The sequence below is a fragment of the Promicromonospora sp. NPDC057138 genome, from assembly GCF_042670845.1.
Classification (GTDB): domain Bacteria; phylum Actinomycetota; class Actinomycetes; order Actinomycetales; family Cellulomonadaceae; genus Promicromonospora.
The window spans coordinates 115,344-206,705 of the sequence record NZ_JBHUUX010000004.1 but is presented as its reverse complement, the minus strand read 5'-3'; the positions used below and the strand labels follow the sequence as shown (position 1 = coordinate 206,705).

Here is a 91,362-nt window from a genome sequence, read left to right as displayed (position 1 = left end):
GGTAACTCCCCGCGCACCCCGGACACACGCTCTACTTCGGCGTCCTCGGCGTTACGTCCGACGTTCAGACCAAGTTCACCGTTAGGCTCACCGCGTGCACCTCAAGACGCTCACGCTCCGGGGATTCAAGTCCTTCGCGTCGGCGACCACCCTCGAGCTGGAGCCGGGCATCACCTGCGTGGTGGGCCCCAACGGCTCCGGCAAGTCCAACGTGGTCGACGCCCTGGCCTGGGTCATGGGCGAGCAGGGTGCCAAGTCGCTGCGCGGCGGCAAGATGGACGACGTCATCTTCGCCGGCACGTCCGGCCGCGCGCCGCTGGGCCGCGCCGAGGTCGCCCTCACGATCGACAACACCGACGGCGCGCTGCCGATCGACTACACCGAGGTCACGATCTCCCGCACGCTGTTCCGCAGCGGCGGCTCCGAGTACGCGATCAACGGCAACAGCTGCCGCCTGCTGGACATCCAGGAGCTCCTGAGTGACTCCGGCATCGGGCGCGAGATGCATGTCGTGGTGGGGCAGGGCCAGCTCGACGCCGTCCTGCGCGCGACGCCGGAGGAGCGGCGCGGCTTCATCGAGGAGGCCGCGGGCGTCCTCAAGCACCGCAAGCGCAAGGAGAAGGCGCTCCGCAAGCTCGACGCGATGCAGGGCAACCTCGCGCGCCTGGGCGACCTGACCGCCGAGCTGCGGCGCCAGCTCGGCCCGCTCGGCCGGCAGGCGGAGGCGGCTCGCAGGGCGCAGACCGTCCAGCGCGACCTGCGCGACGCGAAGTCCCGCCTGCTCGCCGACGACCTCGCCCAGCTCACCGCGCAGCTCGAGCAGGAGCGCGCGGACGAGCGGTCCCTCAAGGAGCGGCAGGCCGAGACCGAGGCGGCGCTGGCCGAGGCGCGCGGCCTGCTGGCCCGCCTGGAGGCGGCGATGTCGGCGGAGTCGCAGCAGGTCAGCCAGGCGGGCGACACGGTCTTCGCGCTGTCCCAGACGCGCGAGCGCCTGCGCAGCCTGCAGTCCCTGGCGGGGGAGCGCGCCCGCCTGCTGGGCACGGCAGAGCCCGCGCACCAGGGCCAGGACCCGAACGACCTCGAGGCGCAGGCGGCGCGTGCCCGCGCGAGCGAGGAGGAGCTCGTCACCGAGGTCGAGATGGCGCACGAGGTGGTGGAGACCGCCGTCGACGCGCGTGCCGAGGCCGAGGCCGCGGCCCAGGCCGCCGAGCGTTCGCACGCCGCGCTGCTGCGTGCCGCCGCGGACCGCCGGGAGGGCCTCGCACGCCTGGCCGGCCAGGTCGCCGCGCGCCGCAGCCGCGTCGAGGCCGCCGAGTCGGAGCTGGACCGGCTGCGCGACGCGCTGCTCGAGGCCGAGCAGCGGGTGGAGAGCACCTCGCGCGAGCTGGGCGCGCTCGAGACCGAGGTCGGCGGGGGCGGCGAGGACGGCGCGGAAGGGCTCGACGTCGCCCACGAGGCCGCGTCCGAGGTGCTGGAGCTGGCGAAGGCCGAGGTCAGGCACCTCCAGGAGCAGGTGACGACGGCGCAGCGGGACCGCAGCTCGGCGGCCGCGAAGGTCGAGGCGCTCGAGCTCAGCCTGGACCGCAAGGACGGCGCGGGCACGCTCCTGGCCGCCAACCAGGCGGGCGTGCTCGGCTCCGTGGCGGCGCTGCTGGGCATCGAGGCGGGCTTCGAGGACGCGGTCGCCGCAGCCCTCGGCCCGGTGGCGGACGCCGTGGCGGTCGCCGGCGTCGACGAGGCCGTGGACGCGCTGCGGCTGCTCCGCGACGAGGACGCCGGCCGGGCGAGCCTGGTCGTGGGCGCCGACCGCGCGGCGCACGGCGCCGGCGCGGACCGCCCGGCGGTCGACCTCCCGGCGGGCGCCCGGTGGGCCACGGACGTCGTGCAGGTGGCGGGTCCGGCGTCGGCGTCGCTGCTGACGATCCTGCGCGACGTCGTCGTCGTGGACGACCTGGCGCGTGCCCGCGCCCTCGTGCGCGACCAGCCCGTGGTCGCGGTGACCCGGGCCGGCGACCTGCTGGGCACCACGCGCGCCTGGGGCGGGTCGGCGGCCGCGCCCAGCGTGCTGCACCTGCAGTCGGCGCTGGACGAGGCGAAGGCCGCCCGCGACGAGGCGGCGGCCCGTGAGACGGACGGCTCGGCGCACCTGGAGCGCGCCCGGGCCGAGCGCACGGCGGCGCAGGAGCGCTACGACGAGACGCTCGCCCGGCTCGGGGAGGCGGACGCCGCGCGGGCGGCCGCCGCGGAGCAGCTCGGGTCGCTGGGCGCGGCCGCGCGCGCCGCCCAGGCCGAGGCCGACCGGCACCGTGCCGCGCTGGAGCAGGCGCAGGCGCGGCGCGAGGAGGACGAGATCGAGCTCGAGGCGCTCGTCGAGCGCATGACGCTCGCCGAGGAGGAACCCGCGGACGACGCGGGCTCCGTCGACGAGGTACAGGCCGAGCGGGACGAGGCGGCAGCGGCCGCGACGGCGGCCCGTGCGCGCGAGACCGAGGCCCGGCTGGCGCTGCGCACCGCTGAGGAGCGGGCCCGCGCCGTCTCCGGGCGTGCGCAGGCGCTGGCGGCGGCGGCCGAGCAGGAGCGCGCGGCGCGCGCCCGGGCCGCCGAGCGCGAGGAGTCCCGGCGCCGCGACGCGTCGCGCGCGCTGCAGGTGCAGCAGGCCGTCGCGGTGGCGCTCGAGGCGATAGCGCGGTCGCTGGACCGCGCGACGTCGGACAAGGCGGCCGCCGAGGAGGCCCGCGCCGCGGGCTCGGAGCAGCTCCTCGCCGTGCGGGGGAGCGTGGAGTCCCTCACAGGCGAGCTGCGCGAGCTCACCGACGTCGCGCACCGCGACGAGGTGGCCCGCGCGCAGCAGATGCTGCGCCTGGAGCAGCTCCAGTCGCGCGCGACCGAGGAGCTGGGCATGGACCCGGACGTGCTCGTCGAGGAGTTCGGCCCCCACCAGCTCGTCCCCGTCTACGAGGGCGACGCCGCGGTGCGCGGCCGCAAGCGGCGCGCCGTGGTGGAGCGCGACGACGAGGGCAACCCGATCCGATACGAGGGAGATCCCGCGCTGCCGCGCGGGGCGGCGGCGCGCGAGGATGCGCTCATCGCCCGCACGCGCGCTCTCCACGAGGCAGGGCTTCGCCCGGACGACCCCGCTGCGACCGCCGTGGTCGTCGCCGCGGCCGGGGCCGAGCCGGAGGAGGGCCCGGCCGACGGCGAGACCGCCGAGGCCGAGGAGCCGGCCCCCAGCGAGCCGAAGCCGGACCGGATGGTCCCGTACGTCCGCGAGGAGCAGGAGGCCCGGCTGGCGAAGGCCGAGAAGGCACTCTCCCGGATCGGCGCCGTGAACCCGCTGGCGCTGGAGGAGTTCGCCGCCCTGGAGGAGCGCCACCAGTTCCTGGTGGACCAGCTCGCTGACCTGAAGAAGTCGCGCGAGGACCTGCTGCAGATCGTCGACGACATCGACGAGCGCGTGCAGCAGGTGTTCGCCGAGGCGTTCCAGGACACGGCCGCGAAGTTCCTCGAGATCTTCCCGCGCCTGTTCCCGGGTGGCGAGGGCAAGCTCACGCTCACGGAGCCGGAGAACCTGCTGACCACCGGCATCGAGGTCGAGGCGCGCCCGGCCGGCAAGAAGGTCAAGCGGCTGTCGCTGCTCTCGGGCGGCGAGCGCTCGCTGGCGGCGGTGGCGTTCCTCGTGTCGATCTTCAAGGCCCGGCCGAGCCCGTTCTACATCATGGACGAGGTCGAGGCCGCGCTCGACGACGTCAACCTCGGCCGCCTCATCGAGATCTTCAAGGAGCTGCAGAAGGACAGCCAGCTCATCGTGATCACGCACCAGAAGCGCACGATGGAGGTCGCGGACGCCCTGTACGGCGTGACGATGCGGGGCGACGGCGTCACGACGCTGATCAGCCAGCGCATGGGCGAGCGCGAGACCGTCACCGCCTGAGCCGGAGATGCAGCGCAGGGTGCGGGCCGAGGGACGAGGCACGCGCCCGAAGCGGAATCGCAGACTCAGGCGGCATGGGCGCCGCCTGAGCCGAGCCCGCACCCGAGCGGGCGCCGATTTCCCGCCCGGTAGCCGCGACCCCGCGGAAGATTTTCCGCACGCCGGGGCCAGGAACTCCAGGTGTGATGGATTTCTCCTGGTGAAACCGCGCGTGTTGCGCGGCGTGTCGCGACGTTCTGCGCGGCGCGACCGCACAAGACGCGACACAATAGGGCCCATGTGGTGGGCTGTCATTCTGCTCGTGGTGTGCCTGGTCCTGGCGGTGGGCGTCTTCGTCGTGGCCAGCCAGATGGACGCGCCCGCGAACAGGACCGAGCAGGTCTCGTTCCTCCAGTGGTTCAGGTCCGGCCTCGCGCATCTGCACGGTGACACCAGGCGGCGCCGGGACGGCCGCCGCCGCGGCGCCTCCGCCGTCGCGACGCACGCCGTGGGCGCCCCGTCCGTCTGGGTCGGCAAGCCGCCGGTGGTCAAGCCCGACACCAAGCCGGTTGACATGGGGATGTCCGAGTTCTTCGCGGCGACCATCGAGTCCAAGCCCGGCTACGTCGACGCCGAGGAGCTGACCGACGTCCTGAACCGCGCGCGCGACCAGGCGCAGAAGACGCTGCACGTGCCGCTCGGCACGGTGCCGCTCAAGCCGGTCAACCGCGTTCCCGGCCAGCTGCGGGCCGTGCGGCCGGTGCGGATCGTGCAGAAGATCTCGCAGGAGCCGCCGGCGGAGCGGGGCCCGGCCCAGGCCGCGAGCTGACGCTGTGCATCACCTTCCCGGAGCGCGCGCCCGCGGCGCCGTCCGCGGGATGAAAGAATCTGGGGCGTGAACGAGCTTCCCTGGATCGAGATCATCTCCGCCGTCGCCGTCCTCGCGGGTGGCGGCGGCATCGCCGGCATCCTCGTCGCCCGACGCCGGAGGCGCACCCAGGACGACGGCGGTCAGGCGACCGTCGAGCGCGCGCCGGATGCGGTCGCCGAGCCAGAGGTCTCGACGAGCCCGACCCCCGAGGCGCCCGTCGAGACCCGCGAGCCGACCCGCGAAGCCGTCGAGACCCCCGCGCCCACCGCAGGCCGCCTGGTGCGGCTCCGCGACCGTCTCGCACGCTCGGGCTCGCCGCTGGGCGCCCGGCTGCTGTCCGTCCTGTCCCGCGACGCCCTCACCGAGGACGACTGGGACGAGATCGAGGAGGAGCTGCTCCTCGCGGACGTCGGCGCGGGCCCCACCACCGAGCTGCTGGACGCGCTGCGCACCAAGGTCCGCGTGCTCGGCGTGCGCGAGCCGGCCGCCGTGCGCGACCTGCTGCGCTCCGAGCTCGTCACGCTGCTGGACCCGGCGCTGGACCGGACGCTGAAGACCGAGCCCACCACCGCCGACGACGGCACGCACCTGCCCGCCGTGACCCTCGTGGTGGGCGTGAACGGCACCGGCAAGACGACGACGGTCGGCAAGCTCGCCCGGGTGCTGGTGGCCGACGGCCGCAGCGTGGTGCTCGGCGCCGCCGACACCTTCCGGGCCGCGGCCGCCGACCAGCTCACCACGTGGGGCAACCGGGTGGGCGTGCCGACCGTGCGCTCCGACCGCGAGGGCGCGGACCCGGCGTCGGTGGCGTTCGAGGCTGTCGCGCGCGGGCGCGACGAGAAGATCGACGTCGTGCTCGTGGACACTGCCGGGCGCCTGCAGAACAAGGCGGGCCTCATGGACGAGCTCGGCAAGATCGTGCGGGTCTCCAGCAAGGTGGCCGCGCCGAGCGAGGTGCTGCTGGTCCTGGACGCGACCACAGGGCAGAACGGGCTCTCGCAGGCGCGCGTCTTCGCGGAGGTCGCCGGCGTCACGGGCATCGTGCTGACCAAGCTCGACGGGACCGCCAAGGGCGGGATCGTGGTGCAGGTGCAGCGGGAGCTCGGCGTGCCGGTCAAGCTGATCGGCCTCGGTGAGGGCCCGGACGACCTGGCGCCGTTCGACGTCGAGGAGTTCGTCGAGGGCATTCTTGGGTAGATTCGCGCGGGAATTATGCAGTGGTTTCCGTCGCTTCGAAGAACTGTCCAATATGTGAGAATACCTGCGTTCCGGCGCGACATCACAGGCGCGTCGCGACCGAATCACGATCGCATCACGGATGCCCGAAATATTTAGCCCAATTCGCTCGCGAAATGAGACGTTTACATTCTCCCCCGCTGCGTCACGTATTCGTAACCTCGGCGCAGGTCGCGCGTAACGGCTGCCCGCGACCGTAGTCGCGGTGGGCCGAGTCACCAGGACCCGGTCCGGGGAGAGAGGCATCTGATGGAATTCGAACTGGACAGTGGAAACACTGCCTGGATGATCACAGCCTCCTCGCTCGTGCTGCTGATGACGCCGGGCCTGGCGTTCTTCTATGGCGGCATGGTGCGCGGGAAGAGCGTCCTCAACATGATGATGATGAGCTTCAGTGCGATCGGCGTCGTCGGTCTGATCTGGGTGCTCTACGGCTACTCGCTGACGTTCGGCAGCGACATCGGCGGCATCATCGGCAACCCTGCCGAGTTCTTCGGCCTCGCGATCCCCGACGCCGACTCCCTCATGGGCAGCGTGGGCGTCCCGGCCACCGTCGCGGCGGGCTACCAGGCCACGTTCGCGATCATCACCGTCGCCCTCATCTCCGGCGCCATCGCCGACCGCGTGAAGTTCGGCACCTGGATCGCCTTCTCGGCCCTCTGGGTCACGCTGGTCTACAGCCCCGTCGCGCACATGGTGTGGGGCGGCGGCCTCCTCGGAATCGAGGGCCCGATCGCGTCGGCGCTCTCGTCCCCGATCGACTTCGCCGGTGGCACCGTGGTGCACATCAACGCCGGTGCCGCCGGCCTGGCGCTCGCGCTGATCATCGGCAAGCGCAAGGGCTTCGGCACCGAGGCCATGCGTCCGCACAACCTGCCGTTCGTCATGCTCGGTGCCGCCCTCCTGTGGTTCGGCTGGTTCGGCTTCAACGCCGGCTCCGAGTTCGCTGCTGACGGCACAGCAGGCCGCGCCTGGCTGAACACGCTGGTCGCGACCGGCGTCGCCATGCTGGCCTGGATGGCCACGGAGAAGTTCCGTGACGGTGCGCCCACCACCCTCGGTGCCGCCTCGGGTGTGGTCGCCGGACTGGTCGCCATCACCCCGGCCGCTGCGGCTGTCGACACCTACGGCTCGATCGTGATCGGCCTCGTGGCCGGCGTCCTGTGCGCCCTCGCCGTCGGCCTGAAGTACAAGTTCGGCTACGACGACTCGCTCGACGTCGTCGGCGTGCACCTGGTGGGTGGCGTCGTCGGCACCGTGCTCATCGGTTTCTTCGCCACCGGCGACGAGGCTGCCGTCGCGAAGTACGGCACCTGGTACCCGGAGGGCGCGCTCAACGGCCTCTTCTACGGCGGCGGCGGCACTCAGCTCATCACCCAGATCATCGCCGCGCTGATCGCCGTCGTGTTCAGCTTCGTCATGACCGCGATCATCGCGTACGTCCTCAAGGCCATCATGGGCTGGCGCATCTCCGAGGAGGCCGAGGTCAGCGGCATCGACCTCGCCGTCCACGGCGAGACGGCGTACGAGGCAGCCACCGGCTCTACGATCACCGAGGTGCGCTGACCGTGATCGCGGTGCAGCATCCGACTCTGAAGGAGGTACGCGCATGAAGCTCGTCACGGGTGTCATCCAGCCCCACCGTCTCGACGACGTGAAAACGGCGTTGGAGGGTGCGGGGGTTCGCGGTATGACCGTGAGCGAGGCCAGCGGCTACGGCCGACAGAAGGGCCACACCGAGGTCTACCGCGGCGCCGAGTACACCGTCGACCTGGTGCCGAAGGTCCGCATCGAGGTGCTCGTCACCGACGCCGACGTCACCGCGGTGACCGACGCGATCGTCGGCGCCGCCCAGACCGGCAAGATCGGTGACGGCAAGGTGTGGGTCGTGCCGGTCGACGACGTGGCCCGTGTGCGCACCGGCGAGCACGGCGACGCGGCCCTCTGACCGGGAGCCCTCGACGACGTATGACAACTGACCCGGTGCCTGGGGGCGCCCGGGAGCAGGCGGAGGCCCCGCACCCCACTGCTGGGGTGCGGGGCCTCCGCGACGAACTCCTGATCATTGCCGCAGACCTGACGGGTCCGGGGCGCTCGGGCCTGGCCCGGCGGTCCGCCGTCGGGCAGCGGGTCACCGAGCGCCTCGGCGCCCTGTTCGCGGAGGCGACCAAGGACGTCGACCCGTCGGGCATCGCCCTGGCGGCCGTCGGCAGCCTGGGCCGGGGCGAGCTCGGCCCGCTGAGCGACCTCGACCTCGTCCTGGTGCACGACGGCCGCACCCACGGCGCGGACGATCTGCAGCAGGTGGCCGAGCGGCTCTGGTACCCGCTGTGGGACTCGGGCGTCGACATCGACCACGCGGTGCGGTCGCTGAGCCAGTCCCGGCAGGTGGCGGCGAGCGACCTCCCGGCGGTGATCGGCTGGCTGAGCGTGCAGGCGGTGGCGGGCGACGCCGTCGTCGTGCACCGGGCGGCGTCCGCCGTGCTGACGGACTGGCGCGCCGCCGCACGGCGGCGCCTGCCCGAGCTGATCACCTCCACGCGCGAGCGCGCGCAGCGCGCGGGGGAGCTGGCCTACCTCATCGAGCCCGACCTCAAGGAGGCGCGCGGCGGCATGCGGGACGCGATCCTGCTCTCCGCACTGGCTGCCACCTGGCTCACCGACCGCCCGCACGGCGCGGTCGACGCCGCCTACACGCACCTGCTCGACGTCCGCGACACCCTGCAGGTGGTCACGCGGCGGCGGACCAGCCGCCTCCTGCTGGCCGACCTGGAGGACGTGGCCGAGCTCACCGGGTACGACGACGGCGACGAGCTGCTGGCGAGCCTCGCGGAGTCGGGCCGGGTCATCTCCTACGCGCTCGACATGACTGTCCGCCGGGCCCGGCAGGCCCTGTCCCGCCCGGTGGGCGTGGGCAAGCCGATGATGGTCCGCGGACGGCGCACGCCGCCGCGCCTGCGCTCGGTGGGCGACGGCCTGGTGGAGCACGACGGCGAGCTCGTGCTCGGCGTCGGCACGCGCCCGGCGTCGGACCCGCTGCTGCCCCTGCGGGCAGCCGCGACGGCCGCCCGGACCGGGCTCGTGCTGTCGCCCGTGACCATCCAGAGCCTGGAGCAGTGCCCGCCCCTGCCCGAGCCGTGGCCGCCGGCCGCCCGCGAGAGCCTGCTCGCGCTGCTCGCCGCGGGGCCGGCGCAGATCCCGGTCTGGGAGGCGCTCGACCTCGCCGGGGTGGTCACCTCGTGGTTCCCCGAGTGGGCCGACGTGCGCAACCGGCCGCAGCGCGCGGCGATCCACCGGCACACCGTGGACCGGCACCTCGTCGAGACGGCCGCCGTGGCCTCCCGGCTGCGCCGTCGGCTGCCGGAGCTCGCCCCCGGTGCCGGGCAGCGCGGGGGAGTGGCGGCCGGCGACCTCCTGCTGCTCTCCGCGCTCCTGCACGACATCGGCAAGGTGCGCGGCGCGGCCGACCACTCGGTGGAGGGCGCCCGGCTGGTGCCGGGCATCCTGACCCGCGCGGGTTTCGCGCCCGAGGTGGCCGACGACGTCACGCGGCTCGTGCGGCACCACCTCACGCTCGCGGACCTGGCCACGAGGTCCGACCCCGATGACCCGGACACCCTGACGACGCTGCTGGAGGCCGTGGACCATCGCAGCGACCTGCTCGACGTGCTGCGCGCCCTGACGGAGGCGGACACGACGTCGCTCGGGCCGAAGTCGTGGACCGAGTGGCGGGCCCAGCTCGTGGACGGGCTCACGGAGCGGGCCCACCGCATGCTGGCCGGATGAACGAGGGCTGGCGTGGTCGATTAGGCTGTGCCCGTGTTCAATTCCCTGTCCGACCGGCTTACCTCGACGTTCAAGAACCTGCGCACGCGGGGCCGTCTCTCCGAGGCGGACATCGACGCGACCGTGCGGGAGATCCGCCGCGCCCTCCTCGACGCCGACGTCGCGGTACCCGTGGTGCGCGAGTTCACCGCCGCGGTGCGCGAGCGTGCGCTGTCGTCGGAGGTCTCCGGTGCGCTGAACCCGGCCCAGCAGGTCGTCAAGATCGTCAACGAGGAGCTCGTCGACATCCTCGGCGGGGCCACGCGCCCGCTCACGCTGGCCAAGACGCCGCCCACCGTGATCATGCTCGCGGGTCTGCAGGGTGCCGGTAAGACCACGCTGGCGGGCAAGCTCGCGCACGCGCTGAAGGGGCAGGGCCACACGCCGGTGCTGGTCGCCGCCGACCTCCAGCGGCCGAACGCCGTGACCCAGCTCGCCGTGGTGGCCGAGCGCGCCGGCGTGCCGGTGTTCGCGCCGCACCCGGGCAACACGTCGGAGGCCGACGACCCCGCGGCCGACGCGCCCCTGATCGGCGACCCGGTGGGCGTCGCCCGGGACGGCGTCGCCTACGCCAGGGAACGCCAGCACGACGTCGTGATCGTGGACACCGCGGGCCGCCTCGGCATCGACGAGGTGCTGATGAAGCAGGCCTCGGACATCCGCGACGCCGTGAACCCGGACGAGGTCCTGTTCGTCATCGACGCGATGATCGGCCAGGACGCGGTGAACACCGCCAAGGCCTTCGCGGACGGCGTCGACTTCACCGGCGTCGTGCTCTCGAAGCTGGACGGCGACGCGCGCGGTGGCGCCGCCCTGTCGGTCGCCAAAGTGACCGGCCGGCCCATCATGTTCGCGTCCACGGGCGAGAAGCTTGACGACTTCGAGGTCTTCCACCCCGACCGCATGGCGAGCCGCATCCTCGACATGGGTGACGTGCTCACCCTGATCGAGCAGGCCGAGAAGGCGTTCGACGCCGGCGAGGCCGAGAAGATGGCGGCCAAGGTCGCCAGCGGCGAGGACTTCACGCTCGCGGACTTCCTCGGGCAGATGCAGCAGCTGAAGAACATGGGCTCGATGAAGAAGATGCTCGGCATGCTGCCGGGCATGGCCCAGATGCGCGACCAGATCGACCAGTTCGATGAGCGCGAGGTGGGGCGCATCGAGGCGATCATCCGCTCGATGACGCCGGCCGAGCGCGACAACCCGAAGATCATCAACGGCTCACGCCGCGCCCGCATCGCCAAGGGTTCCGGCACCACGACGACGGCGATCAACCAGCTCCTGGAGCGGTTCGAGAACGCCCAGAAGATGATGCGCCAGATGGCCAAGGGCGGTGGCTTGGGCCCGAACGGGATGCCCGCGATGCCCGGCGGCCCCGGCATGGGCATGGGCAAGAAGTCCCGCGGCAAGACGGCGCCCCCGAAGAAGGGCAAGAAGGGCAAGTCCGGGAACCCGGCCAAGCGCGCCCAGCAGGAGAAGGAAGCCATGCAGCGCGCGCTCGGCGGCGGCCCCGCTGCCGCGCCGTCCGCGCCGGCGGGCTCGTCGTTCGGCGTCGCCCCGAAGAAGGACGAGGCGCCCGACCTGAGCAACCTCGAGCTGCCGCCCGGCCTGGAGAAGTTCCTGGGCCGGTGACGGCTGGGTGGTACCGCCGTCGGGCGGGGGTGGTGGTGACGGCCCCGGAGGGTCGCTCCGGCGTGCGAAGGTGGGCGGGCAGCGGTGCGGGGCAGGGCGTGTCCACAGGTGAACCGGGGAGAACGAAGGAGCCGCATGTCTGCGCTGGAAGGTCCGACCGCGGCGATCCGTGGGCGCATCCTGCTGGGTGACGATCGCGAGGCCGAGGAGCTCTGGATCCGCGGCGGCCGCGTCAGCCTGACCCGCCCGTCGGCGCAGGGCACGAACATGCGGGTGCTGGAGGGCTGGGCGGTACCCGGCCTGGTCGACGTGCACTGCCACATCGGGCTCGCCGCCGACGGCGCGGTGCCCGACGACGAGGCCGAGAAGCAGGCTGTGGCGGACCGCGACGCCGGAGTGCTGCTGATCCGCGACGCCGGATCGCCGCTGGACACCGCCTGGGTGCACCGGCGCGGCGACCTGCCGCACCTGCTCCGGGCGGGCATGCACCTGGCCCTGCCCAAGCGGTACCTGCGCAACTACGGGCTCGAGCTCGAGTCCCCGGAGCTGCTCCCGGAGGCCGTGCGCACGCAGGCCCGCCGCGGCGACGGCTGGGTCAAGCTCGTGGGCGACTGGATCGACCGCACGCTCGGGGCCGACGGCGACCTGCGGCCCCTGTGGCCCGACGACGTGCTCGCCGAGGCGGTGGCCGTCGCGCACGCCGAGGCCGCTCGCGTCACGGTGCACGCGTTCGCCACCGAGACCATCGACGGGCTGCTGGCCGCCGGCGTCGACTGCATCGAGCACGGCACCGGCATGACCGCCGACCACATGGCCGAGGCCGCCGAGCGCGGCATCGCCGTCACGCCCACCCTGCTGCAGGTCGGGCAGTTCGAGAGCATCGCGGCACAGGCCGACAGCAAGTACCCCGTCTACGCGGAACGGATGCGCGCCATGCACGCGCGCCGGTACCAGCAGGTGCGCGACCTGCACGAGGCGGGCGTGCAGCTCCTGGTCGGCACCGACGCGGGTGGGACGATCTCGCACGGCCGGATCGCCGACGAGTGCGCCGAGCTCGTCGCGGCAGGCATCCCGGCGGCCGAGGTCGTGGCGATGGCCTCGTGGCGAGCCCGCGACTACCTCGGTTTCGGGGCCGTGGTGGAGGGATCCAGCGCCGACCTCGTGGTGTACCCGGCGGACCCGCGCGAGGACGTCGAGGTCCTGCGCCACCCCACGGCAGTGATCCTCCGCGGCATCGTCTACCCGACCCCCTGAGGTGTGACGCACACGCGGTTGGTGGCGCCTCCCGCCGTCTGGCACAATGTGCAGGTACTCGGCGTGCCCGGGCCCCTCTCACCCGGCCAGGCCGCGTCTCGGTCCTCCACACTGCTTCACCCCACGTCGCGGTGCTCGGACCACCCCATCAGAAACCAGGAGAGACCACTTCGTGGCTGTCAAGATTCGTCTCAAGCGCCTCGGCAAGATCCGGGCCCCGTACTACCGCGTCGTCGTCATGGACTCGCGCACCAAGCGCGACGGCCGTGCGATCGAGGAGATCGGCAAGTACCACCCGACCGAGGAGCCGTCGCTCATCGAGATCAAGTCGGAGCGCGCACAGTACTGGCTCGGCGTCGGCGCGCAGCCGACCGAGCAGGTCGCCGCTCTCCTCAAGGTGACCGGTGACTGGCAGAAGTTCAAGGGCCTGCCGGGCGCCGAGGGCACCCTGCGGGTCAAGGGCGAGAAGGCCGGCGCGGCCTCCGCCATCGAGGCCGTCAACGCCGATGCCGAGAAGGCCAAGGCCAAGGCTGCCGAGAAGGCTGCCGCCGCCGCCGCCGAGGCTCCGGCTGCGCCGGCCGAGGGCGACGAGGCCTGATGCTTCCGGAGGCCCTCGAGCACCTGGTGCGCGGCATCGTGGACAACCCGGACGACGTTCGCGTCTCCGCGAAGACGCTGCGCCGTGGTGACCTGCTCGAGGTCCGCGTGCACCCCGACGACCTGGGCCGAGTCATCGGCCGAGGTGGTCGCACGGCTCGCGCTCTGCGCACCGTGATCGGTGCGCTCGCCACCGGGGGCCCGGTGCGGGTCGACGTCGTGGACGTCGACCGGCGCTGAGCGTTCGCCCGCTCTGCACGACGACGAGGCCCGGTCCGAACTCGGACCGGGCCTTGCTCATCTCAGATCCGCCGGTCGAGCTTGTCGAGACCCTGACATCTTCATCTTCGAGGAGAGACATGCAGCTCACCGTGGCCCGCGTCAGCAAGGCGCACGGGCTCAAGGGCGAGGTAGCCCTGGACCTGCGGACGGACGATCCGGAGACCCGGCTCGCGGTGGGCGAGCGGCTCGAGACCGTCCCGGCCGACGCCGGCCCGCTGACCGTGACGCACTCGCGCGAGCACCAGGGGCGGTGGCTGGTCACGTTCGCCGAGATCACCGGCCGGACCGCGGCGGAGGAACTGCGCGGCACCGAGCTCGTCGTCGAGGCGGGCGACTCCGACGAGGAGGACGCCTGGTACCCGCACGAGCTCGAGGGCCTGCGTGCCGAGCTCGCCGACGGTACGGTCGTGGGCACGGTCGTCACGCTGGAGTACCAGCCCGCCCACGAGGCGCTGCTGATCGAGGAGACCCTGCCCGACGGCGGCACCGCCCGCACGCTGGTCCCGTTCGTCATGGCGATAGTGCCCGTGGTCGACATCGCGGGCGGTCGCGTGGTGCTGACCCCGCCCGGCGGGCTGCTGGCCCGCGACGCCGACGCCGCCGTCGTCGACCGGGAAGACGACTGACGTGCGCGTCGACGTCGTCTCGATCTTCCCGGACTACCTGTCCGTGCTGGACCTGTCGCTGGTCGGCAAGGCGCGCCAGCGCGGCCTGCTGGACCTGCGCGTGCACGACCTGCGCGACTGGACCACCGACCGGCACCGCACCGTGGACGACACCCCGTTCGGCGGGGGAGCCGGCATGGTCATGCGGCCGGACGTGTGGGGCACGGCCCTGGACGACGTCCTCGCGCCCGGCGCCCAGCTGATCGTCCCGACGCCGTCGGGCGAGGTGTTCACGCAGCGGCACGCCGAGGAGCTGGCGTCGGCCGAGCAGCTCGTGTTCGCCTGCGGCCGGTACGAGGGCATCGACGCGCGGGTCGCCGAGCACTACCGGGACGCCGGCGTCACGGTGCGGGAGCTGTCGATCGGCGACTACGTGCTCAACGGCGGCGAGGTCGCCTCGCTCGTCATGATCGAGGCCGTCGCCCGGCTGATCCCCGGGATGGTCGGCAACCCGGACTCCCTGGTCGAGGAGTCGCACGGGGCCGCGGGGCTGCTGGAGTACCCGGTGTACACGAAGCCGCCGTCGTGGGCGGACCTCGAGATCCCGGAGGTGCTGCTCTCGGGGCACCACGCGAGGATCGAGCGCTGGCGCCGGGACCGCGCGCTGGAGCGGACGGCGCGGCTGCGGCCCGACATGATCGCCGCGCTCTCCGTTGCGAGCCTGGACAAGCACGACCTGGCGCTGCTTGCGGAGCTCGGCTGGGTGCCCGGCCCGGCGGGCGACGGCGGGCTGACGCGGGCCTGAGGCTGTCGGGCGTGCGGCCCGCGCCCGACGTCACACCCCGCCCGGGGCGCCGGTCTCCCCGTTCGTGTGGCAGAATTACCCCTCGGTGCGTCACCGGTCAGGTCTCTGCCACAGGGGACGACCGGGGCGGGTAACCGCCCCCGACCGGGTCGAGCCGCACCGCGATCCTCATCATCCTTCCGGGACCCTGACGGCCTAGCCGGCCGAGGCGGGGCCCACGATATTCGCGCCTGACCTGTGGCAGGCCCGGAGAGAACAATGCAGAAGCTCGACATGATCGATTCCGCCTCGCTGCGGTCCGACATCCCGGCGTTCCGCGCCGGCGACACGGTCAAGGTCAACGTCAAGGTCGTCGAGGGCAACCGCTCTCGTATCCAGGCGTTCCAGGGCGTCGTCATCTCCCGCCACGGCGGCGGGATCGGCGAGACGTTCGCCGTCCGCAAGGTCAGCTTCGGTGTGGGCGTGGAGCGCAAGTTCCCGCTGCACGCGCCGACCATCGAGTCGATCGAGGTCGTCACCCGCGGTGACGTCCGTCGCGCGAAGCTGTACTACCTGCGCGAGCTGCGCGGCAAGAAGGCGAAGATCCGCGAGAAGCGCGACGCCTGACGCGTTCCAGCACGCACACCGGCGCCGGCCGTCATCCTCTGTTCGGGGGTGGCGGCCGACGTCGTACCTGCCCCGGTCTGTGGTGATATCCGGCGGGGTCCGTGTTCACCGGCGAGACCATTTCGCCGGGGACGCGTCGAGGTGACAGAGTTACCTCGTGACGAGTTTCGACCGGGTGGCACCGCCCACCCCTATCGATGGGACGCCCTTGAGCGCAGCAGATCCGTGGGAGAACAGCGGGGCGCATCGTCGGGGTGGGGCAGCGCACGGTCGTGAGCCGCGCAAGCAGCAGTCGGGCCTGCTCGGGATGCTCAAGGAGATCGGGATCATCGTCGTCAGCGCGCTGATCCTGTCGTGGCTCATCAAGACGCTGCTGGTGCAGCCGTTCTACATCCCGAGCGCGTCCATGGAGGACACGCTGACCGAGGGTGACCGCGTCATGGCGTCGCGCCTGACGCCGGGACCGTTCGACCTGGAGCACGGGGACATCGTCGTCTTCGTGGACCCGGGCGGCTGGCTGCCGCCGTACGTCCCGCCGGAGCGCGGCCCGGTCGGCGACGCCGCTGTGTCGTTCCTGACCACGGTGGGCCTGCTGCCGCAGGACACCGGCGACCACCTCATCAAGCGCCTGATCGGCCTGCCCGGCGACAAGGTCGTCTGCTGCGACGCCGACGGGCGCGTGTCGGTGAACGGCACGCCCATCGACGAGACGAGCTACATCAAGCCGGGATCGATCCCGAGCCAGGACCCGTTCGACGTCACCGTGCCCGAGGACATGCTCTGGGTGATGGGCGACAACCGTCAGGACTCGATGGACTCGCGCTACAACCGCGGTAAGCCGGGCGGCGGGTTCGTGCCCGTCGAGAACGTGGTGGGGACGGCGTTCGCCACCGTGTGGCCGCTGAACCGGCTGGACTGGCAGAGCCGCCCCGACGACGTCTTCAGCGCCGTCCCCGACGCTCCTCCAGCGGGGGAGTAGGCGGTGCGCACGGTGCCCACGCTGCGACAGGAACGGGCGCTCCTCGCCTCCGGTGCCCGCCTCGTGGCGGGCATGGACGAGGTCGGCCGTGGCGCCCTCGCGGGTCCGGTCAGCGTGGGCGTCGTGGTGGTCGACGCCGCCACCCGCACCGGGCCGAAGGGCGTCGCCGACTCGAAGCTGCTGACGCCGAACGCGCGCGAGGCTATCGCGCCGGCCGTGCGGCGCTGGGCGGTGGCCTGGGGCGTGGGACACGCGGGTCCGGCCGAGATCGACGAGATCGGGATCATCGCGGCGCTGAGGAAGGCCGGACGGCGCGCGCTCGCGCAGGTGCGGCTCGTGTGCGGCGACGTCGACGTCGTCGTGCTGGACGGTAAGCACGACTGGCTCTCCGCGCCGTCGCTCGACCTGTTCGCGGCGACGGACGCCCTGGACGACGGCGTCCCGGCCCCGGCCGTGCGGACTCTCATCAAGGCCGACATGACCTGCACGTCGGTGGCCGCCGCCAGCGTGCTGGCCAAGGTGGAGCGCGACGCGATCCTGGTCGAGCTGGCGCAGCGGCATCCCGAGTACGCCTGGGACCAGAACAAGGGCTACAGCGCGAGGGCACACATGGACGCCCTCGGGCTGCATGGACCGTCGCCGCAGCACCGCAGATCCTGGAACCTGCCCGGAACCGCGGCGTCGGTGGGATGATGTCGTCGTGAGCGCCGAAGACCTCGAGAACTACGAGACGGAGATGGAGCTCGCGCTCTATCGCGAGTACCGCGACGTGGTGGGCCTGTTTTCCTACGTGGTGGAGACCGAACGCCGGTTCTACCTGGCCAACCAGGTGGACCTGCAGGTGCGGTCCGCCGCCGGCGAGGTGTACTTCGAGCTGCGGCTCGGCGACGCCTGGGTGTGGGACGTCTACCGCTCGGCGCGCTTCGTGAAGTCGGTGCGCGTCGTGACGTTCAAGGACGTGAACGTCGAGGAGCTGGCGAAGGCGGAGCTCGCGCTCTGACGCGGGCCTACTGAAACTCGCTGGGCCACTGAAACTCGTCGGGAACCGGCACAGACCCTCCTGACGGGATTCCAACCGTCCTGGCACTACCTCGGACCTGTGGATCGTCGATCTGTGCACAGGTGAGCCCGCGGCGCCGTCGGGCGGCCTTTTCGTGACCAAGGCTGGTCACGGAGGTGGACGCGATGGCGAAGAAGGACGGCGTGGGCCGGTACGGCGAGCGGGTTGCACTGCGGCACGTGGCGGAGCGTGGCTGGGAGGTGCTCGACACCAACTGGCGCGGCAAGGACGGGGAGCTCGACATCGTCGCGCTCGACGGCGACGTGCTCGTCGTGGTCGAGGTCAAGACGCGGTCGGGCCTGGGGTTCGGGCATCCGGCGGAGGCGGTGACGCCACGCAAGCTGGCCCGCATCAAACGGCTGACGGGGCAGTGGCTCACCGCGTTCCGGGAACGGCTCGCCGCGGCGCGGCTGGCCGAGGAGGCGATGCCCGGCAGCCCGGTGCCGGTGCTGCCGGACCAGCGCACGAGCTTCGGGGCGATCCGGATCGACGTGGTCGCGGTGACGCTGCAGGAGCAGGGGCGCGCCGTCGTCGAGCACCTCGAGTCGGTGGCCTGATGGGCATCGCGACCACGCGGGCGGTATCGCTCGTCGGGATGCAGGGGCACGTGGTGGAGGTGCAGGCGCACCTCGCGGCGTCGGTCCCCGGGTTCACGCTGGTGGGGCTGCCGGACGCCGCCCTGAGCGAGTCCCGCGACCGGGTGCGGGCGGCGGTGACCTCCACGGGGCTGCCGTGGCCCGTCAAGAAGATCACCGTGAACCTTTCGCCGGCGTCGCTGCGCAAGCAGGGGAGCGCGTACGACCTGGCGATAGCGGTGGCGATCCTCGCGGGGGCCGAGGGGCCGTCGTCCGCCGGCCTGAGCCGGGTGGGCCTGGACCGGGTGGTGCACCTGGGCGAGCTGGGGCTCGACGGGCGCGTCCAGCCGGTGCGCGGCGTGCTGCCGGCCGTCGCGGCGGCCGTGGACGCCGGGTACCCGGACGTCGTGGTGGCGGCGGGGGACCTCGACGAGGCGCGGCTGGTGCCCGGAGCCCGGGTCGTCGGCGCGGCAAGCCTGGCCGAGGTGGTGGCGCTGCACGGCGGGCCGCCCGAGCTCGTGCGCGAGGTGGTGGCCGTGCAGCCGGCCCGCCCGGCGCTGTCCGCGCGCCTTCCGGGCGACCTGGCGGACGTCGTGGGGCAGGACCGTCCGCGCGCGGCGCTCGAGGTAGCGGCGGCAGGCGGCCACCACCTGCTGCTCGTCGGCCCGCCGGGCGCCGGCAAGACGATGCTGGCCTCCCGCCTGCCCGGCATCCTCCCGGACCTCACCGACCGGGAGGCCGTCGAGGTCACCGCCGTGCACTCGGTCGCGGGCACCTTCGACCCGGGCGGGGGACTGATCCGCCGTCCGCCGTTCGAGGACCCGCACCACACGGCGACCCAGGCCGCGGTGGTCGGCGGCGGGTCCGGCGTAGCGCGGCCGGGAGCGGTGTCGCGGGCGCACCGCGGCATCCTGTTCTTGGATGAGTCCAGCAATCGAAAGCACACCTTCTCATCGAAGGAGGAGCTTTCATGGCAACCCAGTCGCAGCTACCACACCCGAATCCACGGCCAGGTAGAGCAAAGCGGAGCGTGGTGTACCCGGCGTTCACGCGGACCGGGCCAGAGTCTCCTGTCGACGGAACCAGGCCGATCTACCTGTATCTGCGGTTGTCGAAGTACCACAAGGACAAGGCAGATGCGATCGAACGTCAGCGGATCGACCTGATTCGGAAGCTCGCTGCCGAGGGCGGCTGGACAGTTATGGGCGAGTACATCGACAACGACTCAGCCAGCACGTCAGCGGCGAGGACACGGAAGGGTTGGCAGCAGCTCAATGCCGACATCGGTTCCGGAATGGTCCGAGCCATCGCTTTCTGGAAGCTCGACCGTACGAACCGTGTGGCGGCGAAGTGCATCGAGTGGATCGGGGAATGCCAACGTTCCGGCGTTTACCTGGTGTCTCACCAGGATTCCGCCGACGAGCTGAACACGGCCACGGCAGGTGCCAAATTGGTCACTGGACTCAAGGCGTTGCTTGCCGAGGTCGAAACGGACTCTATGAGCGAACGCCAACTGGCAGCGAAGCGGCACCTGGCCGAAGCGGGCTTTCATCACGGTGGAGCTGTGCCACTCGGATGGATGGCCGGACCGCGCGTGACCGACGACTTCGGCCGCACCGGTGTCCGTCTGATACCGCACCCCGTCGAACATGTCGCATTGAAGGACGCCGTGGACTTGGTCTTGGCCGGCAAGAGCCTGAGGCAGATCGCCGCTTACTGGAGAGAGCGGCACGGGATCACGACGGCCGCTGGCAGGTTGGTGTACGAAGCTACGATCTACCGTGCGCTGGTCTCGCCACGGATGATCGGCTATCGAATGCGGCAAGTTCCTGAACACCAGCGTGGCGTGAAGATTGATCTACTTGACTACATCGCACGTGACTCCGACGGCGAGCCCGTTATCTCGCAAGAGCCAGTGTGCGACCGGCCGACGTGGCTGAGGGTACGGCGGCTTCTTGAGCAGGCCAAGACAAGCCAGAGCCGGAGGCCATGGGGCACGTACGCATGGCTCCTGACGGGACTGATCTACTGCCCGTGCGGAGAGCGGCTGTACGGCCACCACAAGTCCCGCCGCAACGCACGAGGAGAGCGGACTGAAGTCTTCGCCTATATCTGTAGTGCCAATCGGAGGTATGGACCTGGAGCCTGCACCGCGGGTTGCTACATCGACGCTCGAAAAACCGAGGCCTTCGTCCTGGGTTGGTTCTTCGCCCAAGTCACTGACGACGCGCTCGCGGAAGCGCGTGCCCGACGCCGAGCGGTCCACTCAAACGACGGCGTGCGGGAGCTGTTGGCCCAGCTCGACGACGCGACCGCCGAGAGAGACACCCTGCTTTCCAAGCAGGGGACGGCGCGGTACCGGGGCTCCATGGTGACCGTCCTTCTTGGTTTGATCGAGGACGCGCAGGCTCGGGTCGACTCCCTGCAGCAACGGGTCGATGCTGTGGAGCTTGACGAGTTGCCGATCGCGAACGGACCCGACCTGATTGCCATGTGGGAGGGGCTGACGATCATGGAGAAACGCGCATACCTGCGGCGGATGATCCGCCGGATCGATGCGGCACCGGGACGGGGACCCGTTGAGGAACGGTTGACGCTCATCCCCGTCGAATGACGGCGTTGACGACCGACGGTGAGTCCAGCAATGCGGCGATATCCTCAGCCACCGCCGAGGTCATGGGCTGGGTGGCGCGATGCTGACTGCCAGCGCGCCAACCGGCCTGGAACGCCTGGTACGCGCATTCCGGAACGACTCGTGCGACGCTCTCCGCCGTCGGGCACGGGCGTCGAGTGAGCTCGATGTTCGGGGCTGATCGGCTCGAGCGCATCGGGACAATCTCTGAAGCAATCCTTTCTGTGCTCACCACGACGTGCCTTCCCGGCGTCGAGCGGATGGGATGGCTGCTGCTACGTGGGCTGAGCGCGGTCTTCTTCGGTTGCCTTACGCTCGCCGCGTCGCGGCGATGGTCGAGGTTCGCGTCGGGGCCGGTCGGATCTGTGTGCTCGTTGCCGGGCATCGTGGTGCTCCTTCCTTGACGGCTTGCCGGCCTGGCCGGGTCGGGAAGGTGTACCGGCCACGATGTGGCAAGTGCGAGCCCAACCGCTAGGTCGCCGATGCACCGTCAGGCCCGCGCACCCTGGCGGAGCGACGATTACTCCAGACCACTCGTCTGCGTGTCGGCCGTACCAAAGACCGCCTCGGCGATTCGTGCGCGACCAGAGCACCGTGTCGGCGATGGTGGAGTGCCAGACCCAATCAAGTCTCTACTGATCAGGGGATTGCCCGAAGGGCGTTGTCTGGCCTGACCAGACCCGTACCGGCGTACGCCTCGGAGTTGCCTACAGCTCGTGTGCGCTCGTGTGTTGATCTGGGGGCGGTGTGCCCGTGCGACGTGTCGGTGGGAGCGGCGGCCGCGTGGCTGTCGCCGGCGCCGGCGCCGTCGTAGCGGCCGCGGGGCGCTGGTCGGTCTGACGCATGCCCCAGAGTTCCTCTGCTTCGTCGAGGGTCTTCTGGGCGGCTTCGACTATCCCCGGCCGTGCGGGCCGTGGGTCTAGCCCCAGCCGTACTGTTCGGCCTACGAACTGGCCGAGGCCGTCGGTCTTGTCGGTGTGTCGGAGCAGACCTTGGACGACCGGGGCGTGCCAGGCGGCCAGGTAGGTGGCGGCCGCAGCTGTACTGGCCAGCTGAGGTTGCTGATCGAATGGTGCGGCGCGGAAGGTGCGTACCAGGGCGCTGGATCGCGCATCCATGAGGTCCTCGCCTCCGCTGACGACGTGCCCCAGCACGGCGTCGCGTGTGGAGAGATCGGCTGTGATCAGGTGAGCCAGTACGCGCATTTGTTGGGGATCGTCGACCTGGCCGGCCGCAAGGGTGTCCAGGGCTCGAAGTGCGATGTCTGCGCGCAGCCGGGGCGGGTGGTCACGCATGGAGGCGGCTCTGTCGACGTCGAGGGGTTCGAACAGTGGGCTGGAGAGCGGGGCGACGGATTCCACGAGCGCGTCGCGCGAGGCTGCGGGTGCGGGGAGGCCGAGTACCTCGGCTTGTGGTGCCGCGTCGGCCACGCGGACCCCGGGTCCCCATCGGCCGGTCGTAGTGTCGCGGATACGTCCGATGCCGTCCTCGACGTGGAGCTGCTCGGGTCGCAAGTCGAAAGAGCCCTCGAGCGCGGCGGCCAGGATCTGGGAGCGGGCGGGGCCGTCGGGGCCGTAGCTGGTCACGATCAGCTGTGCGACGGTGTGCGACTTGAGCGCGGTGGCCAGGAGCGTGGTGACTTTGTCGGCGGTTTTGTGGTCGTCGTCTGGGGTGTCGTTCCAGTCGATCGCGCTGTGCGCGATGATTCGTAGGTCGGCGTCGAGCGCGCCGATGACGAGGTGCTGGTCGCCGAGCTGGTAGCCGGTGGTGTACGGGAGGTGGGCGAGGTATCTGGCGAGCTGCTGGTGCTGAGCATCCATGGTGATGTCGTCCTTCCTGTCGTTTGCGCTGGTGGTGGCTTCCCGTGGAGGCCAGTCGGCGGCGGGTGATGTCAGAGCCCGGGCGTGTCCGGGTCGGGCCGAGTTCCTGGGGTCGGGCGACCGGGACCCGCGGTCGGTGGGTGGCCGGGCGACGGCGGGCGTGGTGCGTTGGAGCGCGGGGGTCTTTCTTGGGCGTACAGCCTGTCGTCGATGGCGATATCGGTGTGGGTCGCCAGCGCGTCGGACAGGGCACGGCCGAAGTCTCCGCCGAGCGGGGCCACGGTTGTCAGGTCGGGTTCGACCGGGTCGGGGACGATGTTGCCCACCGCTGCCCAGGGCGCGGTGGCGTAGCACTCGTTGATGAGCATGTCCGGGACGTCATGGACGTGCACTCGGCTGCGGTCGATGAACTTCAGGCCGCCCGGTGCGTGGCCGGGTTCGCGGCGTCGTAGCAGGAGCAGATCGACGGGGCTGTCCAGCAGGGGGCTTTGCGCAGCGCGGACGCGGGCAGCCGCGCGGCCGCGATCAGGTCGGCGTGCCGGGCGATCGAGCGGCGCGGCTGGGCGTCGGTGCCGTCCAGGAGCTGGCGGTGGGCCAGGGTGACCAGAAGCCCGCCGGGGCGCAGCCAGTCCAGGGTGTCCCGGATGACCTGGTGGTGGGCCAGAGTGACGTCGATCTTGTTCTCTCGCGTCAGGGCCCGGGTGTCGGCCAGGGGGATGTTGGCGAGGACGAGGTCGGCGCGGCCGATGTCGTCATCGAGTGCCGGGCGCAGGCGCAGGCCGTGGTGCGGCGACTGGCCGGCACCGGGCAGGTCGGTGGCGAGGGTGTCGCCGACCTCGTAGCCGTCGAGGTAGTCCGCCACGCGAGGTGAGCCGGGTGGCGCGCCGGCCAGCAGATCGATGTCCGAGCCGATGGCCAGAAGCCGTCCGGTCGTGTACTCAAGGGCCTTCAGGTGCGGCCACAGCTGGGCCGCGATGTTCCGGTGCGCGTCAGTGGCCGGGGTGCCGTAGTGCTTGTTCTTGGCGAGGACCTCCAGGAGCATGTCCGGGTCGGCCTGGACGACTTCCACCGTGGGTTCCTCGAATTCGTCTTCCTCGAATGCCATGGCGTCTTCCTCCTGTTCATTCGTGATCGGGGTGCTCTGTGGTCACAGTTCGGGGCCGGGCTGCTCGTACTGCGGCCTCGGTGTGCCGCGCCTGAGCGTTGGGGCAGGTGAGGCTGGGCTGGCGCCTGACGCGCTGGGACGGTGCATGTCGTGCTGGTGGGAGATCTCGCCGAACGCGCTCTTCAGCCGTCGCGGCCAGGTGAGGTCGGGGTCGTGGACGGCCAGCTGCTTCATGCCCCAGTAGTCGGTGCCCACCTGTCGGGTCCCCAGGACCCGTTCGGGATGCTCGGTGAAGTAGGTGCTCTCGTGCAGGCCGTCCTGGGGCGACCACTGCACGCCGGGGAACCGCAGGTCCGGGTCGGGGTGCGGGCTGGGGCGGCGGCGCAGGACCAGGACGTCCACCGGGGCGTCACAGGCCGGTGCCGCCCGTAGGGCGTTCGAGGGCAGCCGGACCGCGCCGAGGAAGTCAGCCATCCCTGCCAGACGCGCCCAGCGCCCTGGGTCGGGGAAGTCCAGGACGGAGTGGTTGACCAGGAACACGGCATGCCCGCCGGGCACGAGACCGGTCAGGGCCTCGCTGGCCTGGATGTGGAATTGGTGGTGCCGCATCGCGCGGGCCTCGCGGCTGCGCAGGCGGACGTCGTTGTGCGGCATCGAGGCGACTGCGACGTCGAACGTGCGCGAGGTGGCGAGGTCGAGGGGGTAGCGCGTGATCGGGAACGCATTTCCGGTGGTCTGCGGCCGCGGGCCCGTGAGGGTGCCCTGCCACCGGTCATACACCGGAAAGCCATCGGCGTCTCGCGGTTCGGGGCGCGACGGGTCGCCGGTCAGGATGATCTGCGGGTCGGCCCCGAACGCGAGAGCACGGCCGCCGGCCGGTGCGCCCAGACCGTGGAGCAGCGGCCAAAGGATCCCGGCGAGTCGTGCGTGCGAGTCCGTGGCGTCGGCGTACGTGTGCGCTTTCATCGCCGCGATGTCGGCCTGCGCGAGGACCTCCTGCTGTTCTGCTCCGAGGTTCATCTCGTGGTTCATGAGGCGCCTTCCTCGTCCGTGGTGTCCGACTCGTGGCGGTCGCCGCCCCGTGCCGTGGCGGCGGGGGTTCCGGGAAGGTGCCAGGCTTCGCGCAGGCGCTCGATCCGGTGGGCGCGGGCCTGCGCGATCTCGGCCTGGGCCTCGACCTCGATCTGGCGGCGCCGGGTGACGTCGTCGGCGACGAACACGGCGAAGTCCGCCGCCCGGTCGGTGACGGCGACCGGGGCCGGGCTCTTCGGGGCCGGCTCGCCGGGCCAGGTGGTGCGGCGGGTGGGCCGGTCCTCGGTCAGGGTGGTGCCGCACCGCTGTACCCAGTCCCGCAGCCGGCGCCGGGAGTCGCCCAGGTCCCGCAGCCACATCAGCGGCGAGCCCGGGTGGGCGTCGGGAGCATGCGCGGCCAGCCACGCGGTGCGCAGCGCGGACAGCTCCCAGACCAGCTCGGTGTGCCGGTGCCACAGCGGCGGCAGCTCCTGCGGTGTCAGCCCGAAGGCGTCGCGCAGCCAGTACACGAACGCGTCCAGCTGCCACCACTCCTGCTCGGCCCGCTCGGCATCCAGGGTGTTCCAGTTGATCGGCACCACCGGCTCCGGCTCAGGCGAGGGCAGCAGGCCCGCGCCCGAGGCCGGCTCGAACCCGCCGAGCACCACACTGTCTCCCTGATGGTCGGCGGTGCCCGCGCCAGCAAGACCCGTGCCGTCCGTCTCGTCCTCGAGACCATTCGCGCTGTCGTCCTCGTCGGTCATCTCGACCATGTCGCCCAGGGACTCCAGGTCGGGCAGGGGGTCTCCGGGGCGCCAGCCCAGCATCCGCAGCAGCGTCTCTTGCGGGCCATCCAGTGCGGCGTCTTGTAGTGCGGCGAGCTCTTCCGCTGCTCCCGCGTCGTCTGGTCGGGTGGGCGATCCGGTGCTGTCCGCGCGGACACCGGCCTCTCGGGGTGGACAGTCAGCGGTCGGGTGGTCGTGGCCGGGGACGGCACCGGGGATGTCGGGTATCTCGTCCTGGTTTGCGCTCATGACGTCCTGCCGGTACCGGCGGGTGCGCTTGAGGGGCCTGCCGGGCGTAGCCGGCGTCGGGTGCGGGTGATCTTGTACCGGGTGCGTGCGGCGTCGTGCCCGAGACGGCGGGCGACGAACTCGTGGCACCGCACCTTCTCGCCGTCGCGCGTGATGTCGAAGCTGTTGACGTGCCCGGAGGCGATGAACGCGTCACCGGGGCGGAACCGGGTCCGGGCCCGCTGGGTGCCTTCGTGAAACACGACCAGGTCGCACGTGACGACCTGGCCGGGTGTGAACGTCTCGCCCTCAAGCCGCCACTGCTGAGCCCGCACGGTGGCCCGCAGCACCGGGATCCCGGTCCGGGTGGTCCCCGGCTGCAGCCCGGTCAGGAACACGCCCTCCAGGCTCTGCCTGGTCGGGACCGCTCCGCCCTGGGTCTGCGTGGTCGCGCTCTGCGTGCTCGGGCTCTGCGTGCTCGGGCTCTGTGTGTTCGGGCTCTGTCTGGTGGGGTTGGTCATGATCGCTCCCTGCCCCGTGAGGTCCTTCGACACCCGGTGGGTGTCCGTGGTCAGGGGCCAGGTGCACGCCGGGCACCATCAGCACGGCGGGACTCACGTGTCCTCGACCGAGGTGCCGCTGCCAGCACAGTTCTCAGACCACCGCGTATCATCGAACGCATGTTCGAATCGGGCGGAGTGTCGGCGCTGGAGACGGCGCGCACCGCGCTGCACTCGGTGGAGCGGCGCGTCGGCGTGCGACACCGTTCCGAAGGGCTCTCGCCTGTTCGCCAGCACCCGGAGCCGCTGACCGGTCTGCTACCCGACGGCGAGCTCCCGGCCGGAGCAGCCGTGGTGGTGAAGGGTTCGGCGGGTCTGCTGGGCTGGCTGCTCGGTGCCACTCAGCACGGCGGGTGGCTCGTGGTGGTCGGCTGGCCCGAGCTCGGTGTGGTGGCGCTGGCCGAGGCCGGGGTCGACCTGGAGCGCATGCTCACCGTCCCGGATGTGCGCGGCCAGGCTCCTGCGGTCCTGGCCGCTCTCATCGGTGGTATCGACCTGGTCGTGGTCGGCGGCGGCGTCCGGGTGACCGGGCCGGAGCAGCGGCGGCTGCTGGCCCGTGCCCGGCAGCACGGCACGACCATCCTCAGCCCTCAGGCCTGGACCGGCGCGGCCCTTGGCCTCCACATCGAGGCCGCCACCAGAGGCGGCATGGACCGGGGTGACGGGTACCTGCGCGAAGCCAGGCTGACGGTCTGGCGCCACACGGCGGCCGACGGGCCGGGCCGCCGGTTCACGGTCGAGCGTGACCAAGACGGCACCATTGCCGTTCACGCGTCCGCGCACGCGGTCGGTGCGCGTACCTCGGCCGGGTAGCCGGCTCGCGACACCGGGCGCGCGTCTGTCCAGGCAGCCGGCCCCGCAGGCTGTCACAGGCTCATGGTGGCCTGCGAGGTGTCGGACCCGCCTCGATCATAGGGCGTGGTCGGCTCGAGGCGATGTTCGGGTTGTGTGCTCAGGTGGCCTGGGGCGGTCAGCTTCAGCTGGGTGGCGGCGCCGCCGATCAGCTTGAACGCGTCCTGCATCTGCTGTCCCAGGCCGGCCCGGTCACCGGCGGGGACCATCAGTAGCGAGGCGTCGGGGCCGGGCAGGACACGGCCCAGGACGTTGCCGGGGTGGGTGGCGAAGTACTCATTGACGCGCGCCCATCGGTCGCCGACCCGGACCGTGGACAGATCGGTAAACCCCGGTCCCGTGCTGCGCGTCCCGTGGGATCGGCGGCGCAGCATGACGACGTCGACCCCGGTGCCTGTCCCATTAGGGGAGGCGCGGGGTGGCAGGCGCAGGGCGCCGACCAGGTCGGCCTGACGTGCCAGGGCCTGGCGCCCGGTGGGGTCGGGACTGTCCAGGACCTGGGGATGGACCAGCGAGACGCTGATCCCGCCCCTGGTGGACAGCGTGATGGCCTGGGTGAGGTACTCGGTCCCGTAATCGGCCAGGGCCTGCCCCTGGCCTGGTGTCGTGCCTGCTGCGCGGCTTGGGGTCTGGCGTGTTGTGGTGGGCCATTGCTTGAACGGGACGTCCTGCAGCACGACGTCGAGCTGCCCGCGGTACTCGGGCAGCCGCGGCAGGTCGGCAGGAAGGTGCTGCAACTGGATGTCGTAGTGTCCTGACGCGTCGGGGATGGTCGCGACGAAGGCGCGGTACCCGGCGGGAGCGCCGCTCGGTCGCAGGTGAGGTGGGCGACCAGCCAGGGCGTCGCTGTTGGCACCCCGCCCGCCCACGAACCCGGCCTGGTATCCCAGCGTCCGCAGGACCGGCCACAAGTGCCGGCCGACCTGCCAGGCGTCAGCGATCGCCGCCGGGTCACCCGCACCCAGGCCACGAAGCAACGCCGCCTCTGACAGGCGCCCGGTAGTGCCGGAGGTGGGGCTGGTGGTGGTCGTGGTGTTCATGAGTCTGCTCCTGTCGCTTGACGGTTCCGATCGCTCGATCCGTTGCTGCTCGGTGATGCGTTTCCGGCTGCCCGCGGTCGCCTTACAGGTGCGGGAGGGACCGGTCCGTGGCCTGCGGTGAGCGGTCACGGTTCCGTGCCGGTGCGACCGAATGCGGCGCGGGGTTGGACGCGGGCTGGGCGGCGATGCCAGGTGTGATCCCCGTCCGGGCTGCTGGTGCGTGGATGCGGGCGATCTGGTCAAGCACCCGCGGCAGGCGGGCCTTCCAGGTCTCTTGGGGGTCCTGGACGGTGAGCCATTCCTGGTCCCACCGGTCGGTCCGGGCCATCGGCAGGCCCAGCACGTGGTCGCGATGTGACCGGTAGTAGGTGGTGACCGGGACCCCGGTGCCCGGCATCCACCGCGCGCGCGGCACCGCGAACTCCGGTTGAGGACTGGAACCGGGGGGTCGGCGGCGGAAGATCATCAGGTCGGCCGGGGCGTCGCACTGGTCCTCGGCGCGCAGCGCGTGGGAGGGCAGGCGTGCGGCGCCGAGGAAGTCCGCGACCTGGCCGGCGGGGTCCCAGGGGTTGTAGTCGGAGTCGTCCAGGCCGGAGTTGTCCAGGATCGAGTGGCTGGCCAGCGCGAACACGAGCCCGCCCGGGCTGGCACCGTCTAGAGCCTGGGCCAGCTCTTCGTGGAACCGGCGCTGCTGGTAGGACCACGCGAACTGGCTGCGCATGTGCACGTCCACGCCGACCTGGGAGATGACCTGGACGGCGAACGGGCCACGGGCGCCGGTCCCGGCCGGTTCGGGTGTGGCGTTCACGGCGTAGGCGGGGTAGGGCCAACGGGGCGGGACCCGGGCCCGCCACGGGACCGGCCCCTCCCACAACCTGGAGGCTGGGTCGTGCCGGCCGAGAGGTGCGGTGCCGACCAGCTGCGCGGAGCCCTGCCCGGTGACCAGGACGTGCCCGCCGGGCGGAACTCCCAGGCTCTGAGCCGTGTGCCAGATTTCCTGGGCCAGGAACCGGTGCCCGCCGGTCGCATCCGCACGCGCGTGCGCAGTCATCGCGACAAGATCGGCGGCGACCAACCGCTTTTCGTATCGATCACTCATCGCACACCACCAGCGGGCGCCGCGGACGGTGCGTGCGTTGTGGCCCGGTCCGGGCCGATGTCGACCGGTAGATCCTGGTCATGACACCCTCCTCGGCTGGTGTGTGCTGCGGACCTCGTGACGTCCGGGTGTGCCGTCCGCGCGACGAGCAGCCGCACTCGTCCGCTGCTGCTTCTGGTGTCGAGGTGTGGCTCGGGCACCACTCCCGAGGGGCTGCGCCGCTACTGGCGCTGGGAGAGGGGTTGTTAGAGATCCGGGCCGTCGGCCGGGTCGGCTGGTCTACCGGGGGATCGGCCCGGGCCGGGACGCGGGGCAGAGCGTGGAGTGCTCGCCCCGTCCGCAAGGCCATTGATGGCGACTGTGGCGATCTGGTCGAAAGCGACCTGCAGCAACCGGCCCAGTGGCTCGAACCCGGGGCCGACCGTGAAGCCGCTCTTCTGGGCCGCGCCCAGCACGCCGAGCACGTGGTGGGGGTTGTCGAGCCAGTACTCGTTCAGGTGCCCGCGGCTCGAGTCGCTGATCACGTCGCGCGATGCCGGGATGCCGGAGCCTGACTCGCCCGGGCGGCGGTGGTACAGGAACAGGACGTCGGTCGGGCCCTGGGCGTTGCTGTCCGGTCGCATCGTGCCGCCCGGCAGGCGGACGGCGCCGACCAGGTCGGCCTTCTCGGCCACGGCCTGGCGCAGGTCGGGATCGGGGTCGTCCAGGAACACCGGGTTGACCAGGGCGACGGTGAACCCGCCCGGGACGGTCCGCGCCAGCGCACCGGCAAGCAGGTCCCGGTGATAGGTGCCCAGGCGACCGCGTCGGCCGGGGTCGAACAGGGCGACGTCGTGATAGGGCAGATTGACCAGCACCAGGTCGTACCGGCCCGGGTCAGCGTGCGTGCCGGGCTCGTGCAGCGGCAGGTCCTGGTGCAGCCACCGGTCGGCGGGTGGGATCGGGGTGTGGAACGTCAGGTGACGCTGCGGGTCGCGCGGGTAATGGGGATGCGGGCCGCGCCCGGCCAGCATGTCGGCGTCCACACCCGTGGCCAGCAAGTGCCCGGTGAGGCGCCCGGTGGCGCGCGTAATGGACTTCAGGGCCGGCCACAGGTGGATCGCGATCTGCCAGTGCTGGTCGACTGCCGAGATCCCGTCGTGCGCAGACAGGCCCCTCGCGTCCATCACAGCGGTCAGCCGCTCCATCAGGTTCCGGTCCGGGTCGAGCGGGCCCATGATCATCGCGATGCGATCGAAACCGTCCTCGTGGCCGTCTTCCGGTCCGTCCGACTGACGGTCGCCCTGGTGGTCGTCCATGGTGTTCTCCTCCATGTTGTCCGGGTCGACTTCTTGGCCGGGTGGTCCTTGTCGTGGCCGGCCTGTCGGGCGGCTTGTGTTTCACAGCTGCGGGCGTGGTTCGTCCTGCCCGACCGGAGGCGGACTCAGAGGTCCGTGCGTCGGGCGGGCCTGGCCGGCGCACGGCGGACGCGAAAGGTCGGCTCCGGGCGCATCGCCGGGGCCTGCCTCCGGGGCGTGCGGTGGAGCGCCTGGGTCGTCGCCCGGCGCGCCGGTTCCTGCGCTGGGCGGTGTGCTGGGACGAGCGGTCAGGCCATGTGCGGCGGCGTTGCGTACGATCTCGGCCAGGGTCGTGCGCAGGTCCTGTGCCAGGGGGATCATGTCGGGCTCGACCGTGAGCCGCGGCGGGCCCGATGGCATGGGGCGCAGGACCGGGCGGCCGAGCACGTCGCCGATCCGGTCGTGGAAGTACTCGTTCAGGTGGACCGGGACGCCGTCCAGCGGGAGCTGGACGCTGGCCTCGAACCTGGCTCCGCCTGCGGGCTGGTCGTCGGGGCGGCGGCGCAGCAGCAGGAGGTCGACCGGGCTGTCGCACCCGGGTACGTTCCGCAGCGCCCCGCCCGGCAGGCGCGCGGCGCCGAGCAGGTCGGCCAGAAGGGTAATGCCTCGTCTCGGTCCGGGATCGGCGGCGTCCATAACGTCCGCACTGACCAGGGCGGCGACCAGGCCACCCGGGGCGGTGTGGGCCAACGAACTGAGCAGGTCCTGGTTGTGCTCCTGCCACCTGGCGTGACGCAGCTTGCCGTCGTGGTGGACGACGTCGGAGAAGGACGCGTTGAGGAACACGACGTCGAACCGGCCGGGCACGTAGCCAGGCTCGAATCGGACCAGCCGCAGGCGGGTATGCGGCCACCCGGGACGTGGGATGTCGGCCTGCAGCCGACCGTCCCGCACGGGCGGCCCGGAGCGCTCGTCGGCCGGGACGCCGGCCAGCACTTCGGGATCGACTCCGCGCAGCAGCATCCGCCCGCCGGTCACGCCCAGGGCGCGCAGCGCGACCCAGACGTGTTCGGCCAGCAGCGCGTGCGCAGCGGCCGCGCTGGTGTGCGTGTGGTCGTGCATGGCCCACATGTCTGCCTGGACTGCCGGGTGGCCCAGCGGGAACGACCTGTCGTCAGGGAACGCGGTGCTCACCGGGAGCTCCTTCCGCACGGGTTTGCGGTAGGACAGGTGCGCGGGCCGCGTCGTGCAGGCCGTGCCGGTTGCGTGGCGCACGGGCAGGTCGAGACCGCTGCGGTCGTGGACCCCGCCTGCAGCCCGGAAAGGGCCGGCGACCAGGTCAAGGTCAGCCTGGTGGTCGGGTGACCTCTGCTGGATGTGACCGGACGGCTCGGCAGGCCAGGCCGCTCAGAGGCCGATATCCGGCTCCTGGGGACGGGGACGTTCGGGTTGGTGGGGCTGTCGCGGCGGTCGGTCGACAGGCGTACGGGCCCCGGGGCCGGCTGTCAGGTTCCGGCGTCGTGCGGAGCGCACGATCTGGTGGAGCGCTCCTCTCAGCTCGTCGCCCAGGGGCCGTCCGCTGGCCCGGACCGAGAGCCGAGGCGGCCCCCCGGGCATGGGCCGGGCCCCGATGGTGCCGAGCACTCGCTCGGGGTACTCGACGAAGTGCTCGTTGAGGTGTTCGTGGTCGCGGCTGTCACCGGCGGGGAGAAGGTGCGCGACCTGCAGGAACGTGGTCTGGATGGGTGTCTCGTCGTCCAGGCGGCGTCGCACCAGGATCAGGTCCGTGGGGGTGTCGCAGCCGGCGATGTTGCGCAGCGCGCCGTCCGGGAGCCGGACGGCGCCCAGCACGTCGCCCAGAGTGGTGATCGCCTCCCGCACGACGTACCGGGGGTCGTCCAGGACGTCCCGGGGCATCAGCGCAACCAGGAATCCGCCGGGGATGGTCCGGGAAAGGCCGGTCAGCAGGTTCAGGTAGTGGGACTGCAACAGGTGCTCACGCAGACCCGGATCGTGGAAGGTGACGTCCGCGAGGTGCGCGTTGTGGATCACGACGTCGTAGACGCTGCCCGGCTCGTCGACCAGCGATTCTTCCACCGGACCGTCGTCGTCGAAAGCGCCGGGCCCTTCCGGCGGGATGTCGGCCACGAGGATCCCGATGCCGTCGCTGTCCCAGGCCTGGACACGTTCGCGCGGCAGCCGCGCGAACTCGTGGGCATCGACGCCGGTGACGAGCATCCGCCCGTGGACCGCGCCCAGGGCGCGCAGCGCGCGCCAGATCCGGAAGCCGACCATGGCGTGGGCAGCGGACGCATCGGTCTGGGTGTGGTCAGCCACGGCTCGGACGTCGGCCCGGCGTCGTACCGACAGGATCGCATCGTCGTCCATCACGGATGCTCCTTCGCCTCTGCGGGCTCGTCTGCCTGCTCCGGGACTTGCTTCGGTGTGCCCGGCGGCTTGTCCTGTGGGGAGACGGGGTGCGGTGTGGTGAGCTCCCCGAGAATCCCGTCGGGCAGGAGGCCGTAACCGGGGTCGGCAGCACCACCGCGTCGAGCTCGAATGGCGGTGGCCTGCAGGAGGGTCTCGACCTGCGTGCGGTCGTCCGTGAGCTGGGCGGCGTCGGGCCGGGCGGTCCAGGTGCGCAGGTCGGCGATGATCGGCGGGGCGGCACGCAGCAGGACCAGGCTGATCCCGAACGGCAACATGCGGATCGCTTGTGGCGGCAGGATCGCCACCCGGCGCACCGACCGCTGCACGGATCGGGAGCCGTGGTCGCCGCGGGTGTGGGTGTCGGTGAACTCGTCCCGCTCCCCGATCAGCGTGGAGAAGTCGGCCAGGTCCTTCGGCGACGACGACCCACCCAGGACGATCTTGACGATCGCGGCGTCCCAGATCGCGTTGGCGGCGTTCTCGCCCCACTTGTCCCGCGCCTGCGACAGGGACTGCAGCACCGGCATCGTAGTCAGCCCGGTGCCGCCGCCCTCCGCCATTAGCGTCGGAAGGGACGGCAAGGGCGCGAGGTTCCCGATCTCGTCCAGCGCCAGTAGTAACGGCGGATCCAGGCGGGCGCCGGGGGAGGCGGCCGCGAGGTGGCGTGCGGTCTCGACCAGGTCCTCGATGAAAGCAGCCACCAGCGGTCCGGACGTGACCGACCCGGCGCCGGTCGCCAACAAGTACAAGGTCCCGTTGTTCCGCAGGAACTCCTGCGGGTCGAACGACTCGTCCGGTGCGGGGGAGACGGTGTCCAGCACGCGAGGGTCGGCCAGGCACGCCAGCGCCTGCTTCACCCCCATCCACGCCGAGTCCCTGGTGCGGGGGTCGGCCTGGATGATGGACTCCAGCGACTGTCCCCACCCGGTGGCAGCGTCCGGGTGCGAGGCCAGGATCGCCGCTGCGTCCTCGGCCGCCGACGGCGAGTTGGACCACGCGAACAGGTCCCTTGCGGTGCGGCCGTCCAGGGCAGCGGCGTGCAGCATGGCCTGCAGGGCGGAGCGGGTCATGCCTTCCCAGAACCCGCCGTTCTCCGTCCCACCCCCACCGAGCCCGGTGGCCGAGGCCAGGCCGGTGGCGCGGATCATCGCGGTGAGCGGGTCCTCGCAGCCGCGCACGATCGACCAGCGCAGCCCGGCCGGCAGACCCTTGGCCAGGTGCTGCGGATCGAACACGGCGACCGGTCCGACACGTTCGCGGGCTTTGAGGGTCACGGTGAGCGCGTCGGGGCGGGTGGAGGTGGCGACCACGGCACCGGGTGCATCCAGGATCGCGTTGACCACCATGTGCAGGCCCTTGCCCGACCGGGGCGGTCCCAGCACGAGGAGGGAGTCCTCGACCGAGGCCCATACCCCCTGCCCGTGCGCGGTCCCGAGCTGGTACCCGACCTGCGACGGAGTGGGCTTGCGCAGCGAGGGGCGCAGAGTCTTCGACCGCTTGAGAAGGGTGCGCTGGGACGCGGCGTGCGCGACGTCGCGCCGGGTAGCGGTGCCGGGGGTGTGGTGCGGCGAGCGGGCCTGCCGGTGGTTCATCCCGGCCACGGCCCGCGCTATCAGCCACGCCACCGCGCCGGCGGCGGCCAGGAGCAGGAAAGTGGCAACCCAGTACGCGACCGGGTGCAGACCGTCGGCACCGAGCACGCTTCCTGGGTCTGCCGGGTGGGCCAGCACTTCGAGCCCGGCCAGAGCTCCGCTGGCAGGCTGGCTCGCCCCGGTGACGCACGCGGCGAGCGTGCCCGCAGCGCGCAGCACCACGGACAGGCCGACAAGGGCACCCAGGCCGATCAGCGCGAGGTCGGTCAGGTCGTCGCCCATCTCCCGCGACGGCGCCGACGCCTTCACAGCGCACCTATCCCGGTATCAGGGGACTCCGGCGCCTGAGATGTCGCGCGCGTCGGCGTCGGAGCGGGTCGCGGGCCGGGCCGGCGCCGCGCGTCATGACTGGGCTGCCCGAAGGCCCGGCGGGCGGATTGGGGAGCGGCACCGCCGCCGGAGGTCTGGGTGGCTACTCGTATGTCGGTGGGCGGATGCGCGGCGGGCAGCTGGCCGAACGGGATAGTGGTGCCGGAGTCTTGCCCGTGGACCAGCAGGTTGCGCGTCCTGGTACCCAGAGCGGCCGGCAGCTGGAAATGCACCAGGCCGTGCTCGTCGGCGTGGGCATAGCCCACGATCGCGGTGACCACCACCGGCTCACCCGGCGCGAATCGCCCCGCCCCACCCCCGGTCGTTGCCTCGGAGCCGGGCCCGGAGTTCTGTGGGTTGCCAGCACCCGGGCGATCGCTCGGGTCCGGGTGCTGGTAGCTGTCGGGGTCGACGATGTCGGCGTACTCGTGCCCGCCGTCGACCACCTCGACCAGCACCGGGGTGTTCAGCTCGTTCGCGATCTGTTGCCGGGCCCACCTGACATCGCTGCGCCCCAGCGAAACCGCCCCAGCGCGCTGCGGTGCGACCTCGCCGGCCTGGGTAGGGGGCTGCCAGGGCCGGTCGTCGACCGTGACGGCCAGGTGCCCGTCCGGGTCGACCTCGAACCGTGCGCGGGGCAGCGTCACCGGTACCGGTCGGCCGTTCACAGCCCCGGCCCCTGAACCTGTGCGCCGGCCTCAGGCCGGGCCGACCCGTCGTCGGGCGACGCTGCGGCCCAGGGCGCGCGGACGGATGCCGTGCGCCCGGCCGTAGCAGCCGCTGCCTGGCCCTGATGGTGTCCATGTTCCTGGTCAGCTGCGGGGAGCTTCCCGTCGGGGACCTGCAGGGTCTCCAGGCGGTCCAGGATCGCAATGGCGGCCTTGCGCACCCGTTCGGCCGTGGCCTGGACTACTTCGACCGGAGAGGACCCCCGGACCGAGGAGGCCCAGCCCGAGACGTAGGGGATGGTGTATTGGTCGGTCGGCATGCCGTGCGCGGCACCGATCGCTAGGGCGAAGGATTCGGCTTCGACCTCTGCGACGCCGCGGTGGACCACCGCATCGACGTCGTCGATGGAGTGCAAGGCGATGTGCCCAAGTTCGTGGGCCAGTGTCTTGGCGCGGGCGGCGGGGTCCATGTCCCGGCGCACGTGCACGGTGTGCTTGAGCCAGTGCGTCTGCCCGTTGGCGCCGTCCAGGTAGGCGGCGTCCGGGGCGTCCAGCAGCCGGAAGCCACGTTCGGCCACGATCTGGGCCAGGCCGTCCCACAGCCCGTCGGGTGCCGCGCCCTGTAGGAGCTGCGGCTGGGGCAGCTCGGCCAACGGCTTGCCGTGGGTCTGGCTGACATCCCAGACCCTGGCGGTGCCCATGCGGACCACCCGGGACTTGACGACCTCACCAGGCTTGGGGTGCTCGCCCTTCTTCAGATCCCGCCACGAGGTTGCGTTGTCCGGGGTGCGAGAGGCCATCCGGGCCTTGATCGGACGGAAGATCAAGGCACCGGGCTGGTCCTTGATCACGAAGCGGCCCAGCTTGTTCCACGTCTTGATCCCAGCCAAGAGGGTCGGGGTCGGGTGCGGCACGAGCCCCGCCGCGTGCAGAGCGAGATGGTGCTGGCGGATCAGGACGTTGTTCCCGAACGACCTGGCGCGGAACCGGGCCATGAACTCGATCGCGGCACGCCAGTCCTCGCCGGTGACCAGCTCCTGCACCGCGCCGGCCAGCTTGTCCTGCAGAGCCGCGACCTTCGCCTCGCCGGCCTCGCGGTCGGCAGCCTTCTGCTCGAGCGTGCGGGTGTCCTTGCCCATCCCTGCCTCCCCTGTGGTGTGGGGTCGACAGGTGCGAACGGGGCACCACGCCAGTCGTGCTGGCTATCCCCTCAGGGACCACCGGCGCGCCGTGGAAGCCTTGCGACCGGCGTGCTCGTACGGGAGTCGGCTAGGAGGGGGTAGCTAAAGGTGGGCTGGAACGAGGCAGCGTCGATCACATCGGCGCTGGCAGGTGTGGTCGCGGCGGTCGGCGCGCTGTACGCGAACCGTGTCGCCAGGCAGTCGCTGAACATGGGGCGCAGGGCGGCTCAGGCCGCGTTCGAGGACGGCGTGGCGATGCGAGTGCCCGTGGCGACGTTGCTGCTGACGCAACTCGAGTACCGCCGGTGTGATACCTGGTTGGAGACCGGCGAGAAACGGCTTCACCCTCCCCAGACCGACGCTGAGGCGCTGGAGGTCGTGGTCCGCGGACAGCTGGTCAACAATCTCGCGCAGGAAGTCCTGGTGATCTGCCGGGACCATCCGCGCTCAGGCAGGACAAGCTGGCGCGGCCTGCTGAACGAGTCGGTCTTCTTCCTCGACGGGAAGGAGATGACGCCGGGCCACGCGATCCTGCCCGCCGGCGCGGGCCACATTCTTGTGGGTGGATCGCCGCTCGCGCGGCCAATGGGCCGAGATCCACGACACCCACGCGATCGAGGGCTGGGCGCACGTCCTTGACCGCTTGCGTCGCGAGGGCACGTGTTTAGAGCCCGTTTCAGAATGGCTGGTCGGGCAGTTTGCGCCAGCAGATGGGTCCTGTGCTCACCCGCGATCTCGTCGAACCCGACCACGCGGCACGCGGTCGTCAGCTGCCCCAAGCTTTACTCCGTTGAAGGGTCCCGTCCCTCCCTGTCAGACTCGCTCGCATGCGGGCGGGCATCGAATGGACGACAGCATTCCTCGACCTACCCACCGGATCGTTCGACGAGGTGGTGGCGTTTTGGCGCGCGGTAACTGGCTATGACCAGTCGCCTTACCGTGGTGAGGCGTCGGAGTTCGCCACTCTGATCCCGACCACCGGGACTGACTTTCTCCGGGTCCAGCGTCTGGGTTCGGCGTCGGCTCGCGTTCACCTCGACCTGCACGTCGCCGACCCGACAACTGCCGCGGCGCGTGCGGTGCCGCTCGGGGCGGCAGTCGTCGCCGACGTCGGGTATGTCGTGATGCGATCACCCGGAGGCTTCGTGTTCTGCTTCGTGCCGAATCACGGGTCCATGGAGCGTCCGGCAGCGTCTCAGTGGGGGAGCTTGGTCGACCAGATCGCGCTCGATGTGCCGCCAGGGGTATGGGAGGCGGAGTGCGAGTTCTGGACGGCGCTGACCGGATGGCCACTCGCGTCGTCGGCCTTGCCCGAATTCCGATCCCTTGTACGGCCGATCGGGATGCCGCTGCGCATCCTGCTGCAGCGGCTCGAGTCGGAGCCAGACTCAGTCTCTGCCCACCTCGACATTGCCTGCGCCGACCGCGCACTGGAACTCGAGCGTCACCGCGAGCTCGGTGCCATCCACGTGGGTGATGGGCCACGGTGGTCGGTCCTTCGGGACCCGGCCGGCTCGCCGTATTGCCTGACCGACCGCGACCCCGCTACCGGGCTTCTGCCTGGCTAGCCTTCCGCTGTGCCGTGAAGGTGTCCTCCGGTCAGGTGTGAGGCGGTGCGGTGGAGTGGCAGCCGAGCCGTTTGGGTTTCGTCCGTGCCATCGCCGGTGCCGAGCCTGCTGGCGACGCCTTCGCGCAACGTCATGCTGTGGGCAGGTGGAAGCACAGGGACGTCACCAGTCGGGGACGTGCCCGTCGTTCTGGCTGATGCTCTTGCGCGCTGGGGGCTGAGAGCCCACACCGGTCGGGGGCTCTGGATCGAACCGGGAGATCCGGTCGGGCCAGAACGCGGGCGACTGGACGGCGGGGTCGAAGCGGCGCAGCAGGTTTACGTGCCCCAGGGCCGCGTTCCACGTGAGCACGTACATGCCGCTGTCGTGGCTGTGGTCGCCGGCCCTACCGGGCGGCTGGTCGTAGTAGTGCCCGTGGAACACGGCGGCGTCACGGGTCTCGCTGCCGTGGTCCCACGCTGCCAGGTGCTGGACCGCGGCCTCGGCGCCGATCTCCGCGATCAGGTCGCACACCGCGTGCCCCTCGGAGTCCTGCAGGAACACGACGTCGTACAGTCGGCCGGGCGGCCATCGGGGAAACGGGTCCTCGCTCTCCGTGGCCGCCATGAACGCGCCCTCCGGGTCGGGACCGTCGGCCAGCCGTGCGGGGTCAAGGGCCAGGAGCCGCACCCGCGCGGCGGCCACCTCCCGCGACGTCGGGGCCGGGTCGCGACTGTCGCGATCCTGCCGCCCGGCGCGGCGGTGTGAGCGGGCGGCGCCGGTGTCGTTCGAGGGCTGGCCGGGACCGGGAGCATCGGTCGTGTCGGTCATGCCGGGCAGGTGCACGACGAGTGCCGGTGGCTCCGGCTCGTGCGGTGGGCGGCGAGCGGGCACGATGAGCAGGTGCAACAGGACAGGGTGCGGGCGCGCCGGCGGCCCGGTCATGAGGCTCAGCCTTGGCGCCGAGCCCGGCCAGCAGAACCGGACCAGACGACCTCAGGGTGGGAACGGTCGTGATCTGGGACTGGCCCATGCTCGCGCTGTTGGTCGCGGCGGTCGCGCTGCTCGCATTCTTCGGCGGGTACCTCATCGGGCACTGGCACGCCGACCAGTCCCGCGACCGCGCCGAGCAAACATGGAAAGCACCGCCCGCCCGCCCCGACAACTCGCATCGGTGACCTGCGAAGGCGAAGCCGTGCCGCGTGAGAGTTGGGCGGTCACAGGCCGGGGCCGGTCAGTGCGTCGGTGGACGTCCGGGCGGCGAACGGCCACGGCTCAGAGGGTCCTGCCGTCGCCGGGGCGGGACGTCCCGCTCCATGCTGTGTCGGGGCGTGGGCCCGGTTGTAGATCCGCAGGGACTCGGTCAGTGCCCGCTTGAGCAGGGTGACGGCCCGGTCGGCGCTGGCCAGCGGCAGGTGGAGCAGGTCGGCCACACCGCTGGCCGTCAACGCCTGCCCGTCATGGTCTCGGACGGTGTATGTGGTGCCACGGACCGCGAACTTCACGGTGAACCGGGCACTCGTGACGGGCCGGTAGGCGTGGACCATGGCCGTGTGCACCGGCCCGCTGACACTCGGGACAGAGAACCGGAACTGGCCGAACTCGACGCGCTCCAGGCCGGGCAGGGTCTCGATCGCGTCCAGCGCCCGCACCACAGGCATGTCCCACGCCTCGGGCCGCAAGCTGTCGTTCATCGTGTGCTCCATGAGTGAGGCGGATCGGCGTTGCGGCCCGGGGCCGGAGTCAGAGCGGAATCCAGGCTCGCGACGACGGCGCGCCGTGATCCGACGGCGGCTGCGCGGACAGATCCCGCTCAGCGGACCGATCGGCCGTGCTTGTCGGCGGGATGGTCCGGCGTGGGGCGGTGAGCAGGTTCATTGCGTCTGTGGCGTGGGTGATCATGCGCGCAAGGTGCTGGCGCAGCAGCTCGTTGGTCCCCGCGCTGGCTGGGCTGGTTATCTCTCCGGGGACGGCGCCCAGGGGGCGGCCGAGCCGGACGGCAGCGGTGGCGATCCTCAGGACGGGGGAGTGGTGGGACGACTCGGTCACGACGACCGCGTCGGCCAGGGTGGCCACGAGCTGGTCGCGCACCTGGAGACGGGTCCGGTTGCTGGACCGGCCAGGTGGGGTGGCGCTGACCAGGACACCGCCGTCGGTGGTGAGCCGGTCGAACACGTCGGCGTTGCCGCTGGGGTGTGGGCGGTCCAGGCCCCTGGGCAGCACCGCGACAGCGTGCCCGTCTCCGTACAGGGCGCCCAGGAGCGCGGTGGTGTCGATGCCGTGACCGCCGGTGGTCACGATCGTGACACCCCGCTGCACGAGCTCGGTCGCCAGCTCACGGGTAACCCGTGTGCCGTACCGGGTCCCGATCCGTGACCCGATCAGGGCGACCCGGGGCTGCCGGTCGACCAGCACCGAGGGATCTCCGCGCGTCCACAGCACCAGCGGCGGGGCCGCCGCGTTTCCGGCCGGTGCCGGCCAGCTGGGGTCGGACGGGATCAGGGTGCCCAGGTCCAATTCTTGTGTCCGCCGCAGGACGTGGCTGATCTCCGACAGGTCCAGGCGTCGCGCGACGGTCTCGCGCCACCGGGCCAGGCGCATGGTCTCGCTGTGGAGCGCACCGCTGGCGATCTGCTGCACCAGGCTGACCGGGCCGTGCTCGGCGACCAGCTCGGCGGCGAGCTCGTCGCCTGGTGCGCAGCCCAGCGCCAGGATGATCCGCGCCGTGCGTTCGTCGGCGGCCATGCCGGCGATCTCGCCCAAGTCCTGTTCCATGTCCTGCTCCATGCCGTGCCTCCTCGGTGCGGTGCGTCTGGTGAGCTCGTCTGGGGTCGCGGGTCAGAACGTGATCCCGTCCGGTCCGGCCGGCGGCGACGCGGAGCGTCCGCTGCGTGCCACGTCTTGTGCGGGAGCAGGTAGTGATCTGCTGGGGCCGGTGGGTGTTCCCGGCGTTCGGCCCTGTCTCCCTGCCCATCGCAGCTCCTGCTTCGTCGGGCAGGTCAGAGCCGAGGGCCGTCGTCGCGGTCCTTCGGCTGCGCGGTGGGCGCGGGGTACGACCACGACGAAGCGGATTCGGAGGCCGCGTGGCCGAGCCGTGCTGCCGGTGACGAGCGGCCGGCGTCCCTGGAGCCCGGCTCCGCGTTCAGCGCCCCGGTCAGGGAGGCGCGGTCGATCGTGCGTGCTGCGTCCACCCGCCCGAGTACCTCGCCCGGATCCAGACCAGCGGCGTCGATGGTGTCGAAGATGCTGTCGAGGGCGCGAAGCTCATCGGCGTTGTCCAGGAGCGCCCGAGCGACATCTGGGTCGGGATGAGGGCCCGGGTCTTCAGGATCAGGCCGATCGAAGTCAGGGTGGTTCGGGTCGTTCCAGGCCCTCATGTCGTCGGCAAGGAAGGTGAAGGCCGCGGCCGCCGCATCGTCGAGGCTCCAGTCGGTTCCCTCGAGTCTGATCGAGTCATCGTGCGCGGCCACGCCGTGGTCGGCGTCCGTGATCGTCGTCCGAAACTCGGACAGCGCGTAGCCGGCTTCCTCGTCGTAGACCGTCTTGCTGAAGGAGACGCTCATCTGGAGGCTGCCGGCCTGGATGCGCCGCACCGGTTCGGGTGTGCTCTCGTCGCTCATGCCCCGTAGGTGTGCTGATGCGCCCGAGCGGCTCTGGCAGCAGTGCGAGCTTGCCAAGGCTCGTGCAGCGGACCCAGACGGGACGGTATGCCGGGAACACGATCCAAATCCTCGCAAAGATCACCATCGACAAGAGCATCGTCATGCGTCCTGATGTCACCCGGTGCCACGCCGATCCCTTGCCTCTCGACTGCGCGACGGCGAGCGATCGGACGCTGACTGTGAGCGACTTTCATGGCAGTGGCGGGGCTCGCCGTCTAGCATCCAAATGGATTGCATTCAGACCCACGAACGAGGGAGAACCGATGAGAAGGATCGGCATGCTCGTGGCCGCCGCAGTGGCTGTTCTCACTCTTGTCACTGCGCCTATAACCGCTGTGCCTACCGTTGCTGCAGCGGCGCCAGCCAGCGCAGCTGCGTACCCCACCTCCGACTTCCTGATCAGGGACGGCGCGGGCGGCTACTTCGCCGGCACGGTCACCTGGTACAACCGCTCAGTCAACGTCGCGGGAGACTTCAACGCCAACGGATGCGAGCGGGTATACGCGTCCGCGCACGATGCGAGAAAACAGCTTGACGAGAGAAGCACAAGCCTTCACTGCGGTACTCAAACCTCGGAGAGCTTTCCCCTCTACGCGGACGTTCCTGGTGGGGCAGCTCTCGTCTACATCCAGATCGCAGGTGCGGATGGGCGCATATACGGCTTCACGAATTGCCAGCGCGCGACCTTGATCTGTGACTAGTACTGCAACGGCAGTTAGGTGAGTGAGGCTTTCTCACTTCATTCCTTGATGGGTCGCTGAAGATGAAGCAGGACGAGCGCGCCGCGGTGATCTCGGTGGTGCGAGCTGGGTCGAGGCTGCCAACTCATCGGCCCATGCTGAGCCCGCGACCAACCCGCGACGCCCAGTTCACGGCCCACCCCGGGCCGACTCGGTCGGGCTGGCGCAACTCGTCGCTATGCTCAGTTACGAGCTGATCGCGGCATGACCGGATGCTCGGGGCGGGAACGACGGACCTGATCACGCTGCGACTGTGGCCGGTTCACCCACGCAGGCAGGCCGCAATGAGGCGCTCCGCCGTCGGCGCGCCGACCTCGTCGGTGAACTCGGCGAGGAACGCGGCGTACCGGTGGGGCGCCCCTGGTTCTTCCATGAAATGTGCTTCGGAGTGCGTGCGGGCCCAGTCGAAGTAGCGGTTGGCGCGGTCATCGGCGTCAAGCACCGCTCGCAACGTGGTCCGGCCGAGGTGCACCACGTATCCGTCCCGGGTGAACGGCAACTCGACCGCGGCGACGCCGGCGCGCCGCGCTGAGTCCTGCAGTCGCTGTGAAGGGCTGCCATCCTCCTCGAACGGGGCGACCGGGTCGCGCCACACCTGAACCGGATCGAGCAGCAGACAGTGCAGGCCCAGCAACTCGCCCGGGCGATTCCACCGGTCGTCCGACCACTGGCCGACCATGCCGGCGCCCGTGCGCATCATCAGATCGACGCCGGCCGACAGGGCGTCCGACCGCAACACGATGCAGTCGGAGTCGAGTATCCACACGGGTCCAACGCGGTGGCCAGCGGTTTGCGTCGCCGCCAGATGGTCCATCGCCTGGGTCAGCGCGGGACCGTGATACCGCTGTTCCCGGTTGGCGATGACCTCACAAAGGCCCGCCTCGGCCAGCGCGCCCAGCAACTCGGCGGATCCGTCGGTCGACGCATTGTCGACCACGACCAGCCGCAACTCGGGGGTCCGTATGGTATGCAGAAGCCCGTAGATGGCCTGCGCGGTGACGGCGATGGTGTTGTAGCTGACCATCACCACGCCAACCCGCTCCACGGCTGCTGGCCGTGCATCGTCCGGCCACTCATGCAACCGCATAGTGCGTTTCCTTCCATCGACCATTGCCCAACTACCCGCCGCGACTTCCTGCGTCGATGTCCGGTGACAGGCATCTTGGCCCACATCTGGCGTTCCCCACAATCCGATTCCTGACGGACGCCTCCCACGACGGTCAATCGGTCGAGGCCGTCGATCAGCGGCGCGAACGCGCCAACGAGATTGCCGACATCGGCCGCCGCGGCCTCACCGCATCGCTCGAACCCCGCCTTCGCGACGGCCCAAGCAGTACGGTTCCCGTCCTTCCAAGTCACCAGCACGTCGGGTCGGCGGTGCAGGTCAAGTCCGGGGTTTTTGATCGTCTGATCCTCGACGACGCTGGTGTGCTCTCCGGTCTTGGCAGCGGCCCACTAAGTGGGTAGCCGCGACGTTTGAAGTGACTGAAACCCGGGGCGGTTCAGGGCGCTACACCGCCATGGCCGGCCCAGATCTGGCACACGAACGCCCCCACACCGCGCCTTGAGCGACCGGTATGAGTACGAGGCGCGAGCGCCAGACCGCCCCACCCAACGGCGAGCAGACCACATCGGTATGACGCGACCGCGTCCGGATCGATGGGTTGGCCAAACTCGCGGCACAATGGCACCCGGGATCGGATGGCACCGTGAGTTCGTGATGATTCACCCGCCAGAATTCTTGAACTCACGGGAGGATTCTCCGGAGGCCTTGGTACCTGTCTCGAAGAGTCGGGCCTCGGCGGGGTGGAGCTGGGCCTGGACCAGAAAGGACCTGTTGCGGATGCGCCACAGGCCCTGTCCGAGGCCGAGAGTGGGCAGGAGCGTGGTCTCGGTGCCGGTCAGGCCCAGGGCCTGGGTCGCGGCCTCGAGCTGGTCGGTCTCCTGCCGGTAGATGACCCTGGTCTCGGCGTTGGCCAGCAATGCGGCGGCCAGGGAGCGTTGCGCGGAGCCGGCGTCGCCGACGGTGTCCAGGTCGGACAGGCGGTGGAAGACGAGCATGTTCGCGATCCCGTAGTGCCGGGCCAGGCGCCAGTGCGCGTCCATCCGGCGCAGCAACGCCGGATGCGACATGAGTCGCCAGGCCTCGTCGTACACGACCCAGCGCTGCCCGCCGTCGGGGTCGGTCAGCGCGGCTTCCAGCCACGCGGAGGCGCAGGTCATGAGCACGCCCAGGGCGCCGGCGTTCTCCGCGACCCGGGACAGGTCCAGGGAGAGCATCGGCAGGGTCGGGTCGAACGCGACGGTCGACGGGCCGTCGAACATCCCGGCCAAGTCGCCGCGGACCAGGCGCCGAAGGGCGTGCGCGAGGTGTCTCCCGTCCTCCGCCAGCCGCCGACGGTCGTCGTCGGGGCTGTGGTCAGGGGTCAGGAGGTGGTCCACGACCTGGGGCAGTACCGGTGTCGAGCTGGTGCGGACGGCGTCCCCCAGGGCGATGTCCAGGGCGGTGTGCTCGACGGGTGCCAGGGTGCGGCCGAGCATGCTCTCGGCCAGGGCGCCGACCAGGGTGCGGCGCCGGGCGGTGACCTGGCCGGCCCAGGAGTCATCGTCGATGCCCGCCGGGCGGTGTCCCTCGTCCAGGGGGTTGAGCCTCGCGCCCATCCCCGGCCCGAGCGCGATGGCTTTGCCGCCGACGGCCTCGGCGATCGGGGTGTGCTCGCCCTTGGGGTCGCACGCGATGTAGACCTTGCGGCCGAACGCGAGCGAGCGCAGGTACAGGGATTTGGCCAGGGCGCTCTTGCCGGCGCCAACGATCCCGGCCACGACCATGTTGGGTGCGGTGATCAGGCCTCGGGCGTACAGCACCCACGGGTCGAACACGAAACTGCTGCCGGAGTGCAGGTCGCGGCCGACGAACACCCCGTCCGCCCCCAGGCCGCCCTCGGCCAGGAACGGGTAGGCCCCGCCCCAGACCCTGCTCGTGTCCTGGTGCCTGGGGACCCGGAACCGGATCGGGGTCCGCAGCGCCGCCGGGCCGTGCTCCCCGCTGCGCGGCAGGAACCGGCGCCCGTTCTGTTCGGCGCGTTCGGCGGTCTGGCGCTCCTGGTCGGCGTGCTGGCGGTCTCGGCGAGCACGGACCAGGACCTGCGCCGCGGCGCGCCGGCGGGCACGCCGCACCGACCTCGGTTCGCGGCCCGTGGTGAGCGTGGCGGTGTGCAGCCGGTCCCCGGGGTTCACAATGCGAACTCCGGCCCGGCCCCGTCCTGTCGGCGCGGTGGCCCAGGATCCGGCTGGGGATCGCGCGGGGACGCCGATCGGCGGCCATCCGGGCCGTCCGTGCCACGGGCACCCGGCATGAACACTTGCGGGGAAGACGAGGCCGGAGCGGATGCGGGACCGTATGGCAGCTCGGGCAAACGCTTAGTGGCCCGCAATGCGTCGCCGAGGGTTGCGGCGGCGTCGTCGAGGTACTCGCCCGCCTGGGTGAAGCCACGGATGGCATTGCGCGCGGCCGAAGGAGACCAGTCGCCGGGGATCGCCGTGCCTGCTTCGATGTGGGCGTCCTGTAACTCCTGGAAGCGACGGAGGGTCTCGGCCAACGCATGAACGATTCCGCTGAGCTTGTTCGCGAACACCAGTGCACGCTCGGCCGGCACTGCCAGCGGCACCGTCTTGGCCTCGGGTGACACACGGAGATCGGGCGGCGCGTCGGACGACGGTGTCTCGGCGGGCCGTGGTGTCGATGGCCGGGTTGATGGTGGTGTCGGCCGTGAGGTGGGTGCCAGGGGTTCGGTGCGCGGGTCCGGGGTCATGACGCCCGCCCTCCGGTCTGGCCGACGGCCCGGCCGTCACGGCTGGTCTCGGCGCTGGTGTCGTGGCGGGCATGCCGTGCCTGGGCGCGTGGTCGGCGTCCGGCCGACCGGGCGGCAGCGGCGGGGGTGGTTGATGCCGGGTACCACGCGATGGCGCCGGAGTGGCCCATGGCCAGGTCGAGGCTGACGTAGGCCCGGCCGAACAACTCGCCGGCCTTGCGCAGGTCCTCGGCGGCGGTCAGGGCCTGGACGTGCCCGCCGGCGGCCGCGCCCTGGTCGTCGTGCGCCAGGTGCAGGTTCTCGCGGTGCGCGGCGGCGACCTGGGACACGACCTGTTCCAGGCGGCGGACGGTGGCGGCCAGGTCGCTGATCACCCAGTACGTGTCCGCGGGGTCGTCGAACTTCTGGGTGGAGTGCGCCAGGCGTCGTAGTGCCTCGGCGGTGTCCTCGGCATCGTGCTGTGGACTGGTGGACGGCATGAGGGGCTCCAATAGGGGGCGTGTGCGGACCGGGACACCGCCCAGGTGCACCCCCGTCCCCGTCGTCCCCGTCCGGCCACGGGTACTGGGGGACCAGGCGGTGCTACTCGGTGGGGTCACAGCGACGGTCCGTCCTCGGCCGACGGACGCGGCGGCTCCCGATGCCCAGGACTCGGCGGGTGCCATGGTGGTGCCGGGGACCGCAAACGCCGACCGGGGGCCACGGGCTCATGCGCGGGTGCCGCGGCCGGGACGCCCGTATACCGGGTGGGCCAGGCTGTCGGGCGGGGCAGGTCAGCGGGCAGCTCGCGCAGCAGGCGCACGTGTCCGGTGCCGGGGTGGTAGGCAAGGACGTACGGGCCGTGCCCGGCCACGAGGGTGCCGGGGTCGCTCGGTACCTGGTGGTAGACCTCCTGGTTGAACAAGGCGGCCTCCAACGTCACCGCCCCGCGGTCGCTCTGAGCCAGGTGCCGGATCGCTGCGGTACAGCCGTGGCGATCGACGAGGTCCAACATGGCGCGCCCGGCCGCGTCCTGCCGGGTCGTCACCGTGTAGTAGCGGCCCGGCGGCCACACCGGCCCGGCCACGACCGACGCCGGCTGCTCCGGCGGACCCGGCTCCTGCGCGCGTGTCGCGCCCGCGGCCGTCCGCGGCCCTTCATGGTCGGCATGCTCTGGTTCTCTGACGGGCTGTTCGATGTCCAGGGCGAGCATGCTCAGCTCGTCGGACCACTGGTCCGACGCCTCGGTGACCCAGTCGGGGAACAAGCGCAGGTTCTCCGGCTTGCTGCCTGGGTGGTCCATCTCGTACCAGTAGGCCTCGGCCGCCGCCGACAGGAGAGTCACCAAGGTGCCCATCATCGTGGTGGTGTCGACGTGTGCACCGACACCGGAGTAGAGATCTCGCTCGATGTGTGGCGGGGCCTGAGGGTTGGTCATGTCGGCGATCCGGTACCCGTACCGGTGCCGGTACCCACCGAGCTCGTCCGGCACCGTGCCGTCGTGCCACAGGGCCAGGCTCAGGGAGCCGACCCGCCGCGTGACCCGGATCCGGTCGGCGGCGGAATGTTTCCTGGGGAGGATGGCGTCGTCCATGCCCGGCAGGTGCGCCGCCGACGGCGCCGCCCACGGCATCCCCGGGTGCCTCTGGCTGTGCCCGTGACATCGCGGTTGACGGGCTCCGCGCGGGGCCGGCCGCGCGAGCTGAGGTAGCTGCGTGCGGCCGGCCTGAGTATGCGGCGTGCCTGTAGTCGGGTCACACGGCTGTGGTGGTACCGGCTCTGTCGGGAGCGGCGCTGGCCAGCGCTGCACTGGTTGTCACAGTGCTGGCATGTGCGAGGACTCCTCCCGGGCCGGGAGAGCACGGTGCGTTCCCGGTGGGTCGGGATCGGTACGCGGGCGGTCGGGAGCATCGTTGCCGGGTGCGGTCCAGGTGGCGCCGGGCTGTGGCTGGGGCAGCAGCCGGGTGGCGTTGTTCCGGCCGGTGGCCAGGGGCTGGCAGGCGAAGCTGATCCGGGCGGCGGCGTCGGTGAAGCCGTTGACCGCCTGCGCTTTGATCCACGCGCGCGCGGCAGTGTCACGGCGGCGGACGGGTGGGTCGGGCTGGCGCAGGGCCAGGGTGGACAGGTGAGTGGTGACGTTCGCGACCTCGCGTAGCACCGCAAGGAGCTCGTCAGTGATCTGAGGTGCCTGGTCCAGGCTGGTCAGGGTGCTTGTCTCGGCGACCAGGCGGCGCATCGTGATCGCGACGGCTGCCGCGGTCTCGACGGGGTCCGCGTCCGGGACTTCGGGCAGGGCAGTGTTCATGGGAGCTTCCTTTCGCGAGCCGACGCCAGAACTGGGTTCGAGCCGGTTCACAACCGGGCAGAGCTGGGGCCGGGGTCTGGAACGGGCTACGGTTCGCCGTTCCCGATGGTGAAGGTGGTGTCTGCCGGTCCGGTGGAGGTTTCGGCGAGCAGGTCGAGCTGGATGTCGAGCTCGTCCAGGTACCGCACGGAGGTCCGCACGAGCCACTCGGGCACGGTGTCCCTCGGCGCGTCACCACTGCCCGTGCCCGCCGGGTTGTCGACGTATGCACGGGCCGCGGCGTACAGGTACTCGGTCAGATAGGCCAGGGCTGCCTCGGAATCGATCGGGCCTAGGTTGAACAGGTCCTGTGCGGCGTACTTCTCGAACGACCGGAAGTCACGGACCAGATACGGGTACCGGTGGCGGACCCTTCCGTGCTCGTCCTGGCCGTCGCTCACGTGCCGCACCGACAGGCGCAGGGCACCGGTCTGCCGCATGGCCGACCAGCCGCGCACGCGCCGCGAACCCGGTGCGCCGGAGGTCGATGTGCCGGAGCCCGATGTGGTGGATGGTTTCGAGGTGTTCATGCCGCGTAGGTGTGCGATAGTCGCCGCGCCCAACGCGGAGCATGAGCCTCGGGCACGGGCCCCTGGTTCAGCCGGGCAGGATCGTGCGGGCTAACGCCTGGGCCTGCTGCCCCCACAACCGTCTGGTCTCCAGGCCGGCCTGGATCGCGGCTTGCGCGACGGCGGCGATGTCGTGCTCGAGCTGCTCGACGTCCGGGGCGCTTATCGTGATCAGCCCGGTGGCGGTCAGCAGGCTGTGCCCGGCGGCCAGGTCGGCCTCCTGCTGCAGGACGTCGGACAGCTCGGCCTGGTCGGTCGCGTCCGTGGTCTGCCCCATCCGCGCACGTTGGGCGGCGTCGGACAGGTGCCCGGTCCGGCGCCGCCGCAGCTCCCTGACGGCGACGTCGGTACGAACGGGCCGATAGGCCAGCGAGACGGTGCGCTGCACACCCGAGGACAGCAGCAGCGGCGCCAGGAACCCGGGGTAGGTGCGGGCTTGTGGCCACTGCGAGATCCACAGGACGCAGTGATAGCCGCCGTCGGCGCGCAGGTTCCCCCAGGTCTCGGTGACCGCGATCGGCCCCGCGGCCGCCAGCTCCCGACCCAGCGTCGGGTGGCGTTCCAACGCAGGCCCGAGCGCGGGGTCGTAGGCGGTGCGCAGGTGGACGGCGAGCCGGCCCGGGTCGTAGGGGTCGCCCGGGGTGAGGTCGGCCGCGCGCAGCGCGATCATCAGAGTCTCGAGCTCCTGCCGCAGCACGGCGGCGGCGCCACGTAGTCCGCCACCGGCTGCCCGGATGCCGCGGGCGGCGGTGTTCATGTCCAGGGACAGCGCGATCGTGGTGGCGTGCTGCTCCCCGGCCGGCCCGGCTCGGTCGATCAGGTCGGCATACGTCCGGGACGCGAACGACCCGTCGTCGATGCCATGCGCGTGCCACCAGTCGGCCAGGGAGGCGCCGGAGCCGGGCAGGGTGCGTTCGGTGACCTGCAGGGCGGCGATGTGCCCGGAGCGGGATACTGTCGCCAACACCCGGCCCCACGCGGTCACGCGGCGCTGCTGCTCACCGGGGTCGAGCAGCACGAACGCCCGGTGCGTGACCGGGATCAGGACGGTCAGCGTGGCGGCGCGCGGGTCGTGCACGAGCACCCCGCCGGTGACCGGGTCGGTGTACTGGCGCAGCGCGGCGGTGTCGCCGGGCAGGGCCAGGGTCCCGGCCGGGCGCGGCCGGACCTGCCTGTTCGTGATGCGGGCGCGGTAGTGGAGCTGGCCGGTCGCGGTGCGCCAGGCCCAGGAGGCGGCGATCGGGACCCAATCGATCAAGTGCCGCCCACCCCACGGGACCAGCGCGGCCCCGGCGGTCAGGACCAGGACCGGGATCGCGTAGAGGGCGCCGCTGCCCTGGTAGAGCGCGACCACCAGCGGCACCGCGCCCAGGCCGATCGTGACCAGCTGGGTCGCGGTCAGGCCCAGGATCAACGCCCGCTTGGACAGGCGGGAGAACTTCACCGCCCCGAGCTGCCCTGTGCTGGGGGCGCTCATGACTGGGTCCCGTCGCGGAACAGGATCCCGGGCTGCTCCTGCGGCGCCGTCGACGGCGCCGCAGGATCGTCGTCAGGCGCGTTCGCGGCCCGCTCAGCGGCGCCTGCCGGGGCCCCTGCCTGGCCACCGTGGGTGGCACCGGGCTGGGTCGCGCCGTCGCCGGCCTGGGTGGCGTCGTCGCCGACGGCCTGGCCCGCGTGGTGCCCGGCGTCGAAGGCGCCCTTGGCGAGAGCTACTCCGCCGAGGGCAGGCAGCGCCGCGCCGGCCGCCGCACTCCCGCCCGCGGTGCCGGCTCCCGTAGCTCCACCTCCCGTGGACGTGCCGGTGCCGGTTCCTGTGCTGCTCGGCGTTCCGACCGTCGTGTCTCCTGGGGTGGTCACCGTGCTGGAGGAGCCCGATCCGCCCGCGGAGCCGTCCCCGGAGCCACCGGAGTTTGTGCTGTCCTTGGTGTCGTCGGAGTCGACGACCTTGGGCGGGTTGGGGCGGGGCCACCCACCGGGCAGGTACGGCACCGGCCGGTTGAGGGACTCCTTGGCGTCGGACTCGGTCGTCATCGTCGCCCAGAGGTCGAGGCCGATGAAATTGATGAATTTGTAGGTCAAGTAGGGGGCGAACGCGCCGATGATGAGCAGCACGATCCCGGTCAGGGGCTCGGCCACGGAGGCGATGTCGGCCTCGATCGGCGCGGACATCTGCTCGGTCGCGATCAGGAAGATCGTGACCATGACGAGCTTGGACACGATCAGCGCGACCATGAAGGTGACCCACTTGCTCACCCACCCGCGGGTGGCGTCCCAGGTCGCGCCGGCCATGGCCAGCGGGCCGAGGGCGATCGCGACCAGGATCAGCGCGGAGCGCACCAGCAGGCTGATCCACACCGCGAACCCGGCACTGAACGCCATGCCGGTCAGGAACAACCCGAGCAGGGGGCCGACGCCGATCACGTTGGTGGAGATCGTGATCCCGGTGACGATGAGGACCAGGCGGTGGCCGATCTGCTCCATGGTGGTACCGGCCGCTTGCACGAGCCCGGCGCAGAGCTGGTCGGTGATCTCCAGCAATAGCGCAGTCAGCGTCACTATTACGAAGCTGCCCAGGATGGACTTGCCCAGCCCGAGGACGCCGCGGCCGAGGGCGCCGGGGTCGCGGCGGATCATGCCGGTGGCGACCTGCAGTAGGAAGAACAGCAGCATTACGACGACCGCGATCCCGAACACCAGCGAGTAGACCCGGGTGTAGGAGTCACTGGTGACGTCGACCATGGTGGTGGTCACCATCAGGGCCCACATGCCCTCCAGCACCCACGCGGCGGTGTCACCGGTCCAGTCCGCCAGGCCCTGGATCGGGGAGGCGGCCGAGCCCGCGGTGACGTCGCCGGACCCAGCGCAGACCTGCGCCACCACGGGCAGGGAGCAGACGTCCATCAGATCTGCTGCCCGAGGTCCCAGCCGAAGTTGACCAGGGCGACGGCGGCCCCGCACACGACTCCGGCAGCGGCGGCGACCAGGATCCCGGTCTTGCCCCGCCCGGCCAGGTGGGGGTTGGAGGAGTTGGCGCCGAAAGCCCACACGATCGCGGCGATGATCAGGGCGACCACGGCCAGGATCAGGCCGATGCTCATGATCGCGCCGACGATCTCCTTGAGCTGGTCGATGCCGGGCAGCCCGTCGGTGTTCGGGGTGATGTCGATGTCCGGGGACTCTCCGGTCGCGATGCTGGTGGCGACCATGGTGGCGCGCTCGGCGGCGTGGGTGGCGGCCAGCGACGCTGACTGCGCGGTGGTCTGGAGGATGGGCAGCATGGCGGTTCTCCCTCAGCGGTGGGTGTCTGCGCCGGGGAGGTGTGCCGCCCCCACCACCATTGGGGGAGCTGCAGGGCTAGAGGGTGTTGCCGAGGTCGATGAGCCAGTTGGTCCAGGCCAGTGCCCCACCGGTCAGCACGGCGCCCACGACGGCGAGCAGCACTCCGGTGCGGGCCTTGGCGGTGACCTGCCAGCTGCCGACGGCGGAGGCGATGGCCCAGACGAACGCGCAGACAGCGAGCATCGCGATGGCGATGACCAAGGTGATGGTCAGGAAGGCCCCGATGACCGGATACAGGCCGCTGCCGGTCACCGCACCGAAGTCCGGCCCGACCCCTGCGAACAGGTTCGCGCCGGCGGCGACCGGTGATGTGGTGGTGGTCATGGTGTTGCCTCCGTCGGGCACGCCACGCTGGTGGCGGGCAGGACGGCCTGGCCGTCCAGGGTGGTGGGGGAGTGCGCGGCCAGCCACGGCTCGGGGTCGACGGCGTCGGCATGCGGGCCGCCGGGCCTGACCTCCAGGTGCAGGTGCGGGCCGGTGGAGCGCCCGGTCGAGCCGACCTGCGCGATCTGGGCCCCCGCGGTGATCGTGTCGCCTTCGGCCACGGTGATGGTGCCGTCGCTCAGGTGGAGGTACGCCGAGCCCACACGCTCGGCCCCGCTCGGGCCAGGGACAGTGTGGTCGAGGACGATCATGTTGCCCCCGGTCGGGCTGGTCTCCACGGACGCGACGGTGCCGTCGGCCAGCGCGAGCACCGGGGTCCCGGCCGGTGCGGCATAGTCCACCCCGGCATGCAGCCGGTAGCTCCCCGAACCTGCCAGGTCCCGCAGCCCGAACCCTGAGGTGCGGGTCCATGTATCGGCTGGCAGCGGGAACACCACCCGCGTCGTCGCGACCGGTCCACCCACTGGAGCGGGCGCGTCCGTGCCGGGTGAGGTCGTGAGCTTCTCGAGGATCCTGCGGGCGACGGGCTCGTACTGGGCGTACCGGTCGGGGTAGGCCGAGACCTCCACGGCCTGCGCCGCCGCGCCCAGGGGTAGGCGTTCCCAGTCGGGGATGTCGAGCAGACCGCGCGGTGACCCGTGGTTGGGACCGGTGGCGCTGCCGTAGAACGCGCGCGCTTGGTAGGTCGGGTCCATCAGCTCGGCGACGGTTCCCCACCCGGCCGCCGGCCGCATCTGGAACAGGCCGAGGCTGTCGTGGTCCTGCCCGGTCCCGTCATACGGGTGGGTGGTCGAGTCCGGGTAGGCGCCGGGGTTCGCCAACATCCGCAGGTGCGACTCGGTCAGCGCGGCCATCAGCGCGACCAGGATCCCGTCGCGTCCGACACCCTCCGTGCGCGACCCGATGGTGATGATGGTGGCGGCGTGCCCTAGCTGGGTCCGGTCCAAGGACACTGGGGTCCCGCCGGTGGTGGTCGCGCTCAGCTCCCGGGGCAGCGACCCGACCGGCCCCACGGCCGCGCCGCCGGACTCGCACCCGGTGCTGGGGGCAGGGGCCAGGAGGGCGTACGCCGACAGGGCGGTGGCCGGACCAAATAACCCTGCCAGCACGACGACGATCATCAGGACACGCATCACGGCCACCGGTTCTTAGTGCAGGGCCAGGCCGGGCGTGGACAGCCGCAGCAGATGGCACGTGTCGTGGGTCGGGGCGCACACCAGGAACACCGTGAACCGCACTTGCGAGCTCGCCGTGGCCGGCTCGCCGTCCCAGGTTCCGGCGCGGTGTCGCACCCCGGTCACGGTGCGTGCCGTCGTCCCCGCCCCCAGCGCGCCTTCCGGTGCCTGGGCCACCGCCTCACCCCACTGGGCCGGTTCGACGACGTCGGAGACCTCGATCCACTGGCGGGTTCGGTACTGGGCCAGGTGGGTCCAGGCCTGGTCGCTGGGCAGGTAGGTCCGTAGGTCGACCAGCAGCCCCGGGGTCTCCTCACCGGTCGGGTCCGCCACGACGAGCAGCCTTTCGGTCACGTCCGGCAGGCTTGGGCTGCTGGTGTCCCAGGTGAACACCGCCTCGGCCACGCCCCGGGCGAACACGTCGGGGTCCGACGAACGCGGGATCCCGTCGTCGGGAAGCCGGGTCTGGTCCAGCGTCCGGTCCGGCCGTGCGTCGGGACTCGGAGCGGTCGCCGTGGGCGCCACCGACGGTGCGTCGCCGGTCGGAGCCGCGCTGAGCCGGAGGGCCGCGGCGAGCGCGACGGCGGCCAGGAGAGCGAGGACCAGGCTCAGGATCCGGTGCCGGGTGACCCAGTACCGCGCGAGCGTCACCACGCCCTGCACGTCTGTGCCCGTCAGGCTCCGGCTTCTCCGGCTCCGGGCGGGCGGGTTCGAGCGTGGTGTAGTTGTGATGGGCATCTCAGGCTCCTGTCCGGTCTCGGCGTGCGGCCTGGGCCTGGTCGCGCGCAGCCCGAGCCGCGGCGGCGAACCGCGACGTCTGCTCCAGGACGTCCTCGAACGTCGTCCAGTCCTGCGCGTCGGCACCGGCGCCGACGTCGACCGGGTCGTAGTGCTCCCACCACCCGTCCAGGCCCGCCCACAGCAGTGCCCACGCTCGCAGCGAGTGCCGCCGCTTCACGGCCCGCCCGCCGTCGCTCGCGTCGGGCTCGCCGTCGGCGGGGTCCCTGGCGGGGCCTGTGGTGTGTTCGGGGTGGGTCAGGCGCTGGACTGCGGCAGCCACGACCTCGGCGACCTCGTCCTGGCTGACCGGCTCCACGCTCTGGGCCCGGGGGTCGATCGTGGCCAGCTCTGCCTTGACCTGGTCGTAGAGCGGGAACACTGATGCCCCGGTTCGGACCTGTTCGACGGCGTCGGCGGCCATGGTCCGGATCCGGTCGGGCTGCGTGTGGTCGTCGGCGATGTCCGACAGGGCCGAGATTCGGTCCAGGCGCTTGTAGGACGCCTTCCCGGTCACCATGCGCGCGGCCTGTGCCCGGGAGCGTTCCCGCGGGTCGTGCGGTGGTGGCAATTTGCCACCACCGTCGATGTCCACTTCGTCCCCCCGATCCGCGGGGGCGACGTCGGAGCTCGGCGTGGCCACCGTGTCGGAGCCGAAACGGGCAGCGGCCTGTCGGCGGGCGGCGTCCTCGGCCAGCAGCTGCTTGATCTCCCGGTACAGCTGCGCCGCCTCGACGTCGTCGAGGGGCTTACGCAGCTGTTCCTCGTCGCGTTCGGCCAGCACGGCCTGCAGCCGGTCCGAGATCCCGCGCCGCACCCAGGGGCGGGTCGTGGCCCACCCTAGGCGCTGGATCGCCATCAGGCGCCGGAACCCGCACACCAGCACCATGTCCGGGGTGACGGTAATCGGCTGGAGCAGCCCGAGCTGGTCGATGGAGGCAGCCAGGGCATCCAGGTCGCCCAGGTCCTGGCGGTGCCGGTCTCCGACGATGATCGAGCCCACGGCGACGTCCAGACGCAGCAGCCCCTCAGCGGTGCTCTCGGCCTCAGACATCGCACACCACCCTCAGAACGGGCCGCGCCGAACCGGCAGGACTACCGGCCGGACGGACCGGGCCGGTGGGCGGCGTGGGGCTGGCGGCGAGCAGGGCGCGCACGAGGCGGTCGTCGGCCAGCAGCTCGGTCGTACGCTGCCCGCGCATCAGCCGCGCCAGCAGCCCGTCCCGCACCGCGAGCGCGGGGTGGTGCGGGTGGCCGAGGACGACCGCGCACAGCGCGGTCCACTGCCGCAGCTCCAGGTCGAACCGGCCCAGGGCGTTCTTGTCCCGGCGCAGGTACTCGAACGCTCTCGCGGTGTTCCCGGTGATGGTCAGGCGTTCGGTGATGTAGTCCAGGCACCCGCGCGCCTCGGCCTGGTTCCAGCCGAACCCGGCCAGGACCTTGGCCGCGATGTCCAGGGCGGTACGGGCCTCGACCGGCGCGATCTGCGACGGACGCGACGACACCGTTATGTCGACAGCGTCGAGGTGGTCCAGCACGGCCGGGTCGACCGAGACGGTGTCCACCGATCCCGTTTCGGCCTGGAGGGTGTCGATGGAGCGGGCGCCGTCCAGCTCGTAGTCGGTGAACCGGGTCGCGTCGTGCTGGTCGGAGGTAAGCAGACGGCGGGCGCGGGACTGGTCGCACAAGAGCCCGTTGGCACGGTCTTCGGCCATCAGCGACAGCTGCACCGCCCGGGTCACGACACCCCACGGATCGGTGGCCTCTAGCGTGGCCGGGGCGCGCAGGACCTCGAACGCCGCGTAGGCGGCGTCCTGCGGGGTCTGCCGGTACTTCACGGCCAGCGCCCCGTACTTGGCCATGCAGTGCTCCAGGAGCTCGGTGGCGTCCGGGTCGGTGGCCCAGGCATCCGGTCCGTCGATGTGCAGGCGAATCAGCAGGACCCGCAGCCCCTCGCCGGTCGCGTTCAACGGCTGCTCGGCGTCTGGTTCCGTCGGACTAGCGGCTGGGGCGGCCACCGAGGCCTGGCTGGGCTTGGTGGTCGCATTTGTGGGGATCGTTGTCGTGGTCATCAGATGCCCATCCCTTCCGTGTCGTGCTGCGGACTCGAGGCCCGGGTCCGTCTACCGGTGCCTGGCGGTTCTTGTGTCGCGGCGGACGTCGTGCGGTTCCGAGTGGCCAGACCCTTGGCGGCGCGGGCAGCCTTCTTGGCTGCGGCGGTGGGGCGGTCCAGGGCTCGGCGGATCAGGGCGGCGTGCAGGGAGACGCCCCGGGCCAGGACTCGCCCGGTCAGCGCGGTAGGCAGGTCCCCGGCACGGATCCACGTGATCTGCGGCTGGTCTCGCTTGGGCTGGACCGGGGCCTTCGCCGGCCGGGTCTTGCGACGGGTGGTCGTGTCGTCGAACGCGGCCGGGTTCGTACCGGGCGACGCCGGAGCGCTCGGCCGGGCCGGCTGTGAGCGCGGGCCATGGCCCTGCTGCGGTTGGTGCTGCGGGTAGGGGGATCGGGGGTTCACAGGCTGACCTCCTCAGTAGGGCGACGGCGTGAACCGTCGGAGCTGGTCATCGGATCGGGGCGAGTCAGAGCCCGAACACCAGAGATGGCGGCGCGTGTGGCCGGAGCGGGCGCCGCTCGAGCCCCGCGGCCCGCGGGTGCGGCCGGTGCCAGGGCGGGCGAGGCGGGCTGAGCCGGGGAGGGCGCCAGGTGGCGGTTCGGGGCGAGCGCGTCGACCGTGGCCGCCGGCGTGCGGGCCGGCCTGATCAGCTGGTAGCGCGCGACAGTCCCGTCGGGCCGCTGGACCAGTGACGGTGGCACCACGACGTACCCCCGGTCACCGTGGAACGCGACACCGGACCCAGGTGCGGCCCAGGACCACTGGGCGGTCTGCGGTGAGTGGGGGAAGAACAGGTGCAGCCCGCCCGACGGGGTTGTCATCACCAGGCTGGGCCGGGGCAGCAGGCTCGCACGCACGGCGCCCCGTACCTGGTCGAGGCCGGCACGGCTCTCGCGGGTGAGGTGGACCTCGAGGACATCGAGCCCGGAGGCGGCCCCGGTCGGGACGGCGATGTTGGCGGTCGGGTGCTGGGTCCACCACCACTCCACCCGGTCCGGGGCTGATGATCCGACCCTCGGGCCGCCGACGTCGAGGGGACGAGCGCTGCCCTGGACGCACGGGAAGACCGGCACACCCGAGGCCGCGAGCTCCCGCGCCGCCTCGGCGTTGCCTGGGGCGCGGGCGGCGCGGCGCAGGGCCGTCAGCGGCGCCAACTCGAGCTCTTGCGTGGTGTCCATGCCTCGACCCTGAGGATCGACCGCACGCTCTGCGCTCACCACCAGGCCTGCACACAGCAGGTGTGCGGGGCGTACATGCAGGTCAGGTCACGCACACCAACTCGTCGCAAGCCGGAGTACCTGAGGGGTTGACGCCATCTGCCTCAGGCAGGCATTGAGAAGCAGCACCAGCAGGTGTGCGGTGGGTCGCGGCGCTGCCCACCGTGGTTGCGGGCGGGTTGGTCCGCTCTCGGCTCCTCGGCCGGAGGCAGGAGTGCGCCTCAACCGTCGTCCGTGGGCAGGGTGTGTGGCAGAAGCTAGGCGGTCGCTCGCAGTGCTGCTATTTCTCGTCGAAGTGCCTGTGCCTCGTCGGTGCGCCCGTTGGCGTCCAGGGCGTGGGCCACGGCGAGCAGGACGGTGGTCAGGGACTGCGCGACGGGACGCAGGTTCTCGGGTCTGGTCTCGTGGGTTCGCCAGTCGACAAGGCGTGCGGCCTCTCGTGCCAGCGGCAGCGCGTCGGTCGGGTGCTGCAGGGTCAGCTGCAGGGTGATCAGGCCAGCGAGGGATTCGGCCAGGGCCATCGACGCGCGACGTCCGGGGCGTGCGGCGGCCAGGTCGCGGTGGATCGAGACGGCCTCCTGGTAGCAGGCTGCGGCCTGCTCGGCGTGGCCGGCGTCGCGGTAGGCGGTCGCGGTCTGGCGCAGAGACCGGCCCAGGCCCGCGGTGTGGCTTCCTGGGGTGGCCTGGTCCAGCTCACGAAGGATCTGGACGGCCTGCAGGCCCGGCTCGATGGCCTCGTGCGGGCGGGTGGCGTTGACCAGGCAGGAGCTCAGGTCGGTCAGTGCTCTGGCCAGGAACACCAGGTCGCTGTCGGGGTTGTCCTGAGCCAGGACCCTCCGGATGGCCACGGCCCTGCGGATCGAGGGGAGAGCCTGAGCGGCCTGGCCGAGCATGTTCTGGGCGATGGCGAGGTTCATCAGGGAGCGCGCCAGGTGGGGGTTGGTCTGCTCCGGCTCGCTGTGAGCGAGCTGCTCGTTGATCTTGACCGACTCACGCAACGGGGCGATGGCCAGCTCGGGCCGTCCGGCTTCGTGGTACCGGGCACCGAGGTCGCACATGATGCGTGCCCGGTAGGGCAGGCGGTTGAGCCGGTCGGTCCGGGGCAGGTTCAGCTCGATCTGCACCGCCTCCAGGGTCGGGGCCAGGGCATCCTGTGGTTCCCCGAGCTCGGACAGCACGACCCCGAGGTAGCGCAGCGAGGCGCCAAGCAACGGCTCGTTCTTGCCTGGTTCGGCCGCGGCCAGCGTGCGCCGCAGGACGATCGCCTCGCGCAGCGGGTCGAGGGCTTCGGTGGGCCGGCCCAGGCGGAAGCGACGCTTGGCGATCTCGTGCAGCGCCCAGGACCGCCCGGCGACGTCCGCGGGGTCGGTCAGGTCCAGGATCCGTTCCAGCAAGCCCAGGCTGGGCTGGGTCAGTACCTCGGACGGGTGGGGGATGACTTCCGAAACTGACCGCAACAGCTCGACGTCGTCGGGCAGACCACCGATGGCCCGGTCCAGCAGACCTAGGGCGCGGGTACGGATGTCCTTGTCGGAAAAGTGGTCGGCCACGGCCCGGGTCAGCACCGCGACGGTGTTGCGGGCTTCGCGGTCGGCCAGGCCGTCCAGCAGGGCCGCGGCCAGCGCCGTCGAGGCGGTCAGCTCGTTGACCAGGTGCAGTTCGGCCATGCGGTCCGGCTGCAAGGTCCCGATCCAATGCTCCGGACCGCGCGGCGGGTACAGGTCACGCAGCCAAGCCAGCACCTTCGGTGTGGCCACGGCCGAGTCGAGACGTGCAAGAACCTGGCGGGCCTCGGTCTCGTCCCCCGGCGAGGTCAGGTAGATGGTCGCGACCACGCGCCCCAGCAGCTGCGTGGTCAGGCCGTCGGGACCGTCCAGGAGTCCGGCGTGCTCGGCCGTGCCGATCCAGTGTCGTTGCTCGTGCCCGAGCAGGTCGGCCAGCACGCCGGCGACGTCCACGTCGAGTGGCTCGTTGCGTCGTGCTCGTAGGACCGTGACCAGGCTCGCCGCGTGCAGGTCCAGGATCCTGCCGCTGCCGCGACCCGTGATCCGCACCGGTGGGGTAGGGATCCCGAAGTGGTGGGCGAAGGCTGCCGCGGCGTCGTCGAGGATCTGCTGGTCGGTGGCTTCGGTGTCGATGCGGTAGGGCAGCTCGGAGCCGTCGTAGGCGCCCTGGACCATCGCTCGCACCCGCGGGCTGCCCACGGTCAGGCGTTTCCACCACTCGCCGGCGCTGCGTGCGAGCAGCAGGACGTGCACGCCGTCGGGGTCGGTGGCAACCTGCCGCACCAGGTCGTCGATCTGGTGGCGGGTGTCGGCGTAGTCGACGACGAGCAGGACCGGCCGGTCGGTCGCGCCACGGACCTTGGCCAGGATCGTGGCCTCTTGCTCGTCGCCTACCACGACACATACCCATCCCAGGTCGCTCATCCGCTCCCGCAGCTCACTGGCCAGGCGGCTCTTGCCCACACCGCCGGGACCGGTGATCAGGCGGAACGGCTGGCCCTTGCCCAGGCACCACTCGACCAGAGCGTCCAGCTCCACGGCCCGGCCACGGAACGGGACGACCTGACGATCGGGGGCCAGCAGGGACGAGGGCCCGTCCGCGTCGTGGGGCGGGACGGACGACTCGACCACGGCCCGGCGGTTCATGCGGGTCCGCTCACGGTCGGTCCACCACCGCCTCACGAACGGCATCGCCGGTGAGGCGCACGCGGCGACGAACCCCAGGACCGCCAGCCATGGGGCGCTGCCCTCGGCCAGCGCAAACACACCCGCACCGACGGCGACAATGCAGCCCGCGACCAGCCACCACCACGGCCGCGTCCGTACCCGCACCCCTCCCATAGGAGATATCTACGTGAATCGGACGCCGAATGCAACGGAACCATGAAAATGCGGTGTAATTCAGGTATCGCAAGGTTCATGAATTCGCATGTTGGTCAGTTGTGGTGCCCCCCGGGCGTCATACGAGACGCGCTGAGGCTTTCCGCGCTGGCGACTCGCGTGCCGTCGAGCTGTATCAGCAGCCGTGTCAGCCAGCGGCAAACCTCGCGGTCAGGCTCGTGGCTTGGGTGTCGGCATGATGCCTCGCCGCGTGGTGATCTGGCGGGTGCGTTCGGGCGGGTCGGGTGGCGGCCACTCGTCGTCGGTGCGGTCGTAGATCTCCTCGGCCAGGCGTTTGCGGGCCAGCTCTGCGTGCCCGGTGAGGTACTGGATGGTGATCTCGTCCAGGCGTGCGGTCTCGTCGTCGGGGTTGGCCTGCCGGCCGACCTGGGCAGCCCACCGGGCCTGGTCGATGTCGTCCTCGGCCATGGCCCGGGTGCACACCAGGTGGGCGACGTCGCCGATCATGGCAGCCATGGTGTGGTCGAGTCGGTCCCCTTCGAACAGCCAGGTCCATCCCCGGGTACGGGTCTTGTCGAACGGGCGGCCGCGCACGAGCCTCAGCGCGGTTATCAGGTCGTCGATGCCGTCCGCACCCCGCGCTCGGGCGCGGGAGTGCAGGCGCTGGAACAGGTCGACGTCGACCAGGAGCCCATCGACCTGGTAGGTGGGAACGCCGGTGGCGGCGAACGCGGCGGTCTGCTTCGCATCGGGTACGTAGGGCCGCCGGGTGGCCGGGTCGGTGCCGAGCCAGGCCCGTACCCCGGTGACCAGTGAGCGGGCGCGGCCCGGTTTGATCGCGAAGTCCTCGGCCAGCTGGGCCCCGGTGACGCCGGCCGAGTGCAGGGCGAGGTAGGCGAGCGTCTCGACGTGCAGGGCCTTGAGCCGGGCCGCCTGTTCGGTGATCTGGCCGTACGCGGTCGCGGTCACCGGGCCCAGCAGCATCAGCCGGGGCCGGCGGTGCGAGTCCGGGTCGAACCACGCGGCCACGTCCCGGTCCAGGTCCGGGTCAGTGTCGTGCACTGCCCGGGCAGGCGCCGTAGCGGCCACTGGTGCGAGGGCGGCGACGTCCTCGGTCGTGGTGGCGGCGGCCTCGACATAGTGGGCGGTCGGGGCGGGCAGGAGCGACCACGGACCGGCCGGCGCCTGCGGATCAGTCGGCCGACCCTCAGCTTTCCGCGCCTCAAGCGGAGCGGCCAGCACGAGCCCCGCGTGCGCGGGTTCCTCCTCTGCCGACTCCTTCACTGCCGAGTCGGCCGGGATGGTTTGCGCCGGGACGAGTCCGGCAGACCCGAGACCGGCATCGTCGGCAGCAGGCGAGGAGCGCTTCCCGCTGTGCGGCGATGCCGGGCCGCCGGGTGCGGGGGCGGGCTCGTCGACCGGCGCCACGGCGGCGGACACTGGACCGGTCATGGCGCGGGTTACGTCGACGATGGCGACCGACGCGGCCAGCTCTTCGTCGGTGAGCCCGACAGCAGCCAGGTCCCAGCCAAGCCTGGGCACGTGCAGCCGGCCGCCCGCGACGTCGAGCACGAGCCCGGCATGATCCGGCTGTGCGGCCTGCTCGGGTGCCGTGCCAATGACGTGGTCGGTGACGTGGTCGAGGACGACTGCCGCAGCGCCCAAGCGCCTGTCGGTGTCGACCAGGTTGGTGATCAGGCTGTTCAGCGCGGACCGGGTGGTCGGTCCGATGCCGGGGGCGGCGATGACGGCGTGATACCAGTCCGGGCCCTGGGCGGCCGACTGCCGAGCACCACGGACGGCCTCGTTGACCTCGCTCACGCACGCGAGCGTGTCGTAGTCGTCCATGCGGTCGTGGTGGTGTTCCAAAGTGGAGAGCCCGGTGACCTGCCAGCCGGTGGCCAGGGCGTGGACGGTCGTGTTCTCCGCCCAGGGGTGCAGCAGGAGCTCGGCGGCGACGTACCGCCCAAACGCAGCCACCGAATCCGGGTCACCGGTCACGGTCACTGTCCGGGCTTGCTCCAGGTCCAGCAGCCACGTGTGGCCGTCGGCGTCCATGCCGACGGTGACCAGTAGCGGGTAGGGCGCCAGCAGGTCATCCGTCTCGGCCGGTGCCGTCGACAGCGGGGCGGCCCACCGGGTACCGGAACCGACCCAGGGCAGCGGCAGGTCCATCGGCTCGGCCAGATGCGCTACGGCGTCGGTGCCGGTGAGCTCGACAGCGACCAGGGCAGGCTTGACACCGGCAGGGTCGTCCAGGCGCGGCCCGGCAAGGGCACGCAGGAGCCGGTCCAGAGCGTCGATGTCGCCGACCCAGGCCTGCCCGGTGACCCGGATGGTCCGTTCGACCGGCACGGTGTGCGCGGGCGCGGGCGTGATGCGGTGGCCGGGACGCCGGTAGCGCCACTGGGCGGCGCGGTGGCGACGCACCGCGACCAGGAGCCCGGCCGCGAGCATCGCACCGGCCCCTGCTAGTCCCGGTAGCAGCCATGCCGGCCCCACGATCTCGCTGCTGTCCTCCTGGTCCAGGTCGACCGGCGCGGGGTCGGTGAACTGCCCGTCCTGGGTGCGCCTCGGCTCAGGTGTGCGCTCGAGGTCGGGCGTGGTCGCCGGGCCGGGCGCCCAGGGGTTGGTGTGCGGCACGGACTGCTCGGTGTGCGGTATCGACAAGGGCGGGTCCGGGGTGCGCACACCGTCGCGCACACCCTGGTGTGCGGGCGTCGGGCCGGGGGACGGGTCGCCCGCCTCAGGGGAGCTCTCGGGATTGACGGTGATCACGCGGTCGGGGGCGGCGCCAACTGAACGCCGCTCGCTCCGGTCCTGATCGGAGCCTGTACCTTCGCTGCCGTCGAGCGCGGCTGTGCCAGGGCGGGCTTCACCATCCGGGGACCCGGGACCGGAATCACGTGGGGGGTTGTTCTCGGAAATTGCGGGCCCCGGCGCCGTCTGGTCGTGATCGCGGTCGGTCGTCGGGGCGGGAGCGTCCTGCGCCGCCGTTTCCGCCGCGTCCGCGTCGGTTCTGGCAGTGGCGGTGGGGTTGGTGTGGGATGGGGCGGGGGTGATGGCGGGGATGGTGAGCCGCCAGCCGGGCTTGATGCGGTTCGGGTCGTTCAGCCGCCCGCCGTCGGCTTGCACGGTCTGGCTCGAGGCGCGGACGATGTCGGGGTAGCGGTGCGCGTCGCCGAGCTCGTCGAGCGCGATCTGCGACAAGGTGTCGCCACGACGGACCACGTAGTTGGCTGAGCCGGAGTCCTCGTGTGATTCCACCGTGTGCGCGGTCGTCTCGGGACGGTCCGCGGGCTCCGCTTCGCGGTCGCCGTCGGTGGTCTCCGGGGCGGGCAGGCGCAGGACGGTACCCGGATCGAGGAAGTCGGGCTCGCCGGCCAGGACCGCCCGGTTGAGGTCGATCAGCTCGGTGAACCGCATCGGGTCTCCAAGGTGCTGGTCGGCGATGGACCAGAGGCTGTCGTCCTCGACCACTGTGTACAGCACCGTCGGGGCCGGCCGAGGCGTCGGGGCTCCCTCGCCCGCCGGGCGCTTGGCATGGGCGCGAGTGTGCGGCGTGCTCGCCTGGTCTGCGTTGGCCTGGGTGGTGGTGTGCGGTGCGGTCTGGGTGTGCGACGTGGCCGCGTCGGCGGGTGTGTTCGCCAGGGCCGGCGGGACGGAGACGACGAACAGCAGCGACGCTGTCGTCACCAGGCGCCGCGCCAGACCGCGTGGCAGCCCGAGCAGGCGTGGTAGGCGCAGCCGGCCGGTTACGGCGATCAGCTCCAGGACCACGGTCAGGGTGAGGTACGCCCAAGCGGTCCAGATCACGGCACCCACCAGGATCAGGACCAGGGTGGCGCTGACGGGGCTGGTCAGGATCAGCCCCAGGTCGTCCCACCCGAAACCCGCGGGCAGCAGACGGTGGCGTGCCATCTCCAGCACGACCGGAATCCCGGCCACGAGCAGCAGCAGCCCGACCGTGGCCGCCAGTCCCTGTAACCGGTCGACCGTCGTGGGCCGCACACCTGGGTGTGCGGTGCCCGTGCGGGTAGATGGGCTGGTGGGTGGAGTTGTCACGAGCTTCCTCCCTGCTCAGTTCCGGCCAGCGTGCGCACCAGGCGTGCCGTGGCGGTGCCTGTGACCTGCTTCGACCCCGTGATCGATCCGACGATCGGCGACTGGTAGGTGTCCGTGACGGTCACGGTGATCCGGGCATCGGCCACGGTGATGCTGCCCGCGACCCCTGTAGTGGTCAGGTAGGCCTGGGCAGCGGCGCGCGCGGCGTAGGGGTCGACGGTCAAGGTCTGGGACCCGGACGTCGGGCCTGCCGAGCTGAGGGCGATCTGCTGCCCACCGGTGCGGGCGGCCTGGGCGGCCAGGTCGTTGGCCCGTTGCTGCGCGTGCAGGGTCCCGCCGAACTCGACGACGAACGCCGCACACATCAGCAGGGTGCCCACCAGGACGACCAGGAACGGCAGGACCGACCCCTCTTCATGCCTAGGGGCGTGAGGACGGTCGGTGGGGACGGGTGGGGTCATCGTGATCTCCAGGTGTCGACCGGTGAGGACACGGACGACTGGATCGTCAACGGCGGCCCGACCGGGACCCCGAGGCGGGCCGGGTCCAGGCGGCAGGTGACGGTGGCGGTCACCGCGGCCGGCTGCCCGGGCGGCGCCATCAGTGCGGTCGTGTCCACGGTGGCGTCGGTGGCCGTGCAGCGCAGGTCCTGGTTGGCCAGCGTCATGGACGCCGCGGTGTACGCGTCGGTCTGAGCCGCGGGCGCGGTGCGGGCCAGGGACGCGGTGCGGGCGGCATCGGCGGCCGCGGACTGCACGGACTGTTGCGCCAGCGCATACGAGGCACCTACCAAGACCAGCCACCCGAGCAGCATGATGGCCGGGAAGGTGACGACGACTTCGATCGCCGCGATGCCGGCCTCCCGCCGGCAGGGGGCTGCCCATCTGCGGAAACGGCGCGGTCGGGCAGACCAGTGGTCCGAGCATCGTGGCGTGGTCGTGGTCGTGGTCGTGGTCGTGATCGGGTTCGTTCGTGCGGTGGGTCGTGTCATGGTGTCCCCGTGTCGACGGGAGCGGTCAGCCGCTCGACGGGCATCGCGGCCGTCTGGGAGATGCTCAGGCCCCCGCCGCTCACCAGGGACTGGGTGGTCCCGGTCAGGGTGACCGTGGCGGTGGTCTCGGTCCTGGTGACGCTCGCGCGCGGGCCCTGCAGGAATCCGCGTCCGGCGGTGCCGGCGAACTGGACCGCGGCGGCCTGACCGGCCTGGGCGGTGCCGCCCTCGGCCGCGGCGACGCGTGCGCCTTCGCTGGCGGCGGCGATCGCGACCTGCCGCCCGGCGAACCACACGGTCCCTTGGACGACGCCGATGATCAAGAAGAGCACGATCGACAGCAGGATCGCCGTCTGGATTGCCGCCTGCCCGGCCTCCCCGTTCCCGGCCCGCCTGCGACCCGTCGTCGCGTGTTGCTGGGTCACGGCGGTGCTGGGGACCGCGGCGGCGCGCCAGAACCGGTCCGGGGCGTAGTCCGGGTCCGGCGAGCGCGGTGGTGCGGTCACATTGGGCACGTGGGGGCCTTTCTCCTGAGGACTCCTCACCGGGAGTCGTCGTCGGTGTCAGGTGTCACACGGGGGTCAGGAGCCGCATGACCGAGGGCGCCAGAAGCAGAGCGAGGAAGGTCAGGGCCATGACGGCGCCGGAGGCGCTCATGCGTACGGCGATGGCGTTGGCGGCGGCCAGGTCCTGGTTGAGCAGGGCGTTGCGTTGCGCCTTGGCGCTCTTGCGCAGGTTGTCGTAGATGGCGGTGTTCTCCGTGCCGGACTGCTCCAGGGTCTCGGCCAGGTCGTGCAGCTCCGTGACACCGATCTGGTCGGCCAGGTCTTTAAGGGCGTCCCAGGGCCGCACCCCGGACAGCCGGGTCTGGGCCAGGGTGGCGGCGATACGGTTCAGGGCCCAGGAGCTGGTGCCCGCTGCGGCATTCTCGATGGCATCAGGAACACCGGAGCCGCTCTTGCGGCGCTGGGCGAGCTGGCTGGTGTACAGCGAGAGCGCGCGGCGGAACTCGGTGCGGGCCTTGGTCGCCTTGTCGGCCACGGTGTAGTGCGGGATGTGGAACATCGCCACGGCCAGCAGCACCGCGCCGAATGCCGGGACCGTGAACGGGACCTGCATCCCCAGCACACCGAGTCCCGTCGTCAGCAGGGGTGCGACGAGGACGCCCATCACCGCGCACACCAGCTGCTCTCCGTAGAACCGGGTGGGCGGGATACCCAGCAGGGCCAGGTCACGCGATGGTGTGCGCAGCCACAGCTGGTCGGGCAGGGTGTCGCGGGCCCACCGGCCCAGGCGGTCGGTGCTGCTCGGCGCCGGCGCGTCGGGAGTGCGCGTGCGTGAGGGGTGGGTGACAGGTGCCAGGCGGGTCAGGGCGTCGGCCAGGTCGACCTGCCGGGGCCAAAGCCACGCCACGACCAACGCCAGGGCCAGCGCGAGTGATCCGCCGGTCAGACCCGCCCAGACCATTCCGGTCATGAGGTGCCTCCTGTGCCTATGGGGGCGCCCGTGGATCGCGCGGCGGCGGGGCTGCTGGGGGCGAAGAGGCGGGCGGGCCCGGGGCCGTTAGACATCCGGTTGAACAAGAACAGGGTCAGAGCGAACAGGCCCGCCAAGACGAGGAACACCAGCTGGCCCAGCGGTGTGCGGTACGGCTCGATGTAGGTGCCGTTCAGCAGCATCACGACCACGGTCCCGACGCTGATCACGGTCAGCCAGGTCGCCGTGGCCCGGTAGGTTGCGCGGCTGGCCTCGACCTCGCGGCGGGCGCGGACCTGGTCGGCGACGTCGTCGGCCAGATCGTCCAGCACGGTCGCCACTGGGCCACGCAGTTCTACGGCGGTGGCCAGGGACTGCGCCACCATGTCCGCGGTGGGGTCGGCCAGGTCGTCGGCGAAACCCAGCAGCGCCGCCGTGGGATCCCAGCGCGACTCCAGACGCCCGGCCAGGGCCCGGACCTGAGGGGCGATCGGGACCGGCGCGGTCCAGGCGCTCAGTATCAGGGCGTCCTCCAGGCCCTTGCCGGTCGTCAAGGACCCAGCCAGGGACCGGGTCCAGTCCCGGATCGCTTCGAGGCGTGCGATCCGCTCGGTCTGGGCATGGTTGGACAACATGGCCGGAACACCGACCGTGATCACTGGCCCGACAACCACCAGCAAGGGCCAGCCGGTGAACAGCCAGGCGATCAGCCCGGCTCCGACCCCGACCACCAGCAGGACCCGAGTACGGCGCGGCATCCGCACGAACGCCGCCCGGGCCCGGCGGGCCAGCCCGACGCGCTGTGGCCGGGCGACCTCGGGCCGTTTCCGGGGTGCCGGGATCAGGGCGTAGACCAGGCCGGCCAAACCGCCGGCGATCAGCCCACCCGACAGTGCGGCGATGATCATGACCGTACCCCCGGACTCGACCCGGCATGCCCCGCCGCCAGAGCCTGCGTGAAGCCGTGCAGGTCGAACCCGAGAGCCTCTAGCTCCTTGTACTCGCGAGGTATGAACGCCGGGGAGGCGGTGCCGTCCGGCCCGGGCGCGAAGATCGGGGTCGTGGCGTACCCGGTCTCGCGCTCACCGGGGGCGACGGTGATGATCTCGGCGACCCGGCGGCGTGCCGTCTGACTGGTGGTGTCGTAGGACAGGTCGATGTGCACGATCAGGTCGATCGCGTGGGCGAGCTTGGAGGTCGCCAGCTCGTGGGTGACCTGTACCTCGCCCTCCATCGCGCAGGTCACCAGTTTCCGGATCGCCGCGATCGCATGGGTGGCGTGGGTCGTCGACAAGGACCCGGTGCCCGACTCCATCGCCTTGATCATCGGCCACACCTCACCGCCGCGGACCTCGCCCACGATCAGCCGCGACCGGTTGTACCGGAAGGAACGCCACAGAGCCTCGCTCATCGTCGACTCACCGGCCTGTCGCCCATCCGGACCGAACTCACCCGACCCCGGCCGGGACTCCCACGCGATCACGTTCGAGCGCAGTTCGTGCAACCCGAGCTCGTACACGTCCTCGAATGTCGCGACCCGCTCGCCAGCCGGAATCTGGTCACACAACGCGCGCATCAGGGTCGTCTTGCCCGCGCTGGCCGCCCCGGAGACCACGATCGACTTGCGGGCACGAACAGCGGCGGCCAGGAACGAGGCCGCCACCGGAGACAGCATTCCCAGCTCCACAAGCGTGTCCAGGGTGACCTGGACCAGGCGGTGGCGGCGGATCACCACCACCGGCTGGTCGGTTACCCACGCGCTGCCGGCCAGGCGTGCACCGTTTTTGGGCAGGCGTACGTCGACGTACGGGTTGTGCTCGGAGAACGGGCGAGCTCCCGAGGCGGTGCGTGAGGCGATGTCCTGCACCAGTCTGATCAGTTCCTCGTTGGAGTCAGCGACGGGGTCACCGGTCACCCAGGTGCCGTCCGCGAGCTGCAGCTGGACGTTGCGGTGGCCGTAGATCTCGATGTTCTCGACCTGATCGTTGTCCAGCAGCGGCTGCAGCCGACCCATGCGGAACAGGGCGTTGAACACTGCCTCTTTCAACGCGTCCCGTTGCGCGGCCGTGAACTGCGGTCTGCCGTCGTTGCGCCGATCGGTGGATGCCTGCCTGACCAGCCGGTTGATGGCTTCCCTTCCGGCCTCCTCCCGCACTAGGTCGTCGGTGCCGGGCTCGAACTGCTTTCCCTGCTCGTCGGAGACCAGCGTGCGCAGCTTCGCCACCAGCGACCAGTCCACCGGCACCGACCGGGCCACCACACCCTGGGCCGTGGCGTCGCTTGGCGTGGCAGTGGACCAGGCCGGGTCTACTGGTCCGGACCGAGAAGCGCTCCCCCCAGCCCGACCGCGGGCCATGCCGTCGGTCTCAGGCTCGCCGCCACCGACCCAGGGGTTGGCCGGGTGACGCGCGTTGGGCGGAAGGTCGTACGGCACGGGGCGCGTGAAGTAGGGCAGCGCCGCCGGGTCCGTCTCCGACACTGGGCGATTGCGCGGTTCCGTGGTCATGACTGCTCCCGTCGCCGATCAGCCGCAGCAGCCCAGACCGACGCGGGACCTGCGACCCCGACCTGCCCACGGCCCGGCACGGCCTCCGGCTCGGTGGTCGGTGCTGCGGATGGCGTCGCGATGGCGACCTGGGCGCGGAGTGCATGCGCCGTGGTGTGCAGCGAACGCGCGAACGCGCCCTTGTGGAACCGGGGCCGGGGGGTGGCGCCTTGGTGATACACCGCCGCGTCCTTCGGCTGGAGAGGGATGGACCCGGCCAGTGGCAGCCCCAGATACTTCGCTGCTCCGCTCGCGGAGTAGGGACGGCCCGACCCGACCACCAGAAGGCCTGAGCGCCGCCACGGGCTCGTGCGTGCGACCAGGTCGGCGTGCGAGCGGGTGGCGGCCATTGCCGGAAGATCGGTCCGGGTCACCAGCAGCGTCAGGTCCGCCCGTTCCAGCAGCGCCTGTGGTGATTCGGCCATCCCGAGGCGCCCGGCGTCCACGATCACGTCCTGCCCCGTGGCGTCCAGGCCGGCCAGCGCCTCGGCCAACGGCTGCCACAGGCCACGCAGTTCCCGGGCCTGGAGGTGCGACCGCGCCCCGGGCACGAATCGGACCGTGTCACCGATGCCGATGGCCACCCGGTCCAGCACCTCACCGACAGGTTCTGCAGCAAACGCGACGTCCAACAGGCCCATGTCGTGGTCACGGGCTCCCTGGAACCACCCGGCCAGGATCGCTGACCCGCCCACGGGGTCTGCCTCCACCAGCACGACTGGACGCGGCCAAGCCACTGCCAGTCCGAGCGCCGTCGTGGTCACGCCAGGCGACCCGGACGCCGAGCACAACGCGATGACCGCCATCAGTCCTCACCGCCAGCCGGTGAGTCGCTGGGGTCACCGGATCTCCCAGTCGACTCGCCAGTGCCCTGGTCGGTCTCGTCCGTCGTGCTGGCCTCGTCGTCCAGCTCGCGGGAGTCCAGCACGAGCGTGACCTTCCCGGCAGCGGCCTCGGCCGCCAAGGTGATCGCGTCCTCGTGGGAGACCAGGATGTCGACCACGGTCTGCCCGTCCGGGGCGGGTGGGTTGACCGCGACCACCTCGGCCTCGTGGAAAGTCGGAGTCTGCTCGCTCGCCGGGTCTGCGGAGGTGACCACGGCGCGCACCCGGTCCCCGGGCAGCAGCGCAAGGCCCGGTGCGGCCGGTGGCGGCAGCACGATCCCGAGCACCGACATCCCCGACGGCGGCATCAGCTCCTGGGTCACGGCACCGGGGGTGAGTGCGGTCCCGGCCGCGACGTCCCACGCGGCCCGCTGTCCTACCACCTCCGCCCGCGCACCGGCACCCACCAGGTCGAGCGCCACGTCTGAGCCGACCTGTGCCTCGGTCAGGTCCTCGGCCTGGATCACGGAACCGCGCACGATCGTGTCCCGCGCCACCAGCACCGTGCGCGTATCGGTCAACGTCGCCCACAGCACCACGGCACCCAGCACACCAAGACCGACCGCGGCGATCATCACCACCGCCAGCACGGGTCGGCGCTTCAGCTTCGGCGGCGCGAGCCGTGCTCCTGCTGACGGCGGTCCTTGCATGGTCGTGCTCGTCATCTCCACTACCCCCTTGCCTGCCTCACCTGCTGGCCTGTCAGCTCACGAGGACCTGTGCCTCGCCCACCGAGACCTGGACGCTGCGCGAGAGCCCGTCCAGATCCAGGGACCCGGACTGGCCCGCGCCCGTCCAGTCCACGACCCACTCGCTGGTTGCCGTGACGGTGTACCGCTGCCCGGGCTCGTACCCCGACTCGCGGGTGTAGGTGTGCCCGCAGTCGGGCGACGCCGCCATGCCGTGGTCCGCCGTGTACGGGGTGCCCGGGCCTGTACACACCACCTGGGTGCCGTCGCCCATCTCCCACACGATCCGCTCCAACCGCGCAGTCGCGGTCACCGTCACCGACCCCGCCGACGCCGTCCGCGTGATCGGACCCGTCGTGTGCTCACCGGGATCCTGGACCCACAGCCACATCGGCTGGCCCACGACCCCCGCGCCGTCCGGCGATGGAGACATGCCGATCTCGATCGCGCGCAGGTTCATCCGCTTCACTGCGATCTGCGCAACCTCACCCGGCGCCGGTCCGACGTCGGCTGCCGCTGGTGGATCGGCCAACCAGATGCCGCCCAACGGGCCGCCGAACTGCGTGTAGCAGAAGTAGATGGCTCCCCCACCTGGCGAGTGCCCGTCCCACTCTGACGCAGTGGCCGGCGGCTGAGGATCGATTGGAGAAGGGCTCACGTAGCAGTTCAGCCGGTTGCTCCAGATGCCGTACTCGGAGGTGCACGGAACGGGCGCCTTCATGTCGTAGGTGAACTTCCCCTCGCCCTCCCAGACACATGGTGAGCCGAGACCGGTGCTGCCGGACTTCCTCGTGCCGGACGCCGGCTGAGCAGGGTCGGACGAGGACCTCTCCGTCGCAGCAGCAGGCTCTGCGCCCGGGTCAAGGGCCGTGATCAAGCAGTCGGTGGCGACACGGCTCAGCACTTTGCACCGTGGGTCCGCCACCACCTCCGGGATCACAGCCCAGACCAAAGCCATGGCGGCCGCGAGTGCTACGACGGCACCTCTCAGCCCGCGCACGGCGCCTTCTCCAATGTCTCAAGGGAAGCGACTCGCCACCCGCCCGTCGGGTCAGCCTCGTAGTCGTAGTTCGCGACCTGGAGCCGTTCCCACCGGCGGTCCGGTCGGCTGGAACTGATCACTGACGTCCCGCTGGCGTCAACCAGATCGACGTCGCCGACGTCGTAGCAGACATCCACCTGGACGGTAGGAACCAGGCCCGCCGTCGGGTCGGAGTTGTCCAGGCTTACCGACTGCACAACGAGATCCGCGATCTGGGTGCTACCTGTCTGGTGCCAGTTCTCGTTCCGCCACTGCTCGAGCTCTTGCTGCCGGATGTCGAGCTCGACGCTCGTGGCGACGCGCTTGAGCCTCGACAGCGGTGCCTTTGGGTCGCCGCCGAGCTGGTCGGCCAGCGCGTAGTACTCGCGCGTGAGTTCCTCGGCATGCGTTCGCGCGAGTGCCTTCGGATCGGTCGGGCTGGGCGACGGCGATGCGGAGACCGCCGGAGACGGCACCGTCGCGGAGGAGGTCGGTGTCGACGAGGACACGCCTGGGCTCGCCGTGCATCCGGCGGCAAGGGCGAGCAGGAACGTCGCGGTGAGAAGAGGTCGTGTGGTGCGCATGCTTAGGAGCCTGCCTCCCTCCACGCACCGCTCGGACGGCGCGCAGTGGTCTCCGACAAGGTCAAGAATGTCGCGCGGGTGAAAACCGGGGGAAACCATTACCTCTGATCGGGCGCGATTGCGCAAGGCAATTGGCGTGCCTGTTACGCGCGTGAAACACGGACCATAAGGCTCGGGCGGGGATTTCGTCGTGGTGGTCACGTCCGAAACCGTGGCAGGTCACCGCACCTTCTGCGCACACCAGCCGAGCCGCACACCATGGTGTGCGGTGGTATCGGCGCAGGTAATGGTGCGCACACCAACCCATGCCCTCAATGGTGTTGGTAAGGGCTCGCGGATTCGCGAGCGCCTATTTGGACAATTGTCCAAATGCGCGCACACCATAGGTGTGCGCGTGCGGATCTCGGCGGCACCGCGAATTCACCATGCGAAATCATGTGGTCGTTGCCGAGTGGAAGTACGCACACCGGCGTCGGGCCACGGCGCGCGTGCAGGGTCCGCCGGTCTTCCGCGAGCACTAGCATCGAGTCCGCCCGCCGGACGACCTCCGGACGGCCGTGGCTGGGTGGAGGTGGCCGGCCGCGAGTGACGCACTCAGGACGAAACGGGGAGCTGATGGGCGTGCTGGAGGGCAGGATGACGGGCAGTGAGGTCTGGTGCGCGAGGGACGAACTCGGGCTGGACCGAGCGGATCTTGCACGGCTGCTCGGAAACGACACCGCCACGATCCGGGACTGGGAGCGCGGCAAGACCTTTACCCCGGTGCGGCTCGCCGCCCAGATTGAGGAGGTCGAGGCGCTTCTGAAGAGGGCCACCGAGAGCGCTGTCGAGCGCCTTGTCGCCGAGCTGCGTGCGATGCCGCAGCCGCGAGTCGTGGTGTACGCGGAGAACGAGCGGCCCCAGGACGGAGACGTGGCGCGGTTCGGGGTGCGCTGGTGGCGCCACGTCGCGAACAGGGGCAAGGCACAGGTGCCTGGAACGAGAATCGGTACTCTCGCGGAGTTCGACTCCATGGATCATGAAGCGTGAGCAAGGAGAGTAAAGGCTCAGATTGATGCGCGATTTGAAGCCGTTTCAAGTGGCTCGGACGCCTTTGGTGCCATAGAATTGCGGTACAGGCCCGGGGAATAGCCCCAGGTCAGGACGGCAGAAGGAGCCGACCATGTCTGTAAAGTCAGAGAACAAGAATGTCGAGAAGCGGGCCGGAAACAGCCCCGACGCGAAGGTCGAATTCGGCCTCCTCGACCCCCGCACGCTGTTGGTCGAGACCAACGTGCGCGCCGAGGTGAACCTCACGCCCCGGTTCCTCAAGACCATCCGCGAGGACGGCGTGCTGACGCCGATCCTGGTCCACCGCACCGAGCAGGGCCTGCGGGTCCGCGCCGGGCAACGCCGCACGCTGGCCGCCGTCGAGGTCGGCCTGGAAGCGATCCCGGCGATGATCGTGCAAGGTGACGAGGACCAGGTCCGGCGCCTGCGCGAGCAGCTCGTGGAGAACGACGACCGTCAGAACCTGCGGCACGCCGAACGCGTCGACGCGTTCTACCAGATGTCCCTGCTCGGCGTCCCCACGGTGGAGATCTCCAACGCCACCGGGCACAGCACGACCGACGTGAACGCCGCCCTCAAGATCGCCAAGACGAAGAAGGCCAAGGCCGTACAGGCCAAGTACGACCTCACCCTGGACCAGGCCGCCGTCCTGGCCGAGTTCGAGAACGACACCGACGCCGTCAAGGCCCTGACCGAGACCGCGATCAAGAACCCCGGCAACTTCGCCCACGCTGCGCAGCGGCGACGCGACGAGCGCGACGCTGCCGCCCGGATGACCGAGGCGGTCAAGGGCCTGGCCGAGGCGGGGATCAAGCAGATCACCAACTGGTCCAAGGAGGTGCACGACAACCATGCCGCCCGGGAACTGCACCAGTTGCAGACCGGGGATGGGAACACCCTGAGCCCCGAGGCGCACGGGCTGTGCCCACACCGCGCGGCCTTCCTGAGCACGCGCTATAACGGCGAGATCCAGACGGGGCACGTGTGCCTGGACTACAAGGCCGCCGGGCACAAGCTGAACCGCTCCAACCCCAACGACACGCGCACCGAGCAGGAGAAGGAGGAAGCCCGGGCCGAGCGTGCCGAGGTGATCGCGAACAACAAGGCCTGGAAGTCGGCCGAGACGGTGCGCCGCCAGTGGCTGGCCGATTTCGCCAAGCGCAAGACGACGCCGAAGGACGCCCCGGTGTTCCTGGCCGAGACGATCATCGGGGACGCGTACAGCATCGAGAAGGCCAGCGAGAACGTGCACGACCTGGCGCGCGAGTGGCTCGGCCTGAAGACCGGAACCGGGCTCCGCGGCAGGCAGCCGCTGTACGACTTGATCGCCAAGTCGACCCCGGCGCGCGCCCTGCACATCTCCCTGGTCCTGGCGCTGGCCGCGATCGAGGCCCGCACGGGACTGCACACCTGGCGTCGACCTGCCTGCGAGGAGCGCTACTTCCGCGCCCTGGAAGCCTGGGGTTACACGCTGGCCGACGTCGAGCAGATCGCGCGCGGACCAAGGGAGACCCCGGCCCAGCCTGCGAAGCAGGCCACCCCGGCGAAGCAGAAGCAGACCCCGGAGCAGGCCGTCACCCCGCAGGCGGAGCCTGCGCTGTCACCGGCTGCTGCGGCCGAGGCTTCGGAGCAGGCCAAGCCGAAGGCCGCCAACACCCCCAAGGCGGCCTCACCGGCCAACCGGGAAAGGCGCCCCAGCAACACGCCCGGGGACGACAACGACAGCGTGAACCCGGCCAAGAGCCAGCCCGCGACCAACACCCCCAAGGGCACCGGCACCGTCCCCAGCCGCGCCAGGACCAAGTCGGAGTCAGCCAAGCCGTCCGTGAACCCGGGAACGGCGACAGCGCCGAAGCACACGCCGGAGCCAGCAACGGTCTGAACCTGGTAGTTCTGACCGCGTAGCACCGGAGCCAAGAGGTCGCCATCCCCGTTCGGGGGTGGCGACCTCTTGGCGTGCCCCGGGGGGAGGGAAGGACAGTCGGAGCCGACGGGGACCCCCCCCGCATCTCTTCGCGCCCCCGCCTCCGGCCCACCCAGCCTGCTCCCCACCGCCTGCTTGCCTGCCACCGATGCCGCCGTCGTCGTACACCCGCGACCGCGATCACCGGGCCCCGCGCCGTCCCGGTCGCGCCGCGACCTACGCGGCCGGAGCGGGCGCCGCGTACCCGGCCAGCCGGGCCTCCCTTGGCGAAGGGAACACACCTAATGCACAAGCCGTGAGCGGGGGTCGCCGAGGCGACCCGGAACAGCCCGACAAGCGCCTTGGGAGGGGGTGGGGGACACGTGATGACGGTCCACGTGCTCAGTGCCGGGAGTGGTTACACGTACCTCACCCAGCAGGTCGCCTCCGGGGACGTGCCGCGTGGGCGGGGTATGTCGTTGACGGACTACTACATGCAGCACGGCAATCCACCCGGCCAGTGGGTCGGCACTGGGCTGGACCAGCTCGGGGTCTCCGGGCAGGTGCTCGAGAAGCAGATGAAGTCGTTGTTCGGTCATGGCCGGCACCCGGACGCGGAGCGCCTGGAGGTCGAAGCTCTCGCCCGGGGCCTGTCGAAGAGGGACGCGGTTCGTGAGGGGGCGCTGGGGCGGGCGTTTCCGGAGTTCAAGGCCCGGCCCGACGACGGCTACACGGCCGCGCTGGAGTCCGCGTTCGCTGCGTTCGCCGCCGAGAACGATCGTCCGCCGGAGGCGGGGATCGAGCGGGACCTGATCCGGTGGAACGTCGCGCGGACCCTGGCGCAGCAGGAGCACAGCGACAAGGGCGGCTCGGGCGAGTTATCGGACCAAGACGTCGCCACGTGGTTGGCCAAGCGTGGGCAGCAGCCACGCAGAGCGGTCGCTGGGTATGACCTGGTATTCACGCCGTCGAAGTCGGTCAGCGTGCTGTGGGGGCTCGGCGACCTGGCCACCCGGGAGGCGATTACGAAGGCGCACACCCAGGCCTGGCAGGACACGCTGGCGTGGATCGAGACCGAGGGGGCACTTACCCGCGGTGGTGCGGGTGGTGTGCGGCAGATCGACACCCACGGCCTGACTGCCGTCGCGTTCGACCATCTCGACTCCCGCGCCGGCGACCCGAACCTGCACACCCACATCGCGGTCTCCACCAAGGTCCGTGGCGTCGACGGTATCTGGCGCGCTCTGGACGGTCGGGTCCTGCTGGCTCTTAAGGTGGCGGCGTCGGAGCGGTACAACACCCGGATCGAGCAGCTCCTGATCGAGCGTCTCGGGGTCGCGTTCCACACCGAGACCCGCGGCCGAGGCAAACAAGGTGTGCGGGAGATCGTCGGCATCCCGAAGATTCTGCGGGATGCGTTCTCCCGGCGGCGGGCGATGATCCAAGAGTCCTACGAGAGCCTCCGGGCGGACTACCGGGCGAGGTACGGGCACGAGCCGGCGACGAAGATCGCCTATCAGCTGGCGCAGCAGGCCAACCTCGATACCCGGCAGGGCAAGGGCGCTCCGGTCGGGCTACGCCATCGGCTCCCGCAGTGGGCCCAGATGGCAGCCGGGGTCTTGGGCGGTCCGGACGCGGTGGCGCGCATGCTCGCGCGTGCACTCCAGCCCCGCCCGAACACGGGCCAGGTCATGGTCGACGAGCCGAAGGATCTCTGGCCGGCCGTCGCCCAGAACCTGGCCGGGCGTGGGCTCGCCCGGTGGGCGGCCCAGGACGTCACGGACGCGATGGAGCGCCTCGATGCGGCGCGGCCACGAGCGCGTGTCTTCCCGCAACTGCGGTGGCGCACACCTGCCGGCCGGCAGGCGGCGCTCGCGAATCTGGCCGCGCAGGTCCTCGCTCAGGGCGACCTGGTCGATGCCTGTCTGACGAACGTGGCGGGTAGGCGGGCGACGTGGACGACGTACCACCTGCAGGCCGAGGCCACCCGCTTGGCTCGCGAGCACGCCCCGACCGGCACCGATCTCCTCGCCCTGGCCGCGACGGTCGCCGGGCACGCGGTCGCCGCCAGCCTCGTGATCACGCCCCCGGATCTGAACGAGCCGCCGGACGTGATGCGCCGCAAGGACGGCGAGTCGGTCTACTTCGTGCACGGCTCGACCCGGTACACCTCCCTCGCGGTCCTGGAGGCAGAGGACCAGCTCCTGGCAGCCGCCCACACCCCGGGTGGCCTGATCATCGACCCAGGCGTGCTCGAGCGCGCGATCGAGCAGGTCTGGCTGGACAAGGGCCACCTCCTGAACCCAGGGCAGCGGGACCTGGTGGCGCACTTCGCGGCCAGCACGGTCCTGGCGGCGGGGATCGGGCCGGCCGGGACCGGGAAGACCACCGCCATGCGCGCGTTCGCGGACGCCGTCCAGAAATCAGATGGAAAGCTCATCGCCCTGGCACCGTCGGCGGCCGCCGCGGAGGTCCTCGGTGCCGACCTTGGCGAGGGGATCACCGCGGAGACCCTGGACATGTTCCTCCTGGCCAACCACGGTGCCGGCGGGGAACGACTGCGGGAACGACTCAGGGTCGAGCCGGGGACGGTGGTGCTGGTCGACGAGGCCAGCCTGGCTGGCACCCTCGCCCTGGCCGACGTCCTGGCCATCACCCAGCAGGCCGGCGGCAGTGTCCGGCTGCTCGGCGACCCGGCCCAGCTCGGCGCGGTCGCGGCTGGCGGCGCTCTGCGGCTGATCGCCGAGCAGGCGGGTGCGGTCGAGCTGACGCAGATCCACCGCTTCCATACCACCGGTGAGGCTGGCGCCTCCCTCCAGATCCGCGACGGCGACCACCGGGGCCTGGACTTCTACATCACCGAGCGCCGCACCCAGGGCGGAAGCGCCGCGCAGATGGCGGAGGAGATGTTCGCGAGCTGGCAGACCGACTCCGACCACGGTCTGAGGGCCATCATGATCGCCGCGACCAACACCCTCGTCACCGAGCTCTCCGCCCGCGCCCGACTGCACCGTGTGACCCGTGGGGAGGTCGAGGAAGACGGCGTGGCCCTGCATGACGAGAACCGTGCCGGGATCGGCGACGTGATCGTGACTCGGTTGAACAACCGTCACCTGCGCGCCGAGCACGACGACGGTCACATCGACTGGGGCCGGGACTGGGTCCGCAACGGCGACCTGTGGCGCGTCACCGCGCGCGGGAGTGACGGTGCCCTGCAGGCCCGGCACCTAGAAACAGACGCGACCGTAGTGCTCCCGGCCGACTACGTCACGGCGCACGTCGAGCTCGGGTACGCGGCGACGATCCACCGGGTGCAGGGCATGACCGTCGACACCTCCCACGCGATGGTTGGGGTCGGGATGACCCGCAACGAGCTCTACACCGCGATCACCCGCGGCCGGGACTCCAACAGGGTGTACGTCGAGACCGACGACGTCCTGGACCTGGACCCGCACCGCCAGCCGGACCTGGAGCGTGCGGTCCTGAACGCGCTCAAGGGTGTCCTGGACCGTGACGGCGAGGAGAAGTCCGCGTCCCGCGTGATCGAGGAGGAGTGGGACTACGCGCACTCCCTGGCCCGCCTGGTCCCGGAGTACGAGGACGCCTACCTGGCCTTCCTCGAACCCGACCGCACCGGACGGCTCGCCGACGCCGTGCGCGCCGTTCTGCCCAGTCGCATGGCCGAGCGGGTACTGGCCGACGATGCCTGGCCCTCGCTGGCCAAGCGGCTGTCTCAGCACGAAGCCGCAGGCACCGATGCCGAGATCGTCGTCCGCCGTGCCGTCGAGCACGGGTTCGAGGGGGCCCGGTCGGTCGCGAAGGTCCTGCACCACCGCATCGGCTACCCCCGACCCCACGACCACGACGGGCGGGGGCTGCCGGCCTGGATCACGACCGCGCCCGACAGCACCGAGGGCCTGCTCTGGAACGACGTGCAGCCGGCGATGGCCGGGACCGATCAGGGCCCCAGTGCATTGGCCAGCGGCTCGGAGGCGCCGATCGGCATGGTCGAGGCCGCCGCGGACGCGTCCACCACTGTGCTGCCGGAACAGGGTGCACCTGTGGATGAAGGTCAGCGAGCGTTGGTCGTGGAGATCACCGGCCACGCGTGGGCCTGGTGGACGCGGCAGCGCACCGCCCAGCCCTGGGCGACCGCGTACATGACCGGGCGCGGCCTAGTCGACGCTGAGTGGGGTGTTGCTCCCGCGTCCTGGACCGGGCTGACTGACCACCTACAGACCCTCGGGTACACACCCGACCAACTCGTGACCGCCGGGGTCGCCACCCGCATACGCAGCGGGCGGATCATCGACAAGTTCCGCAACCGGATCGTGTTCCCCTACCGCGACCGGGCCGGGCAGGTCGTCGGTGTCACCGGGCGCATCAACCCCGCCGAGACCGACACGGGTGACGGGCGTGCCCCGAAGTACCTCAACACCCCCGAGACAGCGGCGTATCGCAAGGGCAAGCTCGTGTACGGCCTGGACCCCGACGCTGTCACCCGGCTTGCGGCCGGAGCTCGACCGGTCCTGGTCGAAGGCCCGACCGACCACGCCGCACTGCGCCTGGCCGCAGCCGATCTGGCCGAGCACACCGGTATCGAGATCGTCCCGGTGGCCGCAGGTGGTACCGGCGTGACCGAGCGACACCTCCAGGCGCTGCGGGACGCGACAGGACGCGACCTGACCGACCTGATTGTCGCCCTGGATCCCGATACCGCCGGCCGCACCGCAGCTGCCCGGGTTTGGGCCATGCTCACCCTGGACGAAGCCGCCCAGGCTCAGGCACTCGACTTGCCGGCCGACCCCGCCCAGGCCGTCATCGACGCCCCCGAAGCACTGGCCGGCGCGCTGGCAGAGACCATACCGCTGACGTGGTTCGCCATGGCACCCAACCTGCAGACCATCGCGTCCTTGGACCATTTCGAGCCGCAGATCCCGCTGCTGCGTGCGCTGGTCGACCACCTTTACGGGCGGGTCGAGCTGGACCAGTGGTGGCCTCTGATCGAGCACGTCGCCCAGACCGTCGGTCACACACCAGGAGCCGAGAGACACGAGCAGCTCGACGTCGCCTCGGTCCGCAAAGTCATGACCGACCAGCTTGTCGACCGCATCACCAATGAGGCCCAGACCGACGCCGGCACGAGGGCCGATCGCACGGCCGAGCACGGCTCGGCACCGGTCCGCGGGGACCGACCGGTGACCGATCCGCTGGTGCAGGGCTGGCTCACCCGGCACGCCGACCTGATCGCTACCCGCCTGGACGCCCTGGTCGATGACGCGGTGACCGACCCGCAGCTGTGGATGGAGACCATCACCCCGCCGCCCCCGGACGGGCGTGCACACGAGGCATGGCAGGCGGCGATGCGGCAGGTGGTTGCGTACCGCGACCGCTACCAAGTGACCGACCCGGTCGACCCACTCGGACCGCGAGTGCCGGAAGGGGAGCGCGGTGACGCATACGCTGCCGCCGCTCAAGCTCTGGAAGCCATCACGACCAACCCGGAACTCAGGACCCAGCAGCTCGGCCGTTCTGGGCCGCGGTCGATGGTGCGTGTCCCGGTGGTCCTGGCCGACGCTCGAGCCCGCGCGACCCGGACCCGCTACGACGCAGACGACCGAGCGCGACGCGATGCCGCCGACCGGGCATCCGAGCAGTCCGGCGCCTGGGGCTGGTAGGAATTTCCACAGCACGGCATGATCCGGAGTCGTTGAGAACCGGGTGCGGAGCGCTCGCTGACGGGCAGTATCCACAGATTTGTCCCAGAGTTATCCACAGACTTCGGCCGTATCGCGCTCCCGGGTCTCTTGCGTGGGGACCCGTCGGTATCGTCGCCACGCAGGACCCGGGTCGGGTTGGTCTACCTCACCAGACGAGCATCACGATCAGGCCTCGACGTCGGAGTCGGTCGGGAATGACGCCTTTCTCAAGGTGTCCAGGCCATGGGCCTGCCGTGGCTAGGTGGCCGAGAGGAACGTGGTGATCTCGCTGAGATGCTTACCGGTAAGGCCTGGCGAGGGCCTCGGGGTGATCAGCAAGAGGTTGTCCGGCTCGTACCGGTCCCGGAGCGCGGTGCGTGTCCTGCGGGTGAGGTCGTCGTCGGTGAACACCAGCCGCCCGGCCGGGTCGCTGTGGTCCCTGATCGTGCGGACCTTCCACCAGTCCTCCGCCTCCGGCGAGACCCCGCCTGGGCTGGGCGTGGCGACGTCGAACGGGTCCAGGCCCAGGCGGGGGGCCAGGAGCGTGCGCGCCTGCTCCTGCCAGGTGGTCAGCCACACGACCCGGGCAAGGCCCGCCCGCGCGATGGTGTTGATGGCCTCCACGACCAGGGGCCGCCACCACAGCGGGACATCCGTGGTCGTCGTGCCGTCGTCGACGGTGAGCGTCGTGTGCTCGAACTGGTCGCGCAGTCGGCGTGCGGGAGCGGGCACTGCGTTGACGACGCCGTCCACGTCCAGGTACCACGTCGGCCGCGTGACCATGGGTCCTCCTGGTGCACCGTTGTCGCGCACTGCTGTTGTTGGGACTGCAGCACGAGCAGATGAGACCTGCTCGGTCGGGTTGGCCGATCGTCTCGGTCTCAATCCCGTCCGTCGTTGTCCCAGTCTTGGTCGAGAAGGCGCGGTTCGTCGGTCGGGCTCGGTTCGTTGATCAGGCGAGTGAGCGCGTTGGCCGCGTGCTCGGCATCGCGGGGGATTAGACCACCGGCCTCCACCAGGAATACTTCCAGAGCGTCGAGGTCGTTGAGGATCTCCAGGGCGTGCGGCTGGATGGGCGGGGCGGTCATGGTGCTCCTCGGGTGCGGCGCGATCGTGCGCCGATGGTACTGATAGTCCCAGGCCCCTGGGCGCGCACGGCGTTAACTGGTCGTGTGCGACCCATCGCACACGTTCCGAGCAGCGAAGACCTGATGGCGCCAGTGATTTATCAGCAGGACGGGCGGATCTGCGCGGGCTGGGCGGGTTGCCATGACATGGATGAGAGCCTGGCTGCTAGTGTCGCGGTCCTGGATGGCGAGCTGATCTCGCCCCGGCCAGTGTTCGCCTGGGGTTACCAGATCGTCGGCAGCGGTCCCTGCACCTGCGCAGCCGACGGGCGGGGCCGTCGGGGCCGCTTGGCCAGGCGTGTGAGGCAGGTCGTCAGGTTCATGAGGAACGCGATGGTGCCGGTCAGGGCGAACTTGGCGGCGTTGTACACGCACAGCCACGCCACCAGCAGGTAGATGCCGTCCGCGGGCACCAGGTAGCTCTGAACCAGGCCCGCCGCGACAAGGTAGCCCGGCACCAGGAGCAGGGTGATGGGCAGGGCCCAGACGCGGTTGGGGCGGCGGAATATCCACACCACGACCCGCGTGGTCGGGGTCAGGAACCAGCCGAGGTCGTCGGCGGCTTCCGGCAGCTCAGGCGGGGGCTCGCGGGGGATGCCTAGGCTGCGCCCGTGCGGGCCCTGGTCCTTGACGAACAGCAGGTGCTTGACACCTTCAGGTGTTCCCGTCACGGTCAACCTTCCCTGTCCGAGCGACGTCGTAGACGAACAGCACGAGTAAGGCTGGTGTGCCGCCGGGCGTCCGGTATCGACGATACGGCCGAGTCGAATGCCTGTCGCACGCTATGGCCGAACACCGTCCAGGAACGGTCCGACGGCACGGGGCTGGTCAGCGCGCGCAGCCGGGCCACGATCTGCGCGACACGACGCGCGCAGATGGGGCAGGAGGGCCGGTCCGTGTCCCCGGCCGCTGCGGTCAGGTCGGCGGCCTCCCACACCAACCGGTGGATCTCGGCAGGCTCCGTGGGCACGACGCCACGCAGAGGCTCCAGGAGATCGACCAGCCCGGCAGGCACCGTGCGCCGCCGAGGGCGGATCGCGTGGCAGGCCAGAGCGCTCAGCAGGAGCACGGCCGCTACAAGCCAGGAACTGTCGAACGGTTCGGACCGGACCAGGACCACCACGCCCACCGCCGACAGCAGGACCGCAAGAGCGACGAGATAGCGCTCACGGTTGAGATGGCCGGTCCGGGCGCGCTCGTCGGATCCGGGGTCGAGGACGACCGTGATGGCCACAGGCCAGACGAGCCGGATGCCGGCCGCGGGTGAGTGCAGGGTGTGGTGGCGAGTCATCGTGCCTCCCAGTCGGTGGTGGGTGCGGTCACGGTGACCAGCACGGGTCGCTGCGTCGACAGGGCCGAGACCCACCCGGCCCAGGTCCGCCAGGCCACGGCCGGATCGGACGGCGCCGCAGGGAGGTCGAGCAGGACGGCCAGTGCCCAGGCGTCCCGGGTCGAGCCCACCGTGAGCATGATCTCGGTGACCGCGACGACGTCGGGTCCGACGGCACGGACGGCGGTCTTGACGTCCACGTCGAGAACGTTGACGCCGCACCGGTGGGCGATCACAGTTCTCTCCCACCCGAAGTCCTGTCTCGCCGTACCTGATGAGATTTTGGGCGTGGTGCGGGTCGCTGTGGTGGTCGTGGGGTTCATCGGGGGCCGCCGACGGCGTGGATGGGTCCGGTCGGGTGGGTCGGGTCAGCGGCGATGAGGTGCTGGTGGGCGATCTGCCACGCCCGGCACGGCCACGCCCGGTGCCACCACGCCCACCGAGGTGCCCACCTGGTGGTGCAGCGGTGACAATGACCGCTGGTGTCGGGGGCGTCGGCCAGGATCGCGTTCAGCGCGTTGATCGTCCGTTCGAGTTCGGTGGGCGCCATGACGGCCACCGATGCGGTGTCGGCTTGCTGGAGCAGGCGCTTCAGGTTGGCGAGGTAGTCGCGCACGATCTTGTGTGTGGCGATCTGTGCAGTCGTGCTGTGCATCGCGGGCCTCCCGCTCGGGTGGGTCGGGGTGTGGTGCGTCGGTGTCCGGACTCGGTTCGCGCCCGGTCGGGGTGCGTGAGTGCACCGGTGGTGGTGGTCAGTGGCGCCAGACGGCGACCGCCGACACCACCAGGGCTGCTATGACCAGCACGTAGCCGACCAGCAGCAGGAACTCGATCATCGGGATCCTCACCGTCGGTGTTGTCCGGAGGTTGCGGTCGTGGTCAGTTATCGACGTTGGTGGTTAGTCGTCGAGACGGACGTGGTAGGAGTCGCCGTCGCGTAGGACGACGGCGTCGAGCTCGTGCGTGGCGAGTGACCCTTCCGCCCGCCAGTCGTCAATCAGGTCCAGGAACCGTGCCCAGATCGGCGACTGCCGCGGGTGGGCCACAAGGTGGGCGGGGGTGATCATCACGGCCTCCGGCGGGCCCTCAGGCCGGGCAGCCAGGCCGAAGCTGGTGGGGGCTCGGTCGCCGATCCCGATGCCTTCCCCGTGCTCGGTGACAGCGGTGAACAGACCGGCCGGGCGGCGCGCCAGCAGCCAGTGCTTGAGGTCGAGGAACTCACCGGGTCCGCCGGGCCATGGTTCTGCGGTACCAGCGCGCAGGATTGCGAGGAAGTCGGCCGCGGTCTGGTGATCGTCGCTGGCCGAGGCCAGGTAGTACCCGGAGTCGTCCGTCGCTGTCACGACCCTGACGTTGGACGGGACGACGGGTGGCTCCATCAGTGGGTACCGGCCGGCGTGCACGGTGACGTGCAGGTCGTCTGTGGGGGTATTGACGATGTGCGCGACGGCGTACGCATCGGGCAGGTCCGAGACGGTGCACCCGGTGACCAGGACCCCACCCCGGGCGAGCTGGTCGATCCACGCACCGGGGATCGCTGCCGGGGTTCCGGCGACCGCTATCCGGTCATACGGTGCGCGGCCGGGGTGCCCGGCCATGCCGCTGCCCGTCGCGGAGATCGCACGGTGCCCGTGGGCGACAAACAGCTCCCGGGCGCGCAAGGAACGATCTTCGTCGGCATCGATGGTCAGGACGTAACCACCGGGACCGACGATATGAGCCATGAGGGCGGTCGAGTAGCCGGACCCAGTCCCGACCTGCAAGACCCTCATGTTGGGTCGCAGGTCCAGGGCCCGCAGGTCCTGCAACGTCGTGCTGCGGGGGACAACGGGCTCGACGGCGTCGCCTTCGGGTCCAAGGTAGATCTCGTGGGGGATCGCCCGGGCGGCGTCCGCGACGGCGTCGCTGCCCACGATGGTGCTCCGGGTGCTGATCATCGTGCAGTGCTCCAGTACTCGTACACGTCGGGTGGCGGCTCAGGCTTGGACGGTGGCGGGCTGGGAGGCGTCGGCATCCAGGAGCGCGCGCAGGGCGTCCGCGGCTCCGTGGCGCCCGACTGGGCCCGTGACGTGCTTCGCCAGGGCCTTGACCGCGGTCGGCGCTTGCCCCATGGCGACGGGGTAGGCGGCCCACTGCAGCATGCCTGCGTCGCTCCAGCTGTCACCGATCGCTACGGTGCGTTCGGGCGGGACGGCGAGGTGGCCCCGGAGTGTCTCCAGGGCGGACGCCGTGGACGGACCACGCGGCGTAATGTCGACCCACCCCAGGCCTAGGGCGCTCGGTGTCACGCCGAGCTGGCGCAGCGGCTCGACGAGGGAGCCGATGCCCGGTGCGCATAGGACCATGCGGGTAGCCGGTGTTGCCCACAGCTCTTCCAGGTGGGCCACGACATGCTGTTGTCCTTCGAGGTGGCCGGGGTCGAACTCCTGGTTGACGCGCCACCCCCAGCCGGCCAGCTCGACCGCCATCCGCACTCGGGGCATGCGCATGCGGGCCAGGTGCGCGACGGGGTCGACATCGAACGTGCGCGCCGCGCGCACCCGGTACCCGCCAGGCACCGACGGGGATGCGTACGCCGTGATGCCTCCGCCTGACCCGACGATCCAGGCGCCGTTCAGACCGAGGCTGTGCGCCACGGGCAGCGCACCGATGAGCGGGCGCCCGGTCGCCAAGGCGACGTGGTGCCCGGCCTTGCGGACGGCGGCCACGGCCGCGGCGGTGACCTCCGGGACGGTGATGCCGGTTTGCAGGAGGGTGCCCTCGATGTCGAGCGCGACCAGGCGCGGTGCAGGGCGGCTCACAGGACGCTCCCAAGGGGCTGACGGAGCGCACCACGGACCTGGAACTCAAGGTCGTCAAGCGTTCCGCACCACAGGGTGTAGCCGGGGTCCATCATGCACTGGTCCAGCGGCTTGTCGAGGCCGAGTTCCCTGGCGATGATCTCGCCGTCGGCTAGCAGTGCCGGCTGGATCGATACCCGCCCGCTGCCGGTGGCCGCCAGCAGCTCGATGCGGTCCGCGCCGACCTCCATGAGGGCTGCTTTCGCCGCGTCGAGGGCGAGCAAGATTGCGGCAGTGTCGCCGGGCACAGGATCAGGTGCCGTGCGGCGTTCGGGAAATGAGTCGAGCTTGCCCATCGCGTGTCTCCTGGGTCTGATCGAGATTCTGGGAACCCGACCGGTGACGGTTTCTCCGGCGCGTCACCGGTCGGGCGACTGGCGGAGCGACGCGGCGTACGGGGGCCACGCCTGCCTGCTGCGCTGCCGGCCGACGGTGCTGTCCACGGCGGGTGGCAGGGCTGGAGAAGTCACGACGGCACCCGACGGTCCCGGCGCGCGACGGCGGACAGTCCGCCGATGGCACACGGTGGGTGGTCATCATTGCTCCCCTCCTTGCTCGGTTGCTCCTGGAACAAGATCATCATGTGCGGCAAGATTGCGGGAGGGGTTCGCTGTCCACATCCGGAAGGCGCGAGATCGTCACCGGCCTGATGTCTACGGGTTTGGTGCCTTCAACGAGGCGTGGGGCCGATAGTTGGGCTCTGGTTCCCGGAGTCGTGTGGCGGTTATCCTGGTGGAGGATGTCCGGCATGCTCTACATGCCAAGATGTACCCAGGCCTAGAGCAAGATGCGACAGACGGAACACCCGATGGAGAGATGAGGGATCGGCGGCATGACGCACGCTGTTGGATACGCGGAGATCGCCGAGCACTTCCGTGGGCAGATCCGCGAAGGGACCCTGCGGCCTGGGGACCGCCTGCCGACGATCCGACAGGTCATGCAGGAGTGGGGCGTGTCCAACGGGACTGTCGTGCAGGCGTACGCCACTCTCAAGCAGGAGGGTCTGACCAGCGCCAATGCCGGTGCCGGGACGGTCGTCACTGACTACGGGAGCGACAACATCGCCACGCGTGTGCGCACCCATGCCGCCTCGGGTGCGGCCCTGGCCACGGGGGAGATCTCAAGGGTCGTGGAGGTCGGTACGGTCGGCGCCGAGGAAGTGATCGCTTCGCGACTGGACGTCGAGCCAGGGTCTCCCGTCCACGTGCGGCGCCGCGTCGTGGAGCGAGGTGGCTCACCGGTTCACCTGTCCTCGTCGTACTACCCGGCTTATGTCGTCGAGGCTGCCCCGGAGCTGGCCGAGCCGGTGTCCACGGGCGGCTCTCGGGAGCTGGCCAGTGAACGGCTGGGGGTCGCACAGGGTCGCGTGCTGGAGGAGGTGACCTCCCGGCTCGCCACCGAGCCCGAGAGCACAGCCCTCGGCCTCACCGGCTCGGTGATCGTCACCCAGGTGCTGCGGACGGTGTTCCTGGCCGACGGTCGCGTCGTCGAGGTGGCCCTCAAGGTTTGCAACGGGTCGACGGTCCTGAAGTGGTCGACCTCCCTGAACGGCAGCCACTGATCCCACCCGTCCCAGTTGACCCGTCCCCGTTGACGCGATCCAGTTTCGGCGGACACGGCTGCGGTACTACTCGGTACCCGGGGGAGAGGGTGGCTCCCTGCCCTCATCCGGGCATAAAAAGGGCCGCGGCACCTGTCGGTGTCGCGGCCTCTCTAGCCACTACGGCTCAATGTGTCAGACAGTGCTCCCTAGCACCCGCGCCGCGCCACGCGACACGTGGCTCATGGCGTTGTGACGGTCTGGTCACAGCTCACCCTGCTCCTCATCCTGATCCCCTTCATCGTCCGAGGGCAGGAGCATGGCTACGAGGAAGACTTGTAGGACAGCAAACATCGCTGCCCACCCGAGTACCTGGAAGAGGTACGCCTCACCGAAGATCTGATTGAGCAATACCACATCGAGGTCGAAGTTCCACAGCCAGTGATTCAGGAACTGGGTAGCCTCTCTCGCCTGCTCAGGGGTCAGCTCCGTTATCCGCTTATCCCTCGCCGGCGCGAGGATCGCATCGGACTCGAGGTCTTCTTCGACCGCGTGCTCCACACCGTCGAGGACCGACGCGACGGCGGTTGGGTCGGAGCCCGTTGACTGGGCTAGATCCGAGATGAGGCGGCCGCCGCGCTTCGGGTCGGCCCAGTGCTCTAGCTGCTTGATCGTGACCTGCCCGGCCAGCGCACGGGCGATCTCCGAGCGGGTGAGCAGCGGGTCCTCCGACGCGGCCAGGGTCTTGTTCCAGATGTCGTCGGCCAGGTGCATCGTGCCGCACGCCGGGCACTCCACCTCGGCCGCCTCCCGACGGACGTACAGCGGCTCCCAGCACGCCACCTCGTAGCCGTGGCTGTCGATCACGGCCGCGTCGCACACGCCGACCCGCTCGGGCGCCGGCATGTTGTCGATCGTGTTGGTGTGGTTCAGTGGCGCGCGGCGGTCTGCGCGCGGTGTCTCGACCGGTCCGTGACGGCCCAGCACATCCGGCACCGACTCCCGATCGCGCAGCGCGCGGCGTGACCGGGCGCCAGTAGGGTGCACGCGTGGAACTGCAGTGGTGGCAGGACTGGACTGGATGGTTGATCACGACCGGCCTCGCTGGGGTCGCTGCCGGGGTCGCGATCATGCAGGAGATCCGTCATCACAGGTCGCAACCCAACGCGGCACTGTGGTTCGAGCGGACCGGCGAGCTGAACCTGATCAACGAAGTCACCGGTGAGCCACAGCAATGGGAGCGGTTCAGGGTCAGCAACGTCGGGACGGGTTACGTGCGTCTGTACCGGGCGGTGATTTTCGGTGCGAAGCCCGAGTATCCAGACGGTGACTCCCACCATCTCCCGCGAACCTTCGCGCCCGGTGAAGAGCGGAATCTGGTCGTCGTGCCGGGTCGCACCCATAGTGCCTGGGTGCTGCTTGTCGCGGCCCACCCACACCGCAAGGGATGGGTCAAGGTCTGGTGGCAGCCGCTCGAACCTGGTGGGCCCCTGCTGGAGAAGCTGCGTGATTCGCGAAGGGTGAGGCGCAGGCTTCAGATCACCGTGGCCCGGCTTATTCGACGCCAAGTGATACCCGTAGGGCCAGATGGTCGACGCGAGGCCACGATGCGCTTCCGCTCGGCTGAGAACCTTCCAGAGAAGGTGTTTCCCCCGACAGCGGGTGGGTACCCACTTGTGTCTTGAGCGTAGACGGCGGTCAGCCACGCGCGGCCGTCTCACCCGTGAGGGGCACGACCACGTAGCCGGGGTTAGGACCACACCCAGCCGGACCTGCGGGTGACTTCCGTGCCGCCGCATGTCCGCCGACCCCCTACCCCGGTAGGCTCCGCAGCCATGCTTCAGGTGATGGGAACCCTACTGATTCCAGTCCTGGTAGCCGTCACGCCTCTTCTCTGGAGGGCGGTTGAGGGCCTCACGCCAAGACCTCGCCTCGCACGGCGCATCGAGTGGATGCAGAGGGTTCTGGCGGAGTTGCCGGACGGAAGCACCAAGCAGGATCTGGCCGCCGAGATAGACCACGCTGTTAGCGCGTACCTCGATCTGACGACAAGCCGATTGAGGACGATGAAGACGGGTCCGTCAGCGGGCCTGCCGAGGGAGCTTGTTCTTCGCCGGAAACGCCGCAATAGAGCCATTCTGGCGAGGAACGTTGCGCTTGTCGGCTTCGCCGTGGCTCTCGTGGGGATGATCATCTTGCTGATTCTCGCCGCGATGGAACCTCCCCTG

The 91,362-nt window shown here is 70.9% G+C and carries 88 protein-coding genes and 1 pseudogene (1 of these 89 cut by a window edge); 31 read left to right on the top strand and 58 right to left on the bottom strand.

Features of this window, described 5'->3' with window-relative positions; translation table 11 throughout:
• Window positions 1–94: 94 nt before the first annotated feature.
• From ACFT2C_RS04930 to ACFT2C_RS04840, 19 genes and pseudogenes are all read left to right on the top strand, one after another.
• Window positions 95–3,931 carry a chromosome segregation SMC family protein gene (locus ACFT2C_RS04930; RefSeq protein WP_377205888.1) on the top strand — a complete coding sequence of 1,279 codons (3,837 nt, stop codon included), beginning with the start codon at window positions 95–97 and terminating at the stop codon, window positions 3,929–3,931.
• A gap of 277 nt (window positions 3,932–4,208) precedes the next feature.
• Complete coding sequence (locus tag ACFT2C_RS04925) at window positions 4,209–4,739, top strand: hypothetical protein (protein WP_377205887.1); 531 nt, start codon at window positions 4,209–4,211, stop codon at window positions 4,737–4,739.
• A gap of 66 nt (window positions 4,740–4,805) precedes the next feature.
• Complete coding sequence (ftsY, locus tag ACFT2C_RS04920) at window positions 4,806–5,978, top strand: signal recognition particle-docking protein FtsY (protein WP_377205886.1); 1,173 nt, start codon at window positions 4,806–4,808, stop codon at window positions 5,976–5,978.
• A gap of 288 nt (window positions 5,979–6,266) precedes the next feature.
• Entirely contained in the window at window positions 6,267–7,583 is a 1,317-nt protein-coding gene (locus tag ACFT2C_RS04915; RefSeq protein ID WP_377205885.1) for an ammonium transporter, read from the top strand.
• 43 nt (window positions 7,584–7,626) lie between these two features.
• Window positions 7,627–7,965: a P-II family nitrogen regulator gene (locus ACFT2C_RS04910; protein WP_377205884.1), complete on the top strand. Its 339-nt coding sequence runs from the start codon at window positions 7,627–7,629 to the stop codon at window positions 7,963–7,965.
• Between the two features lie 20 nt (window positions 7,966–7,985).
• Window positions 7,986–9,803, top strand: a complete 1,818-nt coding sequence (locus tag ACFT2C_RS04905) for an HD domain-containing protein (RefSeq protein ID WP_377205883.1) — start codon at window positions 7,986–7,988, stop codon at window positions 9,801–9,803.
• A gap of 33 nt (window positions 9,804–9,836) precedes the next feature.
• Entirely contained in the window at window positions 9,837–11,474 is a 1,638-nt protein-coding gene (gene ffh, locus ACFT2C_RS04900) for a signal recognition particle protein (protein ID WP_377205882.1), read from the top strand.
• A gap of 135 nt (window positions 11,475–11,609) precedes the next feature.
• The gene (locus tag ACFT2C_RS04895; protein WP_377205881.1) at window positions 11,610–12,728 is read left to right on the top strand and encodes an amidohydrolase family protein; all 1,119 of its coding nucleotides are present in this window, start codon (window positions 11,610–11,612) and stop codon (window positions 12,726–12,728) included.
• A gap of 172 nt (window positions 12,729–12,900) precedes the next feature.
• Complete coding sequence (rpsP, locus tag ACFT2C_RS04890) at window positions 12,901–13,326, top strand: 30S ribosomal protein S16 (protein WP_377205880.1); 426 nt, start codon at window positions 12,901–12,903, stop codon at window positions 13,324–13,326.
• Complete coding sequence (locus ACFT2C_RS04885) at window positions 13,326–13,565, top strand: RNA-binding protein (RefSeq protein WP_377205879.1); 240 nt, start codon at window positions 13,326–13,328, stop codon at window positions 13,563–13,565. Before rpsP ends, ACFT2C_RS04885 begins: the two co-directional genes overlap by 1 nt.
• A 119-nt stretch (window positions 13,566–13,684) precedes the next feature.
• A complete protein-coding gene (gene rimM, locus ACFT2C_RS04880; RefSeq protein ID WP_377205878.1) occupies window positions 13,685–14,233 on the top strand; it encodes a ribosome maturation factor RimM in 549 nt (182 codons plus the stop codon).
• Window position 14,234: 1 nt separating this feature from the next.
• The gene (trmD, locus tag ACFT2C_RS04875; protein ID WP_377205877.1) at window positions 14,235–15,017 is read left to right on the top strand and encodes a tRNA (guanosine(37)-N1)-methyltransferase TrmD; all 783 of its coding nucleotides are present in this window, start codon (window positions 14,235–14,237) and stop codon (window positions 15,015–15,017) included.
• Window positions 15,018–15,275: 258 nt separating this feature from the next.
• Window positions 15,276–15,623, top strand: a complete 348-nt coding sequence (gene rplS / locus ACFT2C_RS04870) for a 50S ribosomal protein L19 (RefSeq protein WP_377205876.1) — start codon at window positions 15,276–15,278, stop codon at window positions 15,621–15,623.
• Between the two features lie 157 nt (window positions 15,624–15,780).
• Window positions 15,781–16,602: a signal peptidase I gene (gene lepB / locus ACFT2C_RS04865; protein ID WP_377205875.1), complete on the top strand. Its 822-nt coding sequence runs from the start codon at window positions 15,781–15,783 to the stop codon at window positions 16,600–16,602.
• A gap of 12 nt (window positions 16,603–16,614) precedes the next feature.
• A complete protein-coding gene (locus tag ACFT2C_RS04860; RefSeq protein ID WP_377205874.1) occupies window positions 16,615–17,295 on the top strand; it encodes a ribonuclease HII in 681 nt (226 codons plus the stop codon).
• A gap of 7 nt (window positions 17,296–17,302) precedes the next feature.
• The gene (locus ACFT2C_RS04855) at window positions 17,303–17,602 is read left to right on the top strand and encodes a DUF2469 domain-containing protein (RefSeq protein ID WP_119137991.1); all 300 of its coding nucleotides are present in this window, start codon (window positions 17,303–17,305) and stop codon (window positions 17,600–17,602) included.
• 185 nt (window positions 17,603–17,787) lie between these two features.
• Window positions 17,788–18,219 carry a YraN family protein gene (locus ACFT2C_RS04850; protein WP_377205873.1) on the top strand — a complete coding sequence of 144 codons (432 nt, stop codon included), beginning with the start codon at window positions 17,788–17,790 and terminating at the stop codon, window positions 18,217–18,219.
• Window positions 18,219–19,166, top strand: a pseudogene (locus ACFT2C_RS04845) (YifB family Mg chelatase-like AAA ATPase); the annotation flags it as partial. The gene ACFT2C_RS04850 and the pseudogene ACFT2C_RS04845, both read left to right, overlap by 1 nt.
• 179 nt (window positions 19,167–19,345) lie before the next feature.
• The gene (locus ACFT2C_RS04840; RefSeq protein WP_377205872.1) at window positions 19,346–20,851 is read left to right on the top strand and encodes a recombinase family protein; all 1,506 of its coding nucleotides are present in this window, start codon (window positions 19,346–19,348) and stop codon (window positions 20,849–20,851) included.
• Here the strand turns inward: ACFT2C_RS04840 and ACFT2C_RS04835 are convergent.
• The 7 genes from ACFT2C_RS04835 to ACFT2C_RS04805 form a co-directional block, all read right to left on the bottom strand.
• Window positions 20,835–21,254 (bottom strand): hypothetical protein, encoded by a 420-nt coding sequence (locus ACFT2C_RS04835; RefSeq protein WP_377205871.1) that lies wholly within the window; start codon window positions 21,252–21,254, stop codon window positions 20,835–20,837. The genes ACFT2C_RS04840 and ACFT2C_RS04835 overlap by 17 nt on opposite strands.
• A gap of 322 nt (window positions 21,255–21,576) precedes the next feature.
• Window positions 21,577–22,689, bottom strand: coding sequence for a hypothetical protein (locus ACFT2C_RS04830; RefSeq protein WP_377205870.1), 1,113 nt, complete (start codon window positions 22,687–22,689; stop codon window positions 21,577–21,579).
• A gap of 71 nt (window positions 22,690–22,760) precedes the next feature.
• Complete coding sequence (locus ACFT2C_RS04825; protein ID WP_377205869.1) at window positions 22,761–23,057, bottom strand: hypothetical protein; 297 nt, start codon at window positions 23,055–23,057, stop codon at window positions 22,761–22,763.
• Window positions 23,058–23,101: 44 nt separating this feature from the next.
• Entirely contained in the window at window positions 23,102–23,794 is a 693-nt protein-coding gene (locus tag ACFT2C_RS04820; protein WP_377205868.1) for a hypothetical protein, read from the bottom strand.
• A gap of 42 nt (window positions 23,795–23,836) precedes the next feature.
• A complete protein-coding gene (locus ACFT2C_RS04815) occupies window positions 23,837–24,826 on the bottom strand; it encodes a hypothetical protein (RefSeq protein ID WP_377205867.1) in 990 nt (329 codons plus the stop codon).
• Window positions 24,823–25,839, bottom strand: a complete 1,017-nt coding sequence (locus ACFT2C_RS04810; RefSeq protein WP_377205866.1) for a hypothetical protein — start codon at window positions 25,837–25,839, stop codon at window positions 24,823–24,825. The genes ACFT2C_RS04815 and ACFT2C_RS04810 overlap by 4 nt, the downstream gene beginning before the upstream one ends.
• Complete coding sequence (locus ACFT2C_RS04805) at window positions 25,836–26,339, bottom strand: hypothetical protein (RefSeq protein ID WP_377205865.1); 504 nt, start codon at window positions 26,337–26,339, stop codon at window positions 25,836–25,838. Before ACFT2C_RS04805 ends, ACFT2C_RS04810 begins: the two co-directional genes overlap by 4 nt.
• A 159-nt stretch (window positions 26,340–26,498) precedes the next feature.
• Here ACFT2C_RS04805 and ACFT2C_RS04800 point away from each other — a divergent pair, with 159 nt between their 5' ends.
• Window positions 26,499–27,191 (top strand): hypothetical protein, encoded by a 693-nt coding sequence (locus ACFT2C_RS04800; RefSeq protein WP_377205864.1) that lies wholly within the window; start codon window positions 26,499–26,501, stop codon window positions 27,189–27,191.
• A 53-nt stretch (window positions 27,192–27,244) separates the two neighbouring features.
• Here ACFT2C_RS04800 and ACFT2C_RS04795 read toward each other — a convergent pair whose 3' ends face one another.
• From ACFT2C_RS04795 to ACFT2C_RS04760, 8 genes are all read right to left on the bottom strand, one after another.
• Window positions 27,245–28,270 carry a hypothetical protein gene (locus tag ACFT2C_RS04795; protein ID WP_377205863.1) on the bottom strand — a complete coding sequence of 342 codons (1,026 nt, stop codon included), beginning with the start codon at window positions 28,268–28,270 and terminating at the stop codon, window positions 27,245–27,247.
• 82 nt (window positions 28,271–28,352) lie between these two features.
• Window positions 28,353–29,321 (bottom strand): hypothetical protein, encoded by a 969-nt coding sequence (locus ACFT2C_RS04790; RefSeq protein ID WP_377205862.1) that lies wholly within the window; start codon window positions 29,319–29,321, stop codon window positions 28,353–28,355.
• A gap of 293 nt (window positions 29,322–29,614) precedes the next feature.
• Entirely contained in the window at window positions 29,615–30,667 is a 1,053-nt protein-coding gene (locus ACFT2C_RS04785) for a hypothetical protein (RefSeq protein WP_377205861.1), read from the bottom strand.
• An 81-nt stretch (window positions 30,668–30,748) separates the two neighbouring features.
• The gene (locus ACFT2C_RS04780) at window positions 30,749–31,840 is read right to left on the bottom strand and encodes a hypothetical protein (RefSeq protein ID WP_377205860.1); all 1,092 of its coding nucleotides are present in this window, start codon (window positions 31,838–31,840) and stop codon (window positions 30,749–30,751) included.
• A 213-nt stretch (window positions 31,841–32,053) separates the two neighbouring features.
• On the bottom strand, window positions 32,054–33,037 hold the full coding sequence (locus tag ACFT2C_RS04775; protein ID WP_377205859.1) for a hypothetical protein: 984 nt from the start codon (window positions 33,035–33,037) through the stop codon (window positions 32,054–32,056).
• Window positions 33,034–34,950, bottom strand: a complete 1,917-nt coding sequence (locus ACFT2C_RS04770) for a type IV secretory system conjugative DNA transfer family protein (protein WP_377205896.1) — start codon at window positions 34,948–34,950, stop codon at window positions 33,034–33,036. The genes ACFT2C_RS04775 and ACFT2C_RS04770 overlap by 4 nt, the downstream gene beginning before the upstream one ends.
• A 23-nt stretch (window positions 34,951–34,973) precedes the next feature.
• The gene (locus tag ACFT2C_RS04765) at window positions 34,974–35,705 is read right to left on the bottom strand and encodes a hypothetical protein (protein ID WP_377205858.1); all 732 of its coding nucleotides are present in this window, start codon (window positions 35,703–35,705) and stop codon (window positions 34,974–34,976) included.
• Window positions 35,702–36,844 carry an ImmA/IrrE family metallo-endopeptidase gene (locus ACFT2C_RS04760; RefSeq protein ID WP_377205857.1) on the bottom strand — a complete coding sequence of 381 codons (1,143 nt, stop codon included), beginning with the start codon at window positions 36,842–36,844 and terminating at the stop codon, window positions 35,702–35,704. The genes ACFT2C_RS04765 and ACFT2C_RS04760 overlap by 4 nt, the downstream gene beginning before the upstream one ends.
• Window positions 36,845–36,994: 150 nt before the next feature.
• On the opposite strand from ACFT2C_RS04760, the gene ACFT2C_RS04755 reads away from it, so the two are divergent.
• Window positions 36,995–37,525 (top strand): hypothetical protein, encoded by a 531-nt coding sequence (locus ACFT2C_RS04755; RefSeq protein ID WP_377205856.1) that lies wholly within the window; start codon window positions 36,995–36,997, stop codon window positions 37,523–37,525.
• A gap of 188 nt (window positions 37,526–37,713) precedes the next feature.
• Window positions 37,714–38,454: a VOC family protein gene (locus ACFT2C_RS04750; RefSeq protein ID WP_377205855.1), complete on the top strand. Its 741-nt coding sequence runs from the start codon at window positions 37,714–37,716 to the stop codon at window positions 38,452–38,454.
• Window positions 38,455–38,616: 162 nt separating this feature from the next.
• On the opposite strand, the gene ACFT2C_RS04745 is transcribed toward ACFT2C_RS04750, so the two are convergent.
• Entirely contained in the window at window positions 38,617–39,378 is a 762-nt protein-coding gene (locus ACFT2C_RS04745; protein ID WP_377205854.1) for a hypothetical protein, read from the bottom strand.
• Between the two features lie 56 nt (window positions 39,379–39,434).
• Between ACFT2C_RS04745 and ACFT2C_RS04740 the strand changes: the two genes are divergently transcribed.
• Entirely contained in the window at window positions 39,435–39,611 is a 177-nt protein-coding gene (locus ACFT2C_RS04740; protein WP_377205853.1) for a hypothetical protein, read from the top strand.
• 39 nt (window positions 39,612–39,650) lie between these two features.
• On the opposite strand, the gene ACFT2C_RS04735 is transcribed toward ACFT2C_RS04740, so the two are convergent.
• The 3 genes from ACFT2C_RS04735 to ACFT2C_RS04725 all read right to left on the bottom strand — a co-directional run bounded on the left by ACFT2C_RS04735 (window position 39,651) and on the right by ACFT2C_RS04725 (window position 42,053).
• Window positions 39,651–40,127, bottom strand: coding sequence for a hypothetical protein (locus ACFT2C_RS04735; RefSeq protein ID WP_377205852.1), 477 nt, complete (start codon window positions 40,125–40,127; stop codon window positions 39,651–39,653).
• Window positions 40,128–40,176: 49 nt separating this feature from the next.
• A complete protein-coding gene (locus ACFT2C_RS04730; protein ID WP_377205851.1) occupies window positions 40,177–41,220 on the bottom strand; it encodes a DNA-processing protein DprA in 1,044 nt (347 codons plus the stop codon).
• A gap of 212 nt (window positions 41,221–41,432) precedes the next feature.
• The gene (locus ACFT2C_RS04725; protein WP_377205850.1) at window positions 41,433–42,053 is read right to left on the bottom strand and encodes a hypothetical protein; all 621 of its coding nucleotides are present in this window, start codon (window positions 42,051–42,053) and stop codon (window positions 41,433–41,435) included.
• 62 nt (window positions 42,054–42,115) lie between these two features.
• Here ACFT2C_RS04725 and ACFT2C_RS04720 point away from each other — a divergent pair, with 62 nt between their 5' ends.
• Window positions 42,116–42,796, top strand: coding sequence for a hypothetical protein (locus ACFT2C_RS04720; protein ID WP_377205849.1), 681 nt, complete (start codon window positions 42,116–42,118; stop codon window positions 42,794–42,796).
• Window positions 42,797–43,097: 301 nt separating this feature from the next.
• Here ACFT2C_RS04720 and ACFT2C_RS04715 read toward each other — a convergent pair whose 3' ends face one another.
• A complete protein-coding gene (locus ACFT2C_RS04715) occupies window positions 43,098–43,922 on the bottom strand; it encodes a glycosyltransferase family 2 protein (protein ID WP_377205848.1) in 825 nt (274 codons plus the stop codon).
• A 23-nt stretch (window positions 43,923–43,945) separates the two neighbouring features.
• Here ACFT2C_RS04715 and ACFT2C_RS04710 point away from each other — a divergent pair, with 23 nt between their 5' ends.
• On the top strand, window positions 43,946–44,302 hold the full coding sequence (locus tag ACFT2C_RS04710) for a hypothetical protein (RefSeq protein WP_377205847.1): 357 nt from the start codon (window positions 43,946–43,948) through the stop codon (window positions 44,300–44,302).
• 258 nt (window positions 44,303–44,560) lie between these two features.
• Here ACFT2C_RS04710 and ACFT2C_RS04705 read toward each other — a convergent pair whose 3' ends face one another.
• The 28 genes from ACFT2C_RS04705 to ACFT2C_RS04570 form a co-directional block, all read right to left on the bottom strand.
• The gene (locus tag ACFT2C_RS04705) at window positions 44,561–46,072 is read right to left on the bottom strand and encodes an ATP-binding protein (RefSeq protein WP_377205846.1); all 1,512 of its coding nucleotides are present in this window, start codon (window positions 46,070–46,072) and stop codon (window positions 44,561–44,563) included.
• On the bottom strand, window positions 46,069–46,524 hold the full coding sequence (locus ACFT2C_RS04700) for a hypothetical protein (protein WP_377205845.1): 456 nt from the start codon (window positions 46,522–46,524) through the stop codon (window positions 46,069–46,071). Before ACFT2C_RS04700 ends, ACFT2C_RS04705 begins: the two co-directional genes overlap by 4 nt.
• Window positions 46,525–46,643: 119 nt before the next feature.
• Complete coding sequence (locus tag ACFT2C_RS04695; protein ID WP_377205844.1) at window positions 46,644–47,126, bottom strand: hypothetical protein; 483 nt, start codon at window positions 47,124–47,126, stop codon at window positions 46,644–46,646.
• Window positions 47,127–47,242: 116 nt separating this feature from the next.
• The gene (locus ACFT2C_RS04690; RefSeq protein WP_377205843.1) at window positions 47,243–48,259 is read right to left on the bottom strand and encodes a hypothetical protein; all 1,017 of its coding nucleotides are present in this window, start codon (window positions 48,257–48,259) and stop codon (window positions 47,243–47,245) included.
• A gap of 183 nt (window positions 48,260–48,442) precedes the next feature.
• On the bottom strand, window positions 48,443–48,931 hold the full coding sequence (locus tag ACFT2C_RS04685; RefSeq protein ID WP_377205842.1) for a hypothetical protein: 489 nt from the start codon (window positions 48,929–48,931) through the stop codon (window positions 48,443–48,445).
• Window positions 48,932–49,017: 86 nt separating this feature from the next.
• Window positions 49,018–49,500: a hypothetical protein gene (locus tag ACFT2C_RS04680; protein ID WP_377205841.1), complete on the bottom strand. Its 483-nt coding sequence runs from the start codon at window positions 49,498–49,500 to the stop codon at window positions 49,018–49,020.
• 67 nt (window positions 49,501–49,567) lie between these two features.
• Window positions 49,568–51,016, bottom strand: a complete 1,449-nt coding sequence (locus tag ACFT2C_RS04675) for an SCO6880 family protein (protein WP_377205840.1) — start codon at window positions 51,014–51,016, stop codon at window positions 49,568–49,570.
• Window positions 51,013–52,440: a conjugal transfer protein TrbL gene (locus tag ACFT2C_RS04670; RefSeq protein WP_377205839.1), complete on the bottom strand. Its 1,428-nt coding sequence runs from the start codon at window positions 52,438–52,440 to the stop codon at window positions 51,013–51,015. The genes ACFT2C_RS04675 and ACFT2C_RS04670 overlap by 4 nt, the downstream gene beginning before the upstream one ends.
• Complete coding sequence (locus tag ACFT2C_RS04665; protein WP_377205895.1) at window positions 52,440–52,745, bottom strand: DUF6112 family protein; 306 nt, start codon at window positions 52,743–52,745, stop codon at window positions 52,440–52,442. Before ACFT2C_RS04665 ends, ACFT2C_RS04670 begins: the two co-directional genes overlap by 1 nt.
• 148 nt (window positions 52,746–52,893) lie before the next feature.
• On the bottom strand, window positions 52,894–53,202 hold the full coding sequence (locus ACFT2C_RS04660; RefSeq protein WP_377205838.1) for a DUF6112 family protein: 309 nt from the start codon (window positions 53,200–53,202) through the stop codon (window positions 52,894–52,896).
• On the bottom strand, window positions 53,199–54,395 hold the full coding sequence (locus ACFT2C_RS04655; protein WP_377205837.1) for a M23 family metallopeptidase: 1,197 nt from the start codon (window positions 54,393–54,395) through the stop codon (window positions 53,199–53,201). Before ACFT2C_RS04655 ends, ACFT2C_RS04660 begins: the two co-directional genes overlap by 4 nt.
• A gap of 15 nt (window positions 54,396–54,410) precedes the next feature.
• The gene (locus ACFT2C_RS04650; RefSeq protein WP_377205836.1) at window positions 54,411–55,175 is read right to left on the bottom strand and encodes a hypothetical protein; all 765 of its coding nucleotides are present in this window, start codon (window positions 55,173–55,175) and stop codon (window positions 54,411–54,413) included.
• Window position 55,176: 1 nt separating this feature from the next.
• Window positions 55,177–56,268, bottom strand: a complete 1,092-nt coding sequence (locus tag ACFT2C_RS04645) for a ParB N-terminal domain-containing protein (RefSeq protein ID WP_377205835.1) — start codon at window positions 56,266–56,268, stop codon at window positions 55,177–55,179.
• On the bottom strand, window positions 56,261–57,286 hold the full coding sequence (locus ACFT2C_RS04640) for a hypothetical protein (protein WP_377205834.1): 1,026 nt from the start codon (window positions 57,284–57,286) through the stop codon (window positions 56,261–56,263). The genes ACFT2C_RS04645 and ACFT2C_RS04640 overlap by 8 nt, the downstream gene beginning before the upstream one ends.
• Complete coding sequence (locus ACFT2C_RS04635) at window positions 57,286–57,729, bottom strand: hypothetical protein (RefSeq protein ID WP_377205833.1); 444 nt, start codon at window positions 57,727–57,729, stop codon at window positions 57,286–57,288. Before ACFT2C_RS04635 ends, ACFT2C_RS04640 begins: the two co-directional genes overlap by 1 nt.
• Entirely contained in the window at window positions 57,726–58,505 is a 780-nt protein-coding gene (locus ACFT2C_RS04630; protein ID WP_377205832.1) for a bifunctional DNA primase/polymerase, read from the bottom strand. The genes ACFT2C_RS04635 and ACFT2C_RS04630 overlap by 4 nt, the downstream gene beginning before the upstream one ends.
• 296 nt (window positions 58,506–58,801) lie before the next feature.
• Window positions 58,802–61,390 carry a hypothetical protein gene (locus tag ACFT2C_RS04625; RefSeq protein ID WP_377205831.1) on the bottom strand — a complete coding sequence of 863 codons (2,589 nt, stop codon included), beginning with the start codon at window positions 61,388–61,390 and terminating at the stop codon, window positions 58,802–58,804.
• A 210-nt stretch (window positions 61,391–61,600) separates the two neighbouring features.
• Window positions 61,601–65,455, bottom strand: a complete 3,855-nt coding sequence (locus tag ACFT2C_RS04620; protein WP_377205830.1) for a LysM peptidoglycan-binding domain-containing protein — start codon at window positions 65,453–65,455, stop codon at window positions 61,601–61,603.
• Entirely contained in the window at window positions 65,452–65,916 is a 465-nt protein-coding gene (locus ACFT2C_RS04615; protein ID WP_377205829.1) for a pilus assembly protein TadG-related protein, read from the bottom strand. Before ACFT2C_RS04615 ends, ACFT2C_RS04620 begins: the two co-directional genes overlap by 4 nt.
• Window positions 65,913–66,446, bottom strand: a complete 534-nt coding sequence (locus ACFT2C_RS04610) for a TadE/TadG family type IV pilus assembly protein (protein WP_377205828.1) — start codon at window positions 66,444–66,446, stop codon at window positions 65,913–65,915. Before ACFT2C_RS04610 ends, ACFT2C_RS04615 begins: the two co-directional genes overlap by 4 nt.
• Window positions 66,443–66,952, bottom strand: coding sequence for a TadE family protein (locus ACFT2C_RS04605; RefSeq protein WP_377205827.1), 510 nt, complete (start codon window positions 66,950–66,952; stop codon window positions 66,443–66,445). Before ACFT2C_RS04605 ends, ACFT2C_RS04610 begins: the two co-directional genes overlap by 4 nt.
• A gap of 64 nt (window positions 66,953–67,016) precedes the next feature.
• Entirely contained in the window at window positions 67,017–67,922 is a 906-nt protein-coding gene (locus tag ACFT2C_RS04600) for a type II secretion system F family protein (protein ID WP_377205826.1), read from the bottom strand.
• A complete protein-coding gene (locus tag ACFT2C_RS04595; RefSeq protein ID WP_377205825.1) occupies window positions 67,919–68,830 on the bottom strand; it encodes a type II secretion system F family protein in 912 nt (303 codons plus the stop codon). Before ACFT2C_RS04595 ends, ACFT2C_RS04600 begins: the two co-directional genes overlap by 4 nt.
• Complete coding sequence (locus ACFT2C_RS04590) at window positions 68,827–70,428, bottom strand: CpaF family protein (RefSeq protein ID WP_377205824.1); 1,602 nt, start codon at window positions 70,426–70,428, stop codon at window positions 68,827–68,829. Before ACFT2C_RS04590 ends, ACFT2C_RS04595 begins: the two co-directional genes overlap by 4 nt.
• On the bottom strand, window positions 70,425–71,177 hold the full coding sequence (locus tag ACFT2C_RS04585) for a hypothetical protein (protein ID WP_377205823.1): 753 nt from the start codon (window positions 71,175–71,177) through the stop codon (window positions 70,425–70,427). The genes ACFT2C_RS04590 and ACFT2C_RS04585 overlap by 4 nt, the downstream gene beginning before the upstream one ends.
• Window positions 71,178–71,272: 95 nt before the next feature.
• Window positions 71,273–72,016: an SAF domain-containing protein gene (locus ACFT2C_RS04580; RefSeq protein WP_377205822.1), complete on the bottom strand. Its 744-nt coding sequence runs from the start codon at window positions 72,014–72,016 to the stop codon at window positions 71,273–71,275.
• Window positions 72,017–72,053: 37 nt separating this feature from the next.
• Window positions 72,054–72,761 carry a hypothetical protein gene (locus ACFT2C_RS04575; protein WP_377205821.1) on the bottom strand — a complete coding sequence of 236 codons (708 nt, stop codon included), beginning with the start codon at window positions 72,759–72,761 and terminating at the stop codon, window positions 72,054–72,056.
• Window positions 72,762–73,027: 266 nt separating this feature from the next.
• Window positions 73,028–73,846 (bottom strand): hypothetical protein, encoded by an 819-nt coding sequence (locus ACFT2C_RS04570; RefSeq protein WP_377205820.1) that lies wholly within the window; start codon window positions 73,844–73,846, stop codon window positions 73,028–73,030.
• A gap of 414 nt (window positions 73,847–74,260) precedes the next feature.
• Here ACFT2C_RS04570 and ACFT2C_RS04565 point away from each other — a divergent pair, with 414 nt between their 5' ends.
• The 3 genes from ACFT2C_RS04565 (at window position 74,261) to mobF (ending at window position 82,276) form a co-directional block, all read left to right on the top strand.
• Window positions 74,261–74,674 (top strand): multiprotein-bridging factor 1 family protein, encoded by a 414-nt coding sequence (locus ACFT2C_RS04565; protein WP_377205819.1) that lies wholly within the window; start codon window positions 74,261–74,263, stop codon window positions 74,672–74,674.
• Between the two features lie 133 nt (window positions 74,675–74,807).
• Window positions 74,808–76,577 (top strand): ParB N-terminal domain-containing protein, encoded by a 1,770-nt coding sequence (locus ACFT2C_RS04560; RefSeq protein WP_377205818.1) that lies wholly within the window; start codon window positions 74,808–74,810, stop codon window positions 76,575–76,577.
• Between the two features lie 407 nt (window positions 76,578–76,984).
• Window positions 76,985–82,276, top strand: coding sequence for a MobF family relaxase (gene mobF / locus ACFT2C_RS04555; RefSeq protein WP_377205817.1), 5,292 nt, complete (start codon window positions 76,985–76,987; stop codon window positions 82,274–82,276).
• A gap of 279 nt (window positions 82,277–82,555) precedes the next feature.
• On the opposite strand, the gene ACFT2C_RS04550 is transcribed toward mobF, so the two are convergent.
• The 9 genes from ACFT2C_RS04550 to ACFT2C_RS04510 form a co-directional block, all read right to left on the bottom strand.
• Window positions 82,556–83,080 carry an HAD domain-containing protein gene (locus ACFT2C_RS04550; protein WP_377205816.1) on the bottom strand — a complete coding sequence of 175 codons (525 nt, stop codon included), beginning with the start codon at window positions 83,078–83,080 and terminating at the stop codon, window positions 82,556–82,558.
• 98 nt (window positions 83,081–83,178) lie between these two features.
• Window positions 83,179–83,385, bottom strand: coding sequence for a hypothetical protein (locus ACFT2C_RS04545; protein WP_377205815.1), 207 nt, complete (start codon window positions 83,383–83,385; stop codon window positions 83,179–83,181).
• 263 nt (window positions 83,386–83,648) lie between these two features.
• Entirely contained in the window at window positions 83,649–84,095 is a 447-nt protein-coding gene (locus ACFT2C_RS04540; RefSeq protein WP_377205814.1) for a hypothetical protein, read from the bottom strand.
• Between the two features lie 2 nt (window positions 84,096–84,097).
• Window positions 84,098–84,715, bottom strand: a complete 618-nt coding sequence (locus tag ACFT2C_RS04535; protein ID WP_377205813.1) for a hypothetical protein — start codon at window positions 84,713–84,715, stop codon at window positions 84,098–84,100.
• Complete coding sequence (locus tag ACFT2C_RS04530; RefSeq protein WP_377205812.1) at window positions 84,712–84,990, bottom strand: hypothetical protein; 279 nt, start codon at window positions 84,988–84,990, stop codon at window positions 84,712–84,714. Before ACFT2C_RS04530 ends, ACFT2C_RS04535 begins: the two co-directional genes overlap by 4 nt.
• Before the next feature lie 83 nt (window positions 84,991–85,073).
• Complete coding sequence (locus ACFT2C_RS04525) at window positions 85,074–85,409, bottom strand: hypothetical protein (RefSeq protein WP_377205811.1); 336 nt, start codon at window positions 85,407–85,409, stop codon at window positions 85,074–85,076.
• 244 nt (window positions 85,410–85,653) lie between these two features.
• Window positions 85,654–86,691 carry a protein-L-isoaspartate O-methyltransferase gene (locus tag ACFT2C_RS04520; protein WP_377205810.1) on the bottom strand — a complete coding sequence of 346 codons (1,038 nt, stop codon included), beginning with the start codon at window positions 86,689–86,691 and terminating at the stop codon, window positions 85,654–85,656.
• A gap of 39 nt (window positions 86,692–86,730) precedes the next feature.
• A complete protein-coding gene (locus tag ACFT2C_RS04515) occupies window positions 86,731–87,555 on the bottom strand; it encodes an HAD family hydrolase (protein WP_377205809.1) in 825 nt (274 codons plus the stop codon).
• A complete protein-coding gene (locus tag ACFT2C_RS04510) occupies window positions 87,552–87,890 on the bottom strand; it encodes a hypothetical protein (RefSeq protein WP_377205808.1) in 339 nt (112 codons plus the stop codon). Before ACFT2C_RS04510 ends, ACFT2C_RS04515 begins: the two co-directional genes overlap by 4 nt.
• A 536-nt stretch (window positions 87,891–88,426) precedes the next feature.
• On the opposite strand from ACFT2C_RS04510, the gene ACFT2C_RS04505 reads away from it, so the two are divergent.
• Window positions 88,427–89,155, top strand: a complete 729-nt coding sequence (locus tag ACFT2C_RS04505; protein ID WP_377205807.1) for a GntR family transcriptional regulator — start codon at window positions 88,427–88,429, stop codon at window positions 89,153–89,155.
• Between the two features lie 243 nt (window positions 89,156–89,398).
• On the opposite strand, the gene ACFT2C_RS04500 is transcribed toward ACFT2C_RS04505, so the two are convergent.
• Window positions 89,399–90,181: a hypothetical protein gene (locus ACFT2C_RS04500; RefSeq protein WP_377205806.1), complete on the bottom strand. Its 783-nt coding sequence runs from the start codon at window positions 90,179–90,181 to the stop codon at window positions 89,399–89,401.
• Between the two features lie 2 nt (window positions 90,182–90,183).
• On the opposite strand from ACFT2C_RS04500, the gene ACFT2C_RS04495 reads away from it, so the two are divergent.
• Complete coding sequence (locus ACFT2C_RS04495) at window positions 90,184–90,819, top strand: hypothetical protein (protein ID WP_377205805.1); 636 nt, start codon at window positions 90,184–90,186, stop codon at window positions 90,817–90,819.
• A 150-nt stretch (window positions 90,820–90,969) separates the two neighbouring features.
• Window positions 90,970–91,362 carry the 5' portion of a hypothetical protein gene (locus ACFT2C_RS04490; RefSeq protein ID WP_377205804.1) on the top strand. The gene runs 171 nt beyond the window's last position, so 393 of the gene's 564 nt are visible here — the first part of the coding sequence; its start codon is at window positions 90,970–90,972; the stop codon falls past the right edge of the window.

Bases quoted from the DNA above. Each gene is read 5' to 3' on its own strand.
- ACFT2C_RS04925 (WP_377205887.1), top strand. From the start codon at position 4,209: ATGTGGTGGGCTGTCATTCTGCTCGTGGTGTGCCTGGTCCTGGCGGTG.
- ACFT2C_RS04915 (WP_377205885.1), top strand. From the start codon at position 6,267: ATGGAATTCGAACTGGACAGTGGAAACACTGCCTGGATGATCACAGCC.
- ACFT2C_RS04910 (WP_377205884.1), top strand. From the start codon at position 7,627: ATGAAGCTCGTCACGGGTGTCATCCAGCCCCACCGTCTCGACGACGTG.
- ACFT2C_RS04905 (WP_377205883.1), top strand. From the start codon at position 7,986: ATGACAACTGACCCGGTGCCTGGGGGCGCCCGGGAGCAGGCGGAGGCC.
- ACFT2C_RS04895 (WP_377205881.1), top strand. From the start codon at position 11,610: ATGTCTGCGCTGGAAGGTCCGACCGCGGCGATCCGTGGGCGCATCCTG.
- ACFT2C_RS04885 (WP_377205879.1), top strand. From the start codon at position 13,326: ATGCTTCCGGAGGCCCTCGAGCACCTGGTGCGCGGCATCGTGGACAAC.
- rimM (WP_377205878.1), top strand. From the start codon at position 13,685: ATGCAGCTCACCGTGGCCCGCGTCAGCAAGGCGCACGGGCTCAAGGGC.
- rplS (WP_377205876.1), top strand. From the start codon at position 15,276: ATGCAGAAGCTCGACATGATCGATTCCGCCTCGCTGCGGTCCGACATC.
- ACFT2C_RS04850 (WP_377205873.1), top strand. From the start codon at position 17,788: ATGGCGAAGAAGGACGGCGTGGGCCGGTACGGCGAGCGGGTTGCACTG.
- ACFT2C_RS04835 (WP_377205871.1), bottom strand. From the start codon at position 21,254: ATGCCCGGCAACGAGCACACAGATCCGACCGGCCCCGACGCGAACCTC.
- ACFT2C_RS04830 (WP_377205870.1), bottom strand. From the start codon at position 22,689: ATGGATGCTCAGCACCAGCAGCTCGCCAGATACCTCGCCCACCTCCCG.
- ACFT2C_RS04825 (WP_377205869.1), bottom strand. From the start codon at position 23,057: ATGCTCATCAACGAGTGCTACGCCACCGCGCCCTGGGCAGCGGTGGGC.
- ACFT2C_RS04820 (WP_377205868.1), bottom strand. From the start codon at position 23,794: ATGGCATTCGAGGAAGACGAATTCGAGGAACCCACGGTGGAAGTCGTC.
- ACFT2C_RS04815 (WP_377205867.1), bottom strand. From the start codon at position 24,826: ATGAACCACGAGATGAACCTCGGAGCAGAACAGCAGGAGGTCCTCGCG.
- ACFT2C_RS04810 (WP_377205866.1), bottom strand. From the start codon at position 25,839: ATGAGCGCAAACCAGGACGAGATACCCGACATCCCCGGTGCCGTCCCC.
- ACFT2C_RS04805 (WP_377205865.1), bottom strand. From the start codon at position 26,339: ATGACCAACCCCACCAGACAGAGCCCGAACACACAGAGCCCGAGCACG.
- ACFT2C_RS04800 (WP_377205864.1), top strand. From the start codon at position 26,499: ATGTTCGAATCGGGCGGAGTGTCGGCGCTGGAGACGGCGCGCACCGCG.
- ACFT2C_RS04795 (WP_377205863.1), bottom strand. From the start codon at position 28,270: ATGAACACCACGACCACCACCAGCCCCACCTCCGGCACTACCGGGCGC.
- ACFT2C_RS04790 (WP_377205862.1), bottom strand. From the start codon at position 29,321: ATGACTGCGCACGCGCGTGCGGATGCGACCGGCGGGCACCGGTTCCTG.
- ACFT2C_RS04785 (WP_377205861.1), bottom strand. From the start codon at position 30,667: ATGGACGACCACCAGGGCGACCGTCAGTCGGACGGACCGGAAGACGGC.
- ACFT2C_RS04770 (WP_377205896.1), bottom strand. From the start codon at position 34,950: ATGGGCGACGACCTGACCGACCTCGCGCTGATCGGCCTGGGTGCCCTT.
- ACFT2C_RS04760 (WP_377205857.1), bottom strand. From the start codon at position 36,844: ATGGGCAAGGACACCCGCACGCTCGAGCAGAAGGCTGCCGACCGCGAG.
- ACFT2C_RS04750 (WP_377205855.1), top strand. From the start codon at position 37,714: ATGCGGGCGGGCATCGAATGGACGACAGCATTCCTCGACCTACCCACC.
- ACFT2C_RS04745 (WP_377205854.1), bottom strand. From the start codon at position 39,378: ATGACCGGGCCGCCGGCGCGCCCGCACCCTGTCCTGTTGCACCTGCTC.
- ACFT2C_RS04735 (WP_377205852.1), bottom strand. From the start codon at position 40,127: ATGAACGACAGCTTGCGGCCCGAGGCGTGGGACATGCCTGTGGTGCGG.
- ACFT2C_RS04730 (WP_377205851.1), bottom strand. From the start codon at position 41,220: ATGGAGCAGGACATGGAACAGGACTTGGGCGAGATCGCCGGCATGGCC.
- ACFT2C_RS04725 (WP_377205850.1), bottom strand. From the start codon at position 42,053: ATGAGCGACGAGAGCACACCCGAACCGGTGCGGCGCATCCAGGCCGGC.
- ACFT2C_RS04715 (WP_377205848.1), bottom strand. From the start codon at position 43,922: ATGCGGTTGCATGAGTGGCCGGACGATGCACGGCCAGCAGCCGTGGAG.
- ACFT2C_RS04695 (WP_377205844.1), bottom strand. From the start codon at position 47,126: ATGCCGTCCACCAGTCCACAGCACGATGCCGAGGACACCGCCGAGGCA.
- ACFT2C_RS04690 (WP_377205843.1), bottom strand. From the start codon at position 48,259: ATGCCGTGGGCGGCGCCGTCGGCGGCGCACCTGCCGGGCATGGACGAC.
- ACFT2C_RS04685 (WP_377205842.1), bottom strand. From the start codon at position 48,931: ATGAACACTGCCCTGCCCGAAGTCCCGGACGCGGACCCCGTCGAGACC.
- ACFT2C_RS04680 (WP_377205841.1), bottom strand. From the start codon at position 49,500: ATGAACACCTCGAAACCATCCACCACATCGGGCTCCGGCACATCGACC.
- ACFT2C_RS04675 (WP_377205840.1), bottom strand. From the start codon at position 51,016: ATGAGCGCCCCCAGCACAGGGCAGCTCGGGGCGGTGAAGTTCTCCCGC.
- ACFT2C_RS04670 (WP_377205839.1), bottom strand. From the start codon at position 52,440: ATGGACGTCTGCTCCCTGCCCGTGGTGGCGCAGGTCTGCGCTGGGTCC.
- ACFT2C_RS04665 (WP_377205895.1), bottom strand. From the start codon at position 52,745: ATGGTCGCCACCAGCATCGCGACCGGAGAGTCCCCGGACATCGACATC.
- ACFT2C_RS04660 (WP_377205838.1), bottom strand. From the start codon at position 53,202: ATGACCACCACCACATCACCGGTCGCCGCCGGCGCGAACCTGTTCGCA.
- ACFT2C_RS04655 (WP_377205837.1), bottom strand. From the start codon at position 54,395: ATGCGTGTCCTGATGATCGTCGTCGTGCTGGCAGGGTTATTTGGTCCG.
- ACFT2C_RS04650 (WP_377205836.1), bottom strand. From the start codon at position 55,175: ATGCCCATCACAACTACACCACGCTCGAACCCGCCCGCCCGGAGCCGG.
- ACFT2C_RS04645 (WP_377205835.1), bottom strand. From the start codon at position 56,268: ATGTCTGAGGCCGAGAGCACCGCTGAGGGGCTGCTGCGTCTGGACGTC.
- ACFT2C_RS04640 (WP_377205834.1), bottom strand. From the start codon at position 57,286: ATGACCACGACAACGATCCCCACAAATGCGACCACCAAGCCCAGCCAG.
- ACFT2C_RS04630 (WP_377205832.1), bottom strand. From the start codon at position 58,505: ATGGACACCACGCAAGAGCTCGAGTTGGCGCCGCTGACGGCCCTGCGC.
- ACFT2C_RS04625 (WP_377205831.1), bottom strand. From the start codon at position 61,390: ATGGGAGGGGTGCGGGTACGGACGCGGCCGTGGTGGTGGCTGGTCGCG.
- ACFT2C_RS04615 (WP_377205829.1), bottom strand. From the start codon at position 65,916: ATGACCCCACCCGTCCCCACCGACCGTCCTCACGCCCCTAGGCATGAA.
- ACFT2C_RS04610 (WP_377205828.1), bottom strand. From the start codon at position 66,446: ATGACACGACCCACCGCACGAACGAACCCGATCACGACCACGACCACG.
- ACFT2C_RS04600 (WP_377205826.1), bottom strand. From the start codon at position 67,922: ATGACCGGAATGGTCTGGGCGGGTCTGACCGGCGGATCACTCGCGCTG.
- ACFT2C_RS04595 (WP_377205825.1), bottom strand. From the start codon at position 68,830: ATGATCATCGCCGCACTGTCGGGTGGGCTGATCGCCGGCGGTTTGGCC.
- ACFT2C_RS04590 (WP_377205824.1), bottom strand. From the start codon at position 70,428: ATGACCACGGAACCGCGCAATCGCCCAGTGTCGGAGACGGACCCGGCG.
- ACFT2C_RS04580 (WP_377205822.1), bottom strand. From the start codon at position 72,016: ATGACGAGCACGACCATGCAAGGACCGCCGTCAGCAGGAGCACGGCTC.
- ACFT2C_RS04575 (WP_377205821.1), bottom strand. From the start codon at position 72,761: ATGAAGGCGCCCGTTCCGTGCACCTCCGAGTACGGCATCTGGAGCAAC.
- ACFT2C_RS04565 (WP_377205819.1), top strand. From the start codon at position 74,261: ATGGGCGTGCTGGAGGGCAGGATGACGGGCAGTGAGGTCTGGTGCGCG.
- ACFT2C_RS04560 (WP_377205818.1), top strand. From the start codon at position 74,808: ATGTCTGTAAAGTCAGAGAACAAGAATGTCGAGAAGCGGGCCGGAAAC.
- mobF (WP_377205817.1), top strand. From the start codon at position 76,985: ATGACGGTCCACGTGCTCAGTGCCGGGAGTGGTTACACGTACCTCACC.
- ACFT2C_RS04550 (WP_377205816.1), bottom strand. From the start codon at position 83,080: ATGGTCACGCGGCCGACGTGGTACCTGGACGTGGACGGCGTCGTCAAC.
- ACFT2C_RS04545 (WP_377205815.1), bottom strand. From the start codon at position 83,385: ATGACCGCCCCGCCCATCCAGCCGCACGCCCTGGAGATCCTCAACGAC.
- ACFT2C_RS04535 (WP_377205813.1), bottom strand. From the start codon at position 84,715: ATGACTCGCCACCACACCCTGCACTCACCCGCGGCCGGCATCCGGCTC.
- ACFT2C_RS04525 (WP_377205811.1), bottom strand. From the start codon at position 85,409: ATGCACAGCACGACTGCACAGATCGCCACACACAAGATCGTGCGCGAC.
- ACFT2C_RS04520 (WP_377205810.1), bottom strand. From the start codon at position 86,691: ATGATCAGCACCCGGAGCACCATCGTGGGCAGCGACGCCGTCGCGGAC.
- ACFT2C_RS04510 (WP_377205808.1), bottom strand. From the start codon at position 87,890: ATGGGCAAGCTCGACTCATTTCCCGAACGCCGCACGGCACCTGATCCT.
- ACFT2C_RS04505 (WP_377205807.1), top strand. From the start codon at position 88,427: ATGACGCACGCTGTTGGATACGCGGAGATCGCCGAGCACTTCCGTGGG.